Origin of the sequence: Sphingobacterium sp. UBA2480 (assembly GCF_002341965.1) — a bacterium.
In the GTDB taxonomy this organism is placed as follows: Bacteria; Bacteroidota; Bacteroidia; order Sphingobacteriales; family Sphingobacteriaceae; genus Sphingobacterium; species Sphingobacterium multivorum.
On record NZ_DDPA01000009.1, the window covers coordinates 403,701 to 519,043 of the forward strand.

93 protein-coding genes and 1 tRNA gene (2 of these 94 cut by a window edge) are annotated in these 115,343 nt (G+C 41.1%); 53 read left to right on the plus strand and 41 right to left on the minus strand.

Annotation, left to right across the window (positions count from 1 at the left end):
- Together B3600_RS22265 and B3600_RS22270 are read left to right on the plus strand one after the other, a co-directional pair.
- Positions 1 to 993, plus strand: partial view of a DUF4091 domain-containing protein gene (locus tag B3600_RS22265; RefSeq protein WP_286754424.1) — the 3' portion only. The gene continues 789 nt to the left of window position 1, outside the view; only the last 993 of its 1,782 coding nucleotides appear in the window; its start codon lies off the left edge, out of view; the stop codon is at positions 991 to 993.
- A gap of 302 nt (positions 994 to 1,295) precedes the next feature.
- Positions 1,296 to 3,029: a thiamine pyrophosphate-dependent enzyme gene (locus B3600_RS22270; protein ID WP_286754425.1), complete on the plus strand. Its 1,734-nt coding sequence runs from the start codon at positions 1,296 to 1,298 to the stop codon at positions 3,027 to 3,029.
- Between the two features lie 151 nt (positions 3,030 to 3,180).
- Here B3600_RS22270 and B3600_RS22275 read toward each other — a convergent pair whose 3' ends face one another.
- Positions 3,181 to 3,369, minus strand: a complete 189-nt coding sequence (locus B3600_RS22275) for a hypothetical protein (protein WP_112374468.1) — start codon at positions 3,367 to 3,369, stop codon at positions 3,181 to 3,183.
- 266 nt (positions 3,370 to 3,635) lie between these two features.
- On the opposite strand from B3600_RS22275, the gene B3600_RS22280 reads away from it, so the two are divergent.
- Positions 3,636 to 4,124, plus strand: a complete 489-nt coding sequence (locus tag B3600_RS22280) for a hypothetical protein (RefSeq protein WP_070569756.1) — start codon at positions 3,636 to 3,638, stop codon at positions 4,122 to 4,124.
- On the opposite strand, the gene B3600_RS22285 is transcribed toward B3600_RS22280, so the two are convergent.
- On the minus strand, positions 4,098 to 4,490 hold the full coding sequence (locus B3600_RS22285; RefSeq protein ID WP_070569758.1) for a diacylglycerol kinase family protein: 393 nt from the start codon (positions 4,488 to 4,490) through the stop codon (positions 4,098 to 4,100). The two genes, B3600_RS22280 and B3600_RS22285, sit on opposite strands and share 27 nt — an antisense overlap.
- 204 nt (positions 4,491 to 4,694) lie before the next feature.
- Between B3600_RS22285 and B3600_RS22290 the strand changes: the two genes are divergently transcribed.
- On the plus strand, positions 4,695 to 5,873 hold the full coding sequence (locus tag B3600_RS22290) for a MalY/PatB family protein (RefSeq protein ID WP_201639397.1): 1,179 nt from the start codon (positions 4,695 to 4,697) through the stop codon (positions 5,871 to 5,873).
- 161 nt (positions 5,874 to 6,034) lie between these two features.
- On the opposite strand, the gene B3600_RS22295 is transcribed toward B3600_RS22290, so the two are convergent.
- Positions 6,035 to 8,197, minus strand: a complete 2,163-nt coding sequence (locus tag B3600_RS22295) for a S46 family peptidase (protein ID WP_286754426.1) — start codon at positions 8,195 to 8,197, stop codon at positions 6,035 to 6,037.
- 226 nt (positions 8,198 to 8,423) lie between these two features.
- Here B3600_RS22295 and B3600_RS22300 point away from each other — a divergent pair, with 226 nt between their 5' ends.
- Entirely contained in the window at positions 8,424 to 9,362 is a 939-nt protein-coding gene (locus tag B3600_RS22300) for a hydrogen peroxide-inducible genes activator (RefSeq protein WP_046675858.1), read from the plus strand.
- Between the two features lie 6 nt (positions 9,363 to 9,368).
- Positions 9,369 to 11,168: a chloride channel protein gene (locus B3600_RS22305; protein ID WP_070569765.1), complete on the plus strand. Its 1,800-nt coding sequence runs from the start codon at positions 9,369 to 9,371 to the stop codon at positions 11,166 to 11,168.
- 89 nt (positions 11,169 to 11,257) lie between these two features.
- Here B3600_RS22305 and B3600_RS22310 read toward each other — a convergent pair whose 3' ends face one another.
- The 7 genes from B3600_RS22310 to B3600_RS22340 form a co-directional block, all read right to left on the minus strand.
- Positions 11,258 to 11,848: a riboflavin synthase gene (locus B3600_RS22310; protein ID WP_046675860.1), complete on the minus strand. Its 591-nt coding sequence runs from the start codon at positions 11,846 to 11,848 to the stop codon at positions 11,258 to 11,260.
- 752 nt (positions 11,849 to 12,600) lie between these two features.
- Complete coding sequence (locus tag B3600_RS22315; RefSeq protein WP_286754427.1) at positions 12,601 to 13,194, minus strand: RNA polymerase sigma factor; 594 nt, start codon at positions 13,192 to 13,194, stop codon at positions 12,601 to 12,603.
- Positions 13,195 to 13,394: 200 nt separating this feature from the next.
- On the minus strand, positions 13,395 to 14,885 hold the full coding sequence (locus B3600_RS22320; RefSeq protein WP_286754428.1) for an arylsulfatase: 1,491 nt from the start codon (positions 14,883 to 14,885) through the stop codon (positions 13,395 to 13,397).
- Positions 14,882 to 16,405, minus strand: a complete 1,524-nt coding sequence (locus tag B3600_RS22325; RefSeq protein WP_112374473.1) for a sulfatase-like hydrolase/transferase — start codon at positions 16,403 to 16,405, stop codon at positions 14,882 to 14,884. The genes B3600_RS22320 and B3600_RS22325 overlap by 4 nt, the downstream gene beginning before the upstream one ends.
- Positions 16,406 to 16,460: 55 nt before the next feature.
- A complete protein-coding gene (locus B3600_RS22330; protein ID WP_112374474.1) occupies positions 16,461 to 18,116 on the minus strand; it encodes a RagB/SusD family nutrient uptake outer membrane protein in 1,656 nt (551 codons plus the stop codon).
- A 17-nt stretch (positions 18,117 to 18,133) separates the two neighbouring features.
- Positions 18,134 to 21,562 (minus strand): SusC/RagA family TonB-linked outer membrane protein, encoded by a 3,429-nt coding sequence (locus B3600_RS22335; protein ID WP_286754429.1) that lies wholly within the window; start codon positions 21,560 to 21,562, stop codon positions 18,134 to 18,136.
- A gap of 185 nt (positions 21,563 to 21,747) precedes the next feature.
- The gene (locus B3600_RS22340) at positions 21,748 to 22,926 is read right to left on the minus strand and encodes a FecR family protein (RefSeq protein ID WP_201639391.1); all 1,179 of its coding nucleotides are present in this window, start codon (positions 22,924 to 22,926) and stop codon (positions 21,748 to 21,750) included.
- 360 nt (positions 22,927 to 23,286) lie between these two features.
- Here B3600_RS22340 and B3600_RS22345 point away from each other — a divergent pair, with 360 nt between their 5' ends.
- Positions 23,287 to 23,712 (plus strand): hypothetical protein, encoded by a 426-nt coding sequence (locus tag B3600_RS22345; protein WP_286754430.1) that lies wholly within the window; start codon positions 23,287 to 23,289, stop codon positions 23,710 to 23,712.
- Here the strand turns inward: B3600_RS22345 and B3600_RS22350 are convergent.
- From B3600_RS22350 to B3600_RS22385, 8 genes are all read right to left on the minus strand, one after another.
- On the minus strand, positions 23,693 to 24,565 hold the full coding sequence (locus B3600_RS22350) for an EamA family transporter (RefSeq protein ID WP_286754431.1): 873 nt from the start codon (positions 24,563 to 24,565) through the stop codon (positions 23,693 to 23,695). The two genes, B3600_RS22345 and B3600_RS22350, sit on opposite strands and share 20 nt — an antisense overlap.
- The gene (locus B3600_RS22355) at positions 24,552 to 25,370 is read right to left on the minus strand and encodes an alpha/beta hydrolase (protein WP_112374480.1); all 819 of its coding nucleotides are present in this window, start codon (positions 25,368 to 25,370) and stop codon (positions 24,552 to 24,554) included. The genes B3600_RS22350 and B3600_RS22355 overlap by 14 nt, the downstream gene beginning before the upstream one ends.
- Positions 25,371 to 25,444: 74 nt before the next feature.
- Complete coding sequence (locus B3600_RS22360) at positions 25,445 to 26,020, minus strand: Crp/Fnr family transcriptional regulator (RefSeq protein ID WP_286754432.1); 576 nt, start codon at positions 26,018 to 26,020, stop codon at positions 25,445 to 25,447.
- A 111-nt stretch (positions 26,021 to 26,131) separates the two neighbouring features.
- Positions 26,132 to 26,908 (minus strand): hypothetical protein, encoded by a 777-nt coding sequence (locus B3600_RS22365; RefSeq protein ID WP_286754433.1) that lies wholly within the window; start codon positions 26,906 to 26,908, stop codon positions 26,132 to 26,134.
- Between the two features lie 178 nt (positions 26,909 to 27,086).
- Positions 27,087 to 27,159, minus strand: a tRNA-Lys gene (locus B3600_RS22370).
- Between the two features lie 141 nt (positions 27,160 to 27,300).
- A complete protein-coding gene (locus B3600_RS22375) occupies positions 27,301 to 27,579 on the minus strand; it encodes a lipopolysaccharide assembly protein LapA domain-containing protein (RefSeq protein ID WP_286754434.1) in 279 nt (92 codons plus the stop codon).
- A 55-nt stretch (positions 27,580 to 27,634) separates the two neighbouring features.
- Positions 27,635 to 30,232 carry a heavy metal translocating P-type ATPase gene (locus B3600_RS22380; protein WP_286754435.1) on the minus strand — a complete coding sequence of 866 codons (2,598 nt, stop codon included), beginning with the start codon at positions 30,230 to 30,232 and terminating at the stop codon, positions 27,635 to 27,637.
- Between the two features lie 252 nt (positions 30,233 to 30,484).
- The gene (locus B3600_RS22385) at positions 30,485 to 30,718 is read right to left on the minus strand and encodes a hypothetical protein (protein WP_286754436.1); all 234 of its coding nucleotides are present in this window, start codon (positions 30,716 to 30,718) and stop codon (positions 30,485 to 30,487) included.
- Positions 30,719 to 30,987: 269 nt separating this feature from the next.
- Between B3600_RS22385 and fbp the strand changes: the two genes are divergently transcribed.
- Together fbp and B3600_RS22395 are read left to right on the plus strand one after the other, a co-directional pair.
- Entirely contained in the window at positions 30,988 to 31,998 is a 1,011-nt protein-coding gene (fbp, locus tag B3600_RS22390) for a class 1 fructose-bisphosphatase (protein WP_286754437.1), read from the plus strand.
- Positions 31,999 to 32,112: 114 nt separating this feature from the next.
- Positions 32,113 to 33,561: a L,D-transpeptidase family protein gene (locus tag B3600_RS22395; protein ID WP_286754438.1), complete on the plus strand. Its 1,449-nt coding sequence runs from the start codon at positions 32,113 to 32,115 to the stop codon at positions 33,559 to 33,561.
- Positions 33,562 to 33,603: 42 nt separating this feature from the next.
- Here B3600_RS22395 and B3600_RS22400 read toward each other — a convergent pair whose 3' ends face one another.
- Positions 33,604 to 35,136: a DUF3943 domain-containing protein gene (locus B3600_RS22400; protein ID WP_053003933.1), complete on the minus strand. Its 1,533-nt coding sequence runs from the start codon at positions 35,134 to 35,136 to the stop codon at positions 33,604 to 33,606.
- Positions 35,137 to 35,236: 100 nt separating this feature from the next.
- Between B3600_RS22400 and B3600_RS22405 the strand changes: the two genes are divergently transcribed.
- Positions 35,237 to 36,769: a SulP family inorganic anion transporter gene (locus B3600_RS22405; protein WP_286754439.1), complete on the plus strand. Its 1,533-nt coding sequence runs from the start codon at positions 35,237 to 35,239 to the stop codon at positions 36,767 to 36,769.
- Here the strand turns inward: B3600_RS22405 and B3600_RS22410 are convergent.
- Entirely contained in the window at positions 36,753 to 37,361 is a 609-nt protein-coding gene (locus B3600_RS22410) for a methyltransferase domain-containing protein (protein ID WP_286754440.1), read from the minus strand. The two genes, B3600_RS22405 and B3600_RS22410, sit on opposite strands and share 17 nt — an antisense overlap.
- A 228-nt stretch (positions 37,362 to 37,589) precedes the next feature.
- On the opposite strand from B3600_RS22410, the gene B3600_RS22415 reads away from it, so the two are divergent.
- The 5 genes from B3600_RS22415 (at position 37,590) to B3600_RS22435 (ending at position 46,002) form a co-directional block, all read left to right on the plus strand.
- On the plus strand, positions 37,590 to 38,048 hold the full coding sequence (locus tag B3600_RS22415; RefSeq protein ID WP_286754441.1) for a hypothetical protein: 459 nt from the start codon (positions 37,590 to 37,592) through the stop codon (positions 38,046 to 38,048).
- Positions 38,049 to 38,299: 251 nt separating this feature from the next.
- On the plus strand, positions 38,300 to 39,571 hold the full coding sequence (locus B3600_RS22420; protein ID WP_046675878.1) for a glucose-1-phosphate adenylyltransferase: 1,272 nt from the start codon (positions 38,300 to 38,302) through the stop codon (positions 39,569 to 39,571).
- A 251-nt stretch (positions 39,572 to 39,822) separates the two neighbouring features.
- Positions 39,823 to 40,599 (plus strand): phosphatase PAP2 family protein, encoded by a 777-nt coding sequence (locus B3600_RS22425; RefSeq protein WP_286754442.1) that lies wholly within the window; start codon positions 39,823 to 39,825, stop codon positions 40,597 to 40,599.
- Positions 40,600 to 40,975: 376 nt separating this feature from the next.
- Complete coding sequence (locus tag B3600_RS22430) at positions 40,976 to 44,221, plus strand: SusC/RagA family TonB-linked outer membrane protein (RefSeq protein ID WP_286754443.1); 3,246 nt, start codon at positions 40,976 to 40,978, stop codon at positions 44,219 to 44,221.
- An 11-nt stretch (positions 44,222 to 44,232) separates the two neighbouring features.
- Positions 44,233 to 46,002 (plus strand): RagB/SusD family nutrient uptake outer membrane protein, encoded by a 1,770-nt coding sequence (locus B3600_RS22435; protein WP_286754444.1) that lies wholly within the window; start codon positions 44,233 to 44,235, stop codon positions 46,000 to 46,002.
- 109 nt (positions 46,003 to 46,111) lie between these two features.
- Here B3600_RS22435 and B3600_RS22440 read toward each other — a convergent pair whose 3' ends face one another.
- On the minus strand, positions 46,112 to 47,041 hold the full coding sequence (locus B3600_RS22440) for a metallophosphoesterase (protein ID WP_112374496.1): 930 nt from the start codon (positions 47,039 to 47,041) through the stop codon (positions 46,112 to 46,114).
- A gap of 608 nt (positions 47,042 to 47,649) precedes the next feature.
- On the opposite strand from B3600_RS22440, the gene B3600_RS22445 reads away from it, so the two are divergent.
- The 8 genes from B3600_RS22445 (at position 47,650) to B3600_RS22480 (ending at position 64,546) form a co-directional block, all read left to right on the plus strand.
- Complete coding sequence (locus tag B3600_RS22445; protein ID WP_286754445.1) at positions 47,650 to 47,982, plus strand: hypothetical protein; 333 nt, start codon at positions 47,650 to 47,652, stop codon at positions 47,980 to 47,982.
- A gap of 152 nt (positions 47,983 to 48,134) precedes the next feature.
- The gene (locus B3600_RS22450; protein WP_286754446.1) at positions 48,135 to 48,725 is read left to right on the plus strand and encodes a YdeI/OmpD-associated family protein; all 591 of its coding nucleotides are present in this window, start codon (positions 48,135 to 48,137) and stop codon (positions 48,723 to 48,725) included.
- Positions 48,726 to 49,247: 522 nt separating this feature from the next.
- On the plus strand, positions 49,248 to 53,258 hold the full coding sequence (locus B3600_RS22455; RefSeq protein WP_286754447.1) for a hybrid sensor histidine kinase/response regulator transcription factor: 4,011 nt from the start codon (positions 49,248 to 49,250) through the stop codon (positions 53,256 to 53,258).
- A 182-nt stretch (positions 53,259 to 53,440) separates the two neighbouring features.
- Entirely contained in the window at positions 53,441 to 56,305 is a 2,865-nt protein-coding gene (locus B3600_RS22460; protein WP_286754448.1) for a TIM-barrel domain-containing protein, read from the plus strand.
- Positions 56,306 to 56,333: 28 nt separating this feature from the next.
- Entirely contained in the window at positions 56,334 to 59,471 is a 3,138-nt protein-coding gene (locus tag B3600_RS22465) for a SusC/RagA family TonB-linked outer membrane protein (protein WP_286754449.1), read from the plus strand.
- A gap of 12 nt (positions 59,472 to 59,483) precedes the next feature.
- The gene (locus tag B3600_RS22470) at positions 59,484 to 61,112 is read left to right on the plus strand and encodes a RagB/SusD family nutrient uptake outer membrane protein (RefSeq protein WP_112374501.1); all 1,629 of its coding nucleotides are present in this window, start codon (positions 59,484 to 59,486) and stop codon (positions 61,110 to 61,112) included.
- A gap of 49 nt (positions 61,113 to 61,161) precedes the next feature.
- Positions 61,162 to 62,097, plus strand: coding sequence for a hypothetical protein (locus B3600_RS22475; RefSeq protein WP_286754450.1), 936 nt, complete (start codon positions 61,162 to 61,164; stop codon positions 62,095 to 62,097).
- Positions 62,098 to 62,101: 4 nt separating this feature from the next.
- The gene (locus B3600_RS22480) at positions 62,102 to 64,546 is read left to right on the plus strand and encodes a glycoside hydrolase family 2 TIM barrel-domain containing protein (RefSeq protein ID WP_286754451.1); all 2,445 of its coding nucleotides are present in this window, start codon (positions 62,102 to 62,104) and stop codon (positions 64,544 to 64,546) included.
- 114 nt (positions 64,547 to 64,660) lie between these two features.
- On the opposite strand, the gene mnmE is transcribed toward B3600_RS22480, so the two are convergent.
- On the minus strand, positions 64,661 to 66,040 hold the full coding sequence (mnmE, locus tag B3600_RS22485; RefSeq protein WP_286754452.1) for a tRNA uridine-5-carboxymethylaminomethyl(34) synthesis GTPase MnmE: 1,380 nt from the start codon (positions 66,038 to 66,040) through the stop codon (positions 64,661 to 64,663).
- Between the two features lie 177 nt (positions 66,041 to 66,217).
- Here mnmE and B3600_RS22490 point away from each other — a divergent pair, with 177 nt between their 5' ends.
- Positions 66,218 to 66,703 (plus strand): hypothetical protein, encoded by a 486-nt coding sequence (locus B3600_RS22490; protein ID WP_286754453.1) that lies wholly within the window; start codon positions 66,218 to 66,220, stop codon positions 66,701 to 66,703.
- Positions 66,704 to 66,770: 67 nt separating this feature from the next.
- Here B3600_RS22490 and xpt read toward each other — a convergent pair whose 3' ends face one another.
- From xpt to B3600_RS22505, 3 genes are all read right to left on the minus strand, one after another.
- Complete coding sequence (gene xpt, locus B3600_RS22495) at positions 66,771 to 67,346, minus strand: xanthine phosphoribosyltransferase (protein WP_286754454.1); 576 nt, start codon at positions 67,344 to 67,346, stop codon at positions 66,771 to 66,773.
- 53 nt (positions 67,347 to 67,399) lie between these two features.
- Entirely contained in the window at positions 67,400 to 69,178 is a 1,779-nt protein-coding gene (locus B3600_RS22500) for an AMP-dependent synthetase/ligase (protein ID WP_286754455.1), read from the minus strand.
- 262 nt (positions 69,179 to 69,440) lie between these two features.
- Positions 69,441 to 70,634, minus strand: coding sequence for a proline dehydrogenase family protein (locus tag B3600_RS22505; protein WP_046675892.1), 1,194 nt, complete (start codon positions 70,632 to 70,634; stop codon positions 69,441 to 69,443).
- Between the two features lie 95 nt (positions 70,635 to 70,729).
- Between B3600_RS22505 and B3600_RS22510 the strand changes: the two genes are divergently transcribed.
- From B3600_RS22510 to B3600_RS22520, 3 genes are all read left to right on the plus strand, one after another.
- Positions 70,730 to 70,936, plus strand: a complete 207-nt coding sequence (locus tag B3600_RS22510; protein ID WP_070568728.1) for an RNA-binding S4 domain-containing protein — start codon at positions 70,730 to 70,732, stop codon at positions 70,934 to 70,936.
- A gap of 50 nt (positions 70,937 to 70,986) precedes the next feature.
- A complete protein-coding gene (aroB, locus tag B3600_RS22515; RefSeq protein ID WP_204990724.1) occupies positions 70,987 to 72,054 on the plus strand; it encodes a 3-dehydroquinate synthase in 1,068 nt (355 codons plus the stop codon).
- A gap of 121 nt (positions 72,055 to 72,175) precedes the next feature.
- Positions 72,176 to 72,892, plus strand: coding sequence for a ThuA domain-containing protein (locus tag B3600_RS22520; protein WP_204990723.1), 717 nt, complete (start codon positions 72,176 to 72,178; stop codon positions 72,890 to 72,892).
- A gap of 155 nt (positions 72,893 to 73,047) precedes the next feature.
- Here B3600_RS22520 and B3600_RS22525 read toward each other — a convergent pair whose 3' ends face one another.
- Together B3600_RS22525 and B3600_RS22530 are read right to left on the minus strand one after the other, a co-directional pair.
- Positions 73,048 to 74,934 (minus strand): TonB-dependent receptor plug domain-containing protein, encoded by a 1,887-nt coding sequence (locus B3600_RS22525; protein ID WP_286754456.1) that lies wholly within the window; start codon positions 74,932 to 74,934, stop codon positions 73,048 to 73,050.
- A 101-nt stretch (positions 74,935 to 75,035) separates the two neighbouring features.
- Positions 75,036 to 75,947, minus strand: a complete 912-nt coding sequence (locus B3600_RS22530; RefSeq protein WP_286754457.1) for a zinc dependent phospholipase C family protein — start codon at positions 75,945 to 75,947, stop codon at positions 75,036 to 75,038.
- 219 nt (positions 75,948 to 76,166) lie between these two features.
- Here B3600_RS22530 and B3600_RS22535 point away from each other — a divergent pair, with 219 nt between their 5' ends.
- Genes B3600_RS22535 through B3600_RS22545 form a run of 3 tightly spaced genes read left to right on the plus strand, consistent with a single transcriptional unit; the run spans position 76,167 to position 78,783 of the window.
- Positions 76,167 to 77,153, plus strand: coding sequence for a glycosyltransferase family protein (locus tag B3600_RS22535; RefSeq protein ID WP_286754458.1), 987 nt, complete (start codon positions 76,167 to 76,169; stop codon positions 77,151 to 77,153).
- A 6-nt stretch (positions 77,154 to 77,159) separates the two neighbouring features.
- Positions 77,160 to 77,891, plus strand: coding sequence for an FKBP-type peptidyl-prolyl cis-trans isomerase (locus tag B3600_RS22540; RefSeq protein WP_070568714.1), 732 nt, complete (start codon positions 77,160 to 77,162; stop codon positions 77,889 to 77,891).
- Positions 77,878 to 78,783, plus strand: coding sequence for an aldo/keto reductase (locus B3600_RS22545; RefSeq protein ID WP_286754459.1), 906 nt, complete (start codon positions 77,878 to 77,880; stop codon positions 78,781 to 78,783). Before B3600_RS22540 ends, B3600_RS22545 begins: the two co-directional genes overlap by 14 nt.
- Before the next feature lie 6 nt (positions 78,784 to 78,789).
- On the opposite strand, the gene kdsB is transcribed toward B3600_RS22545, so the two are convergent.
- From kdsB to mazG, 4 genes are all read right to left on the minus strand, one after another.
- Entirely contained in the window at positions 78,790 to 79,533 is a 744-nt protein-coding gene (kdsB, locus tag B3600_RS22550; RefSeq protein WP_286754460.1) for a 3-deoxy-manno-octulosonate cytidylyltransferase, read from the minus strand.
- A gap of 88 nt (positions 79,534 to 79,621) precedes the next feature.
- Positions 79,622 to 80,239: a deoxynucleoside kinase gene (locus B3600_RS22555; protein ID WP_046675902.1), complete on the minus strand. Its 618-nt coding sequence runs from the start codon at positions 80,237 to 80,239 to the stop codon at positions 79,622 to 79,624.
- Between the two features lie 12 nt (positions 80,240 to 80,251).
- Positions 80,252 to 81,250 (minus strand): tryptophan--tRNA ligase, encoded by a 999-nt coding sequence (gene trpS, locus B3600_RS22560; protein ID WP_046675903.1) that lies wholly within the window; start codon positions 81,248 to 81,250, stop codon positions 80,252 to 80,254.
- Positions 81,251 to 81,326: 76 nt separating this feature from the next.
- Positions 81,327 to 82,139, minus strand: a complete 813-nt coding sequence (gene mazG, locus B3600_RS22565) for a nucleoside triphosphate pyrophosphohydrolase (protein ID WP_286754461.1) — start codon at positions 82,137 to 82,139, stop codon at positions 81,327 to 81,329.
- Positions 82,140 to 82,282: 143 nt separating this feature from the next.
- Here mazG and B3600_RS22570 point away from each other — a divergent pair, with 143 nt between their 5' ends.
- From B3600_RS22570 to B3600_RS22585, 4 genes are all read left to right on the plus strand, one after another.
- Positions 82,283 to 82,582 carry a hypothetical protein gene (locus tag B3600_RS22570; RefSeq protein WP_286754462.1) on the plus strand — a complete coding sequence of 100 codons (300 nt, stop codon included), beginning with the start codon at positions 82,283 to 82,285 and terminating at the stop codon, positions 82,580 to 82,582.
- A gap of 4 nt (positions 82,583 to 82,586) precedes the next feature.
- A complete protein-coding gene (locus B3600_RS22575; protein WP_286754463.1) occupies positions 82,587 to 83,111 on the plus strand; it encodes a hypothetical protein in 525 nt (174 codons plus the stop codon).
- A 107-nt stretch (positions 83,112 to 83,218) separates the two neighbouring features.
- A complete protein-coding gene (locus B3600_RS22580; protein WP_286754464.1) occupies positions 83,219 to 83,902 on the plus strand; it encodes a hypothetical protein in 684 nt (227 codons plus the stop codon).
- A 109-nt stretch (positions 83,903 to 84,011) separates the two neighbouring features.
- On the plus strand, positions 84,012 to 84,761 hold the full coding sequence (locus B3600_RS22585) for an SDR family NAD(P)-dependent oxidoreductase (protein WP_286754465.1): 750 nt from the start codon (positions 84,012 to 84,014) through the stop codon (positions 84,759 to 84,761).
- A gap of 96 nt (positions 84,762 to 84,857) precedes the next feature.
- Here the strand turns inward: B3600_RS22585 and B3600_RS22590 are convergent, their stop codons facing one another.
- From B3600_RS22590 to B3600_RS22605, 4 genes are all read right to left on the minus strand, one after another.
- Entirely contained in the window at positions 84,858 to 86,417 is a 1,560-nt protein-coding gene (locus B3600_RS22590) for a sulfatase family protein (protein ID WP_286754466.1), read from the minus strand.
- A 152-nt stretch (positions 86,418 to 86,569) separates the two neighbouring features.
- Positions 86,570 to 87,154, minus strand: coding sequence for a YdeI/OmpD-associated family protein (locus B3600_RS22595; protein WP_236560166.1), 585 nt, complete (start codon positions 87,152 to 87,154; stop codon positions 86,570 to 86,572).
- A gap of 8 nt (positions 87,155 to 87,162) precedes the next feature.
- A complete protein-coding gene (locus B3600_RS22600; protein WP_070568828.1) occupies positions 87,163 to 87,627 on the minus strand; it encodes an SRPBCC domain-containing protein in 465 nt (154 codons plus the stop codon).
- A gap of 1 nt (position 87,628) precedes the next feature.
- The gene (locus tag B3600_RS22605) at positions 87,629 to 87,949 is read right to left on the minus strand and encodes an ArsR/SmtB family transcription factor (protein ID WP_046675911.1); all 321 of its coding nucleotides are present in this window, start codon (positions 87,947 to 87,949) and stop codon (positions 87,629 to 87,631) included.
- Positions 87,950 to 88,157: 208 nt separating this feature from the next.
- Here B3600_RS22605 and B3600_RS22610 point away from each other — a divergent pair, with 208 nt between their 5' ends.
- The 9 genes from B3600_RS22610 to B3600_RS22650 all read left to right on the plus strand — a co-directional run bounded on the left by B3600_RS22610 (position 88,158) and on the right by B3600_RS22650 (position 96,227).
- Complete coding sequence (locus tag B3600_RS22610) at positions 88,158 to 88,790, plus strand: hypothetical protein (protein WP_070568694.1); 633 nt, start codon at positions 88,158 to 88,160, stop codon at positions 88,788 to 88,790.
- Positions 88,791 to 88,966: 176 nt separating this feature from the next.
- Positions 88,967 to 90,613, plus strand: a complete 1,647-nt coding sequence (locus B3600_RS22615) for a carboxylesterase/lipase family protein (RefSeq protein WP_286754467.1) — start codon at positions 88,967 to 88,969, stop codon at positions 90,611 to 90,613.
- 236 nt (positions 90,614 to 90,849) lie between these two features.
- Positions 90,850 to 91,983 (plus strand): NAD(P)/FAD-dependent oxidoreductase, encoded by a 1,134-nt coding sequence (locus B3600_RS22620; RefSeq protein ID WP_286754468.1) that lies wholly within the window; start codon positions 90,850 to 90,852, stop codon positions 91,981 to 91,983.
- Entirely contained in the window at positions 91,974 to 92,687 is a 714-nt protein-coding gene (locus B3600_RS22625; RefSeq protein ID WP_286754469.1) for a methyltransferase domain-containing protein, read from the plus strand. The genes B3600_RS22620 and B3600_RS22625 overlap by 10 nt, the downstream gene beginning before the upstream one ends.
- Positions 92,684 to 93,736, plus strand: a complete 1,053-nt coding sequence (locus tag B3600_RS22630; RefSeq protein ID WP_286754470.1) for a type III polyketide synthase — start codon at positions 92,684 to 92,686, stop codon at positions 93,734 to 93,736. The genes B3600_RS22625 and B3600_RS22630 overlap by 4 nt, the downstream gene beginning before the upstream one ends.
- A 17-nt stretch (positions 93,737 to 93,753) precedes the next feature.
- On the plus strand, positions 93,754 to 94,191 hold the full coding sequence (locus B3600_RS22635) for a 3-hydroxyacyl-ACP dehydratase FabZ family protein (RefSeq protein WP_286754471.1): 438 nt from the start codon (positions 93,754 to 93,756) through the stop codon (positions 94,189 to 94,191).
- On the plus strand, positions 94,188 to 95,459 hold the full coding sequence (locus B3600_RS22640) for a beta-ketoacyl-[acyl-carrier-protein] synthase family protein (RefSeq protein ID WP_286754472.1): 1,272 nt from the start codon (positions 94,188 to 94,190) through the stop codon (positions 95,457 to 95,459). The genes B3600_RS22635 and B3600_RS22640 overlap by 4 nt, the downstream gene beginning before the upstream one ends.
- Positions 95,460 to 95,463: 4 nt before the next feature.
- Positions 95,464 to 95,718: an acyl carrier protein gene (locus B3600_RS22645; RefSeq protein WP_112374521.1), complete on the plus strand. Its 255-nt coding sequence runs from the start codon at positions 95,464 to 95,466 to the stop codon at positions 95,716 to 95,718.
- Positions 95,715 to 96,227 (plus strand): 4'-phosphopantetheinyl transferase family protein, encoded by a 513-nt coding sequence (locus B3600_RS22650; protein ID WP_286754473.1) that lies wholly within the window; start codon positions 95,715 to 95,717, stop codon positions 96,225 to 96,227. The genes B3600_RS22645 and B3600_RS22650 overlap by 4 nt, the downstream gene beginning before the upstream one ends.
- A gap of 17 nt (positions 96,228 to 96,244) precedes the next feature.
- Here the strand turns inward: B3600_RS22650 and B3600_RS22655 are convergent, their stop codons facing one another.
- From B3600_RS22655 to B3600_RS22670, 4 genes are all read right to left on the minus strand, one after another.
- Complete coding sequence (locus tag B3600_RS22655) at positions 96,245 to 97,303, minus strand: alpha/beta hydrolase (protein ID WP_286754474.1); 1,059 nt, start codon at positions 97,301 to 97,303, stop codon at positions 96,245 to 96,247.
- 172 nt (positions 97,304 to 97,475) lie between these two features.
- The gene (locus B3600_RS22660; RefSeq protein ID WP_147282021.1) at positions 97,476 to 98,783 is read right to left on the minus strand and encodes a hypothetical protein; all 1,308 of its coding nucleotides are present in this window, start codon (positions 98,781 to 98,783) and stop codon (positions 97,476 to 97,478) included.
- 129 nt (positions 98,784 to 98,912) lie between these two features.
- Complete coding sequence (locus B3600_RS22665; protein WP_286754475.1) at positions 98,913 to 100,175, minus strand: serine hydrolase domain-containing protein; 1,263 nt, start codon at positions 100,173 to 100,175, stop codon at positions 98,913 to 98,915.
- Between the two features lie 116 nt (positions 100,176 to 100,291).
- Positions 100,292 to 101,116: a helix-turn-helix domain-containing protein gene (locus B3600_RS22670; protein WP_286754476.1), complete on the minus strand. Its 825-nt coding sequence runs from the start codon at positions 101,114 to 101,116 to the stop codon at positions 100,292 to 100,294.
- A 213-nt stretch (positions 101,117 to 101,329) separates the two neighbouring features.
- On the opposite strand from B3600_RS22670, the gene B3600_RS22675 reads away from it, so the two are divergent.
- A complete protein-coding gene (locus B3600_RS22675) occupies positions 101,330 to 102,142 on the plus strand; it encodes a class I SAM-dependent methyltransferase (RefSeq protein WP_236560168.1) in 813 nt (270 codons plus the stop codon).
- Positions 102,143 to 102,169: 27 nt separating this feature from the next.
- Here B3600_RS22675 and B3600_RS22680 read toward each other — a convergent pair whose 3' ends face one another.
- Positions 102,170 to 102,658, minus strand: coding sequence for a DUF1801 domain-containing protein (locus tag B3600_RS22680; RefSeq protein ID WP_286754477.1), 489 nt, complete (start codon positions 102,656 to 102,658; stop codon positions 102,170 to 102,172).
- Between the two features lie 186 nt (positions 102,659 to 102,844).
- On the opposite strand from B3600_RS22680, the gene B3600_RS22685 reads away from it, so the two are divergent.
- From B3600_RS22685 to B3600_RS22695, 3 genes are all read left to right on the plus strand, one after another.
- Positions 102,845 to 104,932 (plus strand): DUF7594 domain-containing protein, encoded by a 2,088-nt coding sequence (locus B3600_RS22685; RefSeq protein ID WP_286754478.1) that lies wholly within the window; start codon positions 102,845 to 102,847, stop codon positions 104,930 to 104,932.
- Positions 104,933 to 105,242: 310 nt separating this feature from the next.
- The gene (locus B3600_RS22690) at positions 105,243 to 106,364 is read left to right on the plus strand and encodes a vWA domain-containing protein (protein ID WP_286754479.1); all 1,122 of its coding nucleotides are present in this window, start codon (positions 105,243 to 105,245) and stop codon (positions 106,362 to 106,364) included.
- Between the two features lie 6 nt (positions 106,365 to 106,370).
- On the plus strand, positions 106,371 to 107,837 hold the full coding sequence (locus B3600_RS22695; protein WP_286754480.1) for a sigma 54-interacting transcriptional regulator: 1,467 nt from the start codon (positions 106,371 to 106,373) through the stop codon (positions 107,835 to 107,837).
- A 95-nt stretch (positions 107,838 to 107,932) separates the two neighbouring features.
- Here the strand turns inward: B3600_RS22695 and B3600_RS22700 are convergent, their stop codons facing one another.
- Complete coding sequence (locus B3600_RS22700) at positions 107,933 to 108,655, minus strand: DUF3667 domain-containing protein (RefSeq protein ID WP_286754481.1); 723 nt, start codon at positions 108,653 to 108,655, stop codon at positions 107,933 to 107,935.
- Positions 108,656 to 108,974: 319 nt separating this feature from the next.
- Between B3600_RS22700 and B3600_RS22705 the strand changes: the two genes are divergently transcribed.
- The 6 genes from B3600_RS22705 to B3600_RS22730 form a co-directional block, all read left to right on the plus strand.
- Positions 108,975 to 109,391 carry a MarR family winged helix-turn-helix transcriptional regulator gene (locus B3600_RS22705; protein WP_115048114.1) on the plus strand — a complete coding sequence of 139 codons (417 nt, stop codon included), beginning with the start codon at positions 108,975 to 108,977 and terminating at the stop codon, positions 109,389 to 109,391.
- A 17-nt stretch (positions 109,392 to 109,408) separates the two neighbouring features.
- Positions 109,409 to 109,753, plus strand: a complete 345-nt coding sequence (locus tag B3600_RS22710) for a GIY-YIG nuclease family protein (RefSeq protein WP_286754482.1) — start codon at positions 109,409 to 109,411, stop codon at positions 109,751 to 109,753.
- 1 nt (position 109,754) lies between these two features.
- Complete coding sequence (locus B3600_RS22715; protein ID WP_286754483.1) at positions 109,755 to 110,180, plus strand: hypothetical protein; 426 nt, start codon at positions 109,755 to 109,757, stop codon at positions 110,178 to 110,180.
- Between the two features lie 252 nt (positions 110,181 to 110,432).
- Positions 110,433 to 112,373 carry a family 43 glycosylhydrolase gene (locus B3600_RS22720; RefSeq protein ID WP_286754484.1) on the plus strand — a complete coding sequence of 647 codons (1,941 nt, stop codon included), beginning with the start codon at positions 110,433 to 110,435 and terminating at the stop codon, positions 112,371 to 112,373.
- A gap of 442 nt (positions 112,374 to 112,815) precedes the next feature.
- Positions 112,816 to 114,696 (plus strand): MGH1-like glycoside hydrolase domain-containing protein, encoded by a 1,881-nt coding sequence (locus tag B3600_RS22725; RefSeq protein ID WP_286754485.1) that lies wholly within the window; start codon positions 112,816 to 112,818, stop codon positions 114,694 to 114,696.
- 186 nt (positions 114,697 to 114,882) lie between these two features.
- Positions 114,883 to 115,343 carry the 5' portion of an AraC family transcriptional regulator gene (locus B3600_RS22730; RefSeq protein WP_286754486.1) on the plus strand. 352 nt of this gene lie beyond the right edge of the window, so only the first 461 of its 813 coding nucleotides appear in the window; the start codon lies at positions 114,883 to 114,885; its stop codon lies off the right edge, out of view.

A 115,343-nucleotide genomic window follows, 5' to 3' on the forward strand; every position in this document is an offset into this window, starting at 1 on the left:
GCTGGGCAAAAAGTGATTACAGCGACTTTAAATAAGGATGCGTGGAACGTACAGACCTATGATCCCTATGCGGATATGATCACCTGGAAGAAGGCCAAAGACGGTTCCTGGGCTTATGATTATACTGTTTTTGATCGGTGGGTAAACTTTATGATGGATCTAGGGGTCAACAAACAGATCAATTGCTATTCGCTTTTGCCATGGAACAACGAGGTACATTATTTCGATGAGAGCAAAAATGAACTGGTCAATGTGATTGCAAAACCCGGTACAGCAATATTTGAGGAGCTATGGACGCCTTTCTTAAAGGATTTTAGTAAGCACATTACCGCAAAGGGCTGGTTAAAGATTACCAATATTGCGATGGATGAAAGAGGCCGGGAAGAAATGGATCCAGCGATCGCCTTGTTGGAAAAAGTAGCGCCCGAATTTGGTGTTGCATTTGCTGATAATCACAAAAGCTACCAACGCTATCATAAGAGTACAGATATCAGCGTCGCCGCTGGCGATCCTTTTGATCAGAACGATCTTATTGAGCGACGTAAAAAAGGATATATCACGACATTTTATGTGTGCTGTTCGGACGAATTTCCAAATCAATTTACGTTCTCGGATCCAGCAGAATCCACCTATATGGCTTGGTATGCGCTGGCGGCAGGTTTCGATGGGGCACTGCGTTGGGCATTCAACTCCTGGGTGAAGGATCCACTGCATGATTCAAGGTTCCGTACGTGGCCGGCAGGAGACACCTATATCGTTTATCCGCAAGGAAGAAGCTCTATCCGTTACGAGCGTATGTTGGAAGGTATTCAGGATTATACCAAAGTCGGCATTCTGAAAGCCAAGTTGGAGAAGTCAAAAGATCAAGCCAACTTAGCGAAGCTAAATGCAAAAATTGCAAAATTAAATACCGCAAAACGCTATGCGGACTGGAATAAAGATCTCAATGATGCAAAGCGTTTTGTCGATGAGTTGTCGCGACAAATCAACTAAGGATTTATCCAAGCTATCATTTTAAAAAAGCTGTTTCAATGAATTTGAAACAGCTTTTTTTGTTGAATACAATTTCTTTTTATTTCAAGTATAGCGAATTGTTGGCTTTAATTTGAGCCCAGTATATACCTGCTCCCAATTGAGGCTGTTATTGCACATTCGACCAGATTATACGCTTGGGAAACGACAGACCTGTTCAGCTAATGTCCCAAACCATTACGCTACATTATTGTTGTTATTAAATAGCGGCAATATAATTTGCACGATGCCGCTATCACAAAATCTTAAATTATAGTATAAGTATGAAAAATGTAGCACACCAGATTGTGGGTCTTTTAAAGGATGCGGGAATTCAGCGTATTTATGCCGTAACGGGCGATAGTTTAAATTTTTTCAACGAAGCTGTTCATGCAGATGGAACGATGCAATGGATACATGTCAGGCATGAGGAAGTGGGGGCGTTTGCTGCAACGGCAGAAGCTGATTTGCACGGGATCGCTTGTTGTGCGGGAAGCAGTGGGCCTGGGCATGTGCATCTGATCAATGGTGTTTATGAAGCACACAAGACTCGTGTACCCATGCTTGTGATCGCATCAACATGTGCTACCTACGAATTTGGAACCGATTATTTTCAAGAAACCAATCCAATCAAACTGTTTGATGATTGTTCTTGCTACAACCAAATGATCACTCGGCCGGAGCAGGTGCAACGTATGGTGCAAAATGCATTACAACAGGCTATCTCTAAACGGGATGTTGCAGTTATCGGCCTACCTGGTGATGTATCAGAAATGGAAGCGGTTCAAATGAATACTTCAACGAAGGTGTTTTTTACCGAGCCGCAAATTAGACCTTCGGAGATGGAAATTGGGCGATTGGCACAATATATCAATCAAGCAGAAAAGATAACCTTGTTCTGTGGTGTGGGGGCCAAGAAAGCACAGCAGCAAATTGTAGCATTATCACAAAAGATCCATGCGCCAGTAGGTTATTCATTTAAAGCAAAGTTGGATATCCAACGCGACAATCCCAATGAAATCGGGATGACAGGACTTCTAGGAATGGCTTCAGCATTTCAAAGTATGCATCATTCCGATCTTATTTTACTTTTAGGGACTGATTTTCCTTACAAGGATTTTATACCGACCAACAAAACCATTATCCAGATTGATATTGAAGGTGAAAAGCTAGGGCGTAGATCCATCGTAGACTATGGGCTTGTTGGCGATATTGAGCATACCTTAAAAGCGGTATTGCCCTTTGTAGAAGCGCGTTCGGATACGAAATTTCTGGAGAAGCAGCTTGCTTCTTATGAAAAGGTCAAGGAAGATCTCATGACGTATGTGGAGGATTCAGGCAGCGAATGCGCAATACAGCCAGAATTTGTCGCTCATACCATTGATCAGAAAGCCAGTGATGATGCTATTTTCTTGCTTGATACCGGGATGTGCTGTGTTTGGGGAGCACGTTATATTAATCAGCGAAAGGATCGAATCATGCTGGGGTCTTTCAATCATGGTTCTATGGCTAATGCCATGCCAATGGCTATTGGAGCTGCATTGACACATCCTGAGCGCCAGGTTATTGCTTTTTGTGGCGATGGAGGCCTATCCATGTTGTTGGGGGATCTTGCAACAATAAAACAATATAACTTACCGATCAAAATCATCGTCTTCAACAATCGTGCACTTGGTATGGTTAAATTGGAGATGCAGGTATCAGGTCTTAAAGATCAGGAAACTAATATGGTCAATCCAGATTTTGCGATGATCGCCCAGGCGATGGGCATACGTGCATTTACGGTGACTCAACCCCAGGAGGTGGATGGTGTTATCCATGAGGCTTTTGGGATTGTCGATGAGCCTGTCCTAATTGATCTATATACCAATCCCAATGCATTGGCTATGCCACCCAAGATATCCTTCAGTCAAATGAAAGGGATGACAGAAAGTATGGCAAAATTAATGTTGTCGGGTAATTTCGAAGAGGTGTGGGATACCATTAAGTCTAATTATAAACATTTGAAATCGCTTTGATCCCTCGTCATCGAATTATTGAATATATTAAAAGCCCCAAAAAGCATAAAGCAGAGGGGCTTATTTTGTGTTAAAAGTGACTTGAATGTGTGGCGGTCAGACCATAAGAGGCTGATCGGCGGATAGTCGAAATTTGAAGGAAAATGTTATCTCAACATTGACGTTGAACAAACCAAAGGCTTTTAAGTAATTCTTCTTTACAGCGTCTGAGTTTTTCAATTTTGGATTCGGAAGGAATCGTAACTTGCTCTTTAACAATAATAGCCAAGTCTGTTTCAATGGACAATTTTGTGAGTGATGTACATCCACTATCAAATTTCTTAAAGCTTACATCTTTCATACTAATATTGGTTAAGAATTCCTGAATTTTATAATGTACAATTTACTAATAAAAATTAGCTTTACAATAAGCCTACGATAATTTTATTGTTACTAAATTGTTTATTTTTAATAGCTTATATCGTGCTAAAATAGTAGACTGTTATCTAACTTATAAACAATATTCGCTTGCTTTTTGTTTTTTGAATTTGAAAATTTTAAATGGTAGTTATTTAAAACAAAAATTCTTTTGAATTGCTATCTATACGATCAAACAAAAAATAGACGATGAGAATAATCAATTTCGGATTTATAGCGTTGCTGTGTTGTGCTGGCTGCCATCAGGAACAAAAAAAACAAGTTACTTCAACGAAACGCAATGATACTGTTCAAACTACTCAACCGTTGGATACCGCGGGGTTTCTTAGTGGAAAGAGTACATATCAGTACCTTAAAAATGGCGATACCATTTCACTGTCAATCACTGTTGATGGAGAAAAGGTACAGGGTGATCTTAGCTATGCCTGGAAGGAAAAAGATCGTAATAGCGGACATATTGATGGTGTATTGAAGGGGGACATTTTAACGGCCGATTATACTTTTTCTTCTGAGGGACAGGAATCGGTCCGCCAGGTGATATTTAAATTATCTAAAGCTCGTGCAATGGAAGGTTATGGTGCGATGGAGGAGAAAGCTGGAAAAATGTCTTTTGTTGATCCGAAGAAGATTGCATTTGATGAGAAATTCGCGTTAGAAAATGTAACGAAGGGCCAATGAGATCAGCTTGGGGGTAAAAATTAATAGGCCGATCAATAGCGCGGTGATGCTGCTTATCATCACTGCCGCTGCGGCGACATCTTTCATCTTTTTGATGTTTGGGTTATGTTCTGGACAGATAAAGTCAGCCATATTTTCCAATGCAGTATTTAACAACTCACAGACGAATACAAAACCAATGGCAAAGAGTACAGCAATCCATTCGTGGGTACTGATGTGAAGCACAACGGATAGCAGTATGGCCATAATGGCCGCTATACAATGCACCCTGAAATTATGTTCTTCCTGCCAGGCTGTTTTCAACCCACTGAAAGCATAGTGAAAACTCTTTAATCTGGCACGGAATGAAAAGTTGTTTTTGGCCATAGTTGTTATGCTATTTTCTGTAAAGATAGCGCTTTCTGCTTATCCAGGTATACTGGATTTTTTTATTGCATGTTGTCTATTATGTCCGCGAGTTTTGTTATGTATATTAGCCTTCACTAGGTAATTTATCGTGCGATCTGAACCCCCTTTTACTTTATCATATTTTTTTTTGCAAATGCCTCCTAATTTTAATTAAATTGCTGTATGATCTATAATTTTGACAAAACGATTGTTCGTCGTGGTACCGATTCGGTCAAATGGAATCAACATGATTATGCCGATTTGATTCCACTCTGGGTTGCGGATATGGACTTTCCAGCAGCACAACCAGTCGTGGATGCACTTGCGCAACGGGTTCAACATGCGGTATATGGTTATGCTACGATTCCAGCTGCTTTTTACAGCGCAGTGATGAGCTGGTCCTCACGGCGACATAAATTTGTACTTCAACCGGAATGGATACTTCCAGTTATCGGTGTGGTACCGGCGCTTTCGGCTTTGGTTAGCGCATTGACATCACCCGGAGATAAGGTTTTGGTGCAAGAACCTGTATATCATTGTTTTTTTTCTTCCATAGAACGCAATCAAGCCCAGGTGGTTTCCAATGACCTGATTTATCGTAATGGCGAGTATACGATCGATTTTGAGGATTTTGAGCATAAAGCAAGTGATCCGAAAGTCAAGTTATTTATTTTATGTAGCCCACATAACCCGGCTGGGCGAGTTTGGACCCGAGCTGAGCTTGAACGTCTTGGTGAAATCTGTTTGCGACACCAAGTTTTAGTCATTTCGGATGAAATTCACTGCGATCTGGTATTTGAAGGCTATACACATATTCCTTTTGGAAGTATCAGTGCAGCCTTTTTGGCGAATTCGATTACCTGTGTAGCACCGAGTAAAACCTTTAATTTGGCGGGATTGCAGGTCGCTACAGTCCTCGTGGCCGATCCTGAACTCAAGAGGAAGGTGCAACAGGCTTTCTTAGCTAATGAGATCAGTAGCATTAGCCCCTTTGCCATTACGGGCTTGATCGCTGCGTATGAGTGGGGCGGGGAATGGTTGGATCAGGCTTTAAGCTACATCCATGCAAATTATCTGTATTTGAAAGGCTTTATGAACGAACATCTGCCTGCTTTGCATGTGCTTCCTTTGGAGGGTACTTATCTTGTATGGGTAGATTGCGCCGCTTTGGGGATTTCAAGTCGAAAATTGGGAAAGCTCTTATTGGATGAAGCGCATGTGCAGGTGAATGTAGGTGCGATGTACGGGAAGGGGAGTGATGACTTTATTCGCCTCAACATTGCTTGTTCGAGGGAGATATTGACAACAGGCTTGTTGCGTTTGAAGACTGTTTTCTCTTCTTTGCTCCAAGGGGCAAAATAGTACGCGAAGCTATTCTGAGTTAGATGAATAGGTTCTGATTTACGGTGAATTCTTCGTTCGTAGTGGCACGCCGCCGGGCGAATCGGAAATAGCGTGGTGAACAAAAAAAGCCGCTGCATCTCTCGATGCAGTGGCTTTCTTGCGCCTTGTTTTAGACCAGATTAGATACCCATTTCTTTCAGGATAAAATGCGCGTTGTCAATTTTATCGGCAACCCAGAGGACATAACGAATGTCGACTCCGATGGATCTGCTGTAACTCTCGTTCCAAGCGAAATCATTAATTGTTGCGTCGTAAGCACGGTCAAAATTTACACCGATTAATTCACCATTGGCATTCATAATTGGAGATCCTGAATTTCCACCTGTGGTATCCATATCATATAGGATATTGACCGGTACGGATCCCAGATCCTTTTGAAGATACGGACCAAAATTTTTGTTGAGGTAAGCTGTCTTGATTTCTTGTGGATAGTCAAATTCTGCTAAACCAAGATTTCCTTTTTGAATAATCCCTTCGATTGTTGTAAACGGTTTCATATAGGTTGCGTCAGCAGGCGAGTAGCCTTTGATGTGCCCGTAAGTCAGACGTAAGGTTGAATTTGCATCAGGAATAAAGTTCTTGGCCTGGAAAATTTCCTTAACGGCGACATAATCGCCCATTAATTTGTTCAGTACCCCTTCACGTCTTTTTTGTTCAGCAGCGAACTGGACAATATCATTGTTCAATTTGCCCTGGAAATCCAATAATTTGTCGTCAAATTTCTGAAGTGCATCGGCATTGGCCAAGACAGTATTTAGTATGTAATTTTGATCGCCAAGTTTACTGTTCTGAATAATCTCTGTTGCAAATTCTTGTGCAGTAGCCGTATTAAATTGCAATTTCTGAATGGAGGCCAATTGATTTTTACCTTGGAATGCAATGGCATCTTCCAACATTCGGGAGAAAATACGCTGATCAGCTTGCTTATTGTAGCTTTCGTAAGTTTCTTTAAGTGCTGTTTTTAACTTTTCAATATTTAAATCGAAAAGCTGTTTGGCCGCCTGGGATGATTTTTCCTTGGCTAAGTTGGTTTTCAGAACGTTTAGGTCGCGAGCTACTTTCAATAAGCTTGTGCTGTTGTAAATATTGTTGATCCAAAGTTCTTTCAGGGCATCTTGATCACTGAGCTGATAATAGGCATCAATATCAGCGAGTAGACTTCCATATTTGTTTTTCAATTCGGGTTTACTTAAGATAAACGCTGCCAGTGCTTCGTCTTCTTGTTTTTTTGTCGATAGCAAGTCGATTCCTCGTAAGCCCTTGAGTTTACCACGATAGTTTTTCAATACATTCGCATTACGTTTTATGCGTGTTGCCAAGGACAAGGCGATATCGGTATTGTCTTTTCCTGCTTCCTCCATCTGTTTATTTTGGAAATCATACAGGTTGGATACGTAAGGCAAAAGATATTCCTGTTGATATTGAATATATTGTGCTGGTCTGTGTCGGAATGTTTTTCCGGGATAACCAAGGATAAAGGTGAAATCATTTTCCCGTACACCATTTGGATTGACTTTAAGGTGTTTTTTGGGCTGGTAAGGAACGTTATCTTTAGAATAAGGTGCAGATTTTCCGTTTTTGCCGACATAAGCTCTCAGAAAAGAATAATCTCCCGTGTGGCGTGGCCATACCCAGTTATCGGTCTCTCCACCAAATTCTCCGATGTTTTGACGTGGAATATAAACTAAACGAACGTCTTCAATTGTTTTATAACGGAATAGGACATAACTTTTGCCGATAAACATTTCCGATACTTCAGCTTTAATCGTCGGATCTTCCTTTTCAGCTTGTTTAACCAGTTCTTGTTGTTTACGTTTGATCGTATTGATACGCTCCACTGGATCGCTGATGTTGGCGACAGCATTTAATATTTTAGCGGAAACATCCTCATAAGAATCGGTAATTCTTATTTTTAATCCTTTTGCCTCAATTTCCTGCTCTTGATTTTGTGCGACAAAACCGTTTTTTAGGTAATTGTTGATTGCTGTACTCGCAAGTTGAACGGCAGAAAAAGCACAATGATGATTGGTAATAATCAGACCACGGTTTGAGACAAACGATCCAGTACATCCACTGACTTGAACCAGGGCATCTACCAGTCCGACCTGGCCAGGATTGTAGATGTCTCTCTCACTGATCTTTAATCCGGCTTTCTTCAATCCAGCTCTATTTAATTCGCTCAATGGAAACATTCCCTCATCAGGATTTGCCTTGCTATAAGGACTGTTTGCCATGGTTAAGAATAAAGCTAGTGCAATTGTCGTACGATTTATAAACTTCATAGGATTTTAACTATCAACTGTTGTAAATCTCCAAATTTAAGAAAAGCATTTCGATGAAATCGATTTTTTATGTGAACTAATGTAACAATAGTGGATATACAGGATCTTTTTGGCAAGGTATTTATTGTATAATCAGCAGGCCCAATACCCCTGTTGACTTTAATTGTAAAGGATTTGACATTGGTTTACGACAGGAATCGTAATTTTGTGCTTTAAAGATAGTAAGATGACCTTAATCCAATTGGAATATATTATAGCTGTTGATACCTACCGAAGTTTTGTTGCAGCTGCAGAAAAATGTTTTGTCACGCAACCTACGTTGAGCATGCAAATACAAAAACTTGAAGAGTCTTTAGGGGCAAAAATCTTTGACCGGAGCCGTCAGCCTGTTGTTCCTACAGAAATCGGCGAGAAAATTATTCTTCAAGCTCGAATGGTATTGACGGAAAGCCGAAAAATCAATGAGATTGTACAGGATAAAAAAGGGGAAATTGAGGGTACACTAAGGGTCGGTGTTATCCCGACAATCGCACCATATTTACTTCCGAATGTGCTGACCACATTTATGGAAAAATATCCGAAGCTACAATTGCAGATATGGGAATATACCACAGAACGGATTGTGCATGAATTGAAGGTCGGACTTTTGGACTGTGGTGTGCTATCTACTCCTTTAAATGACCCTGGGATTTTGGAGTCGCCTTTATTTTACGAAAATTTTGTCGCCTATATCTCAGTCAATAGCCCCCTGTTTCCGAAAAAAATACTGAGTGGCGATGATATTGCCGATGATAAACTTTGGTTGCTCAATGAGGGGCATTGTATGCGTGGGCAGGTACTTAATATTTGTCACCACAAACACAATCAAGATCTTACAGGAAGATTTGAATATAACACCGGTAGCGTAGAGACCTTAAAACGTATGGTCGATATCAACGATGGCATCACCATATTACCTGAATTGTCGATTTGGGATTATTCCGATGAGCAATTGGATCGAATCCGTTATTTCAAATCACCAGAACCGGTGCGGGAGATATCATTGGTGACCACACAGAACTATGTGAAGAGACAGGCCATCCAGGCGCTGGAAAGAGAAATATTGGCCGTAGTACCCGATAAATTCAAAACAAAAAAGAAGAAGGAAGTGTTGAGCTTTCAATAGAACGATATGGGAAACCTCAAAAGACGTTTTTTTAAAAAAATAGACCAGATCAATCAATGGCGGATGAAGAAAGTTTCGAATCGGAACTTTATCATTATACTCGCATTTTTGGTTGGAATTGTCGGTGGTATTATGGCATCTGTACTGAAAAGATTAACCCATTTTATTGCAACGACAATACAAGATGATATCGACTGGAAAGTAAAATACTCAGTTTACTTAATTTTTCCATTGATCGGAATATTGCTCAGCGTGTTTTTTGTTCGCAAATTTCTAAAAGGGAAGAAGATGGAACATGGGATTACACCCATTATCTATGCCATCAGTCGGAAAGGCAGCCGATTGGATCCCAGTAATATTTATTCTCAGGTAGTGACCTCAGCTATAACCGTTGGCTTTGGCGGTTCCTGTGGTTTGGAAGCACCAGTTGCTTTGGGCGGGTCTTCTATCGGTTCTAATATCGCCCGTTTTTTTGGACTGCAGTATAAGGAAGTTACCATGTTATTGGCTTGCGGTGCAGCAGCAGGAATTTCAGGTGCATTCAACAGCCCTTTGGCCGGAATGATCTTTGCCATCGAGATTTTGCTTCCAGAATTTTCAATTCCCGTGTTCATTCCTTTGCTGATCTCATCAGCATTGGCTTCTGTTGTCTCTCGTGTGCTTTATAATGAACCCTTATTCAGTACATTTAATTCCGACTGGCAGGTTTCGGCCTTAATATTTTACCTCTTGTTGGCCGTGTTGATTGGGCTTTATACGATTTACTTTGCACGTGTTTCCAGAAGTGTGGGTAAATGGTTTTCTAAGATTAAGAATCCCTATAATAAAGTCTGGGTCAGTGGAATTGCTTTAGGTCTGATGATTTTTGTATTCCCGGCACTGTATGGCGAGGGCTATATTACCATTCAGCAGATTCTGAATGGTCAGTTTAACTCGATTGTTAAGAACAGTTTGTTTTCAGACTATAAAGATATGGGATTAGTCGTCCTGGGTTATACGATATTGACTTTATTTGGAAAGTCCCTTGCCGCATTATTTACTTTAAATGGCGGTGGAAATGGTGGTGTATTTGGACCAAGTTTAGTCATGGGCGGATTATTAGGATTTGCATTTTCGTATGGTGTAAACTTAACCGGAATAGCCGAGTTAAATGTGCCAAATTTTGTGGTTGCGGGGATGGCCGGTGCGTTGAGCGGCATTATGCATGCGCCGTTGACGGGCATATTTTTGATTGCTGAAGTGACCGGAGGTTATACGTTAATGGTTCCATTGATGTTGGTTTGTTCCATTTCTTATTTGATTAATCGAGCCGTGCTAAAGCATTCCATTTACACCAAGGTATTGGCCGAGTCTGGCGATCTGATTTCTTATGAAGATAAGGATCGATCCGTGTTAAGTATGATGCGGATTAAATATGTATTGGAAACTAATTTTGTGATCTTACGCCCTGACGAAACACCAAAAGGTCGACAAACAGACATCATCCATAGTAAACGCAATATCTTTCCCGTGGTTGATTATGAGGGCAAATTTATGGGACTTCTTTATAGTGAGTTTCTATTTTCAGTCTTATTGGGCGAAGTGGATGGGGGAGATACCACCTTTGAGAAATTAGCGCAGAAGCCAAATGATACCGTTGGGATCAACGAAAACATGGAAATCGTGATGGCTAAAATGAATAAGGACGATACGTGGATACTTCCGGTTTTAGGGGACGAAAATAAATATATGGGCTTTGTTTCCAAATCGAGTGTATTCAATAAATATCGCGCATTACTGATCCGTCAGGGGCACTATTTGGAATAAATCAAGTATACAGTTAGGACCCGAAATAAAGCGTGTAAGGATGAACTTCCTTGGATTACCTTTAAACCCAAGGAAGAACAGTGAATTTTTTAAGCGCGCAAAGCCATTATCTTCGTGACATATTTCCCGATGATATCAAACTCCAAGTTGACTGTGCTCCCCACTTCAACCTGCTGCAAGTTGGTATGCTCTAACGTATATGGAATGATGGCAACGGAGAACTGATCGTCTTTAGAATCGACTACTGTCAAGCTGATACCATTTACGGTAATGGATCCTTTTTCTACGGTGATATTTTGTTTGGAAACATCATATTGAAAGGTGAAAATAAAACTACCATTTTCATCTTTCTTTTGGATACAACGCGCAGTCTGATCTACATGTCCCTGAACGATATGTCCATCAAATCTTCCGCCTGCCAAAGTACAGCGTTCCAGATTGATCAGATCGCCCACCTTTAACTGAGCCAGATTTGTCTTCTGTAGGGTTTCGTCAATTGCTGTCACTTTATGGAGATCATTGTTTAATCCTACTACAGTAAGACAAACGCCATTATGACTAACGCTTTGGTCTATTTTAAGTTCATTGGAAATAGCAGAACTGACGTAAAAATGGATATTACTTTTCTCCTGTTCGATATTTTCTATTTTTCCTAAGGTTTCTATGATTCCAGTAAACATGTTATTTTATTTTTGATTGTTTCCAAAGTTACTAAATAAAAAAATGAAATATGATTGTTAAGGTCGCACAAATACTGTCGCGATAAGTCAGGCGTATGCTAGTTGAAACTGGACTTGATGTTCAAACTAGCAGGATCGTTATAGCGATTGTTAAAAGGATCTTTAAAAAGGGCAATCCATCATTTCGGACCCTGTTTATGCATCCAATTGAACCTTTAAAGAATAAGAGTGCTTGATAAAACGAAGCAAAGAAGGAATCGCCCATTCCATGGTAAATTTAAATAATGCACGAGTTAAATACTGTGGTTGGGAGGCGCTGAGCGAAGCTACCAAAAAAAAAGCTTGTTGAAAAATGCAAAAAGATTGTAGTGTACATTGTACACTTACTATTCCTTTTGTCATTGCTATGCTAAAACAAATTTATGGGAGTTGAAAAAAAATATAACAAAATTTTTGTTTATATCATTTGAAGCACTATCTTTGTCCTAGGTTTAGGTTGATTGCCTCTTACAAAGAGGTATTTATAAAAGCTTAGCAGGTCGCCCGACCGAATGCTAAGCTTTTTTTTGTTTCTAGTTTTTTAAAATTATTGCTTTCTTAGTTTACTGATAAACAGCTGTTTGTATTTTTTTAAACCGTTCCAACGTTGGACGGGAAGTATTGCCTGAAGGTGGTTAACCTTAGGGGGGATGCTGTGTGAATAGCCTATTGATCTATCTAGGGGTCGGATGCAGGAAATTGAAGGGAGTTAATTATCCTTTGAAGGCATGCCATGCGTATAGCATAAGAACACTGAGGTATTCAAATTTTTTAGATTTGAACCTTTCTTTTAATGCGTATAATGCCTTAGACCTTGCATAATAGACGGTCGATGCGGTTGTGTTTAATGTTTCACAAATTTCTTCGGTATTCAAGCCGTCCAAAAAGCTGAGCTTGAAGATCTGAGCCTGCTGTCTGGGGAGCAAATTTATTTCAGCAAGCAGCAATTCGGTGAGTTCTGTCCGGAATATTTTCTTGAGTACATCGTCTTCCGGAACCGACATATGCTGAAGAATATCGAGCTCCTCTTTCCGTATTTTGAATTGCGTCGTTCTTTGCATATCGATACAGGCATTTTTAGTAGCGATAAAAAGAAAGGCTTTCAGGCTTTCATAATTCTCTACCTTTTGTCGATTATTCCATAACTTAACAAAAACATCGGAGACAATTTCTTCGGCGTCGGTTTTGTTGCGGAGGTAGGAAAAGGCAAAATAGCGTAACGAATGACCAAAATGATCCATAAAAAAGCATAAAGCCATTTCATCACCTTCTTTTAGTGTATTGATGTATGATTCTATTTGCTGCATACTTGGTTATTGATCCTTTTACGTTGGCCTTCGGAACATGTTGTACTCCTCTATGTTCGATACGTCATTCAATAGGTACATTCACATTAGGACTCCAGCTGTGGATTGCTGTGCTAAATTACATAAAAAACTTGGGTTGTCATGATTCAATCCGGACAACCCAAGTTTTTTAAGATTAAAAAATGAAGAAAGAAATCGATTTATTTTTTAATCATCTTATTCGCTACAATTTCCCATTCCTGAATATGGGCAGGTCGGTGTTCATGCTGAACAATTTCATCAAAATGTCGCAGCATCTGTGGGTATTGTGCTGCTAAGTCATTTTCTTCCCAAGGGTCTGTCGTTAAATCAAACAATTGCCATTTTGCTTTGGGGTTTTTCTTCAGATCGAGTTTGACGGCCTTCCAACGTCCTTCGCGTATGGCGAGCTGGCCGCCCTTTTCTGGATATTCGAAATAGAGGTATTGATGTTTCTGTTGATTCTTCTGACCCAGCCAGGTTGGAAGGAGGGAGAGCCCATTGCTGTGTCCGGGGCTTTGTTGAACCAGCTGTGCGAAGGTTGCCATGAGGTCATATTGGGCCGAGATAAGGTCCGTTTCAGCATTGGCTTTGATATGGTTTGGCCACCTGACAATTAACGGAACTTTGATACCACCTTCAAAAACATCCATTTTTAATCCCCTAAGCGAATCGACACTGCGGAAAAAGCGATAATCTATGCCCCCATTAAAACCAGTTCCGTTGTCACTGGAAAACAGAATAATGGTATTGTCATCTATTCCCAATGATTTGATATGTTTCATAATCGTACCGACTTGGTCATCCAGATAGGTGATCATACCCGCATAGGTCGCTCTTGGATAGGGGGTAGCGGTATAGCCGTCCTGTCCGTAATACGGTTTGTCCTGGAAGAGGTCCTTATATTTATCCACATATTCCTGGGGAACTTGTAGTGATAAGTGCGGCAAAGTATAAGGAAGGTATAAGAAAAAAGGTTTACTTCGGTTTTTGTCGATAAAAGCCAGCGCTTTCGCTGTCATTAGTTCAGGTGCATATTCCTTACCGTCAAACTGCTTGAAGTCCTTTGCCGTGGCCTTACTGGAATCTAAAGGAGTATGTACAAATTTTTCCTTGTTTTGAAGGGGATATTTTGTTTCATTTTCCCAAAGATGAGTTGGGTAGTAATTGTGGGCCTGTTTTTGGTCCAGGTAGCCAAAAAAATAATCAAATCCCTGTTTGTTGGGGCTTCCGGTGGAATTATTCATCCCAAGTCCCCACTTTCCAATGGCTGCGGTCTGATAGCCGGCTTTTTTAAATAGGTGAGCCATGGTATACGTTCCTTCAGGAAGTGGCATCTGGCCAGCTTCGAGACTATCTGCAAAACCGCCCAATTCATAATTTCCGCGAATATAGGATTGGCCACCATGCTTGCCCGTCAATAACATGCAGCGGGCGGGGGCACAGACAGGCGTACTTGTATAGTGGTTTATAAAACGTAGACCTTCACGTGCCAGCTGTTGGATATGGGGTGTTTTGATCAATCGCTGTCCATAGGGCTCCGTTTCGGCATAACCTAAATCGTCCGCATAAAAAAATATAATATTGGGCAATTTTTGTTGCTTTTTCTTTTGTTGTGCAAAAAGAGTCCCCCATCCGAGGAGGATGAGGGCGAGTCCAGCTTTTATTTTCATTTTTTACGTTCTCCTTCCAATAACTGCTTGAGTTCAGCGACCTTTTCTGGATATTTTGAAGCCACATTATTCTTTTCGCCGATATCATTTTTGAGATCGTATAACTGATCTTCCGGAAGACTTCCTGTTTCAGTATCGGTTAGTTTCATGTAGGGGGCACCTTTGCTGGGTGCAATATATTTCCATTCGTCCTTTACGATAGCCAGTGTCTGCGCATGCTGTACCATACTGCTACGTCCCTTATTATCTTGACCGGTTAAGGTTTTCAAGAGTGGGGCGCTGTCTTTTGCTTCATCTGCTTTTAGTGGAACATCCAATAATTGGGCACTTGTTGCCAACAGATCTATTTGGCTGATCAAAGCATTGGAAACTTTCCCCTGTGCAACACCTTTGCCGCTCACGATAAAGGGCACGCGCGTTCCGCCTTCGAAGATGCTATATTTGCCACCGCGTAGTGGGCCTGCGGGTAGATGGCCATTTTGTTGGGCCACAGCTCCATCCATATAGCCGTCGTCGAGAACGGGCCCGTTGTCGCTACTGAAAATTATAATCGTGTTTTTGTCAAGTCCCAAGAGCTGCAACTGCTGTTGAATTTGTCCGACGGTCCAATCCAATTGCAGAATAGCATCGCCGCGGTAGCCGAGTTTGCTTTTCCCTTTAAATTGTGTTGCGGGCATACGTGGGACATGTGGTTCTGTCAAGCAGAAATAGAGAAAGAACGGTTTGTTTTGATGTTGGGAAATAAAGTCCTGGGCTTTGTGGAGAAATGTTGTGGAAACTTCTTCATCCACCCACCTGGCACGTGTTCCGCCGCTCATGTAGCCGATTCTTCCGATACCGTTGACGATAGTCTGATTGTGGCCCTGACCCGGTGAAGAATGCATTTTGAGCAGTTCGGGGTGTTCTTTGCCTGTAGGGTCGTTCCCAATTTTCTTTTCATAGTCCACCAGAATTGGATCATTGGCTTCAGCGGCCACAACTTGATCATTTTCAAGAAACACTGTTGGGACGCGATCTGCTGTTGCAGGAAAAATGAATGAATAGTCAAAGCCTACATCATTAGGCCCGGGTTTAATGGGGGCATTCCAGTCTTTTTGGACCTGATTTCCGAGTCCCATATGCCATTTTCCAACAATGGCAGTAGCATAGCCGGCATGTTTAAATACCTTGGGTAATGTAATTTTATCCGTAGGAACGATTAGTTTGGCATCGCCGGGCAGAATGCCTGTCCCTTCCTGGCGCCATGGATACGTCCCGGTCATCAATGCAAAACGGGAAGGGGTGCAAGTTGCCGATGTACTATGTGCATTGGTAAATCGGACGCCGTTCCGGGCGAGCTTATCCAGGTTGGGTGTCTCGATTTGTTTGGCACCATAGCTACTTAAATCACCGAAACCAAGATCATCCGCATAAATATAGATGACATTCGGTTTACTTGCCTTTTGGGCAAAACTAACGGTGGGTAGCGTAACAAAAAGGCTCGCGGAGAGTAATAACGCTAGAGATAGTGGCTTCTTCATATACGTTGAATTTTGTTTAAAGGGTATCGTTTGACAATTGACGATACCCAAGGTACTATTTTAAATTTGGATTGATATTAATTTCATTCTGTGGAATTGGCCAATGTTCATCTTGGCCAGCTCGGAAGGCCTTACTGGTTACGTACCATCGGCTATAAGGATCTTTGTTTCCACCTGCTTTTATGCGGAGATTTTTCGCACCTGGGAATGGTGCCCCATAGAAATCGCCCTTTAGTACATCTTTTGCGATACCCCAACGTAATAAATCCCAATAACGGAGTCCTTCCAGTGCAAGTTCGACACGTCTTTCGTTACGTAAGGTCGAACGCAGTGCGCTACTGCTTTGGACGGTGATGGCTGGCATATTAACGCTGCTTCTTTTTCTGACAGCGTTGATAGTTTTGTCCAGTAGGTCGCTGGTAATAGGATCACCATTTTCGAGTTTGGCTTCAAGGTAACTCAGGAGGACTTCGGCGTAGCGTATAATAGGAACATCGGCTCCAGAGTTTTGTAAGTTTCCACTAAAGCCTTCGTCGTTGAACTTGCGCAATCCGTAGCCCGTGCGTGTTGCCTGTTTTGTTGTTGTCAATTGATCAATAGACAATGTGGAATCTGGATGTGAGGTGTATTTTAAATTTTTAAAGCGGTCTCCATTTGTTATCACCGTGAAGGCTAAACGCGGATCCCGGTTTTTGCTGATGTCTTGCGCATTATATCGCGCATCATCGTACGAAAATGCCGTTCCATCGGTGAAACCATAGCTCTCTACAAGGCTACCAAGCGGGCAATGGAGATGCCAACCCCCAGCGACTGCGGGAAAATTGTGTTGGAACATACCGTTTCCAGCGAGATCAACAAGATACTGCGTGGCAAAAATAATCTCTTTGCTCGTTTCGTTGGTTCCATTAAATAAGCCTGAATAGTTGGGATCAATGCTGTTTTCATTGGCATTGATGATCTGCTCATAACTTTTGATCGCGTCGGCGTAGGCTTTTTCGGCCAGTTGGATGCGTCCCAGGAAAGCGAGGGCTGCCTGTTTGCTTGCGCGGCCCCGTTCTGCGGCAGTCAATTTGCCATAACTCGGTAAGTCGTTTGCCGCTTCCTGTAATTCACGTTCAACAAAAGTAACCAATTCCTGTTTTTTTGCTTTGGATACCTGGTTTGCCTCATTGGGTGTTAAGGTTTTGGTCACCAAGGGAGCGTCACCCCAGTATTGAGAGAGGTAGAAATATTGACAGGCACGTATAAAGCGCGCTTCTGCCTTGAAACGAGCGAGTAGTTCAGCTGAAATCGGCGTCTTATCAATATTTTCAAGGAAATAATTTGCACGGGCGATTTTCTTATAGGTATACTGCCAATAATTGTCTAAGTTGCCGTTATTGCTCGTTAATGTTCCATCGGATAGCTTGTTGAAAACCGAATTATCACCACGTCTATCGTAGGCATTGTCCGAAGCAAACTCCAGATAAAGTAGCCCGTTATAGGACCACCAGTCTGTGGGGCTGAATTCGGCGAGGGAGTTCATTTGGATTTCTGCTTTGTATAATCCTGTCAGCGCTGATTGCGCATTCGTTTCACTGGTCCAAAAAGTCTCGTTTGCAAATTTATCAAGCGGATTGGTTTCCAGCTGTTTTTTGCAGCTGATGCTCAGGCTTGATGCAAGAAGAATGCATAGGGCCAATTTTATATGTCTGTGTGTGCTATGTATCATGGTTTTTTATCGATCGGTTAAAAACTAAGGTTAACCCCAAATGTAAAATTGCGCATAATAGGGTAGTAGGCGCCGCTTGAATTGATTTCCGGATCCCAGCCTTTTCTATAATTGCTTTTGGTAAATAGGTTTTCGGCGTTTGCATAGATCCGCAGGCCTGACAATTTCCATTTTGCAAGGGTGTTCTTGGGAATGGTATAGCCTAATTGCATATTTTTGAGGCGTAAGTAGCTCGCATCCAAAAGCCAGTAGTCTGACAGCAGTGTATTGGGAGTACCTGTGCTTGGCAATTGTTCAATTCTTGGGTAAACCGCATTGCGGTCGGGATTTGCTGCTGTCCATCTGCCATCAGCTTGCCAGCGTTGGATATTGCCGTTTTGTGTCAACGCAAATCCAGCATAATTGTCCAATAAGCCTTTAACACCACTTACACCTTGAAGAAGTATTCCTAAGTCAAAACCTTTATAGCTCATCCCGATATTCATCCCGTAGGTGTATTTGGGGATACGTGATCCGATCACAGTTCGGTCATATGTGGCATCTACTTTTCCATCAGGTATGCCGTCGGGGCCACTAATGTCTTTGTATCGAATATCGCCTGGCTGTGGCTTTGGGTTGATGCTGGTTTGATTGGCCCAGCTTGCAATATCAGCAGCATCGATAAATAGGCCATCGGCTTGGTAGCCATAGTAAGCCTGTATGGGGTAACCGATAAATAGGGTTGAACCATTTCCAACTAAGCCATTTGGCTGGTTGATATTGCCGACACCCAAATCGACGACTCTATTTTTGACGGTAGAGAAGTTTAGATTCACATTATACGAAAATTCGTTCAACTTCTTTTGATGTCCCAAGGTGAATTCCCAGCCACTATTTCGAAGTTTTCCAGAATTCTGTACGCCTACTTCAAACCCCAAAACTTTGGAAACACTAGAACCTGGGCTCACCAAAATATCGTAAGTATATCGGTTATAATATGTACTACTGAATGTCAATAAATTTTTAAATAAAGCCACTTCCATGCCCGCATCTGCCGTTCGGGTTGATTCCCAGCGTAGCGTAGGGTCAACAATTGTTGTTCTGGCGACCCCTGGAGAAATGGTATTTCCAAAAGGGTAATTATAACCCGGATTTAAAACATCCTGGTATGGGTAGTTAGAGACAACGCGCTGTTGTATATTACCGACAATATTTTGGTTTCCAAGTACCCCATAAGATCCTTTGATTTTCAATTCGTCGATCCAACTATAATGGTCCTTTATAAACGATTCTTCACTCAGCAACCAACCTACTGCAATCGAAGGGAAGGTCGCATATTTTTTATCGGTTGGAAAACGGGATGACCCATCGTATCGAACAACACCCTCGACAAGGTATTTCTTGGCATAATTATATTGTACGCGTGCAAATAATGATTCTAATGCCCACTCTGAGGCTGTCCCAGCGTTCTGTTGCCCATCTGGTGAACCTACATTTAACTCGGTAAGATCATTGCTGGGAAAATTCTGGCGGTAAGCGCTTAAACCTTCGCTGTAGCCTTTTTCGAAAGAATAACCACCTAATATTTTCAGGTTATGCGACCCGAAAGTCTTCGTGTAGTCTGCTAAAGCTTGAAAAGTTTTGTAAGTGTCGTAGGGCGCACTTTGGTTCAGATTTGAGGGGCCCAGAATTATGGAATTGTTGATCCGTTGCGAAGCTCTGAAAAGTTTTGTACGGCCATTCGTCTGCGTATACCCGCCAATAGCGGATAAGGTCAGATCTGAAATCGGTTTCCAATCGAGCCTTGCGTTTCCCGAGATATTGGATACTTTTTCTTTGTAGAAGGATTCGCTCTCCAGGAAAGATACGGGTGTCCCTTTCAGGTTATTTCCTGCGCCCCAGTCACCGTTGCTCAACCGAATAGGGTATATGGCGGGATAGCGAATCACCTGAGAAATGATATCCGTCATGCGGGAGAAGTCGAGCGTTGCCGGTGCTGCCGGTTCGTCTGTTTCGGTCTGAATTGCTGCTACCCGCGTCGTTAATTTGAGCTTGTCATTGAGGTTTGATATGAGATTGAGGCGGACATTGTATTTGTCAAAATTGTTTTTGATGACAATACCTTTTTGATTCAAAAAACCAGCAGATAAGGTGTATTGTATTTTATCTGTGGTATTGGATATATTTAAATTGTGGCCTGTTTGTGTTGCTTGCGACTTAAATGAGCTTGCCATATAATTGGCATTGGGATAATTGTCAGGATCTGAGCCATCCTTAAATTTTTGGATTTCTTCGGCCGTATAACCACCGCCACCACTTGTGGTTTCGTTGAGTAAGGAAGCGTACTCCCAAGAGTTGACAAATTCGGGGAATGCTGTTGGCTTTTGGATCCCATAATAACCATTGTAATTGACCGTTAATTTTCCGCCAGCTGCGCCTGTTTTTGTTGTTACCAGAATAACGCCGTTTGCGGCTCTAGCTCCATATATGGCTGCTGAGGAGGCGTCTTTCAATACCGATATCGAGGCAACATCATTTGGATCAATATCGTTAAAGGAATTGGTGGGGATACCATCAACTAAAATAAGTGCGTCGGTACTGGCGCCGAATGATCCCACACCACGAATCTGTATGGTATTGTTTGCTGCCCCGGGTTGGCCAGATCGCTGTATGACGGTCACGCCCGGCATTTGACCTGTGAGGGCCTGAGCAAGCTGGGGAACGGAGCGTTTGGCGAGTTGTTTCCCATCAACTTGGGAAACCGAACCGATTAGTTCTTTCTTTTTTGTCGTACCGTAGCCTACGACGACGACTTCCTCCAATGCGTCGATATGCTGGCTAAGTTCAATATTGAGGTAAAGCTGGTTGGCCAACGGGATTTCCTTGGTTTGGTAGCCGATCATTTTAATGACAAGTACGGCGTTATTATTTGCTTCAATCTGAAAGTTACCACTTGCATCTGTAGTAGTTGCTTTTGTCGAACCTTTTATCATAATTGTTGCACCTTGGAGCGCGGTTCCTTTGCTATCGTGAACATTTCCCTTGATGGTGCGGTTTTGTTGCACTAAGACGTAATTGCTTGGAAGGTCATACGATAGGTGGTTTGTTTTTAACTTCGTTACGACAAGCATATTATCCTGAAAACTCCAATCCACAGGTTGGCCTTTTAAGAGGATCGGTACAGCTTTTTCTAAAGGCATATTGCGAACCTGCGCCTCAATTTTTAGTTCAGCAAGTTCTTTACCATTCAATAGAAAGGGGACGCCACTCTGTTTTTGGATGGTACGTAGTACCTGCACCAATGACATTTTTTTGGCGTTAATCGTGATTGATTGTGCGTAGCTGGCTGCAGACAGCTTAACAACACATGCAAGAGTAAAAAATGCGCTCAGTTTCATTTTGGTCTTCCATTGCTTGGGGATGTTCACAGCAATTCGATTTCTATGAACAAGAAATTTAAAATTCATAAATTTGTTGAATTAGGGATATAATCTATTGTTAAACTGATTGGGTAAATCGGTCAAAAATGGAGATCGCTATTATGGCCGATTAATGTTCGTAGCATTGGTCGGCTTTTTTTAGTATCTCGTTTTATCTCCTTAGGTTGGTTTTCTCATAATTGTTGTTTTTGGGTTATTTCATGGATAATTGGTTAGTTTGAAACAAAGAGTTTACGGATGCCATTTTCTTGAATCAATTCAAATTTAATATGGCTACGTTCCAAAATTTTTAGGACTGCCGATAGACTTTTCGTACGTTGAATTTCGCCATATAATAGTGTTTCTTTTATCGGTTGCGTGTAGATGATTTGCAGGTCATACCATTGACCGATCAATTGTAGGGCAGTATGAAGGTCCGTTTCATTAAAATAGAATTTATTGTCGAGCCATGCGATGTAGTTAGCGGGATCGACCACTTTTTTGGATAGTTGACCCGAAGCTAAGAGCGCTTGTTGGTTGGGTGTGAGCTGTAACGTTTGCCCTTGCGCGGATAGATTGATGCTTCCCTCCACAAGCGTTGTACTACTTTGGGATTTCGAATAGGTGTTTACGTTGAATTCGGTACCGGTGACTTCGATGAGCTGTCCATTGGAAACGACCTGAAATGGAACCTTTTTATTTTTTGCAATTTTGAAATAGGCTTCACCGTCAACTTCAACAACACGTTTGTTTTTTGCAAAATGAAGCGGGTATTTGAGTGTTGTTTTCGCATTGAGTGTAATTTCCGAGCCATCTTCCAATTGGAGTTTCAGCATTGTGCCGGCGGGGGTATTAACTGTGGCCATCAGATCTTCTTTTAAAGATTCGTTTTGTAGAACAGTACCGTCTTCGTAGGTCAATTTATCCCCTGAAACCAGGGCTCCTTTCTGACTCGATACCTGAAGTACTTTGCCATTCGAAAGTCGTATTTCAGCGTTGTTGTTCTGTGCTTCTACATCATTTAAGACCATTCGATCGCTGATCGGTGTAGCCTGTTTTTTTACCACTATGAAATACATCAGACCACCTAAAATTAGGCTTATTAAAGCTGCAGCGTAGGGTAGCAAACGCTTTAGGTTTCTTATAGGAGATGGTTTAATGGCGGAGGTTCGAATGGTTTCTAGGGTCTTTGTCTTTAACCTTTCGTTCCAATTCATCGTATCTGAGGCCTGGAGTAGGCTCCATTGATTTAAATCATTGATAAAATCATCGCGATCTAAAAGGTCTTCAAAAAAAATACGGTGTTCTGCTGATTCGTCCAACCATAGCTTTAAATCGGTCTTTTCATCCGACGTTAAGTTGTCGCCGATGTACTTTATGATTAGTTGTTTGATATCATCAGTCAATCTCATGGTGTATAATTTTAGATAGATACGTAACAGGAAGGATAAACCTTAGTAAAAAAATGAAAAAATATTCAGGTGTAGCATGCCGATAAACATTAAGCTCCATCCGTCCAATATCGTCAGGACCACGTCCAATAGTGCTTTGGCATTTATCTTTCAAGGATTAATTTGCATCTTTAAAAAGATTCTTGTCGTTTAAAGGTTACGCGGGTTTAGCAGTTATGCTATGTGAGAAGTCAGCCTTGAATTCGGTTTTGGAATTGAGGCGCTCGGAAGGGGCCTGGTCGAAATTTATTAAGGGAAAATAGGAGGGGACGAGAAGTTCAGGCCTATTCGCGGTTTTGTTTATTTTAAAATATTGTGCCGATGAAAAGAAAGCTAAGTTTTATTTTTCTGCGAATTATAGGGTTTAGTGTATCGACGACCTTTGTCCTTACAGCCATACTTCAGGCAAATAATGGGGCTGCAAAAAGAGCACGTTGCTACATGCCCTTTTTTACAGAATCGTTGCTTTCATTCGTAGCACTCTGTATTGCGATTGGTACGATATCTATTTTTCTAAATTTAAATAAGCAATTCAGAAGCAGTAGGCTTGCACGGGCACTTTCCTTTGTTTTATTGCCCGCTACTATTAGCCTATTGTTTTTGTCCTTTCTGATCCAAGCTGGCGGAGCGTCCAATTTATTTGAAATGCTCCACATGGCTGCAACCATAGTCCCGGTGTGGGGCCTGATCTTATGGCAGTATAATAGATTTGATCATTGGCTGGCTACTACGGCTTGCCAATATTAATTATAATGACAGCCATCAAAATAAGGAGTATGCCCAAACATTGGAATCCCGATACATCTTCCTGTAGAACCAACATGGCAGATAAGGTAGAAACGGGAATTTCCAGACTTGAAATAATATTTCCCATCGCTATTCCAGTTTTCAGGATTCCCTTTGTAAATAGTAAGGGTGGAAGAATCGTTCCAAAAATGGCAATCAATAATCCCCAGGGTAATGCGTTAGGTTGTATATACCGAATAATATCCATGTTCCAAAATGCGACGATGAGCAGCAGTCCACCTAAGACCAAGAATTGGCTTCGTACCGAACTCGGCAGCTCTTTCTCCACTGTGCTTGAAGCATAAATTGCCAGCGCATAACTTATTCCCGCTCCGAACCCCAGTATTATTCCTCTGTAATCAAGCGCATTATTGTTTTGAAATAGATTGGTTGCTAAGGTCGTGCCGAGCAAAACAATAATCACTCCTGCTAGTTTACCTTTTGATGGGAGCTTTTTCAGTAGCACTGCTTCTGCCACTAAACTTATCCAAATAGACTGCATCAGTAAAATAATTCCAACAGATACCGGGATATATTGGATGGAGAGATAGTAAAGTGTAGTTGTTAGGCCCAATGAAATGCCCCATACCATCAGTTTTATTTTTGATGAAAATTTGATAACGTTATGTTCTTTTGCACTACGCTTTGAAAACAGATTAAAGGCCAGCAAAAAGAGAAAACCAAACATAAACTGCAGAAAAGTCAACAGACTTGTGTGTATCCCTAAGTGGTTTGCATATTTCACAATTGTTGCAAGGAGTCCATAGCTGCAAGCGCCTGCAGCAACATAGAGTGTCGATTTATAGTCCTTCATGTTGAAAGTAGTTTTGAAATAAAGCCAGTTGTTGTGATAGTGATTTGCTCCAATAAGCAGTATCGTGTCCGCCTTTTGATTCGATGTAAAGATGCTCGATGTTTTTGTTGGTCAGATGCTTGTGGAATGTACGGTTCATTTCCAGCATTTGCAGGTCTTCCGTTCCACAATCGAGGATATAGCGTTGTTTATTGTGCTTCATTTTATCTTCGTTGCTGTAGATGCGGTCTACATCGTTCAGATTTTTGAAATCGCCCAATACCTTGTCTACCTGATATTGCTGGTAGGCTTGTCCGAAGCGGTCAAAATCAAGTGCGCCGCATGAACTTCCGACGATCGAAAATGTTTGTGGGTAGGCTATGCCGATATGCAATGCTCCGTAGCCACCCATGCTCCAGCCCAGTATTCCGCGCGCATTTCGGTTTTGTTGCGTCGGGTAGTGATGATCGATGTAATTGACTAGCTCATTTCCGATAAAGGTGCTGTACTGTGAATGTGGATCGATGGGGCTATCTACGTACCAAGAATTGAAATTTCCATCTGGTAGCACGTAAATAGTCTGAAAAGTTTTTGCTTTTTGGATTAAGTCGGGAATGTCTTCTTGCACTGTACGGGTGGGGTTGCCGCTATAACCATGGAGAATATAAACTGTTTTATAATTGATCCCGTCTTTCATGTCGGGCGTAATTATAATGGTTTCAATGTTTTTGTCCATTTTGGCACTATGGATTTTTGTCTTAACGACTTTTTGTGCCGCCAGTGGTAGGCTAAGGGCAGAAAATAGGAGGGTGTATACTGTTTTCATAGCTTAAAATTTTAGCTTTATAAGGCAAAATTCAAGAGTATAATCTTTAAAAACGTATACAGATGTTGATGGAATTATTCTTTTAATTCCTTACGGATACGGCTCAATTGCGTGGGTGTTACACCAAGATAGGAGGCAATATGATGCTGCTTGAGGCGTTTGAAAAGCACTTGATTCTGATGAAGTTCAAGGTAACGTTCCTTCGCAGATTCCCATTTCAACTCGATTTCAAGTGGTTCTTTTTTGACCACCCAATTCTTTTCCAGATAAGCTATCTGAAAGAGTGCTAGATCATGCTTTGTCCGGACAAGCTCACGGAAAGCCTTGGCAGAATACTGAATCAACTCCACATCTTCGAGTGCAATGATGTTGAATGTACTCGGTTTTTCTGCGATGATAGCGGCGGTAGAAGCACAAAAGCTATTTTCTTCAAAAAACATTTTATAGATGGTATTACCATCAGCGTCTAATTTATAATAGCCTAATAATCCTTTGCAGATAAAATAATAGTACTTGGCATATTCTCCAGCACGTAGAATATGTTCATTTTTTTTGAACTGCTTCACCTGAAAGATAGTTTTCAAAATGTCTGTTGTTTCTGCACTGAGCGCAGCATAAGTATTCATTTCGAAGAGGAGTTTTTCTATCATCTGGGGCAATTGTTTTTGTACATGCTGATCTGTCTTATTAGCAAAGTTAGTGAAATGACAGCTGCAATAGTGTTTTAACGAATTGTAAATTGGAAATTAATAATTATTATGCTAGTCTTTGATGTAATACTCTGTTCCATTTAAGCCGACATAGATTTCCTTGTCGAGGTCACCGCGATAGCCAATAAACAGTGGATACTGCTGCTCACGTAATGGATTATTGTAAAGTTCCTCGATATTCGCATACTTTGCTTTAACAACGATCTGATTGGTTTCACTATTTTTTATTCCCTTTAGTAAAGTGTTCTCACTGGTAAAATCTACGTAAGGTATTTCTTTTCTTTTAGGACGGAAAATCAATTTAACTCCTTCCTCCATCAACTCCTTATTTTTTATGCGAAATTCCTGAATGGATTGCTCTTCCGGAAATAGTTGTTTTCCGCTCTGGTTATCTTTGATGTGTTGAAAGAGCGTTTTTTGATCTATACTGTCGCTATGATAAACAGTCGAATTTTTGTAGAGATAAATTGTTGTTTCACCTGTTTTAAAATCGATAGGATTGTATTTATATACTCGTGTACCTTTTTTATCGATGCGGTAGCGTTCGCCATTGAATAATACCCATGCATAATCTTTTGTTCCATATTTAATGATCTCGGGATTATTCACATGGAAAAGTTGGAAATTGTAATCAGCCTCGAATAATTCTGCCTTTTCAAAAAGCGCTTTTATCTTAATGTTTAGCGATTTGTCAGAGTAGCCATATAAGCTGTTCTGCATGAGTGTCGGAATTAAATCAGGATACGCCAAATCTGATGAAGCTAATTTATCTTGGGCCGGAGTAGGGATACTTAAAAAGGTTAAAAGAAGTAAAATACAATTTTTCATCCGTTGTGCTATTTAATGTGCCTAACAAAGCTATTAAATTAGCTCTGTAAAAAAATCAATGGAAATAGTGATTTTTAATATTGCTGAGCCTCGAAAGGATCGAACCCGGCCGAACTTTTTTTCGAATCCTAATAGCTTTAAAACAAAAAAAGCTAATCTTGCGATTAGCTTTCTTTAGTGATCCCGCTGGGATTCGAACCCAGGACCCATACATTAAAAGTGTATTGCTCTACCAGCTGAGCTACGGAATCTTACTTCTTTGTTTTTGAACTACCGTTCCTTGTTTGAAGTGATGCAAAGATAGGGTTAATCCCTATTCCACGCAAGTATTTGTGCCATAAAAATGCGCTACAGCTGTTTAGGGCTTCATTTTTAGTGGTTTATTTTTTCTTTTAGGAGAGGAATTCTCGATCTTCATCCGATAATTGAGGTTTTTTGTGATCGTTTTCTTCTTCCGATTCGTCTATTTCCTCCTGTTCGTGTACCTGCTGTTTCTTTTTTCCGGTTTTTAGCAGCGATACAAAGACAATTCCGGCAATAAAAAAGGCCAATAGCAGCTTCCATAGCGCCACTTGTGATTCCCCGAGAAAATTGAGCTGCACCGATTGCGGGTTCTTGACACAGACAACTGTGATGATAACCGTAATTAAGATTAAAAAGATATTACGCATGTTACTGTAAGCTATATGTCGTTATTGTAGCAGCGAATATAGGGAATATCTGTTTTTAATCGATATCGATCTTTGCACGATTTAGGCGCAAAGAATTCAAAATAACCGAAACGGAACTAAAACTCATTGCGGCAGCTGCTATCATGGGTGACAAGAGAATTCCGAAAGATGGATATAGCAGGCCGGCTGCCAAAGGAATTCCGAGTATATTATAGACGAAAGCAAAACCCAGGTTTTCCTTAATGTTACGAAGCAATTTATGACTCAGTACTTTTGCTTTGGCAATTCCGGTCAGGTCTCCTTTCAACAAAGTCAAAGAAGCACTTTGTATGGCAACGTCAGTACCCGTACCCATAGCAATGCCGATATCGGCTTGAGCAAGGGCAGGGGCATCATTGATACCATCACCGGCCATCGCGACCACATGACCTTGTTGCTGTAATGTATGAATCTCTTGCAACTTATCTTTGGGCAAGGCATTGGCTTTGAAATGCTTAATGCCGACTTGATCCGCCACAGCCTTTGCCGTATGGACATTATCTCCAGTCAGCATGACTACATCGACTTGATGTTTTTGGAGGTATTGAATTGCCTGCTTCGATGAAGCCTTGATTTGATCTGAAATACTAAAATAGCCCAATAAGGTTTGATCTTTTGCGAGGAAAGACACCGTTTTTCCATTGGACTGAGCGGTTTCAGCCATCTGCTTCATATCGTGTGGAACTGCTATACCGATAGACTCCATCAACAATTGATTGCCAAGTGCTATACTGTTTCCGTTTATGTTTCCTTTGATTCCTTGTCCCGCTACGTTTTCGAAATCGGAAACTTTATTTTCTGTTTTACTGTTTTCTTTTTTTGCTCTTTCAATAATAGCATGACCTAAAGGATGTGTGCTATTGGCATTTAAAGCGGCAGCCAAAGACAATATTTCGTCTTTGCTACTGGAGGAGTTTGGTTGAATATCATCGACGGTGGGTTTTCCTTCGGTGATGGTACCTGTTTTGTCTGTTAGTACCACATCGACCTGGTTCATTTTTTCCAGTGCACTTGCATCTTTGATCAGGATGCCATGTTTGGCTCCTTTGCCGACACCAACCATGACGGACATCGGTGTCGCGAGCCCCAAGGCACAGGGGCAGGCAACAATTAGTACGGCAAGTGCATTGGCAAAGCCGAACGCTAAGGAAGCAGAAGGAACCCAGAGCCACCAGGTAAGAAATGTCAAAATTGCAATGATAATGACAATCGGAACAAATACCTCGGATACTTTATCTGTTAACCGTTGAATGGGTGCCTTGCTTCTGCTGGCATCATTAACAAGTTGAATAATCTGAGCCAAGAGTGTGTCCGAACCAATACGCTCTGCTTTCATGAGGAAACTGCGGTCGCCATTGATGGTTCCTGAACTGACATGATCGCCTTCCTGCTTTTCTACCGGGATAGGTTCACCCGTCAGCATGGATTCATCGATGCTGCTGTTGCCATCCGTAATTTGTCCGTCGACTGGAATTTTATCACCGGGTTTTACTTTGAGTATATCACCAAGTTGAATTTGATCTATGCCTATTTTTTTATCGATTCCATTTTCCACGCGCGTAGCTTCGGAAGGACTCAGCTTGATCAGTTCTTTGATCGCTGAATTGGTTTTGGAATGTGCTTTAGCCTCCATCACCTGGCCTAACAATACCAGCGTTAGAATGACGGTAACGGACTCGAAGTAAAGCGCAATGTAGCCATGGTGATTTTTTAATTCGTCAGGAAAGATCTGCGGAAAAAATAGACCTACCAAACTATAGACAAACGCAGCTCCAGCACCAAGTGCAATCAGGCTAAACATATTAAGGCGCCAGGTTTTGAAAGATACCCAGCCACGTTGAAAAAAAGACCAACAGGTGTAAAAAACAACCGGTAAAGATAAAACCAGTTGTATCCATCCCGACCAGCTGGGCGGAATGATTTTACCGATCGGGTTGCCCGGAAGCATTTCACCCATGGAAAGTATAAATATGGGGACAGTAAATAGGATGGAGACCCATAATTTCATTCGAAGATTACGATAGGTATGATCGTCGTCCGCATTATTACCATTGGCTATAGGCACAAGGTCCATACCACATATGGGGCAATTTCCGGGATGGTCTTGTACAATCTCAGGATGCATTGGGCAAGTATATTGAAGGTCTGTCTTTAACATGGGGACTTTTTCCAGGTTCATGCCACATACGGGGCAGCTTCCTGGTGAGTCATAAAGCTTATCGCCTTCGCAATGCATGGGACAATAGTATTTATCTGCAGACGTACTATGATGTGCTTTGTCGGGCGTAGCTAATGTTTGTGACTGATGCATTATAGCATTTGACTGAACGGAATGATTGTGTTGCTGTTCGCTATGGATAGGCGGAACTTCCATGGATTGATCGGAGGGAACTTCGGAAGTATGCTGATGTGCTTCGCCGATTTGATATGGCCCCAATTTGGATATTATTTCCTGTAATTGCTGTAACGGAATGTGTTTCTGGGATGTTATTGTGATGCTTGGCGGGTTTAAAGTCACCTCGGCATGAACCCCAGGTAACTTGTTCAATGCATGTTCGATTGTTGTTTTACATCCATCACAGGACATTCCTGAAAGTGTATAGCGGTGTTGCATAGCGTTGTCTTTATTGCCTAAAGTTAAAAGTTATATCGAGGTGATTTTTACACTTTTACCGGGTTTTTTTGTAAAATTTCCCGTTGATAATATGCTTTCAATTTGCCCCCATTTTCTAGGTCGAGCCAGCTTTATAGTCTTCGGGAGACGGAATGTGATGTGAAAAACATCGAAATCACGCTATGATAAACACAATCGAGCTATGTTTTGTTTGCTTTGGGGATAGCTATGGGGCTTGGAATATCTCGTTGATTAAGCTAATAGCATCACTTGGGGATGTTTGATCAATGTATTGATGGTTACCTGCTCTTTCAAAACTGCTTCGTGAAAAGGCGCTGGAATCATCAATTTAAATGTTTTTTTTGTGGTTTTGACCATGAATAGGGCGCCGTGAACGACCTGTTTATCATCTATGATCAACGTGTGCTGTTTTACCAATTGGCTTCCCAATTTTTCCTTTTCGATGAGCTGTATAAGTTGTTGCATTGTATCAGAATATTTAGCCAAAATTACCAAATACTTAGCATTTATTGTTTTTTTTCTAATCGTCGCTATTTGAAATTTATCCACTGCTTTCCACCTTTTATTATTTTTTTAATAGCTAATAATCGTTTTAGCAAAGAAGAGTTTTCAAAACTTAGCGCAATCGATTGCGTATTTAGTCTGCTAAAATGCTAAATATGAGAAGGATGTATTTGCTAAAGTTTGTTTAACTTTTTTAGCTTTGTGCAACAAATATCCAATAAAACAATATTATGAGTGGTATAACTACACTAGGTCAATTTATCATTGAAAAACAGGCCGATTTTCCGTATGCTAAAGGGGAACTTTCTAGACTCTTGCGGGATATTGGAATTGCAGCAAAGATTGTAAATAGAGAGGTGAATAAAGCGGGATTGGTTGATATTTTAGGCGATGCAGGCCAGGTTAATGTGCAGGGCGAGGGACAAAAGAAACTGGATGTTTACGCTGATGAACAGTTTATCAAAGCACTTCAAAGTGGGGGCGAATGCTGTGTAGTTGCCTCAGAAGAGCATGAAAATCCAGTTTACATCCAATCAGGGGTTTCCAAAAATGCCAAATATATTGTGTGTATTGACCCCCTGGATGGCTCAAGCAATATTGATGTCAACGTATCTGTGGGGACTATTTTTTCCATTTATCGACGAATTTCTGATACGGGTGTTTCTTGTAATAGCAATGATATTTTACAACATGGAACGAAACAGGTCGCTGCAGGTTATGTGATCTATGGTAGTTCAACCATGTTGGTGTACACAACCGGAAAGGGCGTAAACGGATTCACATTGGATCCATCGATCGGCGAGTTTTGTTTATCCCATCCCGATATGAAAATTCCGGCGTCGGGCCAAATTTATTCAATTAACGAGGGAAATTATTCCAAATTTCCAAACGGCGTCAAGCAATATATCAAATATTGCCAAATGGAAGACAGTGCAACGAAACGCCCCTATGCGTCACGGTATATCGGCTCAATGGTCGCCGATATACACCGTAATCTCCTGAAAGGGGGCATTTTTCTTTATCCAACGACTTCTGCACACCCTAATGGGAAACTGAGATTGATGTATGAGTGCAATCCAATCGCTTTTATCATCGAGCAGGCCGGAGGTAAAGCTTCGAATGGATCTCAGCGTATACTAGCTATTGAGCCAAAAACTTTGCACCAGCGATCAGCAGCTTTTTTGGGCAATACCGATATGGTGGAATTGCTGGAAGATTTTCTGAAAAAATACAGTGATTGATTCTGTAGTGATTCAATGACAGGTAAGATTCTTTAGACCATAAGAATTATTTATCTTTGTCCCCAGAAAATGGCTTCATTATTGCGAAGCCATTTCTTTTTCACGATTTGTAATATGTTACGATTTTTAGTTTTTATTTCATTTGTTTCAGTAGTATTTTTTTCCTGTAAAGATAACCCTCCAACTTATGGCGATGTGCTGGCGAAGGAGTTTGAAAATAAGTCCTATAAGGATTTTGACACAGCTGCTTACGTAAAAGTCTTCCGTGACGTGTATGCTAAGGAAAAATCCCAATTGGTTAATCCAAGCTGGATGAAGGAATTATCGGATTCTACTGAAGGGATGACTTTAATTGCCGAACATCTCTTTGATGGTAGTATCGATACTATGATTACTTACTTTGAGCGAAGTGAAGAGCATGGTATTCGGACCAGTTATTTCCATACGGCTGCGATTAAGGAAACGTTGTTTTCGCTTCGAAAACTGAAGGGCAAAGATGTTGCCGAAGTTTATCCTTTATTGGCGAAGCTTGACTTATTGAGCACTGATGGACTCGTGGCTTATATCAGCAGTATCAAATATGGTGTGGTTAATCCCAAACGCCTTTATGGAAGGTATTTCGTTCCTCAAAAACGTATGAGCTATGGCAAAGTTGTCAACTTGTTGGACAGCGTGAAAATCGGAAACGTCTTGGCCGATATACAGCCTAAAAATCAATATTATACTAGATTTCAAGATTTGTTGGAAAATGGGAATCTAAACAGTGCACAACGAAGCCAGGTGTTAATGGTATTGGAAAAATTGCGCTGGATGGGGGATGCTTTTCCGGAGAAATATGTATTTGTGAACATACCTGAACAGCGTTTACATATCATGGAAGAAGGGAAGACAAGCCAACTAATGAATGTGTGTGTGGGTGAAACAGACAATCCGGCATATACGCGGAAAGGTGAGAACCATGAGACGCCTGTGATGCAGGGGATGTTGGATGCCATGCAAGTTAATCCGGTATGGAATATTCCAAGCAGTATTGTTAAGAAAGAATTATTGGCAAGTGTTCGGAATAATCCAAACTATTTGGCGTCGCGCAATATGGTGGCTTATTACAAAGGTAAACAAGTGGATCCCACAACTGTCAATTGGAATTCGGATTCTGTGGAGAATTTTCGTTTCAAACAGAATCCCGGTTCGGATAATTCATTGGGGAATGTAAAGTTCCTGTTTGAGAATCCCTATTCTATTTATCTACATGATACGCCGGCAAAACAAATGTTTGGGCAAAGCAACCGGGCGGTCAGCCATGGTTGTGTGCGTGTAGAAAAACCTGTGGATTTGGCTTCTTATCTTGTCAATAATGAAAAACAGGCCGAAAAAATTGCGAAGGAAATTACGACAGATTCCATTTCAAAGTCTCGCTGGGTAACACTAAAACGGCAGATGCCCGTTTATATCACCTATTATACAACTTGGTTGGATGACGAAGGTAAAATTGTCACTTATCCGGATATATACGGGTACGACCCGCGTTTAAAGGAAGCGTTAAAGAAGTATTGGACAAATTGATGAGAAAGGCTTAACCAAATGCGTTAAGCCTTTTTTTTATAGCTAATATTCAGAGTTGTAGGCTAGGGCTATACGGACAAAAGGATAGTCTTTGTTTACGTTGTTATGGTCTTGATAACGACCTTCCAATCTAAAGTAACCAGAGTAAAGGTTGACGCCAAAGTTCTTCCAGATACGCATTGAAGCACTCGTGGATGCCGTATGAAGAAAATGGTGGGATTTGTTACCACTGATTGTGACAAAATATCCACCACGATAATCTACACCAAATTTAAAGCGGTTTAATGTGCTCAATGTGGCCGAAGCCCTAACATCAGCTCCGGGTCCGTAATCGTATGTGCGGCTTTCACCAAAATGGAGGTAGGGATCAGGTACAGCGGCCAATACCACCGGACCACCACCAAGAATGGTTGTCAGCTTGGTACGGCTACCAATGTTGAAGTTTGAAAAGACATTGTAATTGATGCTCTGGGATCCGTAATAAAAAGCTTCATTGCGCAGAAAGTCGAAATGTGCAGACACGATACCACGGTGGCGTCCTGTTAAATTAGAGAGAATACGGTTTCCATATAGCGAAGCATAGACATTGACCGCATTGACAATGGAACTATCATCTGATCCGAGTTCCAAATTGAGGAAGAAGTCATCAAAGGGTTTCTTTTTGTCTATATCATTGTTGGTGTAAATCAGTTTGATACGTGCATATACGTCATTCTTTCCTTTATTTAAGATGTCATGTTCTTTGGCATCAAACCGTCTTAGCCCCAATTCAACTTCGGTGTGCACTAAAGAACTGTCGATAACAGCTCCCTTGACCTTATCTCCCCAGCGCCCATCGAGCAGTCGGTTGAGTCCGTTTATCGGATTGATCAGCATGGCCAGTAGTTCTTTTTTATTACGTTGTCCTTTAGTTAGGCTTGGGCGTGAAAGAATATGATGCGATAGTCTATGGGTCATTTCACCTAAAATAGTACCCCCAAAGCTTGTGTTGATGATATCATTGATGGATGGGGGTTCGGTTTCACCTGCAGTTTCCCAGATATAGCTACCAGCTACGGTTGCAGCTGTTGATTGTAGAAAACTATAGTTGTTGGATCGGAACGAATTGAAATAAAACTGACCGTGATAAGGGTGCGCCATTTGATTTGTTGCAAAAAGATTGTCGTCCCAGGTCCAGGCAGACAGTTTTAAATGGCTAAAGAAGTTTTTAAAGGAAATATGGGAAACAGGATCTTTTCGAATGAAGTAATTAACCGAGGCAGGAATAGCCTGGATGGAGAACCACTCAATTCCCGCCCTTAAGAAGTTCTTTTTTTGGTAATCAAATAGACTGTCTGTTTGTTTTACATTGATACGATGATTGTTCCATGGTTTTGGCTGCTCGCGGTGGAACAAGTGATTTTTTTCGACTGATGTCGCTCGAAATAGGCTATCTGAATTCATTAAAGAGTCTCTTGCTGGAAGGAGTGCTGCCTTACTTGGTCCTATATTCCCGAGCTGGACAAGCACCCAAAAGATAAATATAAAGAGACTATAGTGACGTTGGTTAATGCGTTGTTTGATCGAAATGAACATACTGTTTTGCGATAAAATTTGTAAAGAATAACAAATATAGGATAAAAGTGTTTGTGCGATTAGTACCTTTGCAGCAATTATCCTGTTCAAGTAATTAGAAATGAACAATACCTTTGAAATATTCAATATAAAATCGATCAATCTTAAGAATGAGTTGTTTGCAGGATTAACGGTCGCGATGACGATGATTCCGGAATCACTTTCGTTTGCTATTTTGGCTGGATTACCGCCTTTAACGGGACTCTACGCAGCATTTTTAATGGGTTTGATTACTTCCGTTTTGGGAGGCAGGCCAGGGATGGTCTCTGGAGGTGCTGGTGCAACAGTGGTTGTTTTAATGGCCCTGGCGGCAAGTCACGGTATTGATTATCTTTTTGCTGCTGTCGTCTTGGCGGGGCTTCTACAATTTTTGGTCGGACTTTTTAAATGGGGGAAATTTGTGCGCTTAATTCCGCAGCCTGTGATGTACGGTTTTTTAAACGGACTGGCCATCATTATTTTTATGGCGCAAGTGGTCCAATTTAAAGAGAATACAGGATCGGGGGTGGAGTGGATGTCGGGAAGTACCTTATACATCATGGGGGGACTCACTCTACTGACGATGTTGATCGTGATTGGATTTCCTCGGGTCACAAAGGCAGTCCCGGCCTCTTTAGTCGCTATTCTCGTTGTGTTTGGCTTGGTTTCTCTTTTAGGAATTGATACCAAAAAAGTAGTAGATATAGCCTCTGTCAGTGGGACATTACCCCATTTACATTTACCCAATGTACCCCTGAGCTGGGAAACATTGCAACTGATTTTTCCGTATTCGTTGGTGATGGCCGGAGTGGGGTTGGTGGAATCGCTTTTGACACTAAATATGGTGGACGAAATAACCGCGAGCAAAGGAAATGCAAACCGCGAATCCATGGCACAAGGGGTAGCCAATGCAATCAATGGATTTTTTGGAGGAATGGGTGGATGTGCTATGGTTGCTCAAACACTGGTCAATTTAAATGCTGGTGCACGCACGAGGCTCTCTTCTTTTATTGGAGCCATGACCATCTTAGTGATTATTTTGGTAGGTGCTCCTTTCATTGAACAGATACCAATGGCAGCGCTGGTCGGTGTGATGATGATGGTGGCAATAGGTACCTTCCAATGGGTGAGCTTGCGTATTGTCAATAAATTTCCCAAATCAGATATTTTCGTTGGTATTCTTGTCGCAGCGATTACGGTGGTTTTACATAATTTAGCACTGGCGGTGCTTATTGGTGTCGTGGTATCCGCACTTGTATTTGCCTGGGACAATGCAAAGCGCATTCGGGCAAGAAAATATTTGGATGCCGAGGGCATCAAGCATTATGAAATTTATGGACCGCTTTTCTTTGGTTCGACAGCTAATTTTTTGGATAAATTTGATGTTTTGAAAGATCCTGACCGTGTGATTTTAGATTTTAAGGAGAGTCGTGTGGTGGATATGTCCGCTGTGGATGCGCTTAACAAAATTACCGAACGCTATGCCGCACAAGGGAAAAAGATCGAATTGTGGCATCTCAGTGAGGATTGTCGCTCACTGCTAAAAGATGCAGCAGACATTGTGAAGGTCAATATCGTGGAAGATCCCACTTATCGGGTTATGCCGGACAAGTAGACAATTTTTTGCGCAGCTCAAAAAACAGTTCATTTCCCTTTCTTTGGGGAATACTATTGGTGGAATCTGTCAGGTGTAAAATGTCAAACTTAGATTTGAATAAGTGTTGATATTCCGTTTGATCTCCACCGAAAGGTGGTCCCTGTTGTGCAAATTCCCGTTTGAACAATAAACCCATCAGTATACCCTGAGGCTTGAGCAAAGTATGCATTTGTTGTACATAGCTGGGCCGTAATGAAGGATCCAGTGCACAAAAAAAGGTTTGCTCAATTATATAGTCGTACTGGCCCTGGTGCTGGAAGAAATCTTGACATAGAATTTGGATGTTAGGGCTATTTTCGAATTCCCTTCTTACCTTTGCAACGAGTGTTGGGGCGATATCAAGTAAGGTAATTTGACTGAATCCCATGGCAAGGAGAGCCTTCGCCTCGTACGCATTTCCACAACCTGGAATTAAAATCGCCGCATCTTTAGCAATAGACCCCGCTGCATAGTTGATGATTGCAGGGGATGCGTAGCCAATATCCCAGCCTGTCGATTTGGTCTTATAACGTTCATCCCAATAGTTCTCATCCAATAGTGAAGAATCCATAGCTATTTTGTTCTATATACTTTAGCAATTTACATAAATATTAGGTCAATAGCGTGCTTCTCTCCAATGAAAATTGCGTTTAGCTATCCTCTCGGAAGTTGATCATCTAATTTCAATTTTGGGAGCTATCGAAAAGGAGCAAAGTGTTGTAATTTACTTGCGTTCCATACGATATTAAAATTTATAGCGTTCAATTACTCTAGTAGGGCAAGTACCCTGTGTTTTTAGATGAATTATATTAAAGTAGTCTTATTTATTGTTTTATTTCTAATTGTTGGTCTTGCGTATGCTAACCAAGTTTGGAATGGTTTGGAGAGCGCGCATCACTATATCGGTTATTTGCTATTAACTGTCTATATATCAGGATTAACTATGTTTGTCTACAAACCTCTTAAAGGAGATAGAAAATTGAAACGACATTTTTTTATCCGCTTTTCTGTGGTTTGTATCGCCTTCCTGCTACTTCTTGTCCCATATTTGATTCTTAAGCAACAGAATGATGGTTTGGGAGCAGGATATTTACTCTATTTTATGACAGTCAGTCTTGCGGCACCCTTGTCCATTTATGCCTTTATTGAGATCCTATGGTTATTTACGCAAAAGAAATATCCGCAAATAGGCATTAATCTATTGCTTGTTGGTTATATCTACTGCCTTTTTTTATTCAGTGGTCTATTTGGATATTAAATCTACGGGAGACACGGACTTGTAATCATCGTCTTTTAATCGGTTAAAATTAAGAATGGTTCTGTTCGTTTTTCGGGGATTACTTTATTGTAAAAAGAATCAATGATCAAAATTGCTGTTTGCTTCTTATCCGAAAAATTGCTAATTTAATAAGGATTCTTAAACCTGAATTTAAAGGATCTCGAGCGTAAACCTGATCAGGTCCCTGTTCTTGAAGATAATAGTTTTATAACCAATTAATGGATTGAGGTATGATACACAAAGTAGTTTCCCTTGTATTGGGAGGAGGTCGAGGGTCGCGCCTTTTCCCATTGACGCAACAGCGTTCGAAACCAGCGGTTCCAATAGCTGGAAAATACCGTTTGGTCGATATTCCGATTTCGAACTGTTTGAATTCAGGCTATAATAAGATCTTCGTACTGACGCAGTTCAATTCAGCCTCTTTGAACACACACATCAAAAATTCTTACAATTTCAGCATTTTCAGTAAGGGCTTTGTCGACATCTTGGCTGCAGAGCAGACCAATGAGGGCGATCGTTGGTTTGAGGGTACCGCTGATGCGGTCAGGCGCACGCAGAAGCATCTCCTTAATGTCGATTACGACTACATTCTTGTATTGTCTGGTGATCAGTTGTACCAAATGGATTATTCAAAGCTGATTGATTTCCATGTTGAAAATGGAGGCGATGTTACCATCGCTACGATACCAGTCAATGGTAAAGATGCTACGGGATTTGGTATTTTAAAAGCGAACGAAGCGAATGAAATTACTGCCTTTGTCGAAAAGCCCGATAAGGATGAAGTATTAAATTGGACCTCAGAGGTTTCAGCGGTTTTGCATAAACAGGGAAGGCATTATTTGGCATCCATGGGCATTTATGTTTTCTCGAAAAACATATTGCGCAACCTTTTGATCGCCAACCCGGGGATGGATTTTGGTAAAGAAATTATACCTGATGCTATCGAAGCACTTCGGGTATTGAGCTATCAATTTGATGGGTATTGGACCGATATCGGGACCATCAAATCATTTTTTGATGCCAATATTGGATTGACAGATGATATTCCGGATTTCAATTTGTTTAATGAAACCGTGTATACACGTGCGCGGATGCTCCCGCCTTCGAAAATTTCGGGTACAACGTTAAATAATACGGTAATTGCCGATGGATGTATTTTAAATGGCGATAAACTGGAGAGGTCTGTTATTGGGATACGTTCCCGTATTGGTGAAGGAACGGTTATTAAATCGACCTACATGATGGGAACTGATTACTATGAGCAGTTGGAAGAAGTATTGGAGTTGGGAAATACACAAAAGCCACCACCGGTAGGTGTAGGTAAACGTTGTTATATCGAAAACGCAATCTTGGATAAGAACTGCCGAATTGGAGATGACGTTCGTATCATTGGTGGACCGGGTTTGAATGATGGCGATTTTGATACGCATATGATCTGTGATGGGATTGTTGTTGTGAAAAAAGATGCGGTCATTGCCAATGGTGTGACGATAGGACTTTGATCATACATAAATTTTAAATCTAAAGCCCGCTGTTCACATCAATTCATGAAACAGCGGACTTTTGTTTACGCTTTTTGAGCAGACACATCTTCATGTGCCGATTACGCTTTCGCCCTACGGTATAAGGGAAGCTGACCCTCTGACGAAGGTGGATGCAAGATGCTTAGTTTCCGAGTTGACAATGCCCGTTGTCTTTTTTTACTGGATATTTTAATATTATCTTTGCGCACGATAAAATAAATACGGATAAAATGAGCACTTACAAAAGATACTTTGTTTTTTATTGTATCCTGGTTTCACTTTTTGTAGTACCGGCTACCTCAATTGCCCAAATTCTGTCGGAACAACCGTCGGATTCGAGCCGCGGATCTCATTTTTTTAAGAAAGTTCCTTACAAGGAACTGGCTGTTCCTGTAGGACTGATCACCTATGGTGTCGTTGCCAAAGGAAATCCTTTTTTAAAGGGGATAGATGAAGACATTATAGACGGCGTATCGAGAGGAACTAGCCGAAAAATTAAGTTGGACGATTTCACCCGCTTTGCTGGAACTGCCGGAGTATTTGTTTTGGACGCGGTAGGGGTGCCTGCCAAACATAACCTTAAACAACGCCTGTTTACGACAGCGGTTTCTAATATTATCATGACTTCAACCGTGAAAATTATGAAATCCACCATTCCCGTATGGCGGCCTGATAGTTCAGCGAATAATTCCTTTCCTTCGGGGCATGCTGCTACTGCGTTCGTTGGTGCCGAACTGCTTTGGCAGGAATATAGACAGGAGTCAATTTGGTACGGTATTGCAGGATATGCTGTTGCAGCAGGTACCGGTTATCTGCGGATGTACAACGACAAGCATTGGTTCTCGGATATCGCTATGGGAGCTGGGGTCGGTATCTTAAGTACTAAAATCGCCTATTGGTTGCTCCCTTTGGTAGACAGTCGATTACAGAATTCGAAAAAGAGCTATGTTGTGCTTCCAACATATAACGGTAGACAATTTTGTTTAAACGCTAGTTTACAGTTTTAGGCTCATTTTTTTAAGCCCCATTCGGGGTCTCTACATTGATCGTATTCGGCTTGCCTCAAAACAAAATTTCCTAGATAGTATTCGTACAGGGGTATAAATCCACTTTAAACCCCTGTATTCACCACAGTTTTTAGGTGTTCTACCTGAAGATCGGCACTGCTGTGTCAGCCATTTCCATTCCCTATTTCAGCATGTAACGTTTATGTGAACTTCGGATTAAAAAATCACGTTAATTTCGTAAATAAGAATTTGTTTTTTAAATTTAGTAGACAATCTAATCCACTTTTGCTGTTTTTTACAAAAAGAAAAGCAGGCTAAGTAAATAAACCAAAGTTGAGCCTAAGGGTTCTTTATTATTTTAAACCAATTTGTAATTATGATGAGAAATTTTTTTCTTCATGGAAAGGCGAGACCCATTAGCCTTTTGGGGCTCTGCCTGCTGTTTAGTCAGCCTGATTCTTACGCACTGAATCTGGATCCGATCAATGCTATTGTCGATCAAGATCAGGTTACAGGGATCGTCAAAGATGAGAAAGGTCAGGCATTAGCCGGCGCTACCATCACCGTCAAAGGAACATCCGTTCAAGCATCCTCCAATCAACAAGGTATTTTTGCTATTCGGGCCAAGCGTGGTGATGTTTTGGTCGTGAACTACCAAGGCTTTACAAAACAGGAGGTAGCCGTTTCCGCAGGCAACATCAGTGTTGTTATGGTTTCGAGTGATCAGGCGCTTGAAGAGGTCGTGATCATTGGCTATGGTAAGCAGCGGAAAGGGAATATCACCGGTTCCGTCGCTACCGTCAATGCAGAACAGCTAAAAAATATCCCCAGTTCAAATCTTTCCAATTCACTTGCCGGTAGAGCAGCGGGGGTCAATGTCACCAATACTTCGGGGATGGCTGGAGCATCGTCGAGCTTGCGTATACGGGGGAGTTTTGCCGAGCCACTTTATGTAATTGATGGTGTGGTCCGCGATAAAGCTGCATTTGATGTGCTTGAAGCGAACGAGGTCGACCAAATGACCTTCTTAAAAGATGCAGCGACTGCCGCGGTGTACGGCACCCGGGCGGGTAATGGCGTTGTCGTTGTGACGACGAAAAAAGGAACAGCGCAAGCACCAGTTTTTAATGTACAAAGTAATTATACTTTTAATACGCCAACACAGGAACTTCTTGCGAATTTAACGACTGCACAAGATGAACTCACCTATCAAAACAGGGTCGCCGAATTTCGCGGTCTTTCCATCCCAAATGGACAAAAAGAGTTTGATTATTTCAAGGATAAAAATTACAATGCAAATGATGTGATCTGGCGCAATCCATTTACCCATCGGCAATCCATATCGGTCAATGGTGGTGGCGACAAAATTACTTATTATAGCTTGCTGAGCTACCGCAAAGAAAATGGATCCTATAAATCTTTGGACCATGAGAAGTTCAATTTGCGCAGCAATATCTCCGCGCAGATTACCGAAGATTTTAGCATGGATTTTAATATCTCAGCCAACCAGACTAATTCGAAGCGCTTTTTTTGGCCCTTTAGCACATCTTCCAATGATGATGATTTTGATGTATCCGATTTCTACCGTGTTACCTTCAACTGGCCAAAGATGTATCCGTTTTACCTGAATGCAGACGGAACACCGAGCAATACACCAACGGCTTATCCCGTACAGACACCTATGGGAAGTTGGCAGGCATGGAATGTGATCGACCAGGTCATCGGTGATCGTTATATCGACCGCAAAGTGCGGCAGGTTAATCCTATTATGACCCTAAACTTGAAGCTGGATAAATTGGTACAAGGTCTGTCGACAAAACTTGTGGGGAGTTATCTTGCCAGTGACTATATGCGAAAGCGCTATATGAGCTTTCAAAAAAACTACACCTTTACTTCACTGAATCCAAATGACAACCGCTTTATACCGGCCCCGCCTTCGGAAGCGAATATCAATATCTTTACTTTTAGCCAGAGTCAGCCTTTCATGGATTACAGCCCACAACGATTGTGGGAATATCAGGTAAACTGGTTTTTAAACTATAGCCGCAAGTTTGGTAAACATTCCGTCGATGGGACATTGGTTTATGAGCAGTCCAAAAAAGGAGGGACGTACGTTACTTCACGGGCAGAGAATCCGATTACAGCCCTGGATCAGATGTTTATTTATCCTACAGATCGGAACTTTAGGTCGACAACTGCCAATGAAACCATTGATTCAAGACGCGGCGTGATTGGGCGTGCTAATTATAATTATGCAGATAAGTATATTGCGGAGTTTTCTTTCCGCTACGATGGATCACCTTTGTTTCCTAGCGATAAACGGTGGGGCTTTTTTCCTTCAGTCTCGGCAGCCTGGCGTGTATCGGACGAGAACTTCTTTACGGATATAAAGAATACGATATCAGACTTGAAGTTCAGAGCTTCTTACGGTACAACGGGTAATGATTTGGATGTAAATGCTAATCGAATCGGTCAGTTTGGCTATCTGGAAAAATATTACAGCTCTGGTGGCTATATGTTCGGAGATCGCTATTACAATGGTATTGCGTATGGTGCAACACCGACGCAGAACCTCACTTGGACGACTTCTAAAAGCGTCAATCTCGGTTTGGATTTTGGATTTATTAAGAATAAGCTGACCGGTAGCCTAGATCTGTTTTCACGCAAGGAAACTAACATCCTAGGACCAAGATCACTGAAAGTTCCGGATAACTATGGTCGCGCACTTGCTCCTGAAAACTATGCCGCAAGAAGTTACAAAGGCGGGGAGATTTCGTTGAACTGGAATGATAAGGTGGGCGAGGTGACCTATGGGCTCAATGGGAATCTGGGTTATGCAAAAGACCGCTGGGATATCATTGACGAGGAACCGGCGTATGCTGCCGGCCAACCGCAGAACTTTCGTTCCAGAATTGGGCGGCCAGAAAATAGAATTATCGGCTTAGAGGCACTGGGTTTAGTAAGGACACAGGCTGAAGCCGACGCACTGAAAGCAAAAGGATTTAAGACCTACGGAAGGGATCCTTTTCCTGGGATGATCTTATATAAAGATATTCAAGGGGCGAACTACTCAGGAGGTCCGGATGGGAAAATTGATGATAACGATTTGCAGTTATTGTCAGACAATAATTCTCCGCGCATCAATTACGGGTTTGGCTTCAATGCGAGCTGGAAAGGCTTCTATGTCTCGACATTATTTCAGGGGGTTCTTGCTTATGATCGGATGATCAGCAATCAAGAAGGTGGTGGAATGCGTCAGCATGGCGATACTTTCCGTCCATATTACCCGATTTGGGCTTCCGATGTCTGGACGCCAGATAATACCAATGCGAAATACCCTCGTCCAACAGGCTATTCTGGTTGGGCTGAGTCTGGTGCAGCTCCTTCGTCGTTCTGGATAAGAAATGGAGCCTATCTGCGTTTACGCGATGTTAACGTGTCTTACCGATTGCCGAAAAGCATGACCGAGAAGATCCGTGTAAAAGATGTCAACCTGTTTTTCAATGGAACCAATTTGTTTGTTTTTTCGCCGATGAAAGAATTCCATGACCCGGAACAAAAGCTGTATGATTCTTATCCAGTCATGAAAACCTTTACGTTTGGACTTGATGTTAAATTTTAAATGAAAAAAAGATGAAAAAAATATATTATCCTTTAATAGCGTTGGCTCTGTGTATGTCTTCCTGTAAAAATGTGCTGGACATTGATGATCTCAATTCGCTGGATGAAGCCAAGGTATGGGCCGATCCAAATCTAGTCAACGGCTATCTTGCCAATCTATATCCACTATTTGGCAACTGGAACGCTGGTGCGGATGGAAATTCGGAACAACTAATTGGCATCGCTTTCCCCTTGGATGCGGTCACCGTCAACAACGGTTCTTACAAATCCTGGGACTATACAACCATCCGAAAAATTAATACGGCGATACAGAAAGTTGGTGAAAGTACTGTGCTAAAAGCGGACTTCAAAAATGCGGTGATTGGGCAGTCTTTGTTTCTCCGTGCCTATATGTATTTTAATATGGTCAGGATTCATGGTGGGGTCCCTTATATTACGGTACCTCAAGATTTAAAAAATGATGATCTTAATGTACCCCGCAATTCTACAAAAGAGTGTTTTGATCTGATGATCAAAGATTTGGATCAGGCTATTTCCTTACTGCCAAAAACGATTGCCAAGGGTACGGCAGATTATGGAAAGGTTGACGGTGATTTTGCGGCAGCTTTTAAAGCGAAAGTATTGTTATATAAAGCTTCACCCCAGTTTAATCCCTCCAATCCTTATGGAAATGCTTATTGGCAGGAGGCCAACACTGCGAATAAATTGGCTTATGAGCAACTTAAAGCGGATGGCTATAGTTTGACTCCAGATTATTCCAATATTGCGCTGGTTGAAAAAGGACCAGAGGTTGTTTTTGCTGTGATTAATACTTATCCAAATAAAGTTGCTAATTGGGATAATGGCGTACGACCCGGCTCCGAAAGTAGAGGGCCAGCGGGTTCCGTTCCATCCTGGGAATTTGTAAAAGCTTTTCCAATGAAAGATGGAAAGCTTTATTCCGATCAAACGGGCAAATACTATAAGACAGAAGATCAATTTTTGCAATCCTATTGGGAAAACCGCGATCCGCGTTTTGATAAATCCATTGTGTGGAATGCCAAGATTTATGAGGTTTCAGGAAAGACCGGCAAACGACAATACACTTCTGTAGGTATTGCTCCGGCTTTAGATGACTTTGGTATAAACCCTAACGCAAAAACACCTTCTTCCAATTTGGATCGATATAGTGGATTTTTTATCTTAAAAAACTCTAAATTATCATTAAAACAGACCGAAGTGGAAACCCAGTATGATGTGGATTTTGTCTTGATGCGCTATGCCGAAGTCCTGTTGAATTATGCTGAAACAGCAAATGAAACCGGAGACTTTGCGACAGCCTTAGATTTGGTGACACAGATCAGAAAAAGAGCGGGTATAGAACCTGGTGCGGATAATAAATATGGTATTGCAGCGACTACGAAAGAGCAAATGCGTGAAGCCATTTTAGCAGAGCGTAATATTGAGTTCTGCTTTGAAGGACATCGTTTTTGGGATTTACGACGGTTACGTAAGTTAAATATACTAAACAATACGACAAAGCATGGAGTTGAAGCTATTGCGATCAATGCTAATGGAACTGAAATGAAACTGGAAGATGCAAATGTATTGGCCAAAACATACACGTTGAAAGAGAATCAGTTTAAATATAGTGTCTTGCAGGTGCCAAGTACAGGAAACAAAGTGAACCTGGTACCAGATACCTATTATTTCTTTCCAATAGCACAATCAGTCATTGATAAAAATCCGAATATCAAGCAGAATAAAGATTGGGGCGGAACATTTAATCCAACCTTAGAATAGTGTATTCACTAAACCCATTCAATAAAAAACACCCTCAACGGCTTTCGCTGTTGGGGGTGTTTTATTTAAATTTCATTTATGGCGAGTTTTTTAATCGCCCGATTGAGCCTTATTTGGATGATAATTTAAAAACTCTTGAACTGAGTCTACCCTGGCCTTTGATTTTGATTTCTTCCGGATAAAGCTCCAAAAGACCATAGGCATTGCTTGTAGGTGTTTCTATCATACCTTCCATGGTTACAAAAGGAATATTGTTTACCATCACATAATTGCCTTTATGATTATGACCGGAAAGTACCAGTTTAACTTCTGGGAATTTGTAGAGTATATCAAGAACTGGCCTATTATTGAGTGTTTCATAACCATTTTCTGGCAATAAGGGATGATGTGTCAATACGATCACATGCTCCTTATTTTTCCGCGCTCGGGCAAGTTCGTTTTGCAACCATAGGAGTTGTTTATGATCAACTCCGCCATTCCAGGGTTGCGTATTTTTCCTTCCGTCTGCCTGTAGGCTACCCACCAAGGTTTTCCATTCACGTTGGTCTGCTGAATTGGGCGTTGTGGCATATTCACTGAGCGCATTCGTATTTAAGAAAACAAATCGCCATTTCCCTTTTGTAAATGCGTAGTATTTAGCTGGCATCCCAAAAGTGGTGTGCAGAAGATCTGGTTTAGATACGCTGACATAGTCATGGTTGCCAAGTAGACAATACATCGGTTTTTTTAAAGGGTAGAGATGTTTTAACAATACAGGTAGATCTTTTGGACCTTCGTCGACAAGATCGCCAAGAACCAATGAAAAATCGACTTTATTGCGATTAAAGAAGTCTACAGCGGTATCGACTTTCATTAAAGAATTGTGGTAGAACCGGCTACCGTGGTCTGTTTTGTCTGCGTATTGCATATCGGCCATGATACCGATACGGAGAACCGGCCTGTTGGATTGTGCCATGCTGAATAAGCTTGGTAAAGAGCAGATGACGAATATGGAAAGAAACTTCCATTCCTGTTTGATTTTTAAGCCAATCTGTTTCATTTTTTTAGCGTTTTAAAATATGTTGCTTTAAGAATATATTAGTCCGTATTCCGGTAATGTTGCTTTGCTGTCTGTTTAGTCTATTTTTTGAACCACTGTTCTGGGTAATTGATTATAATGTTATCACGAGTATACTGAGAATAAATTAGAGATTCAAGTAAATTGAATACACAAACGTTTGTGTAAATTGATGGATCACTAACGAATTATAAATGATTGCCAACACATATAAACTATCGATTTTTTAGCTATTGTAAAACTGTAAATTGGCGATTGTGGTGTTTAACGAATAAAAGGTTTAGGTATATAGATCATATGAAATTGATTCGTGCAATAACAATTATTCTGCTTACTTGTTATGGTATTTTGTTACCAATTTATCTCGGAATTATACTTCCCGAATATTGGGCTTGTCGGAAATGTATTTATGAGGGGGGCTATGGGCACTGATATATGGGGAAACTCCGTACAGTGTTTTGGCGACAGTAAAGCGTTTGGTGAAGCTATTTTCCAGTTTTCGTCTTTTCTGGTCTCGGGATTAACAGCTGTGTTGATTGTAATTTTTTTAAGGGCTTATTATTTGAAACGAAATGCAAAAATAAATACGTATGATAAAGAAAATCCTGATTAGCTTGACTTCAATTACCATTATTGGCTGTTGCTGGTTTTTTTTTACGCTATTCGACGCTATCGACTTGGCACCTACGAAAAGTGATCATCTGGCGAGTGAGGAAAAATGGAAAATAGAGCAGCGGGCTGATATTGATAGCTGTGAAAAGCATGTGCTGAAAAATCAGATCGATTTACGGCGCAGAAACGCAAAACGAGTCTCTGAACTTGCTTTTCGAACTCAGACTATTTTGTTTTTTGTAATCTGCATACAGATTGTTCTACTCATAATACTTCTATTAGTTCCCAAAAGATATATTCTTAAAATTTAAGAATGAAAATGCTGCTGACTAATTTGAGTTTGTCAATAGGACAAGCTGGTCGTTGTTGTTCTGCAAAACATGGATGACTAGTATTCAAAAAAAACGTATTTTCACAATAGACAAATTTTATCCATACCAGTAAGGACTAAAAAACTATATCAATGATCAAACAGAATTCGGCGGAGAGAGTCACTATTTACCTGAATACAAAAGAAGAATGGCGATTTTGGCTCGAAAACAATCATCATATAGCACAATCAATTTGGGTGATCTGTAATACTAAAAAATCAAATTTACCGGTGGTCAACTGGACTGAACTTGTGGATGAAGCATTGTGTTTTGGTTGGATTGATAGCACACGGAGGCCGATTGATGCCTATTCATTCATGCAGTTATTTAGCCGAAGAAAACCCAATAGTACCTGGTCTAAAATTAACAAAGAAAAAGTTAAAAAACTAATCGATGCGAATCTAATGACTCCAGCGGGGCATGAGGTTATAAAAATAGCACAAGAAAATGGCTCTTGGTCAATTTTGGACAGTGTGGAAGAATTAATTATTCCCGAGGATTTGGATGAAGCATTTCAACATTATGCTGGTTCAAAAGATTATTTTCTTGGATTGAGTAAATCCGTCAAAAAAATGATGTTGCAATGGATTGTTCTCGCCAAAAGACCAGATACCCGCAAAAAACGCATTGATGAGATTGCCGCAAGAGCAGCAGAAAAAGATAGGCCTAAACAATTTCAGTAAAGGGATCATTTATCGAAATGAATCAGGCCTATAGCATTAGCTTTTGTCTTTTATAACTAATATTGCACGTTCTATGTAGCGTTGTTTCGCTTTTTTTTACGTTTTCCATCACTTCCTTATAAGTCAATTTCTTTCTTGGATTTTAACGATTGTTTAGAGTGGTTAAACGTATCAATTAATTTATACGAGTTCAACCAGTAGGAGGGGTTTAACTGGGGGGTAACAGGGGGTTAACAGGGGTATAACAGGGGTAAACCCTTGTTAACCCCCTGCTATATCCCTGTAAAAATGGTATTATTCCGATTTAACTTACGAACGTGATCGCAATGTGGTAACATGGTTAGGGGGATAAAGAATAGTTGTCTCAATAATGCCATTTTTTATATTGGAAATATGATAAGAGGTGATAGTGCGTGTTGTATAATGATGAAACGATCAAAAGACCATGTTAAAGCTTATATTAATAGCAACTTGATTTGCTGTATTTGCTCAATTTTTGTATCATTGGGGAGATGATAACCAATGCAGCAGCTTAAGTCTTTTTTATACGCGTATCTCCAACTTTTTCTTTTCCTTTTCTTAGGGCAATCTTCAGTTTGGAGCCAGGTCAATACGTATGCGTTTAAAACCTTAACTTCTGACCAGGGCCTGGTCCATAATCATGTCAATTGCGCACTCAGGGATAAGTACAATTACCTCTGGTTTGGTACCGAATCTGGCCTTAGCCGATTTGATGGAGCGCAATTCACAAATTTTCGCTATTCCGCCAATAAACGTACCGGGCTGAGTGGAAATTCGATTTCCGCAATCTTTGAGGGACCAGAAGGCAATGTATGGATCCGTACCAGCAACCGGATGAATGTGTATGATCAGCATTCAGGCATTATCGTCCAGCAGCTTGATTCCATACTGACCCGCTTAAAGTTGCCCGTCAAAGACGTACATACGATAAGACAGCTGGCAGGGCAGACCTTCGCATTATTGTATAGCGATCGTTCGCTGATCTTGTACGATAGCCTAAAGAAAACCTATCGTACTGTACCGCAGTTGACCAAAAACAACCGAATAGCCGATGTGATAGCTGGGCAAGGGCAGACGATCTGGGTAATCTACGAAAATGGCCTGCTGGGTCACATTGATACGAAATCACTGCGAAGTACCAAAACTAGCTTATTGCCGATCAGCAATAAGCTGGTAAATTATAATCTATTTGCCGATCAGGATGGGGCGATATGGATCTTCTCAAAGGATATTCCAATCGGTGTATACTGGTTTGACCCGAAAGATGGATCAATTCAACATCTCCAAAAAGAACTATCCAATCCTTTTGTAGGTAATATCGTGCAAGATGATCAAGGGCATCTTTGGCTAGGAACTGATCATGGTGGGATCAATGTTTATGATAAAAAAACAAAAAGTGTACAGATCCTCGCTAACGATAAATATGATTTACGGAGCCTACCTTACAATAGCATAACGGCTTTATATCGGGATAAGTCAGGTATCATATGGGCGGGAACCTATAAAGGTGGCATCAGTTATTATCATCCCAAGCTGTTGTTATTCTCTTTAATCAGGAACTATCCAGGGCTTCCTAAATCGCTTCCCTTTGACGATGTCAATAAGTTTGTACAGGATCGAAAGGGTAATCTATGGATCGGGACAAACGGTGGGGGATTGCTCTATTATAATATCAGTCAGAAAACATTCACGCAATACCTGCATGATCCTCAGGATCCCAACAGTTTGAGCAGCAACGTGATTGTTTCCTTATTGCTGGATACGGAAGATAAGCTGTGGATCGGAACTTATCGAGGTGGTATGTGTCGATTCGACGGCAAAAGTTTTAAGGTTTTCCACCGTGATTCGGCACCTGGAAAGTTGAACGACGATAGTGTATGGGAGATCTACGAGGATAGTCAACATCGATTTTGGATAGGAACCTTAAGTGCTGGCTTGTACCTGTTTGATAAAAAGACAGAACAGTTTTCGAGAGCGTATACTCGGCAGGGACAAACCATTAACAGCAATTATATCTCTGTCTTGTTTGAAGATTCAAAAAAACGGCTCTGGATCGGCACAGCGACAGGTTTGGCATTGTTGGCTCCCGACGACAAGATTAGCTATATGAATACATCCAGTTCGCCCATGAAACTTATGAATGATCTGATTTATGATATTAAAGAGGACAAAACTGGTCGTATTTGGGTAGCAACACAAGAGGGCTTGCATGTAATCGACGGTACAAAAGTAAGCTATCTCACACAGCAGGATGGACTCAGCGACGATGCGATCCTGGCGCTCTTGGTCGATAATCAGGGGGGAATCTGGGCTTCAACAAACAAAGGACTGTCGGCGATTGTCGGCAAAGGGCAGGCCGAGAAGTTCATCATCCGCAATTTTACAAGGGAATCAGGCCTTCAGGGGAATGTATTCAATGAAAACGCCGCTTTAAAAATGCGGGACGGAAGACTTGTCTTTGGTGGGCCAAAGGGATTCAATTTTATCGACCCTAAGAAAATTAGCAGCGAAAGTGAACTGGTCTTACCGCTTTTGTCCAATCTTTATTTATTTAACAAGCGGATAGCCGTAGGTGAGGAATTTTCGGGCCGGGTCATTTACGATCAAGCCCTGAATAATCTTAAAGAACTGAGTCTTCCTTACAACCTCAATGCCATTTCGCTGGAGTTCTCTACCTTTGACTACCTGCAACAGCATAATGGACTCTACCAATATCAGCTTGCTGGTCTAAGTGATGAATGGTTTGATTTTGAACCGGCAACCATGCGCGCCAATTTCACCAATCTAGACACCCGAAGCTACAATTTGTATATTCGGCACGCCATCGATTCGAATAGCTGGTCTGAGGGCGTGCTGCTCCTAACAATCGATATACAGCCACCTTTTTGGCGTTCGGCTTGGGCCTTTCTTTTCTATGCCAGCCTGGTACTGATCGTCCTATGGGCTTATTTTTATTTGACAAAACTACGTGTCAAGACGCGCAATCAACTCTACCTCGCCCAGGAACAGGCTGCACAGGCAAAGGAACTGGATGCGTTGAAAACACGTTTCTTTACCAATATAAGTCATGAATTCAGAACTCCGATCAGTTTGATTCTAACTCCAGCGCAGCAGCTGCTGGATGAAGAGCAGCATCCAGAAAAAAAAGCCGACCTAAACTTAATCAAGAAGAATGCAGACCGTCTGCTTAAATTGGTCAATCAGCTGCTGGACTTTAGAAAATTGGAGAAAAGTGAGCTTGAGCTGAACGAAGCGTATGGGGACCTCATGGGATTTATCCGCGAAATGCTTGATGCCTTTGCCGGGATAGCGCATAGCAATCAGATCTCGCTGCAGGTCAATATCGCTCCAGACACCTATCTGTCCTGGTTTGACAAAAACAAATTGGAAAGCATTATTTTCAATCTGATGTCAAATGCGATCAAGTTTAGCCCGGTATCCGGCATTGTGGCATTCAATGCCGAAGTCACTGAACACGAAACAGGAAAGATGCTGCGTATTGAAGTTCAAAATCAGGGTACAGCGATTCCCGAAAACCTACAAGCCCGCGTATTTGAACGTTACATGCAACTGGATGTGCCCAATGGAAAACTGAATCAGGGTACGGGAATCGGGCTTTCTATTGTTAAAGACTATGTCGAATTCTTGGGCGGAACTATCGCGCTGAGCAGCAATGTGCACTGGACGATTTTTAAAGTTCAGCTACCCATACATAAGGCCGAAGCGAGTGTCGATCCTGTCGAAAGCAATAAGCAGGATAAACCCGCTATTTTATTGGTCGAAGATGATATCGACTTCCTCCATTACCTGGAGCGGAGCCTGAGTTCAGCCTACCTAATCCACGCTGTGCAAAGCATCAATGATGCAAAATTGATCCTAAGCAAGCAACAGGTCAATCTGATCATCACCGATCTCAGCCTCCCTGGAGAAAGCGGACTGGAATTTTGCCGGTTTATAAAGGCCCAGGCCAAGCTGGTCCATATCCCTGTGCTGATTGTAACGGCCGTAGTCAATCAGAAAATTGAACTGGAAGCCTTGGAGTCGGGTGCTACAGATTATATCAACAAGCCTTTTAATATTAACCTGCTACGTTCAAAATTAGCGCAGATACTCCATCAACAACAGACAATGGTAAAACGGTATAAAAAACAGATTAATGTTAATCTGGCGCAGCCCGATATCGCATCTGCTGATGAACAATTTATCCGTGCGCTGGTAATGGAAATTGAACAGGATCTCAGCGACTCTTCGCTTTCTGTCGAACTGCTAGCCAAAAGAATGAACCTCACGCGCGTAGGGCTTTATAAAAAGGTGCTTGCCATCACAGGCTATTCACCGATGGAATACATCCGACATATTCGGCTCAAACGTGCCATGCATCTGGTTCAGAACTCGAAATTATCGATGGCTGAAATTGCTTATGAAGTAGGATTCGGAAATCCGAAACAATTCAGCAAATATTTTAAATCTGCATTTGGTAACCTGCCGTCTTTCTATCGAAAAAGCTTGTAAATAAAAGGTTTATAGGTAATATCGCCTGCGAGTATTCCCATACAAGTTAACAAAATAACCCCTAAAAGTTAACAAAACATACCCCTTATACAACCGGTTGCATTCTATATTTGATCTGTTCTTTCAATAGGAAAGGACGCGTAATAACCAAGGGAATATAATAACCAATAAATCTTATTTAAATGCGCAACTTAACGTACGCTTTAAGTGGTTTGATGCTCTTCGCAATCGTGCAGCAGGGATTTAGCCAAGCCAATAAAGCTCATTATGAAAAAATGCCTTCCGGTATTAAGGTCAGCTTCAAAAATTCGGAGACCTCCATTGATCAGGATATTTATTTGGATGTCGTGACCGACAAGATCGTGCGTGTCACAGCTGTTCCGGCTGGTGCAGCCTTACCAGGACAAACAAGCTTAGTAATCGTCGATTCACTGCGCCGGCAAGTAAAATCACTCACAGTAAGTTCGACGGACTCAACAGTAAATGTCCAAACGGCCAATATGCAGGCCGTAGTTTCCTTGATGAATGGTCAAGTGGAATTTTTTGACCTTAAGGGGCAATCCATCTTGAAAGAAGCAAAGCGGAATTCAAGTTCTTTTTTAGCCAATAGTTATCAAGGTGATGCATTTTATCACATAAACCAGGACTTTATTGTCAATACGGAAGAAGGGATCTATGGACTCGGCCAACATCAGAATGCAGTGATGAACTATAACCGCGGAAAACAGGTTTCACTGCTGCAATATAATACAGAAATCGGAATACCCTTTTTACTGTCAACCAATAACTATGGTATTTTATGGCACAATTACTCCATTACAAAAGCGGGCGACGTAAGGCCCTTATTGCCCTTAAATTCTTTTAAGTTGCAGTCAAAAGAGGGAGAGCCGGGGTGGCTCACAGCAACCTATGTAAATCGGAACAAGGGCGAAGAGGTTTATCTATCCCGACCGGAATCAATCATTGACTATGGCTACCTAACAGATCAGCATAAGTTTCCAAAGGGCGTAAATCTGGCCGAAAGCAAGGTCATCTATGCCGGAAGCTTCTCTTCGCCCTACACAGGCAAACATGTGCTGCATTTTAAATATTCGGGTTATATGAAAGTCTGGATTGACGGGGAGCAGGTCGCCGACCGCTGGCGGCAATCCTGGAATGCAGGTACCTTTGAGATTGAAAGGGACCTGCAGAAAGATAAGATCCACCAGATCCGCATGGAATGGATACCAGATGGAGGGGAATCTTATTTTACCTTAAACTGGCAGAGCCCCATTCCAGAAGCGCGTAAAAACGTATTTTCCTTTAATTCAGAAGCTGGAGATGCCATTGATTATTACTTTGTACAGGGCGCATCAATGGATGAGGTCATTGCAGGTTATCGCCACTTGTCCGGCAAGGCACCGATTATGCCGATTTGGAGCTTTGGATTTTGGCAGAGCAGAGAACGTTACAAGACACAAGCGGAAATTGAGGAGGTCGCGGCTGAATTTCGCAAACGTAAGATTCCGATCGACAATATTGTGCAGGATTGGTCTTACTGGGCTGAAAACGACTGGGGGAGCCAAAAATTTGATGTAAAGCGTTTTCCAGACCCTCTGGCCATGGTGAAGAAGCTGCATGATCAGCACTTTAAGATCATGATTTCGGCCTGGCCCAAAATCAATGAAGAGTCATCGGTATACCAAGAATTTAAAGCAAACAAATGGATCTATCCGCGAAATATTTATGACGGCCGTAAAGATTGGATCGGAAAGGGCTATACCTCGACATTTTATGATCCTTTCAACAAAGCGGCACGCGATGGGTTCTGGAAATTGTTGGACAACAATCTTTTCAAAATTGGGATCGATGCCTGGTGGATGGATGCGAGTGAGCCAGATATTCACTCCAATATTGATCTGGACGAGCGTAAATCGGTCTTTCAGCCAGCTATAGGATCATCTGTTCGCTACTATAATGTGTTCCCTTTGCAAAATGCCAAGGGTATCTACGAGGGCCAGCGTGAAACAGATCCTAACAGACGGGTGTTTATTCTGACGCGATCCTTTTTTGCAGGGCAGCAGCGCTATGCGGCGGCGGCCTGGAGCGGCGATATTGCTTCGAGATGGCATGACATGAAAGATCAGATTGCCGGGGGTATCAATTTCTCGATGTCCGGTACACCTTATTGGACAATGGATGCGGGAGGCTTTTTGGTTGAAAATAGGTTTCACAAACCTAATACGGCGGACTTGGAAGAGTGGCGCGAGCTGAATAGCCGCTGGTACCAATACGGGGCATTTTTGCCTTTGTTCAGGGCGCATGGACAATATCCCTACCGCGAGCCGTATAATATCGCTCCTGTGGATCATCCGGCCTATAAAAGCATGACCTACGCGATTAATCTACGGTATAAATTACTGGCCTATAATTATAGTCTTGCCGCGAAGACTTTTTTTGAAGACTACTCGATGATACGTGGACTTGCGATGGATTTCCCGCAGGACAAAGATGGATTCGACAGCAACGACCAATACCTTTGGGGACCATCCTTGCTTATCAGTCCAGTTACTGAAAAAGGGGCTACCTCACGTAAGATACACTTTCCAAAAGGAGCCAGCTGGTATGATCTATACAATGGCAAGATGGTAGCAGGCGGGCAGGATCTGCTTATTGCAGCACCATACGAACGTATCCCTGTTTATGTCAGAGCCGGAGCAATATTGCCCATTGGACCTGTCATGCAATATACAGCCGAGAAAAAGCCGGATGTGCTGGATTTTTATATCTATGCCGGAGCAGACGGTCAGTTTTCACTTTATGAAGACGAAGGCAGCAATTATAATTATGAAAAAGGGAAATATAGCCGCATTGATTTCAGCTATGACAATTCTGCACAAACACTGTCTTTGGCCAGCCGTCAGGGGGATTTCGACGGCATGCTGACCAAAAGAAAGTTCAATATCATTTTTGTCAGCGACAGCAACGCCGTTGGACTGGATGTATCACCAGCAAAACCAATAGAGGTAACCTATTCAGGTAAAGCTTTGCAGATCAAATTAAAATAATAAAAAACCAATTTATAAATCAAGACATATGATAAGCAAACAATTGTTGAGCAGGGGCATGGCCGTCGTGGTCATGACCAGTGTGACCTCTTTGGTCTGGGCACAATCCTTCACGGGATCGGTTGTTTCGGCTGATTCAGGATTGCCGATCGGGGGAGCGAGTATCAGCGTAAAGAATCAGAAGATTTCAACGAGTAGCGATGAGTCGGGCAAGTTTTCTCTTGGGGCCAGCACAGGGACTATATTGACCATTACTTACGTAGGGTACAAAACGGAGGAAGTTAAAATTACTGGTCCCAATATGGTGATCCGCCTACAGCCGCAAGCTTCCGATCTCGAAGAGGTGGTGGTTATCGGCTACGGTGTACAAAAGAAAAAATTGAATACGGGAGCCAACTTGAAGGTAGAGGGTGAAGAACTGCAGAAACGTAATCAATTAAACCCGCTGCAGTCGCTTCAGGGGCAAGCACCGGGTGTATCCATTACATCAACTTCCGGTCAGCCGGGAGCAGATATGAAGGTCGTCGTCCGCGGACTGGGAACAATTGGCAATTCAGGCCCCTTGTACGTCATCGATGGCGTTCCGGGAGGGGATATTTCGGTCTTAAATGCGGCCGATATCCAATCTATCGACGTATTGAAAGACGCGGCTTCGGCCGCCATCTATGGTTCGCAGGCTGCCAATGGGGTTATTCTGGTCACCACTAAAATGGGCGCTGCGGGAAAAAATGTGCTGTCGTTTGATGGCTATACAGGCATTCAGAACGTTTCGCGTAAAGCAAAATTGCTGGATGCAGATCAGTACAAGCTGATCATGAATGAGCAATCGCTGAATTCGGGGGCTGGGGTTATTGATTTTAACAGCATGGACGGTCTGGCCAATACCAATTGGATGGATTACATGTTTAAGGATAATGCAAAAATGGACAATTACAATGTTGCCCTGACTGGCGGCAATGAAAAATCCACCTACGCCTTATCGATGAACTATATTGGTCAGGAGGGGATTGTCGGTGGTAAAGATGTTTCCAACTATCAGCGTTATGGTTTCCGTACGAACTCGGAACATAAACTCTTCGATAACTTTGTGAAAATAGGTCAGCACCTCAACTTTAACTACATCAAAAATCGAGGCATCAGTGTCGGCAATCAGTACAGTAATACGCTGCGCGGTGCTTTTGCGACTTCGCCCTTGTCACCGGTGTACTCGGACAATGGCTTGTACGGAAGTCCTTTCAATGATACCTCCAATTCACCTTGGTACAATGGGGACAGCAATCCATATGGGGTGATGATGACCAATTCGAACAATGCCAATGATGGTCAAAAATTATTGGCCGATATCTTTGCGGAAATCGAACCGATCAAAGGCTTGAAGATCCGGTCATTGCTGGGATTCAACTATTATGCTTCAGAATATAGAAGTTTTACGCCCATGTATCGATTCTCTATCTACACCTACAATCAAGATCATACAACAACCTCGCAGAACATGAGCAAAGGTCATACGCTGACCTGGACAAATACGGCTTCCTATGACTTTGATATCCATACGGATCATCGTTTTTCGGCTATGGTCGGTATGGAATCGCTACGTTACCAGGGAACTTACCTTTCAGGATCCAACTGGAATCTGCTTTCGCAGTTCAATGATTTTGCACATGCTTATTTGGACAATACCACAGGCCAGGCGCACCTGGATGAAAAAGGGAACGTCGTCGAAACGCGTACGGTGTCTGGAAAGCCAGAGAACATCACCCGTAGGGTCTCGTACTTTGGACGGCTGGGCTATAATTATAAGGAAAAGTACCTGTTGAATGCTACATTGCGTGCAGATGGATCCTCTAAATTTTCGCGCAGCAATCGCTGGGGATATTTTCCTTCGGTATCGGCAGGTTGGGTCATTTCTTCCGAAGAGTTTTTTAAAGAACATTTAGCGGCTGTAAACTTCTTTAAACTCCGTGCTTCATGGGGGCAAGTGGGTAATCAGGATATCGCTGATTTTCAATATGCGGCACCCATCAGTACCTCAACAGGAATTACATCGTCCAACCCCGGAGCACATTATGTCTTTGGAACGAGTAACAATAATATCGCCGGGGCTTATCCGAGCCGTTTATCCAATCCGAATCTGACCTGGGAAACTTCCGAACAGACTAATATTGGATTTGATGCCAAATTTGCGAACAGCCGCCTGGATGTTGTGGCCGATTTTTATGTCAAAAAGACCAAGAACTGGCTGGTTACAGCGCCTGTTTTGGCGACAACCGGAACGTTGCCCCCTTTTATCAATGGCGGTGACGTGAAGAATACAGGGGTGGAATTGGGCCTAAATTGGGCGGATAAGATCAATGAAGTCAAGTATCGTCTTGGGGTAAATGGTGCCTATAACAAAAATAAGGTGGGACAGATTCCGACTGAAGATGGCATTATCCATGGACAGACAGCCATGTTATACGATAATTCGGAAGAATTTTATCGTGCTGCAAATGGTCTACCCATTGGCTACTTCTGGGGGTATAAGACAGACGGCCTATTCCAGAACCAAGCCGAGATCGACGCCTGGAAAACAGCCGGGAAAGGTATCCTTCAAGCGGATGTGAAACCGGGCGATGTGAAATATGTAGACCAGAATAGTGATGGTATTATTAATGCCTCGGATAAGACAAATCTGGGTGTGGGCATGCCTAATTTTACTTATGGATTTAATATTGGACTGGATTATAAAGGATTTGATTTCTCGGTGAATGCCTACGGTTCCCTGGGAAACAAAATTGTACAATCTTACCGCAATCATGCCAATAAACAAGCAAACTATACCACGCGAATATTAGACCGATGGACCGGAGAGGGGACTTCCAGTACAATTCCCCGTGTTACGGAAACGAATGTCAATTGGCAGTTTTCAGACCTTTATATTCAGGATGGAGACTTTCTTCGGATCAGCAATGTGACCTTAGGTTATGATCTATCGAAGCTGATCAAATGGAAGTATGCTAATCAGATCCGCTTCTACGTTCAAGGACAAAACCTGTTCACGTTCACCAAATATGATGGGATGGATCCCGAGATCGGTTATGGAACCGATGGTTGGGTGTCGGGTATCGACCTTGGTTACTATCCAAGACCAAGGACTGTATTATTTGGCCTAAATGTTAAATTCTAAACACAAGAAATCATGAAAAAAACGAGCTATATCTATCATTCCATGTTATTTGGGTCCTTAATCTTAGGATCATGTTCATCCAGTTTTTTGGATGTCGAACCGATGACAAGCGTTTTGGAAAGCAATTTTTATAAAACCATAGCCGATGCTGACATGGCTTTGGTCGGCTGTTATGATGGTTATCAACGCACAACCTCCAATGGGAGCCAATCTTTCTATCTGACAGCAGAGGTGGCCGCCGACAATTGTTTTGGCGGAACAGGTACAACAGACGGTCGATCATTTCAGGCAATAGACCGTTTTGATATTGCGCAGTCCCAATCGGACAATAATATCTTTGATGGTACCTGGTCTGATTACTATGCGGGAATTTTTCGCTGCAATACACTCTTGGGAAAATTGGATGGCACTGATTTTTCAGGCAACACAACAGCGCGGGCACGTATTGAAGGGGAAACGAAGTTTCTACGGGCGACCATGTACTTTGATCTCGTCCGTCTATTCGAAAACATACCTTTGCTAACGAGCCCGACCAATGAGAATATTCCACAGTCGGATCCCAAAGCGATTTATCAACTGATTGTTTCAGACCTTAAATTTGCGGCTTCCAATATCCCAGCCACAGCTTACCCCAAGTCAGCTGCGGCAACCAATGATGGCCGGGCTACTCCATTTGCAGCAAAAGCGCTATTAGCCCGTGTTTATCTATTTTATTCAGGTTATTATGGTGGCGAGGATATCGGTGTCTCCAAAGCCGAAGCCCTGGCGGGACTGGAAGAGGTTATCGGTAGCGGCCAGTTTGCGTTGGTGGCTGATTTCAAAAATCTGTGGCCAGCAGCGAGTTATATCCCCAATGCAAGCAATAATACACTAGATATCTCCAAATATGCCGGCAAGGGAAATGCAGAGGTTGTATTTGCACAGAAATTCAACAATACATCGAACTACAACGGTTATGTTGATGGCAACCGCTGGGTCGTCTTTCTGGGCTTGCGCGGAAAAAATTGGTCGCCCTATGGCCAAGGATGGGGGGCATGTACGGTAAGCAAAAAGTTTTTCAATGAGTTTGACAACATGGATACGCGCAAAACCGCCTCAATTATTGATATCGATGGCGAGAACATCACTGGATTTGACCTCAAAGACCAGCGTGAGTATACAGGTTACACCATAAAAAAATACGCCCCCACGGCATTGCCGGATGGGACCACCAATACAGGTGGGGATAAGGATATGCAACTGTCCCAAGACCAGGATTACTTTGTCATCCGCTATGCTGATGTCTTGCTTATGGCGGCAGAACTCGGTTCCGCAAACGCGCAGAAATACTTTGATGAGGTAAGAAAAAGAGCTTATAAGACCAATTTTGTGTCGCTAGCAGTTTCAAAAAACAATATTCTGAAAGAAAGAAAATTTGAATTTGCTTTTGAAGGTATCCGCTATTGGGATGTATTGCGGCAGGGGCTGAATAATGCCGCCGCAACACTAGAAACAACAGAGGATGTGCTAAGTGGATCTGTACCCGAGAAGGTCATCGTGACTAAAGAGCGTTTTTTGACAACGAAAGGATTTATGCAAATACCCAATAAGCAGATTACCTTATCCAATGGTGTACTGAAACAAAATGCTGGATGGAACTAAACACAAGTATACGAGGACTCACTATTAGTTGAATTATAAATAGACAAACATGAAAAAGATATTCACCTATGCCATCTGCTTTTTTGCGGCGATGGTACTCTTTGGAGCCTGTTCTCCGGAGAATTATACCCTGGGGGACATCGATGTCACATCGGCACAGTTGGAGAAGGGTAAAGCGTTTACCATTGAACATGATGCCAATAATCCCAATATTGTGTATTTAACGAGTTTGATGGATCCCAGATACACCGCTTTATGGGAGCATCCACAGGGACGGAGCCAGGAAAAAAAGGTGACCTTGAAAATGCCTTTCCCTGGTGATTACACGGTAAAATTTGGTGTCGAGACGCGTGGTGGCATCGTCTACGGCGAGCCTGTGACCTTTAAAATCGATCAGATGTATGCCGAATTTATCAGTGACGAGACCTGGACCTTACTGACGGGCGGGGCAGGGGAAGAGAAAACCTGGTATCTCGATCTAGATGCTGACGGTATCTCCCGTTACTTTAAAGGTCCGCTGTATTTTTACGGTACCGGTGACTGGTGGGGAAGCATCAACAAAACAGCTGCGCCCCTAAACAGCGATAGCTGGAGCTGGGAGCCCGATTGGAAAGGCAATAGCTGGCTGATGCCGGCAGGCAATTATGGAAGTATGACTTTTGACCTGAAAGGCGGTGCAAACATCAACGTGAATCATGCCATGCTAGGTAAAGTCCAGAAGGGGACTTTTAACATTGATACCGAAAAGAAAACCATCCGTATGACTGGGGCGTCGCCTTTACATGGAAAGCCACAAGATGGAATCGTCGTCGACTGGGGCGATGTCCGTATTATGTCGCTGACCGAGAATACCATGCAATTAGCCGTATTGCGAGATCCCGTGCTTTCGAATGACGGAGCGGCCATGCTGACCTTTAATTTTATCAGCAAGACCTACAAGGAGAGTTTGGCCGAAGATGCCAAGAATAACAATAAGACCCCATAAATGTATGCTGAAGCAATTAGTTGATACTAGGTATAGCCGGATAATAGGTATACTGATCCTGTTATTTGCAACGGCGGGTTCTTTAAGTGGACAGTCCAGAAAGGTTATTGATTTTAATGGGGGCTGGTGGTTTAAACGGGACAGCAGCCAGCAATATAGCAATGGACGAAAAGTAGAGGGCTGGCGAAAGCTCGATCTACCACATGACTGGAGTATCGAAATGCCATTTAGAGAAAGCAGTCCCGCAGGTAGCGGGGCTGCTTACCTTGATGGTGGCGTAGGATGGTATCAAAAAACGTTTAAACTGGCTCGGGCTGAGCAAGGGCAACGGATATTTATTGCATTCGAAGGTGTATACGAAAACAGTGAGGTCTGGATCAATGGGCATTTCTTAGGAAAAAGACCCAATGGTTATATCGGATTTGAATATGAGCTTTCCCCTTATTTATACTGGGATGGTAGGGAAAACCTGCTTTCAGTAAAAGTAAACAATAAGAATCAGCCCAATTCGCGTTTCTATTCGGGGTCGGGGATCTATCGGGATGTCAAATTAATCAGCCGGAATCCAGTCAGCATAGGAACGAACAGTACCTTCATAAGAGCTGGGCAGCTCAGTGAGAAACGTGCTGTCGTGGATCTCTCTCTGGAAATTGAGCATAACCTTGAGGAATCAAAAAAGATTACGCTACTGACAGAGGTTCTTTCAGCTCAAGGTGCTGTTCTAGCGAGTAAACGTACTACGTTGAACGCCCTCAAGGCAGGTCTGCATCCCCTCGATCAGCAGATAGTCCTCGAAAATCCCATCTTATGGGGTATCGAAAATCCCTATCAATATACAGCAAAGATTAAACTTATTGTTGATGGTCGGGTTGTAGATGAACAGCTTACGAAATTTGGCTTACGTAATTTTAGCTTCGATCAGCAACAGGGCTTTATGCTCAATGGGAGGCCGCTTAAAATCCGTGGGGTCTGTTTACATAGTGATCTCGGAGCTTTGGGCATGGCATTCAACCGATCTGCAGCATTACGTCAGCTTCGCATCATGAAAGAAATGGGGGTGAATGGAATACGGACATCACACAATCCTGCGGCGCCAGCGTTTTTGGATCTCTGCGATAGCTTGGGTTTTGTTGTGATGAGTGAAACCTTCGATGTCTGGAAAGGGCGCAAAAATCCCTATGACTATCATTTATATTGGGACGAATGGTACAAGCGGGACTTTGTTGACCATATCAAAAGGGACCGGAATCATCCGTCGTTGTTTATATGGTGCTTGGGCAATGAAGCGCGGGAGCAATGGCATTCCAAAGCTGATGGTGCAGCGATTCCGATTGCGCTGGCAGCAATCGTCGATAGTCTGGATGGCACACGTCCGACCACCATTGCCAATAATGAACTCTCCAAAGCCAATCCAGTGCTGATGAGTTCGGCGGTAGATTTGATTGGCTATAACTATAACCATAAGAAATGGGCAAGCTTCCCACAAGATCATCCTGAAAAGAAGTTTATCGTAACGGAAAGTACTTCGGCATTGGAAAGCCGCGGAACGTATGATTTGGTGCCATATGATTCTAGTCGCATGTGGCCAGAACGATGGGATATTCCCTTTTCTGGCGGGAACAAAGACAGGAACATATCGGCTTACGACAATGTATTTACACCTTGGGGATCAAATCATCAGACAAGCTTGAGGTTGATGGAAAAGTACGACCATATTGCGGGCATGTATGTATGGACAGGATTTGATTATCTCGGCGAACCAACACCCTACACCTGGCCGGCACGAAGTTCGTACTTTGGTATTGTGGATCTAGCTGGATTTCCGAAAGATGTCTACTATCTGTATCAAAGCGTCTGGACAGAAAAGCCGGTCTTACATGTATTACCTCATTGGAATTGGAAGCAAGGTGATCGGGTAGATATCGTGGTATATTTTAATCAGGCTGACCGGGTGGAGCTTTATCTGAACGGTAAAAGGATAAGGGAGCAGTCCAAAGACCCAGATCGGTACGACCTTGTATTTAAAGCTGTTGAATTCAAACCAGGGGAGATTGAAGTAATATCGTTTCAAGGTGGCAAGAAACTGCTAAGTAAAACGATCCGTACCGCAGCGAAAGCGCATCGTATACAATTGTTTGCAGAAAATGTGACTTTCAATTCGGCAAAGAAAGAACTTTCCTTTGTACATGCTTATATCGTGGACGAGTTTGGCACGATCGTTCCTTATGCAGACGATAAAATCGAATTTGAGGTGGAGGGAGATGGTGCAAAAATTGTGGCGACAGACAATGGCAATACGACGGATCTGACGAGCTTCCAATCTGCTTCCCGCAATGCTTTTCATGGTAAAGCCTTGGCGATTGTCACGAGCAAAAACAAAGGCAAAATACAGGTAAGGGCAAAAAGCGAAGGACTAATTTCGGGTGATATTCAACTTGAAGCCAATTAGTTCTTGGCTCTGCTCTGCTCTGGATTTGTATGTTTTTTTTCACTAATAAGAGCAAGGTCCGACCATGGTCGGACCTTGCTCTTTGTTGTATAACGCGATCATTAAGGCTATGATTTACTTGCCGATACAGAATTTCGAGAAGATATTATCCAATAAATCGTCTGTCGAAACACTTCCCGTGATTTCACCAAGATGATATAGCGCTTGGCGGATATCCATCGCTAGAAAATCAGAAGTGACAGGATTGTCAATGCCATATATAACGCGTTCCAGTGAATCTGCTGTTTTTTGTAGCGCTTCTACGTGACGGATATTGGTGACCATAACATCATCGGTATTTAAATTTCCTAATTGTACATGATTGATCAACTCGTCTTTCAGTTCCTCGACACCAATTTGTTCTTTCGCTGAAATGTAAAGCGGATTAAGGACATTGTAAACGTCTTTTTGTGCCTCAGAAAGCAAATCTGATTTATTGATAATGGTAACAAATGGAATTTGTAGGCGCTCGATTTCCGGTAATTGAGCTTGTACTTCTTCAACTTTGTCCTGTGTAGGGTCAAAAAGGTAAATGATCAATCGTGCCTGTTTCATCTTTTCACGGGTACGCTCAACACCTTTTGCTTCAATAACATCAGCCGTCTCACGTATACCTGCTGTGTCAATAAATCGGAATGTGACACCATGAATATTAATTTCATCTTCAATGGTATCGCGTGTTGTCCCTGCAATATCAGAAACAATGGCACGTTCTTCGTTTAAGAAAGCGTTCAATAGGGTTGATTTTCCTACATTAGGTTTCCCGGCAATGACAACAGGAACACCATTTTTTAGGACGTTACCCTGTTCAAAAGATTGCACTAATTTTTGAACAATAACCTGTATTTTGTTGATCAGATTTTTTAGCTGATCCCTGTTCGCGAATTCCACATCTTCTTCCGAAAAATCAAGCTCTAATTCAATTAGTGAAGCAAAGTGAATGAGATCTTCACGAAGGGATTTAAGCTGATTGGAAAAGCCGCCACGCATCTGCTGCATGGCTACTTGATGTGAGGCGGCAGAATTGGATGCAATTAAATCGGCAACTGCTTCTGCTTGGGATAAATCCATTCCGCCATTGAGAAATGCACGTAGGGTAAATTCTCCCGGACGGGCGGCACGTGCTCCTTTTTTGATCAGTAAATTTACAACGCGCTCGATAATATATTTGGAGTTATGCGTTGATATTTCCACCGAATTTTCTCTCGTATAGGAGTTCGGGGCTACAAATAAGGAGACCAATACTTCGTCAATGATCTCTTCGCCATCGCGTATGGTTCCAAAATGGATGGTATGTGATGCTTGTTGAAGTAGGTTCTTTCCTTTAAATATTTCGTTCGTAATTTTTATGGCATTTTGGCCCGAAACGCGTATGACAGCAATAGCGCCATTTGTTCCGGAAGATGTCGCTAATGCAACAATGGTATCTTCAGTGATATATCCCGTATTTGACATGGTACAAAGATACGTTAAATTGAAGTAATGGATTCTATATATTGCAGCACAAATTAAATTCATCTTGATCGATTAAACCTTTGTTCAAACATTGAAGTCATACCCATAGAAGCGCTTGTAAAAAAGAATGGAACACAGGCGGAGTGGAATTGATTTTTAAATTTAAATTATACTGTTATGAGAAAGATGATATACTTCGCGTTGGCAATTGGAGGACTGGTTTTAATCGCTCCTCAACAATCTTCGGCTCAACATCGTGGAAATGAACGTGAATGGAAACAGGACAAAGAGCGTAGGAAATATGAAGAGAAAAGGGATAAGGAATATCGAAAATATTTAGAAAAACGCGAAAAAGAAGACCGTAAATATCATAAAGAAGTAGCTAAGTCATACCGAAAAGGATACCGTCATGGAGCACCGGCCTGGGCAAGTGCACATCGTTACGATAGTAGACACCATGTATACTTTAGAGATTACAAAACATTCTACGATCCTTACAGAGGAGGTTACGTGTATATGCGCAATGGCCGTTGGAATTTTTCAGCAAACGTACCTTCATTTATGTTGAATGTCAACTTGGGAGCAGCCAATATCCGGATTGTAAAAGATGTTGCAATTAGCAGACATCCTGAAGATTTTTACAACGACTACCGTTGGGATTAGAAAGAATTTATCTTGTTGTTTGAATAAAAAAGCCTCAGTCTTTAGGAAGATGAGGCTTTTCTTTTTGCTAGTCTTCGTCGAAACTGACTTTATTCACTTCAAGCGACTTTATCCGCGCTAACGATTCAATTCTTAAATCGGGCAATTCTCTTAATCTTTTGCCACCTTCCTGGAAGGATTTTTCGATAATAAATCCCATGCCCAATACTGAAGCCCCCGATTGTTTAACGAGATCGAGCATACCAAAAGCGGCATTCCCATTGGCCAAAAAATCGTCTATAAAAAGAACATTGTCGCTCGGCGTAAGAAACTCTTTGCTGACACAGATGTCATAGGTTCGGTTCTTGGTAAATGAATGTACCTGGCTTACATACATATCAGCCATGGTAGCGGGTTTTGCTTTTTTTACAAATACAACCGGGAGCTCTAAAAGGTAGCCAAGCATAATCGCTGGGGCTATTCCGCTTGCTTCAATTGTAATGATTTTATTGATCGGGAGGTCTGCAAAACGACGGACAAATTCCACCGCAATAGATTTCATCAATACGGGGTCCATCTGATGATTGATGAAGTTGTCTACTTTAAGTATGCCTCCTGCGAGACTTTTACCGTCATGAAGGATTCTATCCTTTAATAATTTCATGTTTTACTTGTATAAATATAGCGTGCTATGTCAAAATTTTGATCTGTTGACCCTTAATCCATCTCCATTTGATAGAGGTTGTTGAACTCTTCTTGATGGTGTTCGAGAATTACCTTTCGTTTCATTTTCAAGGTTGGTGTTAACTCCCCATTTTCAATAGTAAATTCATCTGTTAAAATAATTGGTTTCTTAATCTGCTCCCAGTTACCAAAATGCTGGTTTGCACGACGTACCTCCTGATTGACTTTTTTTACAATTGCAGGGTCAGTCAGAAAATCATCCTTTGTCATGGTTGCAAGTTCAGGAGCATCTGTTCTGGCCCAATCCAATAAATGTGCATAGTTTGGTACAATAAAGGCAGAAGCAAATTTCATCCCGTCACCGATAACCATCGCCTGTTCAATAAATTTAGATTCAACGAGCTTGGTTTCGATAGGTTGTGGTATAACGTACTTTCCACCCGAAATTTTGAACATCTCTTTTTTTCGGTCAATGATTTTTAAGAATTTTTCATCTTCCCACTTTCCGATATCTCCGGTATGCAGCCATCCATCAATAATAGTTTTATCCGTTTCGGCCTTATTCTTATAATATCCCATCATGACATTCGGGCCTTTTACTAATATTTCTCCGTCCTCAGCGAGTTTTATTTCAACAAAACGGACAGGAAGGCCAACAGTGCCTATGCGTATACCTTTAATATAATGATTGACTGAAATGAGTGGTGAAGCTTCGGTCATGCCATAACCCTCATATAGTGGAATTCCTGCGGCTAAGAAAGCACGTGTTAGTTTACTATGAAGAGAAGCTGATCCAGAGGCAACAGTAAGTAATTCGCCCCCCAAGGCCTCATACCACTTGTTAAGGACAAGTTGTTTGGCCAGCCTTAGTTTCATAGTATAGGCAAAGCTTCTTTTTTCTGGGTTAGGATCATATTCTTCCGCTACTGAAACCGACCAGTCAAAAACTTTTCGTTTGAAACCGCTGAGATCGTGGCCTGTTTTCATGATTTTCTCATATACTTTTTCAAGAATACGCGGGACAACGGTCATGATATGAGGTTTTACTTCTTTCAGATTATCACCAATCTTATCAAAAGATTCTGCGATATAGATCGTAAAGCCAAGATACATATAGGTATATAAAACCATACGCTCGTAGGCATGGCAGGGCGGGAGGAAGGTCAGTCCGCGGTCGTACGCCTTACAGGGGGTGATTTCTGCAGCACCCAATACATTGGAAAAGATATTGTTGTGCGAAAGCATGACTCCCTTTGGTTTACCCGTTGTTCCGGAAGTGTAAATCAGGGTAGCGAGATCTTCAGGTTTAACCTGATCACGTAATGCGGCTAGTTTTTCTAGGGAGCAATTGAGGCCTATATCATTAATTTCTTTCCAGCTGCGTGTTCCCTCCTGATCTGCGATACAAAAAATATACTTCAATGTATAGATTGAATCGGTTAGATTCATCAGGCGGTCATAGAGGCTCTTGTTGCTGACAATACACACTCTTATTTCGGCATCATTAAAGATATATTGATAGTCTGTATCTGTAATGTTTGGATAGATGGCCACCACGACTGCACCAATTTGTTGGATTGCAAAGTCAATCAAATGCCATTCCATACTGCTGCCAGCAATGAGACCAACTTTCTCGTTGGGTTTCACGCCAAGTTCAATCAGACCTCTGGAAAGAGTGTCCACATGCTCAAGAAAATCTGCCGTTTTGATGTGGTTCCACTTGCCGTCTATTTTGTGTGCAAATATGTCAAGATCGGGGTATTTGCCCATCTGTTGACGTGCAAGATCAAATAATCTAAGTTTTTCTTCCATTTCAAATCGTATTCTTTTAAGCTCCGGGGGAGCACCCTTCCAGTATGAACTTTGTTTTAAGGGAAAAGTTTGCAAACATAAATAATAGTTTCAAGAATATGGAATGATTTTGTAATTAGCTTGTTTCAAAAGTATGGAGGGGAGGTGGGCGATATGTATGCTTTTGTGTTTTTTAAAAGTAGGATGTTTCTTGGAAGCTATTTGAGACTAGCTCCTTGAGTAGATGGACTTGATGCCCGCTAATTATAAAAAAAGCTAGTCGTTATCGACTAGCTTTTCTTCTTTGTTTTTCTTTGATCAAAAGGCCGAGCTCTCGACCTGTCGCTCCTGCGACTGAAGTATTTTCTTGTGCTCTACGGAAAAGGTATGGCATCACCGCTTTAACCGGTCCATAAGGCATATATTTAGCAACATTGTAGCCGTGTGCAGCTAAATTGAAGCTCAGGTTATCAGACATACCCAATAATTGTGCAAAGTAAATACGGTCGATTGATCTGTCGATACCGCGTCTGTCAATTTCCTTTGCAAGTAGCATGCTACTGTCCTCATTGTGTGTACCCGCCATTAGTCCAAAGTTGTCCAGATGGTCCAAGATAAATTCAATAGCTTCATTATAATCTCTATCGGAAGCTTCTTTATTTGGCTGGATGGGATCGGAATAACCTTTTTGCGCAGCGCGAGCACGTTCGATCTCCATATAGGCACCACGAACGATCTTAGCACCCATGTGAAATCCTCTAACTTTGGCGTATTCAAAGTCAGCTTTCAAAGATGCCAACTTATCACTACGGTACAATTGATAAGTATTATATACAATTGGTTTTTCCATATTGTATTTTTCCATCATTTCACGAGCGATATCGTCAATTGCATCTTGGATCCATGAATGTTCAGCATCTACTAAAACTTTTACACCAGCTGCATGACAAGCTTTACAGATGCGATCGGTACGATCCAACATACGTTGGTATTCTGCCTGTTCACTTTCTGTCAAGGCTTCCTTTGCATTGACTTTTTCAAACAGTTCAAATCGGCCTAATCCAGTTGGTTTAAATACTGAAAATGGAATGTATTTGTTTTTACTGGCCGCGACTACGGTGCGCAATACCTCGTTGCAGCAAGCGTCAAATGCACTTTCAGTTTCTTCTCCTTCAACGGAATAATCCAATATTGTCCCTACACCATTCTCTCCCAATTCGTTGATCGCATTTTCGCAACCTTCGATAGTCTCTCCGCCACAAAAATGCTTGAAGATTGTTTTACGGATGATACCCTGGATAGGTAATCCGATGTTCAGTGCAAAGTTGGTCATGGATGGACCTACTTTTGTCAAGAAGTTATTCGCTATTATTTTGAATAACCAATACGCTCTTTCCAAATCCTTATCGCTTTTACTTTTAAAAGCAATCTCTGTATTATCAAAGGATAATGTCTTGGGCTCAGAATTCTCAATCATAATCTTTATTTGCAATAAGGCAAATGTAGCAATTTACTAAGCATTAAAACGATGATAATTCTTGTATTCCTCAGTGAAACCACTATTTTTGTGAAATGCAAGAATTTAAAATCGAGGGCGAATATATCCAGCTCATACAGTTACTTAAAGCTTTAAATTGGGTGGAGCATGGCGCTATGGCTCAGTGGGTTGTAGCGGAAGGGTATGTAAAGTATAATGGGCAGGTCGATTACCGGAAAAGGCTCAAATTGCGACCAGGAGATGTTGTTGAATTTGATGGGATGCAAATAAAATTGGTGTAATATTAAACAATATTGGTAAATAGAAAACTTAAACCTTAAAGAATCGTAGAATGGAAGTCATAGAAAGTTTGGGCTATCAGGTATATTTTGATGATACGTTGGCCTCTTTGGAGGCGTTTTTAGCTGAGCGCAGTTACTCAAAGATCATCGTCTTGGTGGATACCAACACCTTGGATAATTGTTTACCCTTATTTCAGCAGGCCTTACCCAATTTGGCGAATTATGACGTGATAGAAGTAGATCCTGGCGAGGAAAATAAAAATATTGATTTCTGTATTGGCGTATGGCATAATATGCTCGATTTCGGAGCGGATAGGCATTCGTTGATGATCAACCTGGGTGGTGGGGTAGTCACCGATATGGGGGGATTTGCAGCGTCAACTTTCAAAAGAGGGATGGATTTTATTCAAATTCCGACGACTTTACTTTCCCAGGTAGATGCATCGGTAGGAGGTAAGACCGGCATTGATATGGGCAGTGTGAAAAATATTATTGGAACTTTTGCACAACCTCAAGCAGTATTTATTTCAAGCCAGTTTTTGAAAACCCTAGATCAGCGTCAGTTAATCTCAGGTTTTGCTGAAGTAATTAAACATGGACTGATCTTCGATCGGGCTTACTATGAGCGAGTGAAAACATTGGAGATCGATCAAATCGACAATTCTTTGATCAAACATTCTGTTTCGATCAAAAACCGTGTTATCCTTGAGGATCCGAAAGAAAAAGGACTGCGTAAAATTTTAAACTTTGGCCATACAATTGGTCATGCTATTGAGGGCTACTCGTTGTTGAACGATGCTTCACCTTTATTACATGGAGAAGCTATTGCAGTAGGAATGATTTGTGAGGGGTACCTATCGCATAAATTGAATGGTTTGCCTTTGGATGAATTAAACGATTTGATCCAAACTTTTAGAAAATATTTCAACGACTACACATTTGATTCTTCCATTGATACAGCCCTGTTGGATCTGATGCGAAACGATAAGAAAAACTTGTCCAATCAGATTGGTTTCGCATTGCTTGACCAAATTGGCAGTTGTCAATATGATATCTACGTTTCTGAGGAAGATATTATTGAAAGTCTTGATTTTTACCGTGAGCTTATCACACCATAATAAAACAGAAAAGCCGTGTATCGGGAGAATGCACGGCTTTTCTTTACAGCTATTTTTATCGCAATTTCGTTGCGGAAATTAGTAAACCTAAACTTAAATCATCATAATAACCATTTATATCATGAATAGAATCTTCATTTTTCTGTTTCTCCTGTTGGGGATGTCAGCTGCTGTTCAGGCACAAAGGCAAGTATTGATCTTTAGCAAGACAAAAGGGTTTAGACACGGAAGCATCGAAAAGGGTGCAGAGGTACTTAAGCAATTGCTTGATAAAGAAAAAATAAAATCTGATCATTCGGAGGATGCAGCTCTGTTTACCGATCAGGGATTGAACAAATATGACGCCGTTATCTTTCTGAGCACAACCGGCGATATTCTCGATAATGCGCAACAGGAAGCTTTTGTGCGGTATATCCAATCAGGAAAAGGGTTTGTGGGTATCCATGCAGCGACGGATACTGAGTTTGATTGGCCATGGTATAACGGCCTTGTAGGGGCGTATTTTGCGTCTCATCCTGCTGTACAAAAAGCCAAAATTGATGTGCTGGACAGAAAACATCCGGCCACCAAGCACCTCGATCCGATCTGGTGGCACAAGGATGAGTGGTATAACTTCAAGGATGTGAAGGACGGATTGCATGTGTTGATGAATTTGGATGAAAAAAGCTACCAAGGAGGAAAAATGGGGGATCAACATCCAATCTCCTGGACCCAGAGCTACGATGGAGGGAAAGTCTTCTATACCGGGCTTGGACATACCGATGAGTCCTATGACGAACCTGAGTTCCAAAAACATTTAATTGGAGGAATTTTATCTGTTCTTCCCAAGAAAAAGTAACTTATTTTATAGTTGGCGTTTTCTTAAATAGGGCATGGTACATGCTTCGATGTGGCAATAACACAATGAAAAGTCCCAAATGGTCATTCCATTTGGGACTTTTTTATAATTGATGGCGAAATGGGAAGAGAACCGATTTTGCCATTTAATCGGGTTTAATAGTTCAGTTTATATTTTGCGCCGATACTAAACCAACGACCGGGCATAGGAACGGCGGCAGCTTCTATATAGCTCTTGTCAAATATATTCTGAACATCCACAAAGATGTTTAAGTCTTGGAGTTGGTACGATCCTCTTACGTCAGCGATGAAATAAGATTTGTAACTGATACGCTCATTAAAGCGGTTTGCAGAAGTGAACATCCAGTTCTTGTGGTTTATGGTAAAGTTGGCAATAACTTGATGCCTTAAGCTTTCAATAGCATATTTGGATAGTATCCCGTCTGCTAATGTTATGCTTGGGTTGAGATAATTATAACTTAGCGTTGTAAAGTATCGTGTCGTTGCGCTGGGATCATTGATATTATATCGGAATGAAGCATTGAATCCATCAATTTTATTTTTTCCAATATTTATTGGTTTCCACGGAATGACCGTTCCGCTTCCTGTAGTGGCATCCTCTTTTTGCCAGTCAATGAAATCGTTTATCCTTCGATGGAAATAGCCCACTTGCGCAATAACTCGATTGGATAAGTATTTTATACCACTTTCTATCTGATAGGCATTTTCAGAGCTCAGTGTGGGGTTTCCGACGTTGGCTGTCTGATTGGTGTAAAGATCCGTAAAGGAAGGGATACGTTGGCTAGAACCTGCGTTGACTACAATCTTCCAATGTTCGGTAATATCATAGCCCAAATCTAGACCCGGGAATACCTGCCAGCCAAATTTTGAGTTATAATTGATGTAGGCACCTGAGTTGATCATCAGTTTTTCGATCGCCTCGGTTTTGAATTCCAGGTAGCCGCCGTAATTCTTCCGGTTATGGTCGCCAATACTGGTGCTATTGATACGTTCAAATCGACTTTCTAATCCTAAGCCAAATGTACCATAACTTTGCTCCAATGTAGCATTGATTTCTGCTCCAAAGACGTTGCTGTAATGTTTGGATCTACCTTTCGTTGTTTCTCGGCCTAAATACCAATATTCATCTTCGTTGTAGCGATTACTGAGGCGTGGACTGATGGAAAATGCCTGTGTTAATTGATGCTTGGACTGCAGGGAAGCGAAAGCTGTCTTAACCTGTTCATACGCTTCCTTGTCACTCGGTGCAGCGTAGTAACCATTGGCTCCAAATTGATTGTTGATATAGCCAACATTGGCTTTTATCATATTGGCTGTATTCGGTTGATATGTCCCGTCATAATAGAGTTTATTATTATTAGAGGCTGTATTATATCGTTGCCCATTGGAGTCTTCGTGGCCAAAATATAAACCGTGGCTTGTTTGCTTGGTTAAGAACTGTGAGCCAAGCTGAACGCCTTTACCATAATACTTGCCTGCACTTGTCTGCTCATTATCTTTGAATGATGAACCACTATACACCTGGGCACTAATTTGATTTGATTCAATTTTTTTTGTTACGATGTTAATAGCGCCGGTTAGCGCATTAATGCCGAAAATTCTGGATGCTGGTCCTCGAATGATTTCGATACGTTCGATGGCCTCCAGCGGAACCGGAAGGTTCATATTGTGATGGGCACTCTGTGGATCGGTGATTTTAACACCATTGAGTAGGATCGCTGTCTGTTCAAAAGAGCCTCCGTCGATACTTATATCTGCCTGCGAACCGAATGGTCCACGTTGGCGAATATCAACTCCTGGGATATTGCTAAGCAATTCGTTGATTGATCGATTTGGTAGTCTCTGTATATCTTCCTGCGTCAATATTTGGATGTTCTTGCTTTGTTTTGAAAAAGGGATCTGTAAGCGATTTTGATTAATGATGACTTCACCCAAAGCGGTTGTGTCTTTAATCTGCGCAGTCGCAGCTCCAATACTCAGTACTAATGCAAGTTTTGTTAACGTAATATTCTTATTCAACATGCTTTCCTAGATTTTACGCTGCAAAAGTAGCTTAGCAGATTAAAAAACAAATAGTCCGGTGTGAATAATATTGGTAGTCCGGATGATGTTTTATAGCCTTCTTACATCCATTCTTCTCGACCGATACGCTTTTTCCCTGTTATATCGATGTGATCTTGCTTGTTGGTGCTTTTTATTTTTTCGATGTTGGTCAAATCGGGTTGGCCAGATTCGAGCCAGGCGGAATACCAATAGGAGGCAACACGTAAGATGGTTTTTTGCATTCTCCTTTCTACCATACCGTTCATGGCTTCATGATAGGCTCTGGCATAATTATCAGAGTAGGTCCATACCAATTGATTGTTTCGTTCAATAAATGATTTTTTTTGAGATGCCTTAAATTGACTATCGAGACCAGCTTCAATCGTTAAGACAGAATCCACAAGGCGATTACTTTCGTAAACAATAACCCAGGCCTCTTGTAGAGGATCTTTGATATAGCTCGCTTTTCCGACGCGAAGGTTGTATTTTTCGGAAAACATTTCCGGTAAGCGGCTTTCCCAGAATGCATGTATGCCTAGTTGATTGGTGAGCTGTCCATTGTAATTTTTAGTCGTATGCAATGGAACATGGGCGTCTGCAATATAATGACCCAGTTCTGCTGAGTGTTTGATGATCCGTTTATAATCTTTTGCTTGAAAGGCCTTAACAAGCTTTTGATAGGTAAGGTTGATTTGCCAGGGTACTATACCATTTTTTAACAATTGACTTTCTTGAAATCTTTCTTTGGCTTGTGACCAATGTAGGGGTATGGTGTCAATTGTACTTTCCTTAAGGTAGTCCTCCATATCGATAAAATGTCTCGGGCCTTCAGCGCTATCTGTGAAGCAACGTTTGTCTGGATCGACCGCTTTTTCGGTAATAAGGTCGATATTGGATTTATAAAATTTTGCCAACTTTGCTGGTAGGGCGAAAACGGCATAATGATTAATTTTTTTATGCGCAAAAAATCCCCACGATGTTAAAATTAGCATGGCGACTATGCAAAGCATCTGATAAAATAGAGACTTCATGGGGTATCAAACTGGCTATTAATTAATTGTTGATATTAAATATACATAAAGGAAAATTAAAAATGGATTAACTGTATTTTTTATTGATGTTAATTTATATTTTCTTAACATAACTAAACAATAAAATAATATTGATACTCGTTAAAATTGATTAATTTGCCGACACAAAATGCAGTCGTTATGAAGATATTGTATGCCGTACAAGGGACAGGAAACGGACATCTGAGCCGTGCAATGGATATTGTCCCCTGTCTGAGGGAGTTAGGGGAAGTTGATGTTTTGGTTAGTGGAATTCAAGCGGATCTATCATTACCTTTTGAAGTGAAATACCGTTATCATGGGCTGAGTTTTATCTTCGGTAAATCCGGCGGGGTAGACCTGTGGAAAACTTTTATGAGTTCGACGATCCGCAAATTTACGAATGAAATTAAGAGCTTGCCCATCGAAAACTATGATTTGGTGATCAATGATTTTGAACCGATCTCTGCTTGGGCTTGTCATTCAAAAGATTTAGAATGCATTGGCTTGAGCCATCAGATCGCTGCCTTAGACCCATCGAGCCCCAAACCAGAAGATAGTGACATGTTGGGCAAATTTATCATGAAAAATTATGCTCCGTCTACCCATTCCTATGGTTTCCATTTCAAGCGGTACGCCAAGAACATTTATCCACCGGTTATCCGTAATGCTGTTCGTGAATTAAATGTCACCGATCAGGGACATTACACGGTTTACCTCCCCGCATATGACGATGCGCATCTTTTAAAGCATTTGATGAAGTTTCCGGACGTGAAATGGGATGTCTTTAGTAAACACAATTCAAAGGCATTTGACATGAAAAATGTAACGATAAGGCCGATCAATAACCAATCTTTTATTGATAGTATGGCATCTTCTTCTGGAGTTTTATGTGGGGCGGGTTTTGAAACACCGGCAGAAGCGTTATATTTGAAAAAGAAACTGTTAGTTATCCCAATGAAAAACCAGTATGAGCAGCATTTGAATGCAGCGTCATTGGAAGAGATGGGAGTGCCTGTAATTTCGAGTTTAAAACAGAAGAACATGCTGGCGATAGAAGCCTGGCTCAACAGTAAATCTAGGGTTGACGTTGATTACCCTAATATCACGCAAGAAATTATAAATGAAATCGTGCAGAAGCACCGTTAAACACACATGAAGTATATCGCATTAGCCCTATTATCCTTGACGACGGTCACAGGATTTGCTCAACAAAAAAAAACGAACACGACGGCAAAGAAGAAGGTCGTCGCAACTAAACCAAGTGCAACAAATCAACTGAAAACGAAGGCCGATTCTGTGTCTTATGCATTTGGTGCCGATATCGGAAATTCCCTAAAGTCTATTGAGATCGATTATTTGAAGTCAGATGTCATTGCAAAAGCAATTTCGGATGTTCTGAAAGGAGAGAAGTCTCTATTGGAAGAGGGGCAAGGAAGAGCTGTTATCCAACAGGCGATCATGGACGTTCGTGCTAAAAAAGAGGCTGCTAGCCGTGCTGAAGAAGATAAATTTTTTGCCGAAAATGCAAAGGTTGCTGGGATGAAATCTACAGCTGAGGGGATTCAATATCTTGTTCTAAGTCAAACCGAAGGGCCAAAACCAAAAAGTGACGATGAGGTAACAGTGCATTATAAAGGTACCTTATTGAATGGAAAGCAATTTGATAGCTCATATGACCGTAAGGAGCCATTGAAACTATCCTTGGGTCAGGTGATCAAAGGTTGGCAGATTGGAATCCCGTTAATGTCCAAGGGGGCAAAGTATAAATTTTTTATACCAAGCAGATTAGCGTATGGCGAACGGGCAACAGGTGAAATTCCGGCAAACAGCACATTGGTGTTTGAGGTAGAATTGCTTGATATTGGTGCAGATGGAACAACGTAAATTAGGTAATACAAGCTTAATCGTTTCGGAAATAGGTTTGGGCTGTATGTCGCTAAAAAGCAATCAGTCCAAACAATCGAAAGATATTATCCAAAAAGCTTACGAGAAAGGGATCACTTTCTTCGATACGGCTGATCTCTACGATAAGGGTCTAAATGAGATGATCGTTGGGGAAAGTGTGCAAAGCTTTCGCAAACATATTGTGTTGGCGTCGAAAGTTGGTAACCTTTGGCGTGCAGATGGATCAGGTTGGGATTGGAAGGCTTCAAAGGACTATATTATCAAGGCTGTGGAAGGTTCCTTGTCACGTTTAAAAACGGACTACATCGACCTCTATCAGTTACATGGTGGTACGATAGAAGATCCGATAGAGGAGATTGTTGAAGCGTTTGAGTTGTTGAAGAAACAAGGGAAAATCCGTGCTTATGGTCTTTCATCAATTCGCCCAAATGTTATTAAGGCATTTTTATCCAAATCTGATATGGCCTCAGTTATGATGCAATACAGCTTATTGGATAGAAGACCTGAAGAAGAAATCAGTAGCTTATTGGAAGAACGGGGGGTAAGTATCGTCGTACGCGGCGTATTAGCCAAAGGTGTTCTCATTAACAAACCTATTGAACCTTTCTTGCAGTATAGTTCGGGAGAGGTGGCCCATATCGTGAGAAACTTGGCAAATCTTTCCAAACGTATCGGAAAAGACAATATGATTGTCGCACTTTCTTATGTGCTTTCTAACGCAGCTGTTGCTACAGCACTCGTTGGTGTGAGTACCAAATTGCAATTGGATGAATTGATCAGAGCAAAAGAGCAGATGATCAAATTCAGTGATTCGGATAAGCAGGTTCTATTGGAAGGTGTCCGGTCGTTATACTATACCGAACACCGGTAAGCTTTACTATTTATTGAAAAATAGTCTTAATATTTTAGCGAGGTCTTCTTTTGTATCCACAGCGACAGTTTCATGCGTTGTAATTGCCGTTTGAATGGCGTACCCGTTTTCTAACCAGCGCAGCTGTTCCAATGCTTCTGCTTCTTCTAGCATAGAAATAGGAAGTTGTGTCAGGGCTTTTAATGTATCTACCTGGTAGGCATATATTCCGATATGTTTATAGAATGTTTGCTTGTGTAGCCATTGGTCTTTTTCCACAGCTCTTAAAAAAGGAATGGTCTGCCGACTGAAGTAGATGGCTTCTCCTTTGGTGTTTCGGACAACTTTGGGTATGTTTACATTAAATAGTTCCTCTTCTGCTGTAATTTCCTTGACCAAGGTCGCAATCTGCGTAGTGGTATCTTCAAAACAACTTGCTAAAAGATCAATTTGTGCGGGGTCGATAAAGGGTTCGTCACCCTGTATATTGATGGCAACATCATAGCCTCCTATATTCGTTATGACTTCGGCGCAACGATCTGTTCCCGATTGGTGATGTGCTGCGGTCATGACGACTTCGCCACCAAAAGAGCATACAGTCTGTGCGATGCGTTGGTCGTCAGTAGCAACAACAACCTCGTTTAATTTTGTTGATTTTTTGACCTGTTCGTAGACACGCTGGATCATCGTTTTTCCTTCGATGTCGATTAGCGGTTTTCCAGGGAATCTACTCGATGCATATCGGGCAGGAATAATACCTAAAAATTTCATTTTTTATTTTTTATCATTGGCTGAGGAAATGCGCGTTTATCAAAAAGCCTGTAAAATCAATTGACTTACAGGCTTTTTGATGTCGCAATTATTCGAACAATCCAAATAATTCGGCTTCGATCTTTTGAATGATATTTCCGAGGTCCTCTGGGTTTGTGGTAAAATCGAGATTGTCTTTGTCGAGAATCATGACCTTACCGTCTTTGTAATTATTGATCCATTTATCGTATTTATCGTTTAGCTTTGACAAATAATCCAAACGAATTGCAGACTCATAATCACGGCCCCTTTTTTGGATATTATTCACCAGGGTAGGGACAGAGGCTTTGAGGTATATCAATAAATCCGGCGGTTTGATATAGTGGATGATGCTTTGAAAAATATTACTATAGTTTTCAAAATCACGTGCGCTCATTAAGCCCATATCATACAAGTTTTCGGCAAAGATATAAGCATCTTCATAAATGGTACGGTCCTGAATCATATCAATGCCGGTTTCCTGCAATTTTACAATATGTCTAAAGCGACTGTTGAGGAAAAAAATCTGAAGATTGAAAGCCCAGCGTTTCATGTCCGAATAAAAATCTTCCAGATAAGGGTTGTTGTCTACAGCTTCAAACTGAGGTTCAAATTTAAAGTGACTGGCCAACATTTCGGTTAATGTTGTTTTGCCGGCACCTATATTTCCAACGATAGCTATGTGCATATTATTTCTAGCTTAATAAAATCTTCTAATACCAATAATCTCACGAACTTCTTTCAGGGTCTTACGTGCGGACTCGCTTGCTTTTTCAGCGCCCATTTTTGCAACTTTAGCAATGTATGCATCATCGTTTGATATTTCTTCAATACGGGAGCGGACATCGTTGGTGGCAAGGACCATATCTTCGGCCAATTGCTTTTTGAAATCACCATAACGAATTTCACATTTGTTATAGAGTTCATCAAAATGCTGTAATGTGTCTGCAGTAGATACGACCTTCATTAAGTCAAAAAGATTTTGGATCGCTTCAGGTTTAGGCTGGTTCATCTCCGTCGGGCCTGAATCCGATACTGCGCGCATCACCTTTTTACGAATTACGGTTTCACTATCCGATAGATAAATACAATCAGCTTCACCGTTAGATTTACCCATTTTTCCCTGTCCTGCAAGTCCGGGAACTTTCACCAATTTGTCAGAATAAGAGAACGCAAATGCCTCTTTAAAATAATCTACATTATATAAGCGATTGAAGCGATTACCAAAAGTCCGCGTCATCTCCAAATGTTGTTCCTGATCTTTTCCTACAGGGACTTTTGTACCATGATGAATCAAGATATCACAGGCCATCAAGACGGGGTAGGTCAACAAACCTGCGTTAACATTGTCGGGATTGCTTCTAACTTTATCTTTAAAAGCTGTAGCGCGTTCAAGCTCGCCGAGATAGGCGTTCATATTCATGTATAGATAGAGTTCCGCGACTTCTGGAACATCAGATTGAACGTAAATAGTCGATTTTTCAGGGTCTATTCCTGCTGCTAAATATTCAACAATAACTTGGCGAACCGTTCCCTGAAGCCCATGAGGAGTGGGGTGGGTCGTTAGTGAATGTAAATCCGCAATGAAAAAAAAGCAATTATATTCGTTTTGCATTTTCACAAAATTGCTCAATGCGCCGTAATAATTTCCTAAATGTAATTTTCCGGTACTTCTGATACCGCTAACAACTGTTTCCATATTGCTGCGAATTTACGCATAAATTTGACAAAGTCGAATTAAATTCGGTCGCTGCCCGCCTTTTATAGGAATTGCTTTATTTTTTCAATTTTTTAGCTTCATTCCAATAAACGTCCATTTCTGCTAAACTCATTTCCTGCAGCTGTTGCTTATTTTCAGCGGCTTTTTGTTCTAAATAGATAAACCGTTCAATGAATTTTTTGTTGGTGCGTTCTAGAGCATTTTCAGGATTGATACCAATATGCCGTGCATAATTTATTAAGGAGAATAACAGGTCGCCAAATTCCCCTTCCGCTTTTTCCTGATCCAGTGGAAGTGCTGTCTCTAGATTAAATTCAGCTTTAAATTCGGCCAGTTCTTCCTCTACTTTTTCCCATACTTGTTTCTTATCTTCCCAGTCAAAGCCGACACCGCGCACTTTATCTTGAATACGATACGCCTTCACCAATGCGGGCAGACCTTTCGGGACACCGGAAAGAACAGATGTGTTGCCTTCTTTGAGCTTGATTGTTTCCCAATTGGATTTGACCTGATCTTCTGTATCGGCATTAGTGTTACCGTAGATGTGGGGATGCCGCGTAATCAATTTATCACAGATTGCATTAAGTACGTCTACGATATTGAACTGTCCCTCTTCTTCGGCAATGCGGGCATAGAATACAAGGTGCATCAAGACGTCACCAAGTTCTTTTTTTATTTCGGGATAATCTTTTTCCAAAATGGCGTCGGTCAATTCATACATTTCCTCCATCGTCAAATGGCGAAGGGTTTCCATGGTCTGTTTCTTATCCCAAGGACATTCAATCCGTAAGGTATATAAGACATCGAGTAATCGTTGAAATGCCAATTGAGGTGTATGCTGATAAGCTGGTGCTGCTAGATTTGCCATATTTCATCGTGTTTGGTAGCACAAAAGTAGACATATGATTTTGAATAAACTATTTCAACTTGCGGAAAACAAAACCCTTTTGTCAATCGTTTTATAATAAATTATAAAAATTAGAATTTAGATCGGGTTTAGAACAATCAACTATGGAAAGAATGCATGGATACTCCTCTGCAAGTGTTGCCTTGGAAAAGTTAAACAACTTAGGTTACACAATAGACTATAATATCGAATTTGACGATTTGTTGGCTCATGCTGATGAGTATAAAATTGACTACTTATTTCGCTACGAAGGGGCATCAGATCCTGATGATGAATCAACCGTATATGGTATCAGCAAAAAATCAGGACAGAAAGGCGTTTTTGTTGCTGGCAATTTATCTTTGATTGAAGGTAAAAAGCGCGATATTCTATTGCAATTAGAGCTTAGGGAACGGGAGCGGTAGTCTTATGGAAAAAAATGGAATGGAAACCACAGAGCGGCTTGAGCAGCTTAAACTTTGGGCCCTGAAACGGGATGGTAAAGATGCGGCAGCGGAATATCATGATCTCGGGTCAGATCGTTGGTTGCAGGTGTATAGAAACGAAGCACTCAACCTCATGAAAGCAGGCGCCTACGACAAAGGGTCGAGGCTGTTTGAGTCATATGTTGAGGTTCACTACCCACATGAACTGGAAAAATTGATTGGCAAATTGGAGCGTAGTTACGACAGTTTACAGCGATTTAGCCCAGGATTGCTTGAAGATGGTTTTTATAATCTCGTGTTGGGTGATATTCCTTTGCTTATGGCAGGTACGATCGTCGTTTTGCTTCGAGCCAAAGAGTCTGATTTTCCAGCCGTTTATAATAATGATGCCGATGCCGACATGCGAAGTTCTCCAAATTGGCTTATACAGCAGTCAAACAGCGCTATTTGGGTGGATATGCACCAAACCGCATTAAATAATATTCACTACCCGGATAAAATTCTTTAGTCTGGCAAAATTTTTGTAGCCGATTGTATTAAAAAAAAGGAAAACTAACTAGGTTGTTCCTTTTTTGGATTTTTATTGAATTATAAACCCATTTTAAATTTTATTTTATGATGTTGTACATCGGCATTTTTGCTGTTATCGTTGTGGCTTGCGTGTTTTTTTCTCTTATGATGATGAAAAAGCAAAAGGAAACGGCCAAAAAATATGAAGGTGAATCCGGGATTGGCCTAGCCCCAGGTGTAAAAGATGAATTGTTAAATGATGAATTTAGCGAATTAAGAAAACAATTGAACGGCGCTCCAATCGACGCCTTTACGCAATGCGCGTATATTGCAACGGTTGGGGATAAAGTTGCTTCGGCTGCGGCGACAGCAGCGAAGACTGTTGCTTGGGCGGCTGTAGGAGTAAAGGCTCGTTACAATGAACGGGATAACGCTTCTTATCTGGTGCTTAGCAACAACGAATTGCATTACGTATTTTTTGATGAGGGGGAGGTGAGAGACCATTTGGTTTTCGATCATGAAACCTTGCTCAATGCACGAACTGCGCAGATTACAAATGCTGAAAAGGTAACGCGTATGGGCTCCGTTATGGGCTTGAAACCTAAGAAAATGCATCTTGACCTCAATGGAAATGGGCTCGATATCATGTATTATGGCACTGTTCAGCGTATGCCGCATGGTATTATTTCTCCAGGTACAGGTATGTTTGAAACGCAAGCCAAGCTCCAATTGATGGGGCGTTTGTTTTTGGATAGATTATATAAAAAATATCCGCAGCTAGAGAACTAATCCGCCGAGAAATGTCATTTTAGTTTCGTTTTAAATGAAGTAAATGTCCGCTTCTACTTGATTCCGCGTTGCTTTTAGTAAATTGTATTTATCATAAAATTTATAACTTATGAAAATTTTAGCAGATAAAGTAGCTTTGGTAACGGGGGCTGGTTCGGGGATCGGACTGGCTGTTGCACTGGCTTACGGTAAAGAAGGAGCAAAGGTCGTTGTCTCAGATATCAATGAGCAAGCGGGCCAGGAAACATTAAAACAAATTGAATCTCTGGGAGGAGAGGCCGCGTTCTTTAAAGCAGATAGCTCATCTCCGACTGACAATGAGGCGTTGGTAGCTTTTGCAGTCAAAACATTTGGTCGGCTCGATATCGCCTGTAACAACGCGGGTATTGGGGGAGAGGCTGCCCTAACTGGAGAGTATAGTCTAGATGGCTGGAAAAAAGTCATCGATATTAATTTCAATGGCGTATTTTATGGCTGTAAATATCAGCTGGAGGCGATGGAAAAAAATGGAGGCGGAGTTATTGTGAATATGGCTTCCATTCACGGTACTGTTGCTGCTCCAATGTCAAGTGCCTATACTGCAGCCAAACATGCTGTTGTGGGATTGACAAAGAACATTGGTGCAGAATATGGTCAAAAAAATATTCGTTGCAATGCGGTCGGACCCGGCTACATTGATACCCCGTTATTGGCGAAGTTGGATAAAGAGCATATCAATGCATTAATCGGTAAACACCCTATTGGACGTTTGGGAAAGGCCGAAGAAGTCGCTGAACTGGTTCTTTTCCTAAGTTCGGATAAATCCTCCTTTATGACAGGAGGGTACTATTTAGTTGATGGTGGATATACCGCTGTTTAACAGAGGTCGTTTAATAAAAACGGGGATCCAAAGCTGGATCCCCGTTTTTATTATAATTGAGTTGACGATGGTTGGCAGCAGGTCCATATCATCCATTTATTTAACAGTTAAGTTTTCTTGCTTGAGGACCTGCTGAAAAGCGGGTCTTGTTGCATCATCATCGCCTGCTTCGGCTTTTAGTTTAGTCAGCTTTTTCTTCAACCGGGCAATTTCTTTGACATATTTTTTGTCTAGAATGGCGTTGTGTGTTTCCATGGGGTCCTGATGTAGATCATAGAATTCCCAGGCTGGTGCTGTTGTTTTGGAGTCACTACCTGTCATTTCTAAGGGCTGTCCGTAAAAATAAATCAGTTTGTAACGTTCATCACGGACTCCCAGGTGGGCAGGGCGTATTGGTGCATGTTGCCAGTAACGGTAATATAGGGCAGAACGCCATGCTTTGGATGTATTTCCTTTGAGGTTATTCCGGAAGCTTTCGCCTTGGATGTAAGCGGGTTTTTTGATGCCGGCATAGTCTGCAAATAGCGCAGCGAAATCGATATTTAGAATCATGTCGTCTAATCGACTACCTGCTTTGATTTCTTTGGGGTAGCTGATCACAAAAGGCATGCGCAGTGATTCTTCGTACATGAGACGTTTATCCATGAAATTGTGTTCTCCCAAGAAGTAACCTTGATCGGAAGCCAGGATCACAACGGTATTTTCGTCCAAATTTGCGGTTTTAAGGTAATGCATAATTTTTCCCAGATTATCATCGATCCCAGCGACGCAACGGAGATAATCTTTGATGAACTTTTGGTAGATCTTTTTGCGGGCTTCCAAAGGGGCCATTCCTTTTGTTGAAAACGGAAGCTCAGGATAAGATGTCCAAAAGGGGCCTACCGAAGCTTGCTCATAGCGGCGGCCAAGCTCTTCCAAGGGTTGACCTTCAAAAGAGCGTCCAGTCGTGGTTGCTCCTGAGTCCAAAAATGTAGGAGGATAAGGAAACTCCACATCTTTGTAGTAATCTTTGAATCGCTCAGCAAAATCAAAGGGTTCATGGGTCGCCTTGTAATGACACATTAAAAAGAAGGGTTTGTCTGGGTCGCGTGATTTTAACCAGTCCAGACTCATCGTTGTGGTGATATCATCTACATAGCCTTCGTAAGGTGTGCCAGCCTCTTCCTTATCATTCCAATTGTCTTTAGAGAGGTAAGTCGGGTTATGATAAACACCGTGTCCAGGTAGAACTTTAAAATCGTCAAATCCACTTGGTCTCTTTTTTAGGTGCCATTTTCCAAAAACAGCAGTTTGGTAGCCTGCATGGTGCAGATCCTTAGCGATGTTTTCCTTATCGGGATCCAAAGCATCTTCAAGTGTGTAAACTTGGTTTTTATTACTGTACTGTCCTGTCAGTATGGTTGCACGGCTAGGGGTGCAAATGGAATTTGTACAGAAGGTATTATTGAGCACCGCCCCTTGACTGGCTAATTTTTCAATATTCGGATTTTTGATAAAATCTTTTAAAATACCACCGTATACGCCCCATGCCTGGGCCGTGAAATCGTCCGTCAGGATAAAGACGATATTGGGGCGTTGTGTTGCGTTGTTCTTTTTCTGTGCTTGTGAAAAAATGGGCAAGAGGCCGCAGAGGAGCAATACTAATTTTTTATTCATGTGAATTCAGCGATATATGAGTCGACGAATTGAGTATACCGGATTACGATAATTGCTATAATCGTTCGTCTTGGTCTAGTTCTGTCTATTTGATTGTAGACAAATCTACTCTTTATAGACTACTATATCGCGAATAAACTGTAATAAATATGTTAGTCATCGACACCTTTTCCATCGAGAATATGCTGGTAGTATTTTTCGATTCTTGCCTCGCGAGTTTTCACTTGTTTTGCCTGGTTAAAGTAGAATAGATACCCTTTTTGCCGACCAGGCGTAAGTGATTGAAAGGCTTTTTGGAGCAAAGGGTCTTCCAGTAAGGCGCGCTTAAATTCTTCTGGTACAGGGTAATCAGTAGCTTTTCGCATGTCCACTTTCTTACCTGATTTTTCAATTTCGATGGCTTCCTGAATATATGCCGATATCACCTCTCGTAATGATTCAATCTGTTCAACAGTGGTGAATCTAAGCTGTCTGGCCGATTGAACATTTTCGGTTTGCTGGATCAATATATTTTTGGGATCTTTTAATAATGCACCTTTGTGGAATAGCAGTGCACAGTATTCTTTAAACCCGTGTATCAATACGACATTTTTACCTTCAAATGTATAACAAGGGTGCATCCATTTATAATCCTCTTGCAGTGTTTTATTGCCACGGACAATTTCTCTCAACAGATTGAATTCTTCATTCCATCTTGTCGCATTTTCAAAAAAATGTTCAATTTTTGGATTCATCATGTAGTGCTTTAGGTAAGTTTGGAAAGAATTTCTTGTAATCTGTTGTGCGCCATATTGATTCCTTGCGCAAAAGGCATCTGTAGCAGCTGGTTTCTAAACGCGACCGACTGAAATATAATATGGATGTGAAGCCTGCTACGTTCTGCACCTATTTTTTCAAATGTTAAATATTCCAATTGTACGGGAAATGTACTGTTTTCCATTTCAAACGTCCGTGTGATACGTTGATTGGGCAGGAATTCGTGTATCGTTCCATTTGCTTTGAACATGACCTGGCCATTATGGGAAGTTTCAAACGCATAGGAGCCATGCGTTTTATTTTCCAATTTTAGGACTTTGGTTCCCATCCACTGTTCAAAAATTTCGGGATCCTCGTATGCTTTGAAGAGCAGTTCAACAGGTAAATCGAACTCTCTTGTAATGACAATCTCCTGTTTATTATCCTCAGCCTGTACGTTGGTTTTTACCTCCATATTATTTGTTCTTGTAGTTTTGCATAATAGCTTCCAATTTATTGAATCTGTCATCCCACATTTGACGAAAAGGTTCGATGAAATCTGCAATTTCTTTCATCTTCGTTGGGTTGAGTTGATAGTATATCTCACGTCCATTTTGTTGAGACTTTAATAACTCACATGTTGTCAATATTTGTAAATGTTTTGAAACTGTCGGTCTTGCGGTGTTGAAGTTGGCTGCAATTGCACCTGCAGTCATGGCTTGTGAGGCCAAAAGAAGTAAGATCGCTCTTCTTGTTGGATCTGCTATAGCTTGGAAAACATCTCGTCTTAAGTTCATTTTGAAGTCATTTGACTACGAATATACATGTAGTTATTTAGCTACGCAAATATTTTTTACATTTCTGTAGAGAAAATCGGTTGGCAGAAAAGGAGATGACGAATAAAAATTCTTTCCTGGCGGATTTAAAATGAAAACAATCGAGAATTAAACCTACTGATCAATGTTTGGCGAATAATGCTAAATTAGGGTAATTAATTATAACAAGATGAAAACACAGTTATCGTACTTAAAAAAATTGAGCGTATTGGGGACGAAAACTTTAGTCAAATATTATTTGCTGGCTATTGTTTCGACTTTACTTTATTTGGTGGTTGGTAGTTTACAATTTAATGCTAGTCATGAAGCTTTCTTTTCGACAGTCAGTCCTGTACAAGCCGTGGCTAAATTCCTTTGGTTGATTGGATTGATCCTGCTACCTGTATTACTTTTTATTTTCAGCAACAAATATGTGTTTTCGAAGATTGCAAGTCTTGTCGTGGAGGAAAGGCAGGATGATCTCATTCTTCCGGCATTTGACAAAGTACTCTTAATTTTTCAATCAAATCAGCCCGATGTAATACAAAATGTCGCTGATTATTCGTTTGCGAAACTTAAACTGATTAATGACGTAAAAAATACCAAAATTGAGAGCCCTTGGGTGCGACGCATTGTCATTTTTGGTCTGAACAAAGTGAAGTTTGATTCTTTGGATTTGGACAATAACACTAGCTTCTATGCTATTATAAGGTCAAAGTTTATTGGTGTACTCGAAATATTGACCACAGCAAGTAGTAAGCCATTTTGGACATGTATTCTTGTCCAATGGCTTATGCTACTTTTTGTTTGGCTGACCAACTAAATGCGTTGATCACTGCAAGCAAGCAAGCAAGCAAGCATCCGGCTGCTGCAGGTATTTGTCTATTGGTTAAGTTTTCTTTAAGTCTTTGCGCTGAAATGTCAGATTATCACGACGGTATAGATTTTATTTTGTATTTTAACTTTAAGAATAAAACCATGGAGTTATAAATGAATGTTATGATGAAAAAGATTTTTTTTACAGTTGTTGGGCTTTTGGTTGCATCGTTTGTTTTCGCCCAAATGCCACAGGTAAAGGTTGAAGAGGGGGTGCTAGAAGGGATTATCTTGTCAAGCGGGGTCGAGTCCTTCCGAGGGATCCCCTTTGCAAAACCCCCAGTAGGCGATCTAAGATGGAAAGAACCGCAAGCTGCTGAACACTGGTCTGGTATCCGTAAAGCAGATCATTTTGGTTATTCTCCGATGCAGAAACCGATCTATGGGGATATGCGATTTCGGTCGCCGGGGATCAGTGAAGACTGTCTATACCTGAATGTATGGCGTCCAAAGAGTCTTCATTCAGGCAAACTTCCTGTTTTAGTTTATTTTTACGGCGGGGGTTTCAATGCTGGTGATGGATCTGAAAATCGTTATGATGGTGAAAGTTTTGCCAAAGAAGGTCTTATTGTCGTTACTGTCAACTATCGTCTTGGTATCTTTGGTTTCTTTGCGCATCCAGCATTAACGGAGGAATCACCGAAACATGCTTCAGGAAATTATGGACTGCTGGATCAGCATGCAGCTTTGGTTTGGGTCAAAAAAAATATAGCTGCATTCGGCGGTGATCCCGATGCGGTCACCATCGGTGGCGAGTCGGCAGGAAGTATGTCTGTTTCCGCTCAAATGACTAGTCCGCTATCCAAGGGGTTGTTTACGCGTGCTATCGGTCAGAGCGGAAGTGTCTTTAACTTACGGTATGGTACAGCCTCTATTACTGAGCAGGAACAACAGGGTGTTGCATTTGCATCGCGGGTAAATGCAACAGGTCTTGATCAACTGCGTGAAATTCCTGCGGCCGAACTTCTAGATAAAGCCAGCGAGCCAGGAGCCTTCACTACCCGTTTGATTGTTGATGGCTATTTTTTGCCGCGATCTCCATTGGCTATTTTTGAAGCCGGGGAGCAATCTAAGGTTCCCTTGCTTGCCGGTTGGACTTCCACGGAAGCTCCGTATATGGCTTACATGGGTAAATCTTACCCATCTCCGGAGAATTATGAGAAGTTGGTAAGAGCACAGTTTGGTGTTAAAGCTGAAGAAGTGCTCAAGGAGTATCCAGGGAAGACCGAGGCAGAAGTCATTGAATCGGCAACTGCATTAGCTAGCGATAATTTTATTGCGTATAGTACTTGGAAATGGCTTGACCTGCAACGAAAGAATAGCGGTAACCCAGTCTTCGTTTATATATTCGGTAAACCGCGGCCACCCATGCAACCGGCATATCGTGATGCACAAACCGGGCTTGCCGGAGGAATTAGCAAGAAATCTACACAAGAAGACAAGGAAAAAAGCCCACAGCCCCTACCGGGAGCTTTCCATGCCAGTGATATCGAATATTTATTGGGAAATCTGCAGAGTAATGATGTTTTTGCCTGGACAGAAGATGATTACAAGGTTTCGAAACTTGGTCAGCAGTACTTTGTTAATTTTATCAAGACGGGTGATCCAAATGGAAAAGGACTTCCAGCCTGGCCGAAAACAACAGCAAAAGATCAGCGAATGAATATCTTGAATTTGAATACCGAGGTGAAAGCTTCTGCTGAAGAATTTCGGAACAGGTATCTTTTTCTGGATAAAATGTTTGTCGACCGTGAATATAAATCCAGATAGTTGCCTTCTTTATTTACGGTCAAATAAAAACCATTTATCGCTAAGGGCTGTTATCAGAGAGACTTTTTATAAAAGCGGATGGATGATATTGTACTGTGCAGGAAAATCCTAGGTCGTGAACAGATTTATTAAGAATCGTCTGTTGAATAGCGGGGGCAACCAATGTAGGAGACCGAAGCATGATTTGTAACGTTGATTTTTTGTAAATGAAACTCATATAGAACAAACTTGGATATATGGTAATACACCCTGATGTGATTATTATAGGTGGCGGCTTGGCTGGACTTACAAGTGCATTGCATCTGTCTAAACAAGGATTCAACGTGACGTTAATCGAAAAACATGATTTTCCTCGTCATAAGGTTTGCGGCGAATATGTTTCGAACGAAGTCTTGCCCTATCTGCATTGGCTACAAGTGGATGTCGAATCGCTCTGTCCAACACATATTCGGGAGCTTGAATTCACGACAGAAGGTGGGCAGATGAATAGGGTCAGGTTACCCTTGGGTGGAATTGGCATCAGTCGTTACGCGTTGGATGATCTGTTATATCAGCGAGCAAAAGGGGCGGGTTGTACAATTGTTATTGCGACCGTCACAGGCGTATCCTTTAGCAATGATACATTTGCTGTTTCATTTCAAGATCAGGTATTAAGATCAAAAATTGTACTGGGCGCATATGGAAAACGCAGCAATGTGGATCAGCTCTTATCCCGCGATTTTATAACAAAAACCTCTCCGTGGATGGCTGTTAAAGCACACTATTCGGGCGATTTTCCGAATGACCTTATTGCCTTGCATCATTTTGAAGGCGGTTATTGTGGTATTTCTAAGGTCGAAGATGACCAGATAAATTTATGTTATCTGGCCGATGTAAAAACGTTCAAGAGGTATAAAAATATAGGTGATTATCAAAAGTATGTGTTGTCTAAAAATAGGCATCTTCAGTGTTTTTTTGAAAAGAGTAGACTACTTTTTGACAAGCCGCTTGCAATAAGTCAATTTTCATTTGATCAGAAATCAGCGGTAGAAAACCATATGCTTATGATTGGTGATACGGCCGGTCTTATTCATCCATTCTGTGGAAATGGGATGGCGATGGCGATACATAGTGCAAAAATGGCTTCCGAGCTTATTGTGGACTATTTCCATGGTCATATCGATTCGCGCCAGCAATTGGAACAGTCCTATATGAATCAATGGAATCGAACCTTTAAAAGACGGCTCTTATTCGGACGACTTCTGTCGGGTGTACTGCGTTATAAAATAGGTACCGCGGTTCTAATGAAGGCTACGATATTTTTTCCAAAAATCTTAAGTTGGATGATAAAACAAACTCATGGAAATGCAAGCTCAATAAAATGGGGATAGACACAAGATATAGAACATCGCAGAATGAGATCATGGACGATTTTCGGCTGGAGGGCGACGAACTTCGCGTCACGCTGGATCGAATTGCAAAGATTAATCGTTTTCTAGGCGGAAATAGCATTACGTTGAATGGTGTGAAAACATTGCTTTCAACCGGCTACAAGAATGAAACAATAACCATTGTGGATATCGGTTGTGGTAATGGGGACATGCTTCGCATGTTAAGCGATTATGGCAATAGACATCATATTAAGCTTTCATTGCTCGGGATTGATGCTAATCCGTATACAATAAATTGTGCAAGGGATCTGTCGAAAGATTATACCAATATATCCTATTTGTGTGCAGATATCTTTGAAGCGAATTTTGAAGATGTCAAGTATGACATTGTTCTGTGTACGCTTACTTTACATCATTTCGACGATGAAGCGATTTTTCGTTTGCTAGATAGCCTGGTCAACGTATCAAAATTGGGGGTCGTCATAAACGATTTACAAAGGAGTAAAATGGCTTACCGGCTTTTTCAAACTATTGCTGTTGTTTTTAGGTTAAATAGAATGACAAAAGTGGATGGACTTGTTTCCATACTGCGCGGGTTTAAAAAGATTGAGCTTGTACAATTCGCAAAGGGATTACGGTTAGAACATTACACCATCCAATGGAAATGGGCCTTTCGTTACCAGTGGATAATTTTCAATATATGAATGTTAAAATAATAAATGTTGCCAAGCAACTCCCTAAATACTCTTGTACTACCGTTGATATTCTTCCGCTATTGGATATTTGGCTTCATGGACAGGAACCTCGTTTTATTAAGAAAATCAAGAAACTTTTCGAAGGTGCCGCCGTGGACAGGCGCTATGCGATTATGGATCCGATCGAAGTCTTCACGGCGACATCTTTTGAAGAAAAAAACAATGTGTATTGCCGGGAGGCGATAGCCCTAGGGGAGCAAGCACTTCGTCAGGCCCTTGAACAAACGGGCTGGGATCCCCAGTCTCTGGATTATATCATTACAGTCAGTTGCACTGGAATTATGATCCCCTCTCTAGACGCGTATCTTATTAATAGGATGAAACTCCGACAGGATATTGTGCGGTTACCAGTTACCGAAATGGGTTGCGTTGCCGGTGTTTCAGGTATTATTTATGCTAAAAATTTTCTTCAGGCAAACCCAGGTAAACGTGCTGCGGTTATTGCCGTCGAAGCGCCAACAGCGACTTTTCAGCTGGAAGATTTATCGATGTCGAATATGGTCAGTGCCGCCATTTTCGGCGATGGTGCAGCTTGCTGTCTGCTTTCATCCTGTGAGGAAGATTGCGGACCTGTAATTCTTGATCAGGAGATGTATCATTTTTATGATGCGGAGGACATTATGGGGTTTAAATTGACCAACACTGGTATGCAGATGATACTGGATGTGGATGTGCCCAATGTGATTGCGTCCCATTTTGATGCAGTTATACATCCATTCCTGAAAAAGAACCAGCTGGAAATTAAAGATATTAATTACATGATTTTTCATCCGGGCGGGAAAAAGATCGTAGCCACAATCGAGGAGATTTTTGCTGAATTTGATAAAGATATTGAAGATACTAAGGCTATACTAGCGGACTATGGTAATATGTCGAGCGCCACGGTACTCTACGTCCTTGAACGTATTATGAAACGTAAGCCTCAAGCCGGTGAATTGGGGCTGATGCTGAGTTTCGGTCCGGGATTTTCAGCACAGCGGGTTTTATTACAGTGGTAACTTACTCATTTTGAACAATGGAATTGAATGCTATACTAGCGAAATTGCCCTACAGAGCCCCATTTTTATTTGTCGATGAGTTGATTCATGTCGATGACGAAGGTGTTGCAGGTACCTATACTTTTGATGAAGATCTGGACTTTTATCGCGGCCATTTTTATGAAAGAGCGATTACCCCGGGAGTTATTCTGATCGAAACGATGGCTCAAATAGGTCTGGCCTGTTTGGGAATCTTTCTGCTTAATAAAGACTTAATGCAAGGCTCGTCTATTGCGTTGACTTCTACTGAAATACAGTTTTTAAAACCAGTATATCCAAAGGAGAAAGTCACCGTGTTTTCAAAAAAAATATATTTTAGGTTTGGCAAACTAAAGTGTGCCGTTACGATGAAGAATGAAGCCGGACAGGAAGTTTGTAAAGGGATATTGGCAGGCATGATGACGGAGGATTTATGAAGAGAGTTGTGATTACTGGACTAGGAGTCGTTGCGCCCAATGGAGTGGGGGTGTCTGCCTTTACTCAGGCCATCAAAGGTGGCGTTTCGGGTATTAGACATGATGAACAGCTGGAAAAACTACAGTTTTCCTGCCAGATTGCTGGAATGCCGCAAATATCAGATGATCTTAAAAGGCAATATTTCACTGAACTTGAGCTTAGAGGTTTTAATAGTACAGGCATCTTGTACGGAGTCATTGCTGGAATGGAGGCCTGGACAAATGCAGGTCTTCCTATTGCCGTAAATCCGGCCCCCGATTGGGATAGCGGAACAGTCTTTGGTTCAGGTACATCAGGTATTGATAAGTTTCGCGAGAGTATTTATAAAATTGATGAGCTACAAACCCGCAGACTAGGTAGTACAGTTGTGGCGCAAACAATGAACAGTGGTGTCAGTGCATATTTAGGTGGGAAACTAGGCCTCGGAAATCAGGTGACCACCAATTCCTCGGCCTGTGCTACTGGGACTGAAGCAATTCTAATGGCATATGACCGGATTCGGTCCGGAAGAGCAAAACGCATGCTGGCAGGCAGTACTGGAGATAGTGGGCCTTATATTTGGGGCGGTTTTGATGCACTACGTGTCTGTAGTTCGCAATATAATGACCGCCCTGCGGAAGGGTCGCGCCCAATGAGTGCAACAGCCGCAGGGTTCGTCCCGGGTAGTGGGGCTGGAGCCCTATTACTGGAAGATTTGGAAAGTGCCTTAGCACGCAATGCCGTTATATATGGCGAGTTATTGGGCGGCCAAGTAAACTCTGGAGGACAACGGGGAACAGGCAGTATGACAGCTCCAAACGCTGATGCTGTACGCCGTTGCATTCAAGAGGCCCTAAACAATTCGGGCGTCTCCAAATGGGATGTCGATGCTATAAACGGTCATCTAACGGCAACAGCCAAAGATGCTTTTGAAATAGAAAACTGGACCGAGGCACTTGGGCGTAAAGGGAAAGATTTTCCATGGATAAATTCGCTAAAAGGAATGACTGGGCATTGTCTCAGCGCGGCAGGTAGCATAGAATGCGTGGCCACAGTTTTGCAGTTATTTCATGGATTTTTATTCGGAAACAGTAATTGTACTGATTTACATCCCGAGATCGCAGCACTGATAGATCCATCAAGAGTATCAATACATCAAATTGATGTCAAACCCCAAATTATAGCCAAGGCAAGTTTCGGGTTTGGAGATGTAAATGCCTGTTTAATATTTAAAAAATTTGATAACTAAATTTATGAAGAGAGAAGAATTGATCGGTGCTTTAAAACCAATTATAGCACCCTACACAACAAACGAAGAAGCTTTCGGAAAGCTTACTGAAGAGACTGATTTTATGCGTGATCTACAAATTAATTCAGCCAATTTGGTCGATATTGTACTGGATATCGAAGATCAATTTGGGATCGTTATTGAAAATTCTGACATGGAGCGTATGCTTAATATAGGAGCCGCAGTCGAAATAATCGAAAGCAAGTTACAAGAAAAATGATTGGTAATGACATTATCGATCTGGTTCAGTCCGGAAAAGAGAGTAATTGGAGGCGTAGGGGCTTTGTTTCAAAACTATTTGATGAGCAGGAACAACTGTTGATTGTGAACAGTCCAGACCCCGAAATTGTTGTTTGGCTCTTATGGAGCATGAAAGAGGCTGCTTATAAAATATGGAATAGACAGACAGGAATCAGAAAGTACATCCCTTTGAAATTGCGGTGTTCAGTTCATGAACGATCTTCTTGCAAGGCGAGGGGAGAAGTCATCTGCGAAGGAAAAAGGTATTATACGAAGACCATCGTTTCCCCTGATTTTATACATACCATAGCAGCTGGCGAATTAGTTCATTTGGAAGATATTGTTGAAATCAAAAGAGATGGAATTATTAAAGATTCTCTCGGAGTCCCAAGCCTCGTTCTGAGGGATGGGAAGAGGCGCTTGCCTGTTTCCGTAAGTAACCATGGCCGTTTTGAGCGAATAGTTTCGATTCATAGCCTATTGACTTAATTAGACGAGTGACCATCTTATTGTACTTGGATGGATTCCTCCCGAAGCATCTGTTTGAATTTGGGATCTCGGATATAACGACTAAAGTCATGGCTTGACATTCCTGTGAAATCAGTCATCGAAAAGATGGTATAATTTTTCTTAAGTGCGTTAAAACTTTCCTCTTTATATCCCAGATCTGTTGGATTAAGTTTATTCGATAAGAATCCAAAAAACTTCTTCAACATCTTATCCGTACCATTTATGGTGATATGTATTTTCTTAACCTGGGAGCTCAGTTCCACAAATTTTTTGGTGTTAGTTGTTGTATCGGTATACTGAAATTCGGAAAGCCCTATGGCTGGCGCCAACATAATACAGGTAATCCTGTTTTTGTTTTCCAATAAAGGTTTTGCCCGCTCGATATCGACCTTATGAATGTCTTTGGCCTGAGCAGAAAAAGAACTATTGTATTCCGGATTCGAAATAGCACTCATCACCACAGATGCTCCACGACTGTGAGAGATAATGAAGACATCTTTATCGGCCATATTATTCAGTATACGTCTCAATCCAAATTCACCGGCCATCTGGCTAAAGGAGGCTGCGGAAAACCAGTTTTTTGCAGATCGAAACGGAGAGGTTGATCGTAAACCATCCCAATAAAAGCGAATAATTTCGTCGGTTTTGGGATTTGTAACGATATGATCGGCAATATATTTATATTGTTTTACAACGGATTCTTCATCGGCATTAAAGCCATGAACTAAAATGAACACACGTTTTTTTTGTGCAATGCGTTTTGACAGACGCAGCATGTTACCGCGTTCAAAAGCAAGTAACTGTTCGCGGTCGCCTCTGTCGGTGGCAATCTTCATCAGTGAATAAGGGTCTCTAGCAGCTTTATTCGAGGGGATGCCATAACTTTTCTTCCAATTATCGGGGTAGAAATTTCCATTCTGATCCACAAATGAATACCATAAATTGGGATCTACACCAGTATTGGGAGATGCCGAATCAGGAAGGTTATGAATAAGACCACACGAGGCGAACAAGGTGATAATGAGGATGAAGTAGAAAAAATATCTTTTGTTCATATGCTTTATTTCCTTCTATATCAGAATTTTATTTTCACTAGGATCCAATGGCTATCAAATTGGATGTATTTCTACAAAAATTCATTTCATGTAATATAGTCATTATTTTGGATAGCAAAAAGCAAGTCCGCATTTCGTCTGCTTATTATTTTCCTAATTTATCTGGATGAAGCTAAGGATCTATTCTTTTAATCAAATAAAGCCTATTGCGTCGACTGGTGAAAAGCTGGTAATTTAAAGCCGCATTTGAGTAGTAACCATAGTTATGAAATTGTTCCGTATCCTCAAAAGTCAGCGCTCCAATATTCTTACCATTGATTTCAATCTGAGACCAATGCCACTCCTCATCAAGATATAAATGATCTTTAAATTTTAAGGTGTCGTTTTCGACAACAAGGTGTGAGAAAAGGCAACCTTGCCAACGATCGCCTTGCTCATATTTTCTGCTGTTCAAATCCTGTCGATTGCGAATACGCCTGATTTTTTGGTAATAAACCGATTGAATATTGGCGGGGGAATGATTCGTGACCCATTCATTCTTGTCCCAGTGTCCGAAAAGGTCATTTACTGTACGCCCTCTAGACACAGTTTGCAGATTTAAATTACCATCATCCGATATATTTTCACAGAATATATGCCATTTACCGTCCATGAAATACGTTTTTTTTGAGTAGCTTTTCGAATTGCTGTGTTCGAAATCATAGATTCGCTCAGAAAGAAAATACTGTGCTTTACGATCGATATCATCTAGTTGTTGGCGTTGTTGATCCGCAGTCCAGTTGAGATCGGCATTGCGTATTTCAATGCTGTTTTTTGTGGTATCACCATCTAATGGCCAGCTACGAAAGTAATGTTTTCCTATGTTGATCAGATAGCCCTCGAAAAGAATCTCTGTATCCTTATCTTCATCCTGTGTGTAAGAATATTGATCGATCTGCTTGCCGTTTTTGTCCAATTTATAAAACATATGGATGGTTGGTTCTGCATCGTTAGCGTTTTTAGCCTTGCTCAAACTATGGATGATTAATTCGTTGTTCTTTGTCAAAAACTGATCAATAGGATTACTACTCGCCTTGAAAAGAATGATTTCATGTCGTCCAAATCTATTTTTGGTGTTATTGATATCGAGATATTGCCCGTATTTTTTCGGGAGTGTCGACGAGTGAAAGAAGTTTTGAATCCTAATATCGATATCAAAAATACCATTTGTATATATAATTGTACCGGCTATCAGCATACATCCCAGTAGATAATATTTCAAAGTACTGGTATCTTTTAACAGCAGATAGAAATAGCAAAATACCCAGCTCAGTATAAATGCAAGCGGCGAAAAAATAATATAATTCAGCTTCACATTGTTGCCTGCATCAAAAATAAAAAAACTGATGAGATAGGCTGCCATAAACACTAGGCATCCGAAAAAAGACTTTAATAAAGGACTCTTTTTAGCTTTCTCCGGATTTTGATCTGTCTGTTGCACGATGTTATAATTTAGGATAGTTTGTATACTATTTAACACTGGACTGATAAGGGCGTAATTTAATTTTTTTCTTTAAGGTTTCAAAGAGTCGATTACACATTTGATGCTAAAAGCATGCATATGGGTTCATTAATTTTTATTGGTCCTTGGGGAAACTTCCTTAACGCCACCTTTTGTTAAAATAAGGGAATTGTAAATTCCTGTTTTGTCTCTAACAAACTCGATTGTTCTGTCGTTGTCGTCTGCCCTGAAAAATTTTGTTTTAGACTCGGGAATGAGTTCAGTATCCGCATCGTTATAGTAGAGTTTGCCTGTAATTTTTAATATATGTATTTTCCCATATTCACCTGCATAGTTATCGTACAGCGTCGTATCTATTTTGGTGGGATAATGTTTATAGGGAAGCTCTACTTCTTTACCCAGCGCAATCGCAGACAGTCCATACCCGATGATATGGGCGGGGGAGCCATTGTTGGAAAGGACAGTGACAAAGAGTTTGTCCTCAGTAAATCGATTAAAAGAAGTCATTGTACCAAAGAATCCGCCATCATGTGCAATCAAATAATGTCCGTGATTGTAAAATGGATTGATGATAAATCCATAGCCCCAATTTTCAGCGCTATATGGTGTAAACATTTTTTCTTTCATCGCTGCCGATAGAATCGTTGTTCCATAGAGTGCTTTGTCCCAAATGGCTAAATCTTCAACGGTTGAATAAATGCCATCGTGGCCCAGGTTGATCTCCCAGTTGATATGGGGATTATGGATAAAACCTTCTGCATTAGGGTAATATACTTTTGCTTTTTTCGTGACGATGGAATCATTATTACTGACTCCGGTGTTACTCATGCCAGCTTTATCAAATATGTTTTTCTTTAAGAAAGAAGCGTAATGCTCACCTGAGACCTTTTCAATAATCTTTGCTAACAAATAATAACCGATATTACTATAGGCGCTTTTCGTTCCCGGTGAGCATTCGAAAGGAATTTTCTTGATGGCGGCATAAGCAGAATCGCTACTTATACTACTTAATGCGATTTCTTTGAAACCCATAGCAAGTCCTGAGGTGTGTGACAGCAACATGTGGATACTTATACTATCGGCTTTTGGATAATCGGGGAAAAACTTACTGAGTTTATCGTTTAGCGATGATCTTCCGCTGTCTACGAGCTGTAAAATAGCAGCCGCGGTAAATTGTTTTGTGACCGATGCCAACTGAAACTTCGTATCGATCGTATTTTTGATCCTCCATTCATAATCTGCTAAACCGTAGGCTTTTTTTAATAAAATCGCACCGTTTTTCGTGACAAGAACTGTTCCACTAAAATTATTTACATCGGCTTGTGCCTGCATATAGGTGGCAAGTTTGGCTGATGTTTTTTCTTGTGCCACAAGAAAAATTGGACAAAATATAAGTAACATTAAAAGCTTCATAGCGTATGGTATAAATAATTATGGAGCAATGTTACTGTTTAATAAAATAGTGTGATTGTATTTTTGTAAACCTGCTAAATAAAAATCCATTTTATTTGGTCCCGTTCAAGATCAGCTATTTTGGAAAAGAAAATTTTTGGTGTAAACCCTGTTAATTTTTTAAAATCTCTGATCATGTGGGACTGATCGAAATAATCCAGGTTATAAGACAGACCTATTTTGTTGCCATCTTCGAGGTGACTTTGAATCGCAGCTCGAAATCTAATGATTTTTTTGAATTGGGAAGGTGTTTTACAGATATGTTGATCGAATTGCTTATTTATGGTTGTTCTCGATCTTCCTGTTTTTAGCGAAAATTCTGACATCGATTGATTGAGGTTACTTGTATCTAGCATTTCGGTGATTATGTTTTCGAGCAATGCATTTTCAAATAGCCAAAATTTTGATATCCAATACTCTTCTAAGGCCTTGATTCGCTCGTCTTGGTTATCAATGGAAAGGATAGATGTCATCGCGTTTTTATAATCCAGGTGCGGATTAAAATCGGGAAATGTTCCGCTGTTATAATAGCTTAAATCATTGGGTATAAAAGCATTTATCCCAAGAGGTTTGAAGTAAGTGGTAATTTCATTTATTTTTCCCTCATAACTCACTAAAACAGGTTCATTAAAATTGCATACAAGGTTTGTTTCTATCGAATTGGACGGACAATGCTTCGTAATGACCTCATTTGGGCTTACCTTAGTTTTGGTCTGCTCACTTATCGTCACTATGGTGTAAATGCTCGGAAACGTAAAATATGCCGTCGCTTTTTCTTCGTGAGTTTTCTCAAGTACATAGAAGCATTCAATATATTTTTTTAGAAGTAAGCTCTTTGGTCTATATATTTTTATCGTCATTTATTCTTCATGTAAATAGGTGTTATTCATACATCATCTTTTTAAACTTGGATGTATTGGATAATCGATTTAAATATAGAGAACCTTTATGATAATTTTTACCGAGCTTAATTTCTTAAAACACTTATTTTTAAATTGGGGAAAAGATGAATCCGATAGCATTCAATTTTTAGTGTACTTTAGTCGTTAATTAACCGTTTAATAAAAAACCAAATGAACGATTTGAATCCAGAAGAAAATTACATCGCAATAAACAAACACTCGTGGAATAATAGAACAGATACACATCTAAAATCAGACTTTTACAATCTAGCAGGATTTTTAAAAGGGGAGACTTCGCTAAATTCAATCGAATTGGCGTTATTGGGTGATATCAGCGGAAAAAAAATATTACACCTACAATGTCATTTCGGACAGGATACAATTTCTTTGAGTAGACTTGGTGCCAAAGTTACTGGTGTTGATCTATCCGACAAGGCTATTGAAAGTGCCCGAGAAATTGCGAAAGAAACGAATGCAGATGTACAGTTTATCTGTTGTGATTTGTATGAGCTTGAGAATCATCTTGACGGACAATTTGATCTGGTCTTTACCAGCTATGGAACGATTACTTGGTTACCGGATTTAGATAAATGGGGGAAAATAATTTCACGTTTCTTGAAACCGAAAGGGAAGTTTGTTTTTGTCGAGTTTCATCCAGTTGTTTGGATGTTCGATGATAATTTTGACAAAATTGGCTATAATTATTTTAATGTTGCTCCAATTGTTGAAACCGAGCAGGGAACCTATGCCGATAAAGATGCAGCTATTTCGCAGTCCTATGTTACCTGGAATCATAGTATGAGTGAGGTCGTTGGAGCTTTACTTCATCATGGGCTAAACATTCAAGACCTGAACGAATTTGACTATTCACCTTATCCCATTTTTAAAAACATGACAGAACTAGATCCTAAAAAATTCAGAATAGCCCATTTGGGAAATAAAATTCCGATGGTCTATGCTATTGTTGCGCGTAAAAGTGAATAAATAGAATGCTGGGAATTGACCAGGTACTTATTTCTTTTTCAAATAACGATTTATCATGGGGCTAAAATCTATTTTGGATGAAGCCTGAATATGTTCTGCCAATACGGATGCGGGAAATTCATCCAATGTTTTGAAATTAATACAGCCTTTTTGAAATTTAGCCTTGGGTAATTTTAATTTTAGTTCTTCCATCAATTCGGGGTTAGTATAGATAACCAAGGAATGGAACGAAATGTAATTCTTTGCGACTGTTAGCCCGTATTTAAATACGCCCTGTTCATTAAAGCTAATTGCATTAGGGTTTGACATGAATTTTCCGAAGCTCTCAGAGACGGTATTGTCATTTTCTGTTATCGCTTTCCGGAATTGACGGATGACCTCTTGCTCCGTTTCCGAAAGTGTATTGATATACTGATCTATTTCCATAATATCGTATTGTTCTTCAGGGCTGTAGTTATTAGCTAAAAGTATCAAATTTTCTTCTATATCGATGTAGGTCAGCATAAAAAGATGCATTGATTTATTTTGGTTACATGTTGACCTGCCTTTAAAATTTTACCCCTCTTTATTTCAGATTTTACCCCCTGTGGTTGGCAAGTTATTTATAATTTAATGTTATTAATCAAATTATACAATTCGTATTCGTTGGAATAAGGAATACGTCTGCAAGAATTATAACATTTATAAACTAAAAACAGCATTATGAGAAAATTTATGATGGTGATTTCTATTGGAATCATTGGGCTATTGAGCTGCCAAAAGTCTGTTCAACTAGATTCTCCGACATCACTAAAAACAAAAGCGAAGGTAAATCTAGCAAGTATAGGTAATACTTACTATATAGATCCCAGCGGAAACGATGATAGCACAGGAACGAGCACAACTGCAGCATGGAGAACGCTGGCCAAAATTAATGCCTCGGTTTTTGGCCCTGGTGATCGTATTTTGTTCAAGAGTGGTGGCGTATGGAATGACACGTTGCATATGAAAAATTCAGGAACGGCTGAAGCTCCTATTATTATAGATAAATATGGCGGCGATGTTCGTCCGATTATCAACGGTGGTGGAAAGAGAAACGGATCAAATGCACTATACCTCAATAAGGTGTCTTATTTTGAGGTAAATAACCTCGAACTGACAAATACAATCCCAAGCGGAACAAGTTATGCTGCTACGGGGATCCGCGTGGTTGGAGGCAGTTCTGCAGGAACAGCAATTAGCAATGTCTCCGTTAGAAATTGTTATGTTCACGACGTCAATGGTGCGATCGATGGACAGACCAATTATAACAAAAGCTCTGGCGGGATTATCTTAGACGGTAAAATATACGGTGCTTTGGTACAAAGTTGCCACGTAGCCAATTGTTCCGTTGAAGGGATAAGGACCACTGGCGATAGGGCTATGGCAGCAAGATCAAAAGATATTATTATCGATAACAATTTGATTGAATATATCTACGGCGACGGAATCGTTATGTCCGGCGTGACGGGAGGAAGTAAAATCACACACAATACGGTCTATAAGGCATGTATGAACACAGGCTCTGAAAATTATGCGGGTATTTGGACAATTGGTAGCTTGAATACGCTGGTGGCTTATAATGAAGTTTACGGTATGACAGGCGGGGGCGCTAACGATGGAGTCGCGTTCGATGCCGATGGCTACGATACCAATTCAGTAACCGATGGAGATATTTTCGAATACAATTATTCGCATGATAACAACGGCGGATTTATGCTTTTTATGAACCAGTCTAAGAATATTAAAGTTCGCTATAACGTTTCTGTTAACGATATCGGTACAACACGGTTAAAAAAGCTCTTTTTGATCGAAAAAACGACATACGATTCCCGTGAGATTTATAATAATGTATTCTATATCAAAAATCCAACCGCCAGCCTGTTTAACGTCATGAATGGCGTAAGTTCAGGAAAGCCTTATGCAACATTTTCAAATAATATTTTTTACACGACCTCGACCATTAGTAGTTTGTCTACCCAAGCCGATAACGGACTGAAGTTTAACAATAATTGTTTATTCCCGTCGAGTACATTTACGTCATTGAACTGGGGAACTACCGTGCGGAACAACAATTTCTATGAAGATCCGGTATTTGTCAATCCAATCGGTGGAAACGGCCTTGACGCTGCAAAAGGTTATGATGTCGGTTCCAGTTCGGCCGCCCTTAATGCCGGTGTATTTATAAGTAACAATGGAGGCGAGGATTTCGCTGGAAATGCGCTGCCATTGGGTAATCCAGACGTTGGAGCGTTTCAGCATGCTGTTGTAGCCAATGCCGGAAGCTCTCTTGCCGATGCCTATGTCCGCAACGGTACCTATGCAAGTACAAATTATGGAACTACAGCTGATCTTGTCATCAAATCCGACGCTACATCTTACGCACGTAAAGCATATACTAAATTTGATATTTCGATGATTACTAAACCTAAAGTGAGTTCGGCAAAATTAAAAATGTATGTTGCAGGAGTGAATACAGCACCACAACGTACTATTAATATTTATACAACCTCCACGACATCTTGGTTGGAAAATAGCATTAATTGGAACAATGCACCAATGGATACTGTACTTGTCGGTAAAATTCCTATTTCTGGGATAGGTTTACAGACCATCGACGTCACTTCGGCCATTAATAGATTGCTGACCGGCACTGATCGTAAAGCATCCTTTCTATTTTTAAATACAGCTGCGGCCTCTTCTACAAATGATATGTCTTTTAGTAGTAGGGAAGCTGCCGCCAATAAACCGACTTTGGAACTGCTCTATTAAGCTACTACTTATTCAGGTAATTCTATCCTATTTGGAATAACCAAATCAAGAAGCCGCAGAGAATGCCAATTCTCTGTGGCTTTTTACGCTTTTCCAATAGCGCTTTATGCTATCACCCAAAAAAATCGGGCTAAGTAAACAAGACTGCTATTAATTTTAGTGTACCTTATTTTTGATGCGTCATACTATAGCCAGTTTTTGAAGTTAAATGGATGTACGGTGCGCACAAAAATTATTATTTCGTAAATTCATACTATGAAGCATCCGATACAGGAGTTGGATAGCTTCTTCATACTAATAAGAGGAATGCATGAAAAGCACGAAACGAAGGAAAGGTTTTCTCTTCAAACAATATGAAGAGCCGTTTCAAACGCCTTTTGATAAATTATTTGACATTTTCAAAGAACTGATTACCCATACCTCTGGTGATTTTGATGAAGCCATTGACTGGCTTAGGCAATTGGATAAAGAGTTCAAACTGACGACTCCAGCCTATACGATAGACGATTTCATTACGGATCTGAAGGATAAAGGTTATATCAGGGAAAAAGTAGAGTTTGGTGGTGAAGGTGGCGTAGATATTACCTCAAAGCTGGAGAAAGCCTTGCGTCAGCATGCCTTGGACCAGATATTTGGGAAAATGAGGAAAGGGAAATCAGGCAATCATAAAACTAATCACCAGGGACGGAGTGACGAAAATATGGGCGATTTCAGAAACTATCAGTACGGAGATAGCCTGGAGAAAATAGTTTTGACGGAGAGCTTGAAAAACGCACAGATCAATCATGGGATAGGTGAGTTTGCCTTATCCGAAAATGATCTCGTCGTAGAAGATACACAGTTTAAGTCGCAAATGAGTACAGTGTTGATGATCGATATCAGCCACAGTATGATTTTATACGGCGAGGATCGGATCACTCCTGCAAAAAAAGTGGCGATGGCTTTATCAGAACTTATTTTGACTCGTTACCCGAAAGACTCACTTGACGTCATTGTTTTCGGAAACGATGCATGGCCTATCGCGATAAAAGACCTGCCTTATTTGCAAGTTGGACCATTTCATACCAATACTGTCGCGGGCTTAAAGCTAGCGATGGACTTGCTAAGGCGAAAACGGCATGCGAATAAGCAAATTTTTATGATAACCGACGGGAAACCGAGCTGTTTAAATATGCCGGACGGCACTTACTATAAGAATCCTATGGGTTTGGATCCTTTTATCACCAGCAAATGCTATAGTATGGCTGCGCAGGCTCGAAAGTTGGGAATACCAATTACAACCTTTATGATTGCTTCGGATCCTTATCTACAGCAATTTGTCGACGAGTTTACAGCTTCAAATCAAGGGAAGGCTTATTACACGGGACTTGGGGATCTAGGTGAAATGATCTTTGAGGATTACGAAGAAAATCGAAAAAAAAGAATACGATAAGAATATATGGATTACACGAAGATTACAACATTTGGTGCATTAAAAACTTCGGGTTATAAACCTAAAACAATAAAAGAAGAATTGCGTCAGAATCTGATTACAAAAATAAAGGCGGGTGAAACCGTGTTCAATGGGGTACATGGTTATGAAGATACCGTAATTCCAGAACTTGAAAGAGCAATACTTTCCAAACACAACATTAATTTCTTGGGCCTTCGCGGTCAGGCGAAAACACGTCTCGCTAGGCTCATGGTCAACTTATTGGATGAATATGTGCCTGTGGTTCAAGGTTCAGAGATTAATGATGATCCGTTTGACCCCATATCGCGTTATGCGATAGAGTTGCTGAAGGAGAAAGGCGACGATACACCGATAAGCTGGCTTGGTAGAGGTGATCGTTTTGCGGAGAAACTGGCTACGCCTGATGTGACAGTAGCTGATTTGATCGGTGATGTAGATCCCATCAAAGCCGCAAATTTAAAACTGAGCTATGCAGACGATCGGGTGATCCATTTTGGTATGATTCCTCGGGCAAACCGTTCTATATTTGTCATTAATGAGCTACCTGATCTTCAAGCTAGAATCCAGGTAGCCCTCTTCAATATATTACAGGAGGGAGATATTCAGATCCGCGGTTTTAAGTTACGCTTGCCGTTAGATGTACAATTTATATTCACAGCGAATCCGGAGGATTATACCAATAGAGGAAGTATTGTGACGCCGCTGAAAGATCGCATTGGATCGCAGATACTTACACATTACCCCGCTTCGGTTGAGATCGCAAAGGCAATTACTGCGCAGGAGGCGAACTTGGAAGCGGCCCAGAAGGAGCAGATATATGTCCCGGAGCTGGCTAGGGAATTGATTGAGCAGATAAGCTTTGAAGCACGAAATAGTGAATATGTTGATGAAAAGAGCGGCGTGAGTGCGCGTATGAGCATTACAGCATTTCAAAACTTATTAAGTACCGCTGAATTACGCATGCTCCGAAGTGGGGAACAAGCAACTGCAGTACGGCTGAGTGATTTTATGGGTATTGTGCCTGCGATAACCGGCAAAGTTGAGCTCGTTTATGAAGGCGAGCAAGAAGGAGCGGGTGTCGTTGCAGTGCAGCTGATAGAAAACGCGATTAAAAGCCTTTTCCCGATTTTATTCCCAAAAATTGAGAAACTGGAAAGAGAAAACGAGCGTTATCCCTACGATGATATTGTTCGTTGGTTTTCGGAATCAGAAGGAATCGAATTATCTGATGAACTCAACGATTTGGCGTACGGGCAGGTTTTGGATCAAGTGAAGCCTATCCATGCTTTAATTCAGCAATACCAACCGGAAACGAAACCCGAAGATCTCCATTTTCTGACTGAATTCGTTTTATGGGGACTTACCCTCAACAATAAATTAAGTAAATATAGACTGGGGTCCGGCCTTCAGTTTCAAGATAATTTTCAGGGATATCTGAGAAATAATCTGTAACAGGCAACGAGTAATAGGATGGGTAAGTTTACAGCGCAAACTTACCCATCATGTTATTTTAAAAGGTTTCACAAGGACGGAAAAAGGAGGATAACCTATCTTTTCATTAAAATTAAGTCTATCGATAGACCAATAATAACGACGACAACAATAAATGACAGATAACCTAAAATATAAACAGCGAGCGCTTTTAAATAACTGGGTATTTTGTAGGGGTCGAAAAATTGTCCAATAGCCCAAACGCTATATACCATAGCGACGATGCTAGCCTGTACCATAACACCTGTATGTGTTACACCTTCAACTAATGCAAAAATAGTATAGATCAACATCGTGATTCCCAAAATAAAACACAGCAGGATGACAATTTCAAAAAAATTAAAACCGTATTTATTAAAAAATAGTTTCGCCCAAAAAGCGATAAACAATCCTATCATGATATTGGCGTAACCATAGTGATCCTGGATCCAGAGGTATATCGAACCCGTAGTAGAATGTTGGGATTCGTAATAGCTCACATATTTGTCGTTTACATGAAAAAAATGGCTTACTACAGAGTATATCAGCGAGGTGATGATGATAAAAATAATGGGTTTTACCAGGCGACTCCTGTTCTCGGCAATATATTTTTTTACATTTTTTCCGGGTGTGGTAATGAGTTCACGAATCGTGTACAAGATGCCGCGCTCGAAATGAAGGACATGTTCAATCTCGTGGACGATATAATGCGCATCAATTCTTTTAAGGACCGCTGGCTGTCCGCATTTCGGACAGAAATTCAGCGTTATATCTGTCCCACAGTTTTTGCAATTTGTCATGTTTATACTATGTTATAGGTAATAAATTTGTTAATATTTGAGGATTCTTTCCTTTCCATATTCTGAAAATCTTTGGCTTTAGCCTCCTATCGATTAGAATTTGTCCAAAAATATTATAGATTATGTCAATCAAGGCTACACCTAAGTGTAGTTTTATACCAACCAACTTCTCTCGTAAGGTAAATAGATTTATTGCGCTGTCGTGTAACCGCGCTGTTGGAAGAATCTTTTATTCTATTCGGCCATTTAAATAAAACTATTATATTTGCATAATACTTGAGTTGTCAAGTATTATGCAAATAACAAGAACAATAATACTATGAACGCGATTAATACGATTCTGAACATTGTAAAAGTTCAATCTGTCATCACCAAAAAGTTTGATGGGTTGAGCTTGCATGGACTAAGTCTGACAGACTTTATGATCCTACATATTTTAAGCCAGGTTCCCGGTAACCGGCTACGGCGAATTGATCTGGCTGAAAGTACCGGTTTAACAGCCTCAGGAATTACACGGATTATTTCCCCCATGGAAAAGATGGGGCTTGTTGTAAAAGAGCACAATGATAGAGATGCCCGGGTCAGTTATGTGAAGCTTACGGCGGCTGGTGATCGAATTTTAAAGGAGGCGACTGTTACAGCTGAGCACATCGCCAATAAGCTATTGGACGGAATGGCCGTAACAGATCTCCTTATTTTTGCTGCGCAATTGAAGTCATTGGGCGGAGATTTATAATTTTAATTTAAAAACACATGAACAAAATAGATAAAAAGCAATTGAAAGCCGAATTCTTGGACAGTAAACCATTGATGGGAGTGTTAACAATTTACAATAGGGCCGAAAATAAAACATATATCGCAGATAGCCTGAATTTAACGGCTCTTTCCAACAGAATCAGATTTATGTTAAACATGGGGCAATTTGACAATAAAAACTTACAGGCGGATTGGAACCAATTGGGCGAGGGAAATTTCCTGTTTGAAAATGCAGTTATTATTCCATTTGAAAACGACAAAATCATTGATTATAAAAGAGTCATACATCATGCTGCAACTGAGTTGAAGAGTAAAGTGAGTGAAACAACAAGTATCTATTGATATGGCAAGAAAGACGTATTTGTATCCGAGTTATGAAGCCGGAAGGAATCTGGCATTGAAAAATATCCAAGGCCCCATTGTCAATCTCAATTTAATTCAGTTGAAGAAAATCGCGGACTATACTAATTTTCCGGAGATTGCGCCAATCAAAGAAATTTCGGGATACGATGCTTTCATGAATTATATAAAGCTAGCCAAACCTTTTGTGGAAGAAAGCGGCGGTGAGCTACTTTTTGTTGGGCATGGTGACCAGTTTCTGATAGGCCCCGATCAGGAGCAGTGGGATATTTGTCTGCTGATCAAACAGCGAAGTGTGTCCGATTTTTTTTCATTTGAACAAAATCCAGCGTATATGAAGATTATAGGGCATCGTACTGCAGCAATCTCGGATTCAAGACTTTTACCCCTGGAAAATGTCCCGTTTTAAACGGTACTTACCATAAAAATATCGCCTATTTAAATAATAAATGTATATTTGACATTAATAAAAGTAAACCTCGTATCGTATTCTTCTACAGCTTCGTGGAAAAGTGTTTTTGAGCAAATTTAAATTTGTGTTGAATATCCCTTCGATCAAGATAATTTGGAATTTGTGCATTAAATAATCCATGGTTAAGGTGTAATAAAGAAGGTTTACTTGGCAAATGAGCATTTAGAAAAACCTAAAAATTGATCAAACATGAAATTAAAACAAATAGGGGTATTGAGTATTGCATTAATGAGTTTTACCAATGTCATAGCGCAAAAAATATACAATGCAGATAAGGCGGCGGGTTATCTTTTTGCATATTTTGAAGGTTCGGGGGATAAAAATACACAAGAGCAATTGCGATTTGCAGTCAGTCAGGATGCGCAAAACTGGGTTGCATTAAATAACAATAAACCTATTTTGTCATCGGCGGATATATCCCAAACGGGAGGGATTCGTGATCCGCACATCCTTAGGGGAGAGGACAAAAAGTCATTTTATATGGTCGCAACTGATATGTTTACGATAAAGAATGGGTGGGGAAGTAATCCGGGTATTATTTTGATGCGATCTGATAATCTGACGGACTGGAAACACAATACTGTTGACCTGGCAAAGTTATACCCTAAAAAATTTAAGAACGTAAAATGGGTATGGGCACCACAGACGATCTACGATCCGGCTGAAAAAAAATACCTGGTGTATTTTACGGTGAAATCGCATGAGAATGATAAACTTGATTTTTATGCGGCCTATGCGAATAAAGATTTTAGTGGCTTTGAAAAGGAACCTACTTTATTGTTCAGTCCAAAATTTGGCGGTATTGATGGCGACATTGTCTATAAAGATGGGCTATATCATTTTTTCTTTAAGGGTAATACAAAAGATGCTGCCGGAAAAGAAGTAAAAAATGGAATTCAGCAGGCGACAAGTAAATCCTTAAAAGGACCATGGAGAGAAGACTTCCGGTATCTCGATGCCTACGCAGACACGTCTGTTGTTGTCGAAGGATCTAGCCTTTTTAAGTTGAATGGAACAAACGATTATATCTTGATGTACGATTTGTATGCGAATGGAAGATACGAATTTCAGCGCACAGATGATCTCTTTAATTTCTCTTCAAAACCTGAACCTTTTCATAAGAATTTTAATCCGCGACATGGAAGTGTGATTTCAATCAGCAAGGAAGAGTCTCGTCTTCTGAACAATAAATGGGGCGGTGTACCTGGTGAATTGCTAGCTCCTGTGGCTGCGGATGACCGGTATCATTTTACCGCAAAGGGAAATCCGATTATTAAGCATCATTTTACGGCCGATCCGGCAGCATTAGTTAAGGGGGATACACTTTGGTTGTATGCAGGTCATGACTTTGCAGGAGGTCAGAAAGGCTATAAGATGAAAGACTGGATCGTTTATTCTACAACGGATTTAAAAAATTGGACGGAATATCCCGTGTCTTTGCGCATAAGTGATTTTACCTGGGCAAAAAGCGGCGATGCATTTGCGGGACATGTTACCGAACGTAATGGAAAATATTACTGGTACATCAGTTCCAATTGGTCCGGAATAGGGGTTGCTGTCGCAGACAGACCCGAAGGTCCCTTTAGCGATGCATTGGGAAAACCCTTATTGACCAACAAAGACTGTTTTGCTTCTTCCCATTCCTGGGCCTGTATCGATCCAGCTGTTTTTATTGATGATGATGGTCAAGCCTGGATTTTCTGGGGCAACCGCGAGTGTTACTACGCAAAGCTCAAAGAAAATATGGTTGAGATTGATGGCGAAATAAAACAGGTGAATTTTGAAGGACTAGCTTTTACGGAAGCACCATGGGTTCACAAGCGCAATGGAAAATACTATTTGAGTTATGCCACGGAATTTCCGGAGAAGATCGCTTATGCCATGGCCGATAAGATCGAAGGCCCCTATGTCTATAAAGGAATTCTGAATGAAATAGCAGGCAACAGCAATACGAACCATCAAGCAATTGTCCCTTTTAAAAACCAATGGTATTTCATTTACCATAATGGGGGAATTAATCCAGATGGAGGCAGTTTTAGCCGTTCGATATGCATAGACACCCTAAATTACCGTCCAGATGGTACAATCCATAAAATTAAAATGACAACGGAAGGAACTACCGGAGACTAAGCATGAAAAAGCCGGCGAGCAAGCTAAAGTGGCTGCCGTAGAAGGTGGGGTAAAGACCGGTTTAATAAATTAAAAATGTGGAACGACAGCGTCGTTCCACAAAATGTTTTTCAGTGTAGTATTGTAGGATTCTTTTTACAGTATTCTTATCGAATCAATTCAGAAATTTAAAATGATGAGATAGGCATCTCCATTCATTTCGGCAATTACTTCTCTTGAGTCAAGTTTACTTATGGAACAAATGTAGCTTAGAACAGCAGTAGAAAGAATATGAAAAAGATACTTTTTTATGTGAAAATGGGAATATTTGAGTTTTATATAAATACGGTTGTTGCAATATGATACATTGTATCAATTTTACGTCGATTTGTTCCACCATGCTTAATTGTCATAAAAATTCTGTTGATTAGGTCTTTGTTCCAGTTCTATTCCATATAACCACATGAAAAGACAACATCGTTACGTTTTTTTAAATTCTATTGTTTTAAGCAGCACAGCCTTTTTGGTTCTAGGTGTTCTTTTTTCCTGTTCGAGTAACCGCGGATTTTCTGGGAAGCAGGAGTCGATATATCAGCTTGAACTTGATCGTTTAAAGGAAGTGGCGAAAAATAATCTAACAGATAATATAAAGGAGTTCAATGCTTTCGAGCACCGGCCAAAATCGGACGGAGCTTTTGACGAATCCAACAACAAAGACTTTTTAGTCAATAATATTCCGTATTTTGAGAGTTCCAACGATACCCTAAATCGCGTGTATAATTATCGTTGGTGGATGATCAGCAAGCATCTTCGGGATTATTACGATCCACATGATTCAAAGAAATATTGGGTTATAACAGAATTTTTCGGGTATCCCGCCTGGGGATCCTTGAGTGGAGCGATTACCTGCCCAACAGCGCATCAGTTTTACGATGTACGTTGGCTTCGTGATCCAAAATACCTTCGATCTTATGCCGAATATTTTATGCTTGGATCAGCTTCCAAATTAAATCAACGGGAAAACGGTAATTTTTTGACCTATTTGAGCAGGCCCGAAAGTGTTCATTTTTCCAGCTGGATGGTCGATGGTATTGAATCATTTTTAAAAATTCATCCCGATCAGGCCTGGACGCAAAAGATGCTTCCCGCGATGGAGAACCATCAGTACCTTTTGGATAGCCTATTCACTGTGAAAAATCCCGATGCGAAGACCAACGGCATGTACAAAATTCTGGATCTGTACGATGGTATGGAATTCAGCCTTTCGGCGGTACTTGGCTTAATTGCAAGTAAAGGACCTTATGCTATTTATACCGATAGTACATGGAGAGATCTTTATTTAGGTTGGGGGACGACAGACAAGGCTGCAAATACGACTGCGGCGAAAGACTTTCCATTGGCCTTTACCAAAGGTTATCCTGATTTTTATTTGGTGCGCCCATCCGTTGGAAGTTATTCCTTTGGAAATACCAACGCATTGTACAATCTCTACAGACTGGAACAGCAACAGCATCCTTCGATTACGAATAAGGTGAAAGCAGATTACTATATGGTCAGAAGCCAGGAAATACAGCAGAAATTTCTCGGGACACTTTGGAATTCAGATGATGGTTTTTTTAATACCTTGACAGCCGGTGACAATGCTTATGGTGTTCGGGATTACGAAGCGCGGGTACGGGAATCCGTTGGTTATACCCCTTGGTATTTCAATATGATACCGCATGCGGATAATAAAATGTATGAGGTAGCTTGGGCGATGTTTACTTCCGAAAAAGGTTTCAATAACCATAAAGGAATGAGCACGGCCGAAAGACAACATCCCTATTATAATGAGCAGGCTTATGCCTGGAACGGCAGAGGATGGCCTTTTCAAAACTCAGTCGTCTATAAAGCATACAGCAACTATTTAAGAAATTATAAAAATCAAATCACTGCCCAGGACAAAGAGACCCTGTACGAACAAATTATGAAGCTTACACGGCTCCACGGTTATGCCCACCCAAATATCGGTGAATGGTATATACCAAGTGATGGTGAGCAATTTGGCGGGCAGAATGATTATTTTCATTCAACCTATCCAGACATAATCATAGCGGATCTCATTGGATTTAAGGCATCCCATCACAACAGCTTTCAGGTTCAGCCGCTGATACCTGCTGGCAAAATGGATTATTTTTACCTCGGAAACTTAGCCTATCACGGGAAAACAATAGACATTGTCTGGAAAGAAGACTGGGATCAAAACAAACCTGGAAAACAGTCTATGTTATGTATTTGGGTAGATCATGTTTTAAAGGCAAGCAGCAAAGATCTTGGTGTTAAAATAGACGTAAATTTAGACTAATATTAACAGGTGTTTAACGAATTTAAAATACATCGATTGGAAGAATCTATTTTAACGGAATTTTAAAAAATAAGACTCGATTGCACAACCGTCATTTTAATTATACGGAACTCAATCGTTAAATTTGAGAAATTGAGCGGTACAATGGTAAATGATTACAAAAAATATGAGCTATTTGGAAGACCGATGATGCAAAAAATTGCATTGAAGGCACCATTTACGTTTGAATTTCCAGTAGCGGAACAGGCTTGCTTCCTCTATGTGCTGGAAGGGGAGATGCAATACCAGGCAAATGACGAAGAGCTAACTATTGCGAAGCATTATTCCTTATTGCTGAATTGTATTAATTCTGGAAAACGAATCCACGATGTGAATCCAACGCGTGATTGTCAGCTGTTAATCGTCACTTTTTATCCAGATACCTTGAAGAAAGTTTACGATAGAGAGTTGCCCTCGTTGCTGCTTGAACCTGAAAATACCATTTCAAACCAATCAAAAGAAAAAATTGACAATAATTTTCTGATCCAGAAATATGTGGAAGGCTTGCTGTTTTATTTTGAAAATCCTTCATTGATCAATGAATATATACTGGTGCTCAAATTAAAAGAAATTATATTGCTCCTGTCCCAAACGAGAAACGCGTCGGT

Coding starts and splice junctions, on each gene's coding strand:
- B3600_RS22270 (WP_286754425.1), top strand. CDS start 1,296: ATGAAAAATGTAGCACACCAGATTGTGGGTCTTTTAAAGGATGCGGGA.
- B3600_RS22275 (WP_112374468.1), bottom strand. CDS start 3,369: ATGAAAGATGTAAGCTTTAAGAAATTTGATAGTGGATGTACATCACTC.
- B3600_RS22280 (WP_070569756.1), top strand. CDS start 3,636: ATGAGAATAATCAATTTCGGATTTATAGCGTTGCTGTGTTGTGCTGGC.
- B3600_RS22285 (WP_070569758.1), bottom strand. CDS start 4,490: ATGGCCAAAAACAACTTTTCATTCCGTGCCAGATTAAAGAGTTTTCAC.
- B3600_RS22290 (WP_201639397.1), top strand. CDS start 4,695: ATGATCTATAATTTTGACAAAACGATTGTTCGTCGTGGTACCGATTCG.
- B3600_RS22295 (WP_286754426.1), bottom strand. CDS start 8,197: ATGAAGTTTATAAATCGTACGACAATTGCACTAGCTTTATTCTTAACC.
- B3600_RS22300 (WP_046675858.1), top strand. CDS start 8,424: ATGACCTTAATCCAATTGGAATATATTATAGCTGTTGATACCTACCGA.
- B3600_RS22305 (WP_070569765.1), top strand. CDS start 9,369: ATGGGAAACCTCAAAAGACGTTTTTTTAAAAAAATAGACCAGATCAAT.
- B3600_RS22310 (WP_046675860.1), bottom strand. CDS start 11,848: ATGTTTACTGGAATCATAGAAACCTTAGGAAAAATAGAAAATATCGAA.
- B3600_RS22315 (WP_286754427.1), bottom strand. CDS start 13,194: ATGCAGCAAATAGAATCATACATCAATACACTAAAAGAAGGTGATGAA.
- B3600_RS22320 (WP_286754428.1), bottom strand. CDS start 14,885: ATGAAAATAAAAGCTGGACTCGCCCTCATCCTCCTCGGATGGGGGACT.
- B3600_RS22325 (WP_112374473.1), bottom strand. CDS start 16,405: ATGAAGAAGCCACTATCTCTAGCGTTATTACTCTCCGCGAGCCTTTTT.
- B3600_RS22330 (WP_112374474.1), bottom strand. CDS start 18,116: ATGATACATAGCACACACAGACATATAAAATTGGCCCTATGCATTCTT.
- B3600_RS22335 (WP_286754429.1), bottom strand. CDS start 21,562: ATGAATTTTAAATTTCTTGTTCATAGAAATCGAATTGCTGTGAACATC.
- B3600_RS22340 (WP_201639391.1), bottom strand. CDS start 22,926: ATGAGATTGACTGATGATATCAAACAACTAATCATAAAGTACATCGGC.
- B3600_RS22345 (WP_286754430.1), top strand. CDS start 23,287: ATGAAAAGAAAGCTAAGTTTTATTTTTCTGCGAATTATAGGGTTTAGT.
- B3600_RS22350 (WP_286754431.1), bottom strand. CDS start 24,565: ATGAAGGACTATAAATCGACACTCTATGTTGCTGCAGGCGCTTGCAGC.
- B3600_RS22355 (WP_112374480.1), bottom strand. CDS start 25,370: ATGAAAACAGTATACACCCTCCTATTTTCTGCCCTTAGCCTACCACTG.
- B3600_RS22360 (WP_286754432.1), bottom strand. CDS start 26,020: ATGATAGAAAAACTCCTCTTCGAAATGAATACTTATGCTGCGCTCAGT.
- B3600_RS22365 (WP_286754433.1), bottom strand. CDS start 26,908: ATGAAAAATTGTATTTTACTTCTTTTAACCTTTTTAAGTATCCCTACT.
- B3600_RS22375 (WP_286754434.1), bottom strand. CDS start 27,579: ATGCGTAATATCTTTTTAATCTTAATTACGGTTATCATCACAGTTGTC.
- B3600_RS22380 (WP_286754435.1), bottom strand. CDS start 30,232: ATGCAACACCGCTATACACTTTCAGGAATGTCCTGTGATGGATGTAAA.
- B3600_RS22385 (WP_286754436.1), bottom strand. CDS start 30,718: ATGCAACAACTTATACAGCTCATCGAAAAGGAAAAATTGGGAAGCCAA.
- fbp (WP_286754437.1), top strand. CDS start 30,988: ATGAGTGGTATAACTACACTAGGTCAATTTATCATTGAAAAACAGGCC.
- B3600_RS22395 (WP_286754438.1), top strand. CDS start 32,113: ATGTTACGATTTTTAGTTTTTATTTCATTTGTTTCAGTAGTATTTTTT.
- B3600_RS22400 (WP_053003933.1), bottom strand. CDS start 35,136: ATGTTCATTTCGATCAAACAACGCATTAACCAACGTCACTATAGTCTC.
- B3600_RS22405 (WP_286754439.1), top strand. CDS start 35,237: ATGAACAATACCTTTGAAATATTCAATATAAAATCGATCAATCTTAAG.
- B3600_RS22410 (WP_286754440.1), bottom strand. CDS start 37,361: ATGGATTCTTCACTATTGGATGAGAACTATTGGGATGAACGTTATAAG.
- B3600_RS22415 (WP_286754441.1), top strand. CDS start 37,590: ATGAATTATATTAAAGTAGTCTTATTTATTGTTTTATTTCTAATTGTT.
- B3600_RS22420 (WP_046675878.1), top strand. CDS start 38,300: ATGATACACAAAGTAGTTTCCCTTGTATTGGGAGGAGGTCGAGGGTCG.
- B3600_RS22425 (WP_286754442.1), top strand. CDS start 39,823: ATGAGCACTTACAAAAGATACTTTGTTTTTTATTGTATCCTGGTTTCA.
- B3600_RS22430 (WP_286754443.1), top strand. CDS start 40,976: ATGATGAGAAATTTTTTTCTTCATGGAAAGGCGAGACCCATTAGCCTT.
- B3600_RS22435 (WP_286754444.1), top strand. CDS start 44,233: ATGAAAAAAATATATTATCCTTTAATAGCGTTGGCTCTGTGTATGTCT.
- B3600_RS22440 (WP_112374496.1), bottom strand. CDS start 47,041: ATGAAACAGATTGGCTTAAAAATCAAACAGGAATGGAAGTTTCTTTCC.
- B3600_RS22445 (WP_286754445.1), top strand. CDS start 47,650: ATGATAAAGAAAATCCTGATTAGCTTGACTTCAATTACCATTATTGGC.
- B3600_RS22450 (WP_286754446.1), top strand. CDS start 48,135: ATGATCAAACAGAATTCGGCGGAGAGAGTCACTATTTACCTGAATACA.
- B3600_RS22455 (WP_286754447.1), top strand. CDS start 49,248: ATGCAGCAGCTTAAGTCTTTTTTATACGCGTATCTCCAACTTTTTCTT.
- B3600_RS22460 (WP_286754448.1), top strand. CDS start 53,441: ATGCGCAACTTAACGTACGCTTTAAGTGGTTTGATGCTCTTCGCAATC.
- B3600_RS22465 (WP_286754449.1), top strand. CDS start 56,334: ATGATAAGCAAACAATTGTTGAGCAGGGGCATGGCCGTCGTGGTCATG.
- B3600_RS22470 (WP_112374501.1), top strand. CDS start 59,484: ATGAAAAAAACGAGCTATATCTATCATTCCATGTTATTTGGGTCCTTA.
- B3600_RS22475 (WP_286754450.1), top strand. CDS start 61,162: ATGAAAAAGATATTCACCTATGCCATCTGCTTTTTTGCGGCGATGGTA.
- B3600_RS22480 (WP_286754451.1), top strand. CDS start 62,102: ATGCTGAAGCAATTAGTTGATACTAGGTATAGCCGGATAATAGGTATA.
- mnmE (WP_286754452.1), bottom strand. CDS start 66,040: ATGTCAAATACGGGATATATCACTGAAGATACCATTGTTGCATTAGCG.
- B3600_RS22490 (WP_286754453.1), top strand. CDS start 66,218: ATGAGAAAGATGATATACTTCGCGTTGGCAATTGGAGGACTGGTTTTA.
- xpt (WP_286754454.1), bottom strand. CDS start 67,346: ATGAAATTATTAAAGGATAGAATCCTTCATGACGGTAAAAGTCTCGCA.
- B3600_RS22500 (WP_286754455.1), bottom strand. CDS start 69,178: ATGGAAGAAAAACTTAGATTATTTGATCTTGCACGTCAACAGATGGGC.
- B3600_RS22505 (WP_046675892.1), bottom strand. CDS start 70,634: ATGATTGAGAATTCTGAGCCCAAGACATTATCCTTTGATAATACAGAG.
- B3600_RS22510 (WP_070568728.1), top strand. CDS start 70,730: ATGCAAGAATTTAAAATCGAGGGCGAATATATCCAGCTCATACAGTTA.
- aroB (WP_204990724.1), top strand. CDS start 70,987: ATGGAAGTCATAGAAAGTTTGGGCTATCAGGTATATTTTGATGATACG.
- B3600_RS22520 (WP_204990723.1), top strand. CDS start 72,176: ATGAATAGAATCTTCATTTTTCTGTTTCTCCTGTTGGGGATGTCAGCT.
- B3600_RS22525 (WP_286754456.1), bottom strand. CDS start 74,934: ATGTTGAATAAGAATATTACGTTAACAAAACTTGCATTAGTACTGAGT.
- B3600_RS22530 (WP_286754457.1), bottom strand. CDS start 75,947: ATGCTAATTTTAACATCGTGGGGATTTTTTGCGCATAAAAAAATTAAT.
- B3600_RS22535 (WP_286754458.1), top strand. CDS start 76,167: ATGAAGATATTGTATGCCGTACAAGGGACAGGAAACGGACATCTGAGC.
- B3600_RS22540 (WP_070568714.1), top strand. CDS start 77,160: ATGAAGTATATCGCATTAGCCCTATTATCCTTGACGACGGTCACAGGA.
- B3600_RS22545 (WP_286754459.1), top strand. CDS start 77,878: ATGGAACAACGTAAATTAGGTAATACAAGCTTAATCGTTTCGGAAATA.
- kdsB (WP_286754460.1), bottom strand. CDS start 79,533: ATGAAATTTTTAGGTATTATTCCTGCCCGATATGCATCGAGTAGATTC.
- B3600_RS22555 (WP_046675902.1), bottom strand. CDS start 80,239: ATGCACATAGCTATCGTTGGAAATATAGGTGCCGGCAAAACAACATTA.
- trpS (WP_046675903.1), bottom strand. CDS start 81,250: ATGGAAACAGTTGTTAGCGGTATCAGAAGTACCGGAAAATTACATTTA.
- mazG (WP_286754461.1), bottom strand. CDS start 82,139: ATGGCAAATCTAGCAGCACCAGCTTATCAGCATACACCTCAATTGGCA.
- B3600_RS22570 (WP_286754462.1), top strand. CDS start 82,283: ATGGAAAGAATGCATGGATACTCCTCTGCAAGTGTTGCCTTGGAAAAG.
- B3600_RS22575 (WP_286754463.1), top strand. CDS start 82,587: ATGGAAAAAAATGGAATGGAAACCACAGAGCGGCTTGAGCAGCTTAAA.
- B3600_RS22580 (WP_286754464.1), top strand. CDS start 83,219: ATGATGTTGTACATCGGCATTTTTGCTGTTATCGTTGTGGCTTGCGTG.
- B3600_RS22585 (WP_286754465.1), top strand. CDS start 84,012: ATGAAAATTTTAGCAGATAAAGTAGCTTTGGTAACGGGGGCTGGTTCG.
- B3600_RS22590 (WP_286754466.1), bottom strand. CDS start 86,417: ATGAATAAAAAATTAGTATTGCTCCTCTGCGGCCTCTTGCCCATTTTT.
- B3600_RS22595 (WP_236560166.1), bottom strand. CDS start 87,154: ATGATGAATCCAAAAATTGAACATTTTTTTGAAAATGCGACAAGATGG.
- B3600_RS22600 (WP_070568828.1), bottom strand. CDS start 87,627: ATGGAGGTAAAAACCAACGTACAGGCTGAGGATAATAAACAGGAGATT.
- B3600_RS22605 (WP_046675911.1), bottom strand. CDS start 87,949: ATGAACTTAAGACGAGATGTTTTCCAAGCTATAGCAGATCCAACAAGA.
- B3600_RS22610 (WP_070568694.1), top strand. CDS start 88,158: ATGAAAACACAGTTATCGTACTTAAAAAAATTGAGCGTATTGGGGACG.
- B3600_RS22615 (WP_286754467.1), top strand. CDS start 88,967: ATGATGAAAAAGATTTTTTTTACAGTTGTTGGGCTTTTGGTTGCATCG.
- B3600_RS22620 (WP_286754468.1), top strand. CDS start 90,850: ATGGTAATACACCCTGATGTGATTATTATAGGTGGCGGCTTGGCTGGA.
- B3600_RS22625 (WP_286754469.1), top strand. CDS start 91,974: ATGGGGATAGACACAAGATATAGAACATCGCAGAATGAGATCATGGAC.
- B3600_RS22630 (WP_286754470.1), top strand. CDS start 92,684: ATGAATGTTAAAATAATAAATGTTGCCAAGCAACTCCCTAAATACTCT.
- B3600_RS22635 (WP_286754471.1), top strand. CDS start 93,754: ATGGAATTGAATGCTATACTAGCGAAATTGCCCTACAGAGCCCCATTT.
- B3600_RS22640 (WP_286754472.1), top strand. CDS start 94,188: ATGAAGAGAGTTGTGATTACTGGACTAGGAGTCGTTGCGCCCAATGGA.
- B3600_RS22645 (WP_112374521.1), top strand. CDS start 95,464: ATGAAGAGAGAAGAATTGATCGGTGCTTTAAAACCAATTATAGCACCC.
- B3600_RS22650 (WP_286754473.1), top strand. CDS start 95,715: ATGATTGGTAATGACATTATCGATCTGGTTCAGTCCGGAAAAGAGAGT.
- B3600_RS22655 (WP_286754474.1), bottom strand. CDS start 97,303: ATGAACAAAAGATATTTTTTCTACTTCATCCTCATTATCACCTTGTTC.
- B3600_RS22670 (WP_286754476.1), bottom strand. CDS start 101,116: ATGACGATAAAAATATATAGACCAAAGAGCTTACTTCTAAAAAAATAT.
- B3600_RS22675 (WP_236560168.1), top strand. CDS start 101,330: ATGAACGATTTGAATCCAGAAGAAAATTACATCGCAATAAACAAACAC.
- B3600_RS22680 (WP_286754477.1), bottom strand. CDS start 102,658: ATGCATCTTTTTATGCTGACCTACATCGATATAGAAGAAAATTTGATA.
- B3600_RS22685 (WP_286754478.1), top strand. CDS start 102,845: ATGAGAAAATTTATGATGGTGATTTCTATTGGAATCATTGGGCTATTG.
- B3600_RS22690 (WP_286754479.1), top strand. CDS start 105,243: ATGAAAAGCACGAAACGAAGGAAAGGTTTTCTCTTCAAACAATATGAA.
- B3600_RS22695 (WP_286754480.1), top strand. CDS start 106,371: ATGGATTACACGAAGATTACAACATTTGGTGCATTAAAAACTTCGGGT.
- B3600_RS22700 (WP_286754481.1), bottom strand. CDS start 108,655: ATGACAAATTGCAAAAACTGTGGGACAGATATAACGCTGAATTTCTGT.
- B3600_RS22705 (WP_115048114.1), top strand. CDS start 108,975: ATGAACGCGATTAATACGATTCTGAACATTGTAAAAGTTCAATCTGTC.
- B3600_RS22710 (WP_286754482.1), top strand. CDS start 109,409: ATGAACAAAATAGATAAAAAGCAATTGAAAGCCGAATTCTTGGACAGT.
- B3600_RS22715 (WP_286754483.1), top strand. CDS start 109,755: ATGGCAAGAAAGACGTATTTGTATCCGAGTTATGAAGCCGGAAGGAAT.
- B3600_RS22720 (WP_286754484.1), top strand. CDS start 110,433: ATGAAATTAAAACAAATAGGGGTATTGAGTATTGCATTAATGAGTTTT.
- B3600_RS22725 (WP_286754485.1), top strand. CDS start 112,816: ATGAAAAGACAACATCGTTACGTTTTTTTAAATTCTATTGTTTTAAGC.